158 protein-coding genes, 5 tRNA genes and 1 pseudogene (1 of these 164 running past the window's edge) are annotated in these 102596 nt (G+C 65.2%); 35 read left to right on the top strand and 129 right to left on the bottom strand.

What is annotated here, in order from left to right; translation table 11 throughout:
• The 15 genes from ACFO5K_RS04630 to ACFO5K_RS04560 form a co-directional block, all read right to left on the bottom strand.
• Positions 1–198 carry the 5' portion of a hypothetical protein gene (locus ACFO5K_RS04630; protein ID WP_378556129.1) on the bottom strand. 111 nt of this gene lie to the left of the window's left edge, so 198 of the gene's 309 nt are visible here — the first part of the coding sequence; its start codon is at positions 196–198; the stop codon falls past the left edge of the window.
• Positions 199–326: 128 nt separating this feature from the next.
• Entirely contained in the window at positions 327–716 is a 390-nt protein-coding gene (locus tag ACFO5K_RS04625; protein WP_378556126.1) for a hypothetical protein, read from the bottom strand.
• 313 nt (positions 717–1029) lie between these two features.
• Positions 1030–1944, bottom strand: a complete 915-nt coding sequence (locus ACFO5K_RS04620) for an IPT/TIG domain-containing protein (protein WP_378556123.1) — start codon at positions 1942–1944, stop codon at positions 1030–1032.
• Between the two features lie 82 nt (positions 1945–2026).
• A complete protein-coding gene (locus ACFO5K_RS04615; protein WP_449289679.1) occupies positions 2027–2368 on the bottom strand; it encodes a phage tail termination protein in 342 nt (113 codons plus the stop codon).
• A gap of 30 nt (positions 2369–2398) precedes the next feature.
• Positions 2399–2695 carry a hypothetical protein gene (locus ACFO5K_RS04610; protein ID WP_378556117.1) on the bottom strand — a complete coding sequence of 99 codons (297 nt, stop codon included), beginning with the start codon at positions 2693–2695 and terminating at the stop codon, positions 2399–2401.
• Positions 2676–3041 (bottom strand): hypothetical protein, encoded by a 366-nt coding sequence (locus tag ACFO5K_RS04605; RefSeq protein ID WP_378556114.1) that lies wholly within the window; start codon positions 3039–3041, stop codon positions 2676–2678. The genes ACFO5K_RS04610 and ACFO5K_RS04605 overlap by 20 nt, the downstream gene beginning before the upstream one ends.
• Entirely contained in the window at positions 3035–3454 is a 420-nt protein-coding gene (locus tag ACFO5K_RS04600; protein ID WP_378556111.1) for a hypothetical protein, read from the bottom strand. The genes ACFO5K_RS04605 and ACFO5K_RS04600 overlap by 7 nt, the downstream gene beginning before the upstream one ends.
• A complete protein-coding gene (locus tag ACFO5K_RS04595; RefSeq protein ID WP_378556108.1) occupies positions 3454–3654 on the bottom strand; it encodes a hypothetical protein in 201 nt (66 codons plus the stop codon). The genes ACFO5K_RS04600 and ACFO5K_RS04595 overlap by 1 nt, the downstream gene beginning before the upstream one ends.
• A 79-nt stretch (positions 3655–3733) precedes the next feature.
• The gene (locus ACFO5K_RS04590) at positions 3734–4657 is read right to left on the bottom strand and encodes a P22 phage major capsid protein family protein (protein ID WP_378556105.1); all 924 of its coding nucleotides are present in this window, start codon (positions 4655–4657) and stop codon (positions 3734–3736) included.
• Between the two features lie 22 nt (positions 4658–4679).
• Positions 4680–5438 carry a hypothetical protein gene (locus ACFO5K_RS04585; protein WP_378556102.1) on the bottom strand — a complete coding sequence of 253 codons (759 nt, stop codon included), beginning with the start codon at positions 5436–5438 and terminating at the stop codon, positions 4680–4682.
• A gap of 234 nt (positions 5439–5672) precedes the next feature.
• Positions 5673–5746: transfer RNA gene (locus ACFO5K_RS04580), tRNA-Gln, on the bottom strand.
• A 5-nt stretch (positions 5747–5751) separates the two neighbouring features.
• Complete coding sequence (locus tag ACFO5K_RS04575) at positions 5752–6033, bottom strand: hypothetical protein (RefSeq protein WP_378556099.1); 282 nt, start codon at positions 6031–6033, stop codon at positions 5752–5754.
• Positions 6030–7775: a phage minor capsid protein gene (locus ACFO5K_RS04570; RefSeq protein WP_378556096.1), complete on the bottom strand. Its 1746-nt coding sequence runs from the start codon at positions 7773–7775 to the stop codon at positions 6030–6032. The genes ACFO5K_RS04575 and ACFO5K_RS04570 overlap by 4 nt, the downstream gene beginning before the upstream one ends.
• Positions 7775–9412, bottom strand: coding sequence for a phage portal protein (locus ACFO5K_RS04565; protein WP_378556093.1), 1638 nt, complete (start codon positions 9410–9412; stop codon positions 7775–7777). Before ACFO5K_RS04565 ends, ACFO5K_RS04570 begins: the two co-directional genes overlap by 1 nt.
• Before the next feature lie 80 nt (positions 9413–9492).
• Positions 9493–10698 carry a hypothetical protein gene (locus ACFO5K_RS04560; protein WP_378556091.1) on the bottom strand — a complete coding sequence of 402 codons (1206 nt, stop codon included), beginning with the start codon at positions 10696–10698 and terminating at the stop codon, positions 9493–9495.
• Positions 10699–10802: 104 nt separating this feature from the next.
• On the opposite strand from ACFO5K_RS04560, the gene ACFO5K_RS04555 reads away from it, so the two are divergent.
• Positions 10803–10946 (top strand): hypothetical protein, encoded by a 144-nt coding sequence (locus tag ACFO5K_RS04555; protein ID WP_378556088.1) that lies wholly within the window; start codon positions 10803–10805, stop codon positions 10944–10946.
• A gap of 59 nt (positions 10947–11005) precedes the next feature.
• Here ACFO5K_RS04555 and ACFO5K_RS04550 read toward each other — a convergent pair whose 3' ends face one another.
• The 55 genes from ACFO5K_RS04550 to ACFO5K_RS04280 form a co-directional block, all read right to left on the bottom strand.
• Positions 11006–12340 (bottom strand): PBSX family phage terminase large subunit, encoded by a 1335-nt coding sequence (locus ACFO5K_RS04550; protein ID WP_378556085.1) that lies wholly within the window; start codon positions 12338–12340, stop codon positions 11006–11008.
• Positions 12341–12363: 23 nt separating this feature from the next.
• Positions 12364–12852, bottom strand: coding sequence for a sigma factor-like helix-turn-helix DNA-binding protein (locus tag ACFO5K_RS04545; protein WP_378556082.1), 489 nt, complete (start codon positions 12850–12852; stop codon positions 12364–12366).
• A 47-nt stretch (positions 12853–12899) separates the two neighbouring features.
• On the bottom strand, positions 12900–13067 hold the full coding sequence (locus ACFO5K_RS04540; RefSeq protein ID WP_378556079.1) for a hypothetical protein: 168 nt from the start codon (positions 13065–13067) through the stop codon (positions 12900–12902).
• Positions 13064–13297: a DUF7427 family protein gene (locus ACFO5K_RS04535; RefSeq protein ID WP_378556076.1), complete on the bottom strand. Its 234-nt coding sequence runs from the start codon at positions 13295–13297 to the stop codon at positions 13064–13066. Before ACFO5K_RS04535 ends, ACFO5K_RS04540 begins: the two co-directional genes overlap by 4 nt.
• Positions 13298–13300: 3 nt before the next feature.
• On the bottom strand, positions 13301–13582 hold the full coding sequence (locus ACFO5K_RS04530; RefSeq protein ID WP_378556073.1) for a hypothetical protein: 282 nt from the start codon (positions 13580–13582) through the stop codon (positions 13301–13303).
• A complete protein-coding gene (locus ACFO5K_RS04525) occupies positions 13566–13790 on the bottom strand; it encodes a glutaredoxin domain-containing protein (RefSeq protein WP_378556070.1) in 225 nt (74 codons plus the stop codon). The genes ACFO5K_RS04530 and ACFO5K_RS04525 overlap by 17 nt, the downstream gene beginning before the upstream one ends.
• Positions 13791–13807: 17 nt before the next feature.
• The gene (locus tag ACFO5K_RS04520) at positions 13808–13975 is read right to left on the bottom strand and encodes a hypothetical protein (RefSeq protein ID WP_378556067.1); all 168 of its coding nucleotides are present in this window, start codon (positions 13973–13975) and stop codon (positions 13808–13810) included.
• Between the two features lie 10 nt (positions 13976–13985).
• Positions 13986–14636 (bottom strand): cutinase family protein, encoded by a 651-nt coding sequence (locus tag ACFO5K_RS04515; RefSeq protein ID WP_378556065.1) that lies wholly within the window; start codon positions 14634–14636, stop codon positions 13986–13988.
• Between the two features lie 284 nt (positions 14637–14920).
• Complete coding sequence (locus ACFO5K_RS04510) at positions 14921–15223, bottom strand: hypothetical protein (RefSeq protein ID WP_378556062.1); 303 nt, start codon at positions 15221–15223, stop codon at positions 14921–14923.
• Positions 15224–15436, bottom strand: coding sequence for a hypothetical protein (locus ACFO5K_RS04505; RefSeq protein ID WP_378556059.1), 213 nt, complete (start codon positions 15434–15436; stop codon positions 15224–15226).
• 20 nt (positions 15437–15456) lie between these two features.
• On the bottom strand, positions 15457–15624 hold the full coding sequence (locus ACFO5K_RS04500; RefSeq protein ID WP_378556056.1) for a hypothetical protein: 168 nt from the start codon (positions 15622–15624) through the stop codon (positions 15457–15459).
• A gap of 689 nt (positions 15625–16313) precedes the next feature.
• Positions 16314–16386: transfer RNA gene (locus ACFO5K_RS04495), tRNA-Pro, on the bottom strand.
• Between the two features lie 53 nt (positions 16387–16439).
• Positions 16440–16515 (bottom strand) — tRNA-Met (locus ACFO5K_RS04490).
• A gap of 117 nt (positions 16516–16632) precedes the next feature.
• A tRNA-Trp gene (locus ACFO5K_RS04485) sits at positions 16633–16704 on the bottom strand.
• 374 nt (positions 16705–17078) lie between these two features.
• Positions 17079–17152 (bottom strand) — tRNA-Ile (locus tag ACFO5K_RS04480).
• 809 nt (positions 17153–17961) lie between these two features.
• The gene (locus ACFO5K_RS04475) at positions 17962–18123 is read right to left on the bottom strand and encodes a hypothetical protein (RefSeq protein ID WP_378556054.1); all 162 of its coding nucleotides are present in this window, start codon (positions 18121–18123) and stop codon (positions 17962–17964) included.
• On the bottom strand, positions 18120–18782 hold the full coding sequence (locus ACFO5K_RS04470) for a hypothetical protein (protein ID WP_378556051.1): 663 nt from the start codon (positions 18780–18782) through the stop codon (positions 18120–18122). Before ACFO5K_RS04470 ends, ACFO5K_RS04475 begins: the two co-directional genes overlap by 4 nt.
• Positions 18775–19125, bottom strand: a complete 351-nt coding sequence (locus ACFO5K_RS04465) for a hypothetical protein (RefSeq protein ID WP_378556048.1) — start codon at positions 19123–19125, stop codon at positions 18775–18777. The genes ACFO5K_RS04470 and ACFO5K_RS04465 overlap by 8 nt, the downstream gene beginning before the upstream one ends.
• On the bottom strand, positions 19122–19328 hold the full coding sequence (locus tag ACFO5K_RS04460; protein ID WP_378556045.1) for a hypothetical protein: 207 nt from the start codon (positions 19326–19328) through the stop codon (positions 19122–19124). The genes ACFO5K_RS04465 and ACFO5K_RS04460 overlap by 4 nt, the downstream gene beginning before the upstream one ends.
• Positions 19325–20215, bottom strand: a complete 891-nt coding sequence (locus ACFO5K_RS04455) for a DUF5131 family protein (RefSeq protein ID WP_378556038.1) — start codon at positions 20213–20215, stop codon at positions 19325–19327. Before ACFO5K_RS04455 ends, ACFO5K_RS04460 begins: the two co-directional genes overlap by 4 nt.
• Positions 20208–21020, bottom strand: coding sequence for a DNA methyltransferase (locus ACFO5K_RS04450; RefSeq protein ID WP_378556032.1), 813 nt, complete (start codon positions 21018–21020; stop codon positions 20208–20210). The genes ACFO5K_RS04455 and ACFO5K_RS04450 overlap by 8 nt, the downstream gene beginning before the upstream one ends.
• Positions 21013–21486, bottom strand: coding sequence for a hypothetical protein (locus ACFO5K_RS04445; protein ID WP_378556029.1), 474 nt, complete (start codon positions 21484–21486; stop codon positions 21013–21015). The genes ACFO5K_RS04450 and ACFO5K_RS04445 overlap by 8 nt, the downstream gene beginning before the upstream one ends.
• Positions 21479–21949 carry a hypothetical protein gene (locus ACFO5K_RS04440; RefSeq protein ID WP_378556026.1) on the bottom strand — a complete coding sequence of 157 codons (471 nt, stop codon included), beginning with the start codon at positions 21947–21949 and terminating at the stop codon, positions 21479–21481. Before ACFO5K_RS04440 ends, ACFO5K_RS04445 begins: the two co-directional genes overlap by 8 nt.
• Positions 21942–22181: a hypothetical protein gene (locus tag ACFO5K_RS04435; RefSeq protein ID WP_378556023.1), complete on the bottom strand. Its 240-nt coding sequence runs from the start codon at positions 22179–22181 to the stop codon at positions 21942–21944. Before ACFO5K_RS04435 ends, ACFO5K_RS04440 begins: the two co-directional genes overlap by 8 nt.
• A 137-nt stretch (positions 22182–22318) precedes the next feature.
• Complete coding sequence (locus tag ACFO5K_RS04430; RefSeq protein ID WP_378556020.1) at positions 22319–22519, bottom strand: hypothetical protein; 201 nt, start codon at positions 22517–22519, stop codon at positions 22319–22321.
• 153 nt (positions 22520–22672) lie between these two features.
• The gene (locus tag ACFO5K_RS04425; RefSeq protein WP_378556017.1) at positions 22673–22981 is read right to left on the bottom strand and encodes a hypothetical protein; all 309 of its coding nucleotides are present in this window, start codon (positions 22979–22981) and stop codon (positions 22673–22675) included.
• Positions 22978–24258 (bottom strand): RNA ligase family protein, encoded by a 1281-nt coding sequence (locus tag ACFO5K_RS04420; RefSeq protein ID WP_378556014.1) that lies wholly within the window; start codon positions 24256–24258, stop codon positions 22978–22980. Before ACFO5K_RS04420 ends, ACFO5K_RS04425 begins: the two co-directional genes overlap by 4 nt.
• A 50-nt stretch (positions 24259–24308) precedes the next feature.
• Entirely contained in the window at positions 24309–25061 is a 753-nt protein-coding gene (locus ACFO5K_RS04415; RefSeq protein WP_378556011.1) for a metallophosphoesterase family protein, read from the bottom strand.
• Positions 25058–25399 (bottom strand): cyclic-phosphate processing receiver domain-containing protein, encoded by a 342-nt coding sequence (locus tag ACFO5K_RS04410; RefSeq protein ID WP_378556008.1) that lies wholly within the window; start codon positions 25397–25399, stop codon positions 25058–25060. Before ACFO5K_RS04410 ends, ACFO5K_RS04415 begins: the two co-directional genes overlap by 4 nt.
• A gap of 26 nt (positions 25400–25425) precedes the next feature.
• A complete protein-coding gene (locus tag ACFO5K_RS04405; RefSeq protein WP_378556005.1) occupies positions 25426–26067 on the bottom strand; it encodes a DUF7341 domain-containing protein in 642 nt (213 codons plus the stop codon).
• Positions 26060–26221: a hypothetical protein gene (locus ACFO5K_RS04400; protein ID WP_378556003.1), complete on the bottom strand. Its 162-nt coding sequence runs from the start codon at positions 26219–26221 to the stop codon at positions 26060–26062. Before ACFO5K_RS04400 ends, ACFO5K_RS04405 begins: the two co-directional genes overlap by 8 nt.
• Before the next feature lie 142 nt (positions 26222–26363).
• Complete coding sequence (locus ACFO5K_RS04395; protein ID WP_378556001.1) at positions 26364–26714, bottom strand: hypothetical protein; 351 nt, start codon at positions 26712–26714, stop codon at positions 26364–26366.
• 168 nt (positions 26715–26882) lie between these two features.
• Positions 26883–27005: a hypothetical protein gene (locus tag ACFO5K_RS04390; RefSeq protein ID WP_378555999.1), complete on the bottom strand. Its 123-nt coding sequence runs from the start codon at positions 27003–27005 to the stop codon at positions 26883–26885.
• Positions 27006–27196: 191 nt separating this feature from the next.
• The gene (locus ACFO5K_RS04385; protein WP_378555997.1) at positions 27197–27544 is read right to left on the bottom strand and encodes a hypothetical protein; all 348 of its coding nucleotides are present in this window, start codon (positions 27542–27544) and stop codon (positions 27197–27199) included.
• Positions 27537–28235 (bottom strand): nucleotidyltransferase domain-containing protein, encoded by a 699-nt coding sequence (locus tag ACFO5K_RS04380; protein ID WP_378555996.1) that lies wholly within the window; start codon positions 28233–28235, stop codon positions 27537–27539. Before ACFO5K_RS04380 ends, ACFO5K_RS04385 begins: the two co-directional genes overlap by 8 nt.
• 67 nt (positions 28236–28302) lie before the next feature.
• On the bottom strand, positions 28303–28536 hold the full coding sequence (locus ACFO5K_RS04375; protein ID WP_378555994.1) for a hypothetical protein: 234 nt from the start codon (positions 28534–28536) through the stop codon (positions 28303–28305).
• Entirely contained in the window at positions 28529–29080 is a 552-nt protein-coding gene (locus ACFO5K_RS04370; protein WP_378555992.1) for a hypothetical protein, read from the bottom strand. The genes ACFO5K_RS04375 and ACFO5K_RS04370 overlap by 8 nt, the downstream gene beginning before the upstream one ends.
• Positions 29077–29325, bottom strand: coding sequence for a hypothetical protein (locus tag ACFO5K_RS04365; RefSeq protein ID WP_378555990.1), 249 nt, complete (start codon positions 29323–29325; stop codon positions 29077–29079). The genes ACFO5K_RS04370 and ACFO5K_RS04365 overlap by 4 nt, the downstream gene beginning before the upstream one ends.
• Entirely contained in the window at positions 29322–29579 is a 258-nt protein-coding gene (locus ACFO5K_RS04360; protein ID WP_378555988.1) for a hypothetical protein, read from the bottom strand. Before ACFO5K_RS04360 ends, ACFO5K_RS04365 begins: the two co-directional genes overlap by 4 nt.
• Before the next feature lie 315 nt (positions 29580–29894).
• Positions 29895–30107: a hypothetical protein gene (locus tag ACFO5K_RS04355; RefSeq protein ID WP_378555986.1), complete on the bottom strand. Its 213-nt coding sequence runs from the start codon at positions 30105–30107 to the stop codon at positions 29895–29897.
• A 5-nt stretch (positions 30108–30112) separates the two neighbouring features.
• Positions 30113–30379 (bottom strand): hypothetical protein, encoded by a 267-nt coding sequence (locus ACFO5K_RS04350; protein ID WP_378555984.1) that lies wholly within the window; start codon positions 30377–30379, stop codon positions 30113–30115.
• 318 nt (positions 30380–30697) lie between these two features.
• Positions 30698–30883: a hypothetical protein gene (locus tag ACFO5K_RS04345; RefSeq protein WP_378555982.1), complete on the bottom strand. Its 186-nt coding sequence runs from the start codon at positions 30881–30883 to the stop codon at positions 30698–30700.
• On the bottom strand, positions 30880–31122 hold the full coding sequence (locus ACFO5K_RS04340) for a hypothetical protein (protein WP_378555980.1): 243 nt from the start codon (positions 31120–31122) through the stop codon (positions 30880–30882). Before ACFO5K_RS04340 ends, ACFO5K_RS04345 begins: the two co-directional genes overlap by 4 nt.
• Positions 31119–31529: a hypothetical protein gene (locus tag ACFO5K_RS04335; RefSeq protein ID WP_378555978.1), complete on the bottom strand. Its 411-nt coding sequence runs from the start codon at positions 31527–31529 to the stop codon at positions 31119–31121. The genes ACFO5K_RS04340 and ACFO5K_RS04335 overlap by 4 nt, the downstream gene beginning before the upstream one ends.
• Positions 31530–31556: 27 nt before the next feature.
• Entirely contained in the window at positions 31557–31727 is a 171-nt protein-coding gene (locus tag ACFO5K_RS04330) for a hypothetical protein (RefSeq protein WP_378555976.1), read from the bottom strand.
• On the bottom strand, positions 31727–32689 hold the full coding sequence (locus tag ACFO5K_RS04325) for a hypothetical protein (RefSeq protein WP_378555974.1): 963 nt from the start codon (positions 32687–32689) through the stop codon (positions 31727–31729). The genes ACFO5K_RS04330 and ACFO5K_RS04325 overlap by 1 nt, the downstream gene beginning before the upstream one ends.
• A gap of 159 nt (positions 32690–32848) precedes the next feature.
• Positions 32849–33061 (bottom strand): hypothetical protein, encoded by a 213-nt coding sequence (locus ACFO5K_RS04320; RefSeq protein ID WP_378555972.1) that lies wholly within the window; start codon positions 33059–33061, stop codon positions 32849–32851.
• Positions 33062–33224: 163 nt separating this feature from the next.
• Positions 33225–33392, bottom strand: coding sequence for a hypothetical protein (locus ACFO5K_RS04315; protein WP_378555970.1), 168 nt, complete (start codon positions 33390–33392; stop codon positions 33225–33227).
• Positions 33389–33691 (bottom strand): hypothetical protein, encoded by a 303-nt coding sequence (locus ACFO5K_RS04310; RefSeq protein WP_378555968.1) that lies wholly within the window; start codon positions 33689–33691, stop codon positions 33389–33391. Before ACFO5K_RS04310 ends, ACFO5K_RS04315 begins: the two co-directional genes overlap by 4 nt.
• The gene (locus tag ACFO5K_RS04305; RefSeq protein WP_378555966.1) at positions 33688–34005 is read right to left on the bottom strand and encodes a hypothetical protein; all 318 of its coding nucleotides are present in this window, start codon (positions 34003–34005) and stop codon (positions 33688–33690) included. Before ACFO5K_RS04305 ends, ACFO5K_RS04310 begins: the two co-directional genes overlap by 4 nt.
• Positions 33993–34340, bottom strand: a complete 348-nt coding sequence (locus ACFO5K_RS04300; protein WP_378555964.1) for a hypothetical protein — start codon at positions 34338–34340, stop codon at positions 33993–33995. The genes ACFO5K_RS04305 and ACFO5K_RS04300 overlap by 13 nt, the downstream gene beginning before the upstream one ends.
• On the bottom strand, positions 34340–34576 hold the full coding sequence (locus ACFO5K_RS04295) for a hypothetical protein (protein ID WP_378555962.1): 237 nt from the start codon (positions 34574–34576) through the stop codon (positions 34340–34342). The genes ACFO5K_RS04300 and ACFO5K_RS04295 overlap by 1 nt, the downstream gene beginning before the upstream one ends.
• Positions 34573–34944, bottom strand: coding sequence for a hypothetical protein (locus tag ACFO5K_RS04290; RefSeq protein WP_378555960.1), 372 nt, complete (start codon positions 34942–34944; stop codon positions 34573–34575). Before ACFO5K_RS04290 ends, ACFO5K_RS04295 begins: the two co-directional genes overlap by 4 nt.
• Before the next feature lie 17 nt (positions 34945–34961).
• Positions 34962–35255: a hypothetical protein gene (locus tag ACFO5K_RS04285; RefSeq protein ID WP_378555959.1), complete on the bottom strand. Its 294-nt coding sequence runs from the start codon at positions 35253–35255 to the stop codon at positions 34962–34964.
• Positions 35252–35374, bottom strand: coding sequence for a hypothetical protein (locus tag ACFO5K_RS04280; RefSeq protein WP_378555957.1), 123 nt, complete (start codon positions 35372–35374; stop codon positions 35252–35254). Before ACFO5K_RS04280 ends, ACFO5K_RS04285 begins: the two co-directional genes overlap by 4 nt.
• Before the next feature lie 281 nt (positions 35375–35655).
• Here ACFO5K_RS04280 and ACFO5K_RS04275 point away from each other — a divergent pair, with 281 nt between their 5' ends.
• The 14 genes from ACFO5K_RS04275 to ACFO5K_RS04210 all read left to right on the top strand — a co-directional run bounded on the left by ACFO5K_RS04275 (position 35656) and on the right by ACFO5K_RS04210 (position 41769).
• Positions 35656–36045, top strand: coding sequence for a hypothetical protein (locus ACFO5K_RS04275; protein WP_378555955.1), 390 nt, complete (start codon positions 35656–35658; stop codon positions 36043–36045).
• Between the two features lie 193 nt (positions 36046–36238).
• Positions 36239–36496 carry a hypothetical protein gene (locus ACFO5K_RS04270; RefSeq protein WP_378555953.1) on the top strand — a complete coding sequence of 86 codons (258 nt, stop codon included), beginning with the start codon at positions 36239–36241 and terminating at the stop codon, positions 36494–36496.
• A gap of 178 nt (positions 36497–36674) precedes the next feature.
• Entirely contained in the window at positions 36675–36917 is a 243-nt protein-coding gene (locus tag ACFO5K_RS04265; RefSeq protein ID WP_378555951.1) for a hypothetical protein, read from the top strand.
• Between the two features lie 137 nt (positions 36918–37054).
• Positions 37055–37447: a hypothetical protein gene (locus ACFO5K_RS04260; protein WP_378555949.1), complete on the top strand. Its 393-nt coding sequence runs from the start codon at positions 37055–37057 to the stop codon at positions 37445–37447.
• A 153-nt stretch (positions 37448–37600) separates the two neighbouring features.
• Positions 37601–37906 (top strand): hypothetical protein, encoded by a 306-nt coding sequence (locus tag ACFO5K_RS04255; RefSeq protein ID WP_378555947.1) that lies wholly within the window; start codon positions 37601–37603, stop codon positions 37904–37906.
• Positions 37899–38234, top strand: coding sequence for a hypothetical protein (locus ACFO5K_RS04250; RefSeq protein ID WP_378555945.1), 336 nt, complete (start codon positions 37899–37901; stop codon positions 38232–38234). Before ACFO5K_RS04255 ends, ACFO5K_RS04250 begins: the two co-directional genes overlap by 8 nt.
• 24 nt (positions 38235–38258) lie before the next feature.
• On the top strand, positions 38259–38945 hold the full coding sequence (locus tag ACFO5K_RS04245; RefSeq protein ID WP_378555943.1) for an HAD domain-containing protein: 687 nt from the start codon (positions 38259–38261) through the stop codon (positions 38943–38945).
• On the top strand, positions 38942–39121 hold the full coding sequence (locus ACFO5K_RS04240; RefSeq protein WP_378555941.1) for a hypothetical protein: 180 nt from the start codon (positions 38942–38944) through the stop codon (positions 39119–39121). Before ACFO5K_RS04245 ends, ACFO5K_RS04240 begins: the two co-directional genes overlap by 4 nt.
• A 418-nt stretch (positions 39122–39539) precedes the next feature.
• Entirely contained in the window at positions 39540–39677 is a 138-nt protein-coding gene (locus ACFO5K_RS04235) for a hypothetical protein (RefSeq protein ID WP_378555939.1), read from the top strand.
• Between the two features lie 84 nt (positions 39678–39761).
• Entirely contained in the window at positions 39762–40037 is a 276-nt protein-coding gene (locus tag ACFO5K_RS04230; RefSeq protein WP_378555937.1) for a hypothetical protein, read from the top strand.
• 149 nt (positions 40038–40186) lie between these two features.
• Entirely contained in the window at positions 40187–40519 is a 333-nt protein-coding gene (locus ACFO5K_RS04225; RefSeq protein WP_378555935.1) for a hypothetical protein, read from the top strand.
• Positions 40520–40596: 77 nt separating this feature from the next.
• Positions 40597–40833, top strand: coding sequence for a hypothetical protein (locus tag ACFO5K_RS04220; RefSeq protein ID WP_378555933.1), 237 nt, complete (start codon positions 40597–40599; stop codon positions 40831–40833).
• 72 nt (positions 40834–40905) lie between these two features.
• Complete coding sequence (locus ACFO5K_RS04215) at positions 40906–41181, top strand: hypothetical protein (RefSeq protein WP_378555931.1); 276 nt, start codon at positions 40906–40908, stop codon at positions 41179–41181.
• 54 nt (positions 41182–41235) lie between these two features.
• A complete protein-coding gene (locus ACFO5K_RS04210) occupies positions 41236–41769 on the top strand; it encodes an NUDIX hydrolase (RefSeq protein WP_378555929.1) in 534 nt (177 codons plus the stop codon).
• Here ACFO5K_RS04210 and ACFO5K_RS04205 read toward each other — a convergent pair.
• Positions 41766–42617 carry a hypothetical protein gene (locus ACFO5K_RS04205; RefSeq protein ID WP_378555927.1) on the bottom strand — a complete coding sequence of 284 codons (852 nt, stop codon included), beginning with the start codon at positions 42615–42617 and terminating at the stop codon, positions 41766–41768. The two genes, ACFO5K_RS04210 and ACFO5K_RS04205, sit on opposite strands and share 4 nt — an antisense overlap.
• A gap of 363 nt (positions 42618–42980) precedes the next feature.
• On the opposite strand from ACFO5K_RS04205, the gene ACFO5K_RS04200 reads away from it, so the two are divergent.
• From ACFO5K_RS04200 to ACFO5K_RS04180, 5 genes are all read left to right on the top strand, one after another.
• Complete coding sequence (locus ACFO5K_RS04200) at positions 42981–43496, top strand: hypothetical protein (RefSeq protein WP_378555925.1); 516 nt, start codon at positions 42981–42983, stop codon at positions 43494–43496.
• Positions 43493–43723: a helix-turn-helix domain-containing protein gene (locus ACFO5K_RS04195; protein ID WP_378555923.1), complete on the top strand. Its 231-nt coding sequence runs from the start codon at positions 43493–43495 to the stop codon at positions 43721–43723. The genes ACFO5K_RS04200 and ACFO5K_RS04195 overlap by 4 nt, the downstream gene beginning before the upstream one ends.
• A gap of 178 nt (positions 43724–43901) precedes the next feature.
• On the top strand, positions 43902–44141 hold the full coding sequence (locus tag ACFO5K_RS04190; RefSeq protein WP_378555921.1) for a hypothetical protein: 240 nt from the start codon (positions 43902–43904) through the stop codon (positions 44139–44141).
• A gap of 410 nt (positions 44142–44551) precedes the next feature.
• The gene (locus ACFO5K_RS04185) at positions 44552–45037 is read left to right on the top strand and encodes a hypothetical protein (RefSeq protein ID WP_378555919.1); all 486 of its coding nucleotides are present in this window, start codon (positions 44552–44554) and stop codon (positions 45035–45037) included.
• Between the two features lie 120 nt (positions 45038–45157).
• Entirely contained in the window at positions 45158–46942 is a 1785-nt protein-coding gene (locus ACFO5K_RS04180) for a hypothetical protein (RefSeq protein WP_378555918.1), read from the top strand.
• Between the two features lie 69 nt (positions 46943–47011).
• Here the strand turns inward: ACFO5K_RS04180 and ACFO5K_RS04175 are convergent, their stop codons facing one another.
• The 36 genes from ACFO5K_RS04175 to ACFO5K_RS04000 all read right to left on the bottom strand — a co-directional run bounded on the left by ACFO5K_RS04175 (position 47012) and on the right by ACFO5K_RS04000 (position 65945).
• Positions 47012–47728, bottom strand: a complete 717-nt coding sequence (locus ACFO5K_RS04175) for a TIGR02391 family protein (protein WP_378555916.1) — start codon at positions 47726–47728, stop codon at positions 47012–47014.
• 33 nt (positions 47729–47761) lie between these two features.
• Entirely contained in the window at positions 47762–48181 is a 420-nt protein-coding gene (locus tag ACFO5K_RS04170; RefSeq protein ID WP_378555914.1) for a DUF2493 domain-containing protein, read from the bottom strand.
• On the bottom strand, positions 48178–48405 hold the full coding sequence (locus tag ACFO5K_RS04165) for a hypothetical protein (protein ID WP_378555912.1): 228 nt from the start codon (positions 48403–48405) through the stop codon (positions 48178–48180). Before ACFO5K_RS04165 ends, ACFO5K_RS04170 begins: the two co-directional genes overlap by 4 nt.
• Before the next feature lie 4 nt (positions 48406–48409).
• A complete protein-coding gene (locus tag ACFO5K_RS04160) occupies positions 48410–48604 on the bottom strand; it encodes a hypothetical protein (protein WP_378555910.1) in 195 nt (64 codons plus the stop codon).
• Positions 48601–48774 (bottom strand): hypothetical protein, encoded by a 174-nt coding sequence (locus ACFO5K_RS04155; RefSeq protein ID WP_378555908.1) that lies wholly within the window; start codon positions 48772–48774, stop codon positions 48601–48603. The genes ACFO5K_RS04160 and ACFO5K_RS04155 overlap by 4 nt, the downstream gene beginning before the upstream one ends.
• On the bottom strand, positions 48771–49370 hold the full coding sequence (locus ACFO5K_RS04150; protein ID WP_378555906.1) for a DUF3310 domain-containing protein: 600 nt from the start codon (positions 49368–49370) through the stop codon (positions 48771–48773). The genes ACFO5K_RS04155 and ACFO5K_RS04150 overlap by 4 nt, the downstream gene beginning before the upstream one ends.
• Positions 49367–49558, bottom strand: a complete 192-nt coding sequence (locus ACFO5K_RS04145; protein ID WP_378555904.1) for a hypothetical protein — start codon at positions 49556–49558, stop codon at positions 49367–49369. Before ACFO5K_RS04145 ends, ACFO5K_RS04150 begins: the two co-directional genes overlap by 4 nt.
• The gene (locus ACFO5K_RS04140) at positions 49558–49818 is read right to left on the bottom strand and encodes a hypothetical protein (protein WP_378555902.1); all 261 of its coding nucleotides are present in this window, start codon (positions 49816–49818) and stop codon (positions 49558–49560) included. The genes ACFO5K_RS04145 and ACFO5K_RS04140 overlap by 1 nt, the downstream gene beginning before the upstream one ends.
• Positions 49815–50069 (bottom strand): hypothetical protein, encoded by a 255-nt coding sequence (locus tag ACFO5K_RS04135; RefSeq protein ID WP_378555900.1) that lies wholly within the window; start codon positions 50067–50069, stop codon positions 49815–49817. The genes ACFO5K_RS04140 and ACFO5K_RS04135 overlap by 4 nt, the downstream gene beginning before the upstream one ends.
• On the bottom strand, positions 50066–51244 hold the full coding sequence (locus tag ACFO5K_RS04130; protein ID WP_378555898.1) for a hypothetical protein: 1179 nt from the start codon (positions 51242–51244) through the stop codon (positions 50066–50068). The genes ACFO5K_RS04135 and ACFO5K_RS04130 overlap by 4 nt, the downstream gene beginning before the upstream one ends.
• Before the next feature lie 84 nt (positions 51245–51328).
• Complete coding sequence (locus tag ACFO5K_RS04125) at positions 51329–51562, bottom strand: hypothetical protein (protein ID WP_378555896.1); 234 nt, start codon at positions 51560–51562, stop codon at positions 51329–51331.
• A 673-nt stretch (positions 51563–52235) separates the two neighbouring features.
• A complete protein-coding gene (locus ACFO5K_RS04120; RefSeq protein ID WP_378555894.1) occupies positions 52236–52652 on the bottom strand; it encodes a DUF6221 family protein in 417 nt (138 codons plus the stop codon).
• Positions 52642–53010 carry a hypothetical protein gene (locus tag ACFO5K_RS04115; RefSeq protein ID WP_378555892.1) on the bottom strand — a complete coding sequence of 123 codons (369 nt, stop codon included), beginning with the start codon at positions 53008–53010 and terminating at the stop codon, positions 52642–52644. Before ACFO5K_RS04115 ends, ACFO5K_RS04120 begins: the two co-directional genes overlap by 11 nt.
• Positions 53007–53222 carry a hypothetical protein gene (locus ACFO5K_RS04110; protein WP_378555890.1) on the bottom strand — a complete coding sequence of 72 codons (216 nt, stop codon included), beginning with the start codon at positions 53220–53222 and terminating at the stop codon, positions 53007–53009. Before ACFO5K_RS04110 ends, ACFO5K_RS04115 begins: the two co-directional genes overlap by 4 nt.
• Positions 53219–53392, bottom strand: a complete 174-nt coding sequence (locus ACFO5K_RS04105; RefSeq protein ID WP_378555887.1) for a hypothetical protein — start codon at positions 53390–53392, stop codon at positions 53219–53221. The genes ACFO5K_RS04110 and ACFO5K_RS04105 overlap by 4 nt, the downstream gene beginning before the upstream one ends.
• A 244-nt stretch (positions 53393–53636) precedes the next feature.
• Entirely contained in the window at positions 53637–53984 is a 348-nt protein-coding gene (locus ACFO5K_RS04100) for an HIT family protein (protein ID WP_378555884.1), read from the bottom strand.
• Positions 53977–54279 carry a hypothetical protein gene (locus tag ACFO5K_RS04095; protein WP_378555881.1) on the bottom strand — a complete coding sequence of 101 codons (303 nt, stop codon included), beginning with the start codon at positions 54277–54279 and terminating at the stop codon, positions 53977–53979. The genes ACFO5K_RS04100 and ACFO5K_RS04095 overlap by 8 nt, the downstream gene beginning before the upstream one ends.
• On the bottom strand, positions 54272–54610 hold the full coding sequence (locus ACFO5K_RS04090) for a hypothetical protein (RefSeq protein WP_378555880.1): 339 nt from the start codon (positions 54608–54610) through the stop codon (positions 54272–54274). Before ACFO5K_RS04090 ends, ACFO5K_RS04095 begins: the two co-directional genes overlap by 8 nt.
• Positions 54603–55088 (bottom strand): hypothetical protein, encoded by a 486-nt coding sequence (locus ACFO5K_RS04085; protein WP_378555878.1) that lies wholly within the window; start codon positions 55086–55088, stop codon positions 54603–54605. Before ACFO5K_RS04085 ends, ACFO5K_RS04090 begins: the two co-directional genes overlap by 8 nt.
• The gene (locus ACFO5K_RS04080; RefSeq protein ID WP_378555876.1) at positions 55085–55420 is read right to left on the bottom strand and encodes a hypothetical protein; all 336 of its coding nucleotides are present in this window, start codon (positions 55418–55420) and stop codon (positions 55085–55087) included. The genes ACFO5K_RS04085 and ACFO5K_RS04080 overlap by 4 nt, the downstream gene beginning before the upstream one ends.
• An 83-nt stretch (positions 55421–55503) precedes the next feature.
• On the bottom strand, positions 55504–55875 hold the full coding sequence (locus tag ACFO5K_RS04075; RefSeq protein ID WP_378555874.1) for a hypothetical protein: 372 nt from the start codon (positions 55873–55875) through the stop codon (positions 55504–55506).
• Positions 55872–56240, bottom strand: a complete 369-nt coding sequence (locus ACFO5K_RS04070) for a hypothetical protein (protein ID WP_378555872.1) — start codon at positions 56238–56240, stop codon at positions 55872–55874. Before ACFO5K_RS04070 ends, ACFO5K_RS04075 begins: the two co-directional genes overlap by 4 nt.
• 322 nt (positions 56241–56562) lie before the next feature.
• Positions 56563–58227 (bottom strand): DNA cytosine methyltransferase, encoded by a 1665-nt coding sequence (locus ACFO5K_RS04065; protein WP_378555870.1) that lies wholly within the window; start codon positions 58225–58227, stop codon positions 56563–56565.
• A gap of 193 nt (positions 58228–58420) precedes the next feature.
• Positions 58421–58816 carry a hypothetical protein gene (locus ACFO5K_RS04060; RefSeq protein ID WP_378555868.1) on the bottom strand — a complete coding sequence of 132 codons (396 nt, stop codon included), beginning with the start codon at positions 58814–58816 and terminating at the stop codon, positions 58421–58423.
• On the bottom strand, positions 58813–59322 hold the full coding sequence (locus ACFO5K_RS04055) for a hypothetical protein (protein WP_378555866.1): 510 nt from the start codon (positions 59320–59322) through the stop codon (positions 58813–58815). The genes ACFO5K_RS04060 and ACFO5K_RS04055 overlap by 4 nt, the downstream gene beginning before the upstream one ends.
• Positions 59319–60359, bottom strand: a complete 1041-nt coding sequence (locus ACFO5K_RS04050) for a hypothetical protein (protein WP_378555864.1) — start codon at positions 60357–60359, stop codon at positions 59319–59321. Before ACFO5K_RS04050 ends, ACFO5K_RS04055 begins: the two co-directional genes overlap by 4 nt.
• The gene (locus ACFO5K_RS04045; protein ID WP_378555862.1) at positions 60359–60799 is read right to left on the bottom strand and encodes an HNH endonuclease; all 441 of its coding nucleotides are present in this window, start codon (positions 60797–60799) and stop codon (positions 60359–60361) included. Before ACFO5K_RS04045 ends, ACFO5K_RS04050 begins: the two co-directional genes overlap by 1 nt.
• A 34-nt stretch (positions 60800–60833) precedes the next feature.
• Complete coding sequence (locus tag ACFO5K_RS04040; RefSeq protein ID WP_378555860.1) at positions 60834–61541, bottom strand: hypothetical protein; 708 nt, start codon at positions 61539–61541, stop codon at positions 60834–60836.
• Positions 61538–62401 carry a hypothetical protein gene (locus tag ACFO5K_RS04035; protein WP_378555858.1) on the bottom strand — a complete coding sequence of 288 codons (864 nt, stop codon included), beginning with the start codon at positions 62399–62401 and terminating at the stop codon, positions 61538–61540. Before ACFO5K_RS04035 ends, ACFO5K_RS04040 begins: the two co-directional genes overlap by 4 nt.
• A complete protein-coding gene (locus ACFO5K_RS04030) occupies positions 62398–62847 on the bottom strand; it encodes a hypothetical protein (protein WP_378555856.1) in 450 nt (149 codons plus the stop codon). The genes ACFO5K_RS04035 and ACFO5K_RS04030 overlap by 4 nt, the downstream gene beginning before the upstream one ends.
• Positions 62844–63536 (bottom strand): exonuclease domain-containing protein, encoded by a 693-nt coding sequence (locus ACFO5K_RS04025; RefSeq protein WP_378555854.1) that lies wholly within the window; start codon positions 63534–63536, stop codon positions 62844–62846. Before ACFO5K_RS04025 ends, ACFO5K_RS04030 begins: the two co-directional genes overlap by 4 nt.
• On the bottom strand, positions 63533–64264 hold the full coding sequence (locus tag ACFO5K_RS04020; RefSeq protein WP_378555852.1) for an NUMOD4 motif-containing HNH endonuclease: 732 nt from the start codon (positions 64262–64264) through the stop codon (positions 63533–63535). The genes ACFO5K_RS04025 and ACFO5K_RS04020 overlap by 4 nt, the downstream gene beginning before the upstream one ends.
• Positions 64261–64458 (bottom strand): hypothetical protein, encoded by a 198-nt coding sequence (locus ACFO5K_RS04015; protein WP_378555850.1) that lies wholly within the window; start codon positions 64456–64458, stop codon positions 64261–64263. Before ACFO5K_RS04015 ends, ACFO5K_RS04020 begins: the two co-directional genes overlap by 4 nt.
• A 5-nt stretch (positions 64459–64463) precedes the next feature.
• Positions 64464–65102, bottom strand: a complete 639-nt coding sequence (locus tag ACFO5K_RS04010; RefSeq protein ID WP_378555848.1) for a hypothetical protein — start codon at positions 65100–65102, stop codon at positions 64464–64466.
• A 1-nt stretch (position 65103) separates the two neighbouring features.
• Entirely contained in the window at positions 65104–65799 is a 696-nt protein-coding gene (locus ACFO5K_RS04005) for a lambda exonuclease family protein (protein WP_378555846.1), read from the bottom strand.
• Positions 65796–65945, bottom strand: coding sequence for a hypothetical protein (locus tag ACFO5K_RS04000; protein ID WP_378555844.1), 150 nt, complete (start codon positions 65943–65945; stop codon positions 65796–65798). The genes ACFO5K_RS04005 and ACFO5K_RS04000 overlap by 4 nt, the downstream gene beginning before the upstream one ends.
• Before the next feature lie 329 nt (positions 65946–66274).
• Here ACFO5K_RS04000 and ACFO5K_RS03995 point away from each other — a divergent pair, with 329 nt between their 5' ends.
• Complete coding sequence (locus ACFO5K_RS03995; RefSeq protein WP_378555842.1) at positions 66275–66784, top strand: hypothetical protein; 510 nt, start codon at positions 66275–66277, stop codon at positions 66782–66784.
• A gap of 67 nt (positions 66785–66851) precedes the next feature.
• On the opposite strand, the gene ACFO5K_RS03990 is transcribed toward ACFO5K_RS03995, so the two are convergent.
• Positions 66852–67289 (bottom strand): hypothetical protein, encoded by a 438-nt coding sequence (locus tag ACFO5K_RS03990; protein WP_378555840.1) that lies wholly within the window; start codon positions 67287–67289, stop codon positions 66852–66854.
• Positions 67290–67648: 359 nt separating this feature from the next.
• On the opposite strand from ACFO5K_RS03990, the gene ACFO5K_RS03985 reads away from it, so the two are divergent.
• The gene (locus tag ACFO5K_RS03985; protein WP_378555838.1) at positions 67649–67960 is read left to right on the top strand and encodes a helix-turn-helix domain-containing protein; all 312 of its coding nucleotides are present in this window, start codon (positions 67649–67651) and stop codon (positions 67958–67960) included.
• 165 nt (positions 67961–68125) lie between these two features.
• Positions 68126–68713, top strand: coding sequence for a hypothetical protein (locus tag ACFO5K_RS03980; protein WP_378555836.1), 588 nt, complete (start codon positions 68126–68128; stop codon positions 68711–68713).
• A 240-nt stretch (positions 68714–68953) separates the two neighbouring features.
• On the opposite strand, the pseudogene ACFO5K_RS03975 reads toward ACFO5K_RS03980, so the two are convergent.
• The 4 genes and pseudogenes from ACFO5K_RS03975 to ACFO5K_RS03960 form a co-directional block, all read right to left on the bottom strand.
• Positions 68954–69274, bottom strand: a pseudogene (locus ACFO5K_RS03975) (diiron oxygenase); the annotation flags it as partial.
• 130 nt (positions 69275–69404) lie between these two features.
• Complete coding sequence (locus ACFO5K_RS03970; protein WP_378555834.1) at positions 69405–69995, bottom strand: hypothetical protein; 591 nt, start codon at positions 69993–69995, stop codon at positions 69405–69407.
• A gap of 132 nt (positions 69996–70127) precedes the next feature.
• The gene (locus ACFO5K_RS03965; RefSeq protein ID WP_378555832.1) at positions 70128–70841 is read right to left on the bottom strand and encodes a TetR/AcrR family transcriptional regulator; all 714 of its coding nucleotides are present in this window, start codon (positions 70839–70841) and stop codon (positions 70128–70130) included.
• 10 nt (positions 70842–70851) lie between these two features.
• Complete coding sequence (locus ACFO5K_RS03960) at positions 70852–71562, bottom strand: MerR family transcriptional regulator (RefSeq protein WP_378555831.1); 711 nt, start codon at positions 71560–71562, stop codon at positions 70852–70854.
• Positions 71563–71661: 99 nt separating this feature from the next.
• Between ACFO5K_RS03960 and ACFO5K_RS03955 the strand changes: the two genes are divergently transcribed.
• Positions 71662–73386: a GMC oxidoreductase gene (locus ACFO5K_RS03955; protein WP_378555829.1), complete on the top strand. Its 1725-nt coding sequence runs from the start codon at positions 71662–71664 to the stop codon at positions 73384–73386.
• Between the two features lie 63 nt (positions 73387–73449).
• Here ACFO5K_RS03955 and ACFO5K_RS03950 read toward each other — a convergent pair whose 3' ends face one another.
• Both ACFO5K_RS03950 and ACFO5K_RS03945 read right to left on the bottom strand, forming a co-directional pair.
• Entirely contained in the window at positions 73450–74343 is an 894-nt protein-coding gene (locus ACFO5K_RS03950) for a DUF5995 family protein (protein ID WP_378555827.1), read from the bottom strand.
• Between the two features lie 80 nt (positions 74344–74423).
• Positions 74424–75347, bottom strand: a complete 924-nt coding sequence (locus tag ACFO5K_RS03945) for an IclR family transcriptional regulator (protein ID WP_378555825.1) — start codon at positions 75345–75347, stop codon at positions 74424–74426.
• A gap of 82 nt (positions 75348–75429) precedes the next feature.
• On the opposite strand from ACFO5K_RS03945, the gene cysD reads away from it, so the two are divergent.
• The 6 genes from cysD to ACFO5K_RS03915 all read left to right on the top strand — a co-directional run bounded on the left by cysD (position 75430) and on the right by ACFO5K_RS03915 (position 82239).
• Positions 75430–76335 (top strand): sulfate adenylyltransferase subunit CysD, encoded by a 906-nt coding sequence (cysD, locus tag ACFO5K_RS03940; RefSeq protein ID WP_378555823.1) that lies wholly within the window; start codon positions 75430–75432, stop codon positions 76333–76335.
• Positions 76335–78230, top strand: a complete 1896-nt coding sequence (cysC, locus tag ACFO5K_RS03935; protein WP_378555821.1) for an adenylyl-sulfate kinase — start codon at positions 76335–76337, stop codon at positions 78228–78230. The genes cysD and cysC overlap by 1 nt, the downstream gene beginning before the upstream one ends.
• Positions 78231–78280: 50 nt before the next feature.
• Complete coding sequence (locus tag ACFO5K_RS03930; RefSeq protein ID WP_378556674.1) at positions 78281–79444, top strand: hypothetical protein; 1164 nt, start codon at positions 78281–78283, stop codon at positions 79442–79444.
• A complete protein-coding gene (locus ACFO5K_RS03925) occupies positions 79441–80226 on the top strand; it encodes an SDR family oxidoreductase (RefSeq protein ID WP_378555819.1) in 786 nt (261 codons plus the stop codon). Before ACFO5K_RS03930 ends, ACFO5K_RS03925 begins: the two co-directional genes overlap by 4 nt.
• 16 nt (positions 80227–80242) lie before the next feature.
• Complete coding sequence (locus ACFO5K_RS03920; protein WP_378555817.1) at positions 80243–81373, top strand: sulfotransferase family protein; 1131 nt, start codon at positions 80243–80245, stop codon at positions 81371–81373.
• 287 nt (positions 81374–81660) lie between these two features.
• Positions 81661–82239: a Uma2 family endonuclease gene (locus tag ACFO5K_RS03915; protein WP_378555815.1), complete on the top strand. Its 579-nt coding sequence runs from the start codon at positions 81661–81663 to the stop codon at positions 82237–82239.
• 33 nt (positions 82240–82272) lie between these two features.
• Here ACFO5K_RS03915 and ACFO5K_RS03910 read toward each other — a convergent pair whose 3' ends face one another.
• The 6 genes from ACFO5K_RS03910 to ACFO5K_RS03885 form a co-directional block, all read right to left on the bottom strand.
• The gene (locus ACFO5K_RS03910) at positions 82273–84054 is read right to left on the bottom strand and encodes an exonuclease domain-containing protein (RefSeq protein WP_378555813.1); all 1782 of its coding nucleotides are present in this window, start codon (positions 84052–84054) and stop codon (positions 82273–82275) included.
• A 176-nt stretch (positions 84055–84230) separates the two neighbouring features.
• On the bottom strand, positions 84231–85448 hold the full coding sequence (locus tag ACFO5K_RS03905) for a serine hydrolase domain-containing protein (protein WP_378555811.1): 1218 nt from the start codon (positions 85446–85448) through the stop codon (positions 84231–84233).
• Positions 85449–85553: 105 nt separating this feature from the next.
• Positions 85554–86780 (bottom strand): MFS transporter, encoded by a 1227-nt coding sequence (locus ACFO5K_RS03900; protein ID WP_378555809.1) that lies wholly within the window; start codon positions 86778–86780, stop codon positions 85554–85556.
• Positions 86781–86869: 89 nt separating this feature from the next.
• Positions 86870–87490 (bottom strand): DUF4203 domain-containing protein, encoded by a 621-nt coding sequence (locus tag ACFO5K_RS03895; protein WP_378555807.1) that lies wholly within the window; start codon positions 87488–87490, stop codon positions 86870–86872.
• Positions 87491–87519: 29 nt separating this feature from the next.
• Complete coding sequence (locus ACFO5K_RS03890) at positions 87520–89211, bottom strand: SulP family inorganic anion transporter (RefSeq protein ID WP_378555805.1); 1692 nt, start codon at positions 89209–89211, stop codon at positions 87520–87522.
• Positions 89212–89223: 12 nt separating this feature from the next.
• Positions 89224–89883 carry a GAP family protein gene (locus ACFO5K_RS03885; RefSeq protein WP_378555803.1) on the bottom strand — a complete coding sequence of 220 codons (660 nt, stop codon included), beginning with the start codon at positions 89881–89883 and terminating at the stop codon, positions 89224–89226.
• A gap of 127 nt (positions 89884–90010) precedes the next feature.
• Between ACFO5K_RS03885 and ACFO5K_RS03880 the strand changes: the two genes are divergently transcribed.
• Complete coding sequence (locus tag ACFO5K_RS03880; RefSeq protein WP_378555801.1) at positions 90011–90442, top strand: DUF6325 family protein; 432 nt, start codon at positions 90011–90013, stop codon at positions 90440–90442.
• A 12-nt stretch (positions 90443–90454) separates the two neighbouring features.
• A complete protein-coding gene (locus tag ACFO5K_RS03875) occupies positions 90455–90760 on the top strand; it encodes an SHOCT domain-containing protein (protein WP_378555799.1) in 306 nt (101 codons plus the stop codon).
• Between the two features lie 54 nt (positions 90761–90814).
• Here the strand turns inward: ACFO5K_RS03875 and ACFO5K_RS03870 are convergent, their stop codons facing one another.
• The 3 genes from ACFO5K_RS03870 to ACFO5K_RS03860 form a co-directional block, all read right to left on the bottom strand.
• Positions 90815–91189 (bottom strand): SHOCT domain-containing protein, encoded by a 375-nt coding sequence (locus tag ACFO5K_RS03870; protein WP_378555797.1) that lies wholly within the window; start codon positions 91187–91189, stop codon positions 90815–90817.
• A 63-nt stretch (positions 91190–91252) separates the two neighbouring features.
• Positions 91253–92227 (bottom strand): DUF389 domain-containing protein, encoded by a 975-nt coding sequence (locus tag ACFO5K_RS03865; RefSeq protein WP_378555795.1) that lies wholly within the window; start codon positions 92225–92227, stop codon positions 91253–91255.
• A gap of 27 nt (positions 92228–92254) precedes the next feature.
• A complete protein-coding gene (locus ACFO5K_RS03860) occupies positions 92255–94078 on the bottom strand; it encodes an alkyl/aryl-sulfatase (RefSeq protein WP_378555793.1) in 1824 nt (607 codons plus the stop codon).
• 204 nt (positions 94079–94282) lie between these two features.
• Here ACFO5K_RS03860 and ACFO5K_RS03855 point away from each other — a divergent pair, with 204 nt between their 5' ends.
• The gene (locus ACFO5K_RS03855; RefSeq protein ID WP_378555791.1) at positions 94283–95386 is read left to right on the top strand and encodes an AI-2E family transporter; all 1104 of its coding nucleotides are present in this window, start codon (positions 94283–94285) and stop codon (positions 95384–95386) included.
• Between the two features lie 662 nt (positions 95387–96048).
• On the opposite strand, the gene ACFO5K_RS03850 is transcribed toward ACFO5K_RS03855, so the two are convergent.
• Together ACFO5K_RS03850 and ACFO5K_RS03845 are read right to left on the bottom strand one after the other, a co-directional pair.
• Entirely contained in the window at positions 96049–96594 is a 546-nt protein-coding gene (locus ACFO5K_RS03850; RefSeq protein WP_378555789.1) for a carboxymuconolactone decarboxylase family protein, read from the bottom strand.
• 125 nt (positions 96595–96719) lie between these two features.
• Positions 96720–97946, bottom strand: coding sequence for an MFS transporter (locus ACFO5K_RS03845; RefSeq protein ID WP_378555787.1), 1227 nt, complete (start codon positions 97944–97946; stop codon positions 96720–96722).
• Between the two features lie 93 nt (positions 97947–98039).
• Here ACFO5K_RS03845 and ACFO5K_RS03840 point away from each other — a divergent pair, with 93 nt between their 5' ends.
• Positions 98040–98750, top strand: a complete 711-nt coding sequence (locus tag ACFO5K_RS03840) for a TetR family transcriptional regulator (protein WP_378555785.1) — start codon at positions 98040–98042, stop codon at positions 98748–98750.
• A 26-nt stretch (positions 98751–98776) separates the two neighbouring features.
• On the opposite strand, the gene ACFO5K_RS03835 is transcribed toward ACFO5K_RS03840, so the two are convergent.
• The gene (locus ACFO5K_RS03835) at positions 98777–100132 is read right to left on the bottom strand and encodes an MFS transporter (RefSeq protein WP_378555783.1); all 1356 of its coding nucleotides are present in this window, start codon (positions 100130–100132) and stop codon (positions 98777–98779) included.
• Positions 100133–100256: 124 nt separating this feature from the next.
• Here ACFO5K_RS03835 and ACFO5K_RS03830 point away from each other — a divergent pair, with 124 nt between their 5' ends.
• Complete coding sequence (locus ACFO5K_RS03830; protein ID WP_378555781.1) at positions 100257–100877, top strand: TetR/AcrR family transcriptional regulator; 621 nt, start codon at positions 100257–100259, stop codon at positions 100875–100877.
• Between the two features lie 137 nt (positions 100878–101014).
• Here the strand turns inward: ACFO5K_RS03830 and ACFO5K_RS03825 are convergent, their stop codons facing one another.
• The 3 genes from ACFO5K_RS03825 to ACFO5K_RS03815 all read right to left on the bottom strand — a co-directional run.
• Entirely contained in the window at positions 101015–101422 is a 408-nt protein-coding gene (locus ACFO5K_RS03825) for a MerR family transcriptional regulator (protein ID WP_378555779.1), read from the bottom strand.
• Positions 101423–101581: 159 nt separating this feature from the next.
• Positions 101582–101992: a MerR family transcriptional regulator gene (locus ACFO5K_RS03820; protein WP_378556671.1), complete on the bottom strand. Its 411-nt coding sequence runs from the start codon at positions 101990–101992 to the stop codon at positions 101582–101584.
• Position 101993: 1 nt separating this feature from the next.
• On the bottom strand, positions 101994–102596 hold a 603-nt coding region (locus ACFO5K_RS03815; RefSeq protein WP_378555777.1), incomplete at its 5' end, for an STAS domain-containing protein.

Here is a 102596-nt window from a genome sequence, read left to right as displayed (position 1 = left end):
CGGCATTTTGCCGGAGAACACTGCGGGCAACACCCGCAGCACTTCTTTGGTGAGGTCGAGTTGGCGGAGCTGCAGCAGAACGGGCAGTGAATACCCGACCGGTGACAGCGGTCGCCGCTCATCCGATTCGGGGTGCTGCGCGCGTTCCCACCCGATGCGCTCGTCCATGGCGACCGCGGCCTGATACCAGCTGTCCATCGGTAGTCGACGGAGCAGCCGGAACAGTTGCGCCCATGGGCGCACGCCGCGGAAGTAGTCGAGCAGGTCCCATCCGAACCGGTCGGCCAGGTCGTATTCGATTTCTTCCCCGAAATCCTCGATGAGGATTACGAGGCCGAGGCGCCCCCCGGCAGATCACCGGCTTCGGTCGGCAGGCTGTGGAAGTGCGAGTTGATGTCTTCCAGCAGGGGGAGGATGACGTTGGCGTCGGCGCGGCCGACGACAGCCCAGATCGCGTCGAATGCGTCGCCCAGTACCGCCCTGATCAGGCGGGGAAGGTTGGCGGGGTCGACGCTGCCGCGTTTGTCGATCAGTTCCGCGAACGCCAACACCTGTTCGGAGGTCACCGGTTCGTACACGGGGGTGTGCGGGGTGGTGCCGTCGAACATGTACGGTTCGGTCTTCTCGCGGGCGTTCTCGGCGTCGGCGAGCATCTTCGCCCACCGCGACACGGGTGCGGGCTCGATCACGGCGGGGGTCTTCTTGGGTGCAGCCATCTTTGGTTCTCCTGGCGGGAGTAGAGGGGTTACTTCTTGAGTGAGGGGCGCGGGACCGGCTTGGGGTCAGCAGGCCGCACGGGAGGTGCAGGTGCGGGGGCCGGTGCGGGGGCCACGCGGTAGCCCTGCGCGTGCAGGTTTTCGCGTTCGGTGGGTGAGCCGGCCAAGCATTCGCGGCCGTCCGGGGACACCATGCGAATCGGGGTGAAAGCCATAGGGTTCTCCTGGCTGAAGTCCTGGCGAAGTATGGGAAGGGGGTCGCCCCGCGCACGGCCAGGAATCACGCGCGGGGCGACAGCTCAATGACGCCGAATCAGGCGTAGGTGACGACGTAAGCCGTCGACGGGCCGGTCGCGTTGGTGACGACGACGTCGTGGGCACCCGCGGTCTTGGCCGGGGTCGTGATCGCCAGCACGTTGTCGTTGACCAGCGTGTAATCGGTGGCAGCGGTCCCACCGACAGTGACCGCGGTGACGCCGGTGAAGTGGGCGCCTTCCAGCACGACCGACTCCCCACCGGCCTCGGCGAGAGTGCCCGCCGGCAAGTGCGAAGTGATCGTCGGGACAGTGGCGGTCGCGGAGAAGCCCATCGATTCGACGAGGCCGGCGACGCCGGGGCCGCAGATGACGTTCTTCAGCGAGTAGCCCAGAGCGCTATCGATCTTGCCTGCCCAGGTCACGTTGTAGTTGAGTGCGCCGTCCTGGGACCAGGACTGCTCACCGACCTCGGTGACGATCGCGCGGGGCAGGATCCGCAGGATGTAGATGGCGTCGGCGCCGTCGCCGTCGACCATGCCGAAGATCAGCCGGTGGTAGCGGGTGGACGGGCTGGTGGGGTCGTTGTACTGGATTTCCTTGGTGGTCGCGTCAGCGGTGATCGCGGACAGGTCCATGCCGGAGTACAGCTCGAGCGAACGACGCTGGGTCTGCAGCAGTGTGGTGCTGACGGTGACCTTGCGGGAGATGATGTCGGTGCGTGGCGGTTCCAGAGCACCCCAGGCTTCGATGTCGTTGGATTCGACCTCGGGGCGGAAGGTCGGTGGTGCGTCCTTGGCGGTGAAGCCGAGGGATTCGAAGTCGGTCAAGCCCTGGAATTCGGCGGACACGCCGGAGGTGAATGCGGCGGGGATGGTTGCATCCGGGTCGCCGATCAGTACGAAGCCCTTGTTGGGGCGGCGAATCAGCTCCGGCTTCCAAGCCGCGAGCTGATCGAAAGTGACAGCAGGCATGAAGGTTTCCTTGATGTGGGCACACCAAAAACACCCGCGGCATCAAGCACGGCACGGGGTGGTGTGGGAAAGAGTGGGAAGGCTAGGCGCGGGGCCTGCGGTAAGAGAGGCGGACCGTTGCGGACACACCGCGGGCATCGCGACGCTGCGGTGGGATGTACTGGCCGCCGGTGGCTTCCTCGGCGACATCAATCAAGAACCCGCCTGGTGCGGTGTTCCCGGCCGCGAGGATGCGTTCCTGGCCTGCCGTTTTCAGCGTCTTGGATTCGGCGCGGGTGGAAGCCACGTATTCGACGTCGATCACCGGGTTGTCGGCGACACCGTCTTCACGGCCTCCGACACGGGTCACGTAGATGTAGGGCGGGTCGATCTCGTCGGACTCGAAGGTGACTACGGGTGCGATGTCGTCGAGGAGGGCTTTCATCACGTCGTCGAAATCGGGGTAGGGAATCACTTAGCCCTCCACGTCTCGGATGAAGTCACGCATCACGTGCTCGGGGCGGTTCCAACGAGTTCCGTGTTCACGGAACCGCGCGTAGTAGCCGGAGGCGTAGACGATGCCTTCTTGTTTGCCGGTTTCGTCGAGCCCGACGGCGGCTTCGACGCTGGTGGCGTTGAAACCGGTTCTCCACCTGCTGCGCAACGCCCACCGGTCGGCGCCCTGCTCCCCCACCTCTTGCAGGAATGCCCGAAGGGTCGGGTCTTCGCGGAAGTAGGCGTCGAGGTCGAGGTCAGACCCGTCGTATTCCACTGTTGCCGTCCTTCGCGATCTTGAACCGCACACCGGTGGTCCACCCGCTGAACGGGTTCGGAGTCTCCCGAACCTGGCCGTCGATGACGAATTCTCTTGCACCCAACCGGATCCGGTCCGTTTCGAGCACATCCGAACCGTGTGGGGCGGTGACCTGGGCGACCAGCATGCGTTGCTCACCTTGGGTGGAGTCCTCGGTGTCGGTCGCCCACTTCAGGTCACACGGCCCGATCGGGTGCTCGGCGGTGGCCGAGCTGGCGGGGTCACCTTCCCAGTTGCGGGCGGCGCCGCGGATCACGGTGAGCATGGTCCCGCCGGGGTAGGTGGGGTGCGCGTAATTCACCATGTGAGCGGCCTCGTGGATGCGAGCCCGGCGTTGCGGAGGATCCGCATCGCCGCTGGAGACAGGGCGGTCAGGGATCGTTCGATCTCACCAACAGTGATGCTGTCGGCGTAGGTGACCGATCCGCCGTCAGCGGTCTGGGACGCGATCGACAGTTCCCTGCCGACCGCCCCTGCGACGGGGTCGATTCCAGCGAGGTGCCACATTGCGGCGTGCGCGCAGGTCGCGTCCCGCATGGCCTCGGCAACGTCGAGGTCGACCGGCAGACCGGATGGGTACACCTCGTACAAATCCAGGCGTGTTGCAGCACGGACGAGTTGGGAGGCGTACCGGATGAGCCGGACCGCGACCGGTCCGTCGGGGAGTTCGGTCAGCCAGCCGTCGGCGAGGTCGTCAGGGTCGGCGTAGGTCAGCATCAGCTGGCGGCCTTCTTCGGGACGGTCTTCGCGGGCGCCTTGCGGGGTGCGGGTTTGGACGGCACGGGAGCAGGTTCGGGTTCCACGTCGACGGAGACCGGCGCAGGAATCTCGGACCAGTAAGCCCACCCCAGCAAGTCCGGGCGCGGGACCTCCGACTCGACGATCCGGCCGCCGTGCAAATACTGGTAGAAGTGCACTACCGTTCCTCCAAAAGCTTTTTGAGGGTGCAATCAATCACCCGCGTCGCCCACCAAATGCAGGCGACGCGGGAATCGATCAGGCCAGGTCGCCGCGCAGCAGAACGCCGCGGTTCGGATCGAGGGTCTTGGTGCCGAACAGGATGTCGACCGAGATCACGTCGGACTTCAGGTCCAGGTCGTAGTCCTGCACGATGCGCAACGACAGACCCTTGTACGACTCCATCGCGCCCCAGGTGTTCGAGCGAGGCAAGGCCAGAGGCGCGGTCGCCAACGCAAGAGCGGTCTTGTGGAACGCCAGACCGACCTCGGTGGTGGGCTGACCGACGGCCGGGCTGCCCGCAGGCTGCACGATGTTCTGGGTCATGTAGGCCGAGAACCCGAAGATGCCGTTGCCGATCGAGCCCTGACGCAGTGCGGCGTTGTCGCCGGACTTGTCAGCGTGCTTGATGATGTCGGAGTTCAGCCAGCCCGCGCGGGTCGTCGGGCCGACAACGGCGGCGCGCTCCGACGGCGGCACATTCTGGATGTTGAGCTGCCGGTCAGCCTCGATGAGGCTTTCGGGCTTGTTCCATTCGAAACCGGCCGGAGTCGACTCGCCGGCGACCTGAGTGAAGTCGGCCAGGGCCTGGGCGATGATCGCCCGGTCGACGGACTGGGCGAGTGCCTCGCAGGCGGGGTTCAGGAACTGTGCGTCGAAGTCCTCCAGACGCAGGGTGAGGTCCTGCGTGGTGATCGCGAACGACACGTCCTTGTGCTGATCCAGGGTCACCGCGACGCCGGTCTCAGTCGCGTTCTGCACGGTGATCGACGGTGCGGCAGGGTTGAAGGTCTGCGCGGTGAAGGTGGCGGGCTTGCGGATGGTGACCGTCGAGCCGATCTTCTGGCTGCCCCACTCCGACGACACGTCGGTGTAGACGAGCGGCACCATGCACAGCTGTTCGTAAAGATTGGCAAGCGCCTTCTTGGCGATTACGGACGGGGTGAGAAGGGTGTTAGCCATTTAGGCTCTCCTTGAATGCAGGTCAGTCGGCGAATCCGCGTGTGGTGCGGTATTCACGCCGGTAGAAGTCGATGTCCTTGTCCCCGCTGGAATTGGGGGTGGCGTTTCCGCCGGACATGTCTCCGCCGCTTCGGGGAGCCGCCGCCTGGGCGGGCGCCTTTTTCAGCTTCGGATTGTTTTCGACTGCCGCAGAAACGACTTCGGCCACCTGGGCTGCGAAGTCGTCGGCATTTGTGTCGAGTTTCGCGATCTCTTCGTTCACCTTGCGGGAATCGAGGATCGCTTCGAGGTCGGCTTCGGCGGTGTTCGCGGCGCGGGTGACTGCGTCGCGGCGCTCGAAGGTGCGCAGCTTTTCGGCGACAGAATCGCGGTCGGCTGCGAGTTGGGTTTCCCGTTCCTGCGCGGCTTTCAGAAGCTCAGCAGGGTCGGGTGGGGTGTCGTCGGAGATGAGTCCGAGTGCGCGACCGAGTTTTTCGGTCAGTTCGTCCTGTGCTGCTTTGGCGGCCTCCTGGGCAGCCTGAACAGCAGCTTCCTTGCCTTTGATGCGGGCGTCAGCGGCTTCGTCGCGGAGCTTCTTGACGTACGCGGCGTCGAAGGACTTCGGTTCCTTGCCAGCCTCGTCGGCGGGTTCGGTGACCGGGTCGGTCTTGCCGGTTTCGGTGCCCTGTACATCGGCACCGGAATCCGGGGTGTCGACCGGTTCAGCAGCGAGCGCTGGGGTGTCGACCGTGGTGGTGTTTTCAGTTGTGGGTTCTGCGGGGGTGGTGGCTTCGTCGGCCATGAATTGTGCCTCCTGGACACGCGAAAACACCCGTGCGGCACCAGGCCGAACAGGTGTTGAAATGACGAAACCCCCAGGGCCAGACGACCAGAACTGGGGGTTATTACACCCGCGCAAAATGGGCGGGAAGTCTGTTCTTTTAGAAGCGGAAGCTAGAAGTCTCGAACTCCGTGGTTTTCACGCCACCCCAGGTTTTCAAGACCTGTTTATCCCCTGCGGAGGTAGCTTCCATTTTGGCAGGCTCGCCAGGATTCGAACCTGAACTAACTGAACCAAAGTCAGTTGTGCTGCCGTTACACTACGAGCCTACGAATCAGGCTGATCGGCGCGACTGCTTCAACAACGCCAGCAGTTCGTCCTGCCGTGACGGCCCGACCGCGCCGGCGAGCTGGTCAGCGAACACTGACCGCGCCTTGTCGATCAACTCGGGCGGCACGGAAGGTGTGGCGTCCATGATCTCCAGCAGGGCTTCCTGCACCTGATCATCCAGCGAAAGGTCGGTTCGGCCGCGGCCCTGTTGTGCCTCCGCGAGCGCCCACTCGAACTGGCGGCGCAGCTCAGCGTCAGTCAGTGAGATGGTGCTGTGCGGGATCATGGCTTCTTCCGTGACATTTCGATGAGGAGGGCGTGTAGTACCTTAGCGGGTTCGCTGGCTTTGTCACCATTGATTTCGACGTCTTCGAACGCTTCAGCGAGGGCTTCGTCGAGCTTGAATCTGGTCTTCGCCTTGTCCTTGAACGAGTACGTCGAAAGCTGGCTCTCCCACCGTGTGATGCGCTGGAGCCCAACATGGGGCGGCTCGCTCGGGTCTTCGTACCGCGGCTGCCAGTACTTCCACAGGGCGTCACCGACCCGTTTACGGGCTTCGGCGTCTCCGTGGAAGTCGAGGGAGTGCCCGAACTCGTGCACGACGGTCGCGTATGCCGGGCGTAGGTCGGTGTTCGGTGCGTGGAAACCGATCTCTACATCCCTGCGGGCGTGAGCTGCGAGTCTCTTCGGGTTGGTGGCGAAGTCGATGTTGAAGTGGATTTCGCTGTACCAGGAGTCGATCGCTTGGTCCTTGATCGGGATGGTCCAGGCGTAGGCGTTGCCATCGGCGGTGTCCTGGGAGATGTGAACCCCACGCAGGTCGACATACTCGTACTTCCGGAGCATGTCCGTGACCGCACGGGCGATTTCACGCGCCGTTTCAAGGTCAACGCCCGGAGCGTCGAAACCGGTCACATCAAACCCGAACCGCCTTGCGAGAAGGTCACCGACCTCGGCGGCAGTGCGGGCCTGGTCGTATGGAGACCGCGGCACCTTGACCTTGCCGACCTTGACGGTGTTGGGCTTCTTCTTACCTGGCCAGCCCAGTGCGTTCGCGGGAGCGGGCATCGACGCCGCACGCATGCGGCTCCTGGTGCGGGCTTTCCGGTTCGCTACCGCGGTAGTGCGGCGGGCAATGCGTTGAGTTTCGGGGGTGCGGACCGCCGGCGGCGGTGTCGGATCGTCCGGCGTCCACACTTTGATGGTGTGGCGGCATCCGTAATGGAACAGGCCCCTCTCGCGGGCCTCGGCGAGTGAGCACATGACGTTGACCGGGACCGTCCGGCCGGTGCGGGTGTCGCGGGTGATCGCACCGATCGTGGCGCCGCTAATCGAGATGATGCGGCCTTCAAACGGTGTGCACAGGCGGCAGGCGCCGGGGACGTCGGAGACGATGAACAGGTCGTGGCCGTCAGTGCGGGCTTGTGCACAGAATCCGTCGACTTCGGCGGTGGTGACCCCGGTACGTATTTGCTGCTCGGTGTAGGCGACCAGCTCGCGTCGGCGACCACGCTGGTCGGTGGTGGCGACGATCCCGAACCGGGCGTTCCGTTGCAACGCATCCCGCAGCAGGGTGGTGAGGTCGTTGTCGCTGGTGATGTTCGGGTTGCGTGAAACCTCTTGGACGACACGGCGGTAGATGTTCTCGGTGTCGGCCAGGATGCCGCGGTGTGCGGTGTCGAGGCCGTCGAGGACGTGGTCGATGATGTCCTGTACCGCGTTGTCGTCGAAGTGCTCGGTGTGGGAACCGGTGTCGTCGCGGGCTGCTCGGGTGCCGTCCTCCCACGCCCGGTTGATTGCCGTAGCGACCATGCTGGGTGTTTGGTTCGCGACGTCGTCGACGGTGCGGTGGATGGTGCGCCGGAAGGTTGGCAATCGCATCAGCATGCGGGTCAGCCACCGTCTCCCCCACCCGCGTTCGAGACCTAGGAGGTGAGCGAGGATCCGCCACAGCAGCAGCTCGAGGGCTCGGTACAGGTGGACTAGTGGGGCGGCGTGTTTGTCACCGTTGGAGGGGGTGAGAGGCATCAGGCCGCCTCCTCCAAGGTGTCACCACCCTGCGGACGTGGCTGGGGGTTGGTTTGCTGCAGGTCGTTGTGTGGTTCCGCTGGTCCGTCGAAGTCGCTGTCACCGAACGAATCAGCGGCGGGCGCGAGCTCGGCCAGTTCGGCTTTGATCGCGTCGACTTCTTCATCGACCTCGTCGGAGGACAGGTTCGGGTTGATCTTGCGGACGGACGCGGCGATCGAAATGGCTTGTGCTGTCCGGAGGTTCGCGATCTCGATCGACCGTTGAACTGGGTCTTGGTCCACACGGACCGGGAATTGCATCTCCGGGTCGGCTTGGAGGCCGTAGTTGCCGCCGTAGACGAGTTCGTCGAGGTCCATCATGGTGCGGGCCAATGGGGCGGTAGCGCTGCCCCAGTACAGAGCCTTTTTTGATCGGGTGCGGTTGGACAAGTCCTTGCGGGCAGTGACCTCGGTTGCGGTCATCGCACCCGATAGTTGGTCGTCGCCGAAGTCGCCTGTGCTGTACCCGGCGGAGACCAGGATTCGGTTCATCAGAGCGGTGCAGGTGGCTTGATGCTCAAGGTGCCTGATTTTGAACTGTTGAGCTTGGACCAGAGTGTTTGGTCCGCCCTCGATCAAGTCCTCCGAGGGTGCGGGGGTGTAGATCGCCTGTTCGGGATCCCATGACGCGCCTTGTCCGGGTCCGTCCTGTTCCAGCAGGGAGGCGGCGACGAACAGGCGTGCTTTCGCCAAATCCAGGTCGCGCATCCACGACGACCACGCTTCGTCCAAGGCATCGAACAGGTGCTCAATGCCTTCGAAGTCGGAGCGCCCCAACGGGGACAGGCCAGGAAGGTTGCGCCACCGGCGGGCGGGTCGCACGTTCGGAATGTATGCGGCGGTCAAACCCTTCACGCCGGTCTTGATCGACGAGTTCTCGTCAACCAGGTCGGCAGCCCAGGCGGTGGCTTCTTGTTCTTCGAGGGGCATGCGGCGGCCGATGTGGTCGCCGTCCCCGCAATACAGGGCGTGTTCGATCGCGCCGGGTTCGTGACGTTCCAAATGCCGCCAGGTACCACGCTTGTCCGTGGCAACGACCGACCAAAAGGTGACAGCCGATAGTTTGCCGTACCGCCATTCCGGGATCGCAGCATCGGGGCCGACAGCGGACAGCATCACCTTGTCGGTGACTTCCTGGTCCCAGAACAGGCGCAAGAACACGCCACCGAGAGCTGCCTGGATCTCTGCCGCTTCGAGGAACGTGGCTGTCGCGTCGTCGCATTCAAGCAACTGGTTCAACCGGTCTTGTGCCGCTTCGAGATTCGTGGCGTCGCCCTCGTTCAACACCCACTGTGGCGGTTGCCCGAACAGCAGGTCCGCCGAGGTGCGTGCAACGTCGGCTGCGGCGGGGATATGCAACCGTTTGGTGGCTTGCTGTGGGGGGCGCCCCCAGAACCAACGGGCGACTTTGCCGATGACGCCGGTGGAGTATTGGGCGGACCGGGTTTTGGCGGGTTTGCCGTCAGGGTTTTGGGTGTAGAACGCGGACAGCAAATCCGTGTCGCCGGCAACCCACGCTGAGTGGAGGTCGTAGGCAGATTGGGCGACATCCCATGGCTCAGGTGGCCAAGCACCACTGAATTCGGGCATCGGCATGCGCCACCTCCAGAAGGGTGCGATGTGAGCGCACGCTCAACGGCGGTCGCTATGAAGTTGGGAGACGGCGGCGGGGCCCGTCAGAACACGTTGACGTTCGACCAGCCGCGCTGGTTGTGTGCGCCGACCATCAGGCCGAGCATTCCGGCGGGTGACCACACGCCGTACTGGTTGAGCATGTACTCCGAGGAACGTTCCGCTTCCAAGGCGGGGCAGCCGAAGAGGGTTCGGCCTTCGAACTCCTGAGAGTAAAAGTGGTGGAAGTGGGCGGTGAAGAACAGTGATGTCGTGCCGAGTTCTTCGGTGCGGCCCAGGATTTGGCGTTCGATCGCGTTGCGGGTGCGGGTCTCCGACGAGGAGCCGCGCCCCTTCTCGATGTAACCGTGGGAGAAATAGCAGTCCACACCGGACAGTCGGAGGGTGACGGCTGGGTCGCCGGCACCGATGTGCCAGTTGATGGTCGGGACAGCACCGTGGTCGGCGAGTTCGTCGAACAGTTTCCGGACTTGGCGGGCGATGTGAGTGGAAGCGTTGTCGCCCTGGGTGGTGACGGGATCCTTCGAGCCGTTGCGGGTCCATTCGCCGTGGTTGGAGATCACCGACGACACCGACACCGGAACACCGATGCGGAGTGCTTCTTTGATCGTCCACACCCGCATGTCGAAGTCGAGCTCCAACTGTCGGGACTTGTTCAGCTCCACCACATGTGACTGGTTGCCGTAGTTGTTACACACGCCTTCGACCTCGTCGCCCATGAATGCGACGTGGATTCCTGACAAGGGGCGTGAGGCGTGCATGCCGGCGGCTGTCACCAAATGGGTGGTGACGCCGCGGCGCCAGTTCTCTATCGCCTGTTCGGTGCCCGGTTTCCCCAGTTGAGGGTCGGCGACGAGGATCACGTACGTGTTCGTCGCGGCAGTCTGGGTCGCCACAGGGAACGCCGCCGTGAGAAGCGTTGTGCGCCAACGGTCCACCGTTTCCGGGCAGATGTCTGTGGCACGGCGGCGTCGGAACCGTGCGCTGTAGCTGTAGAGCTGCACAACGTCTCGGGTGCCGTCGTCCTGGGCCTTGGATTGTTGCCACGTGCTCATGCGGACGGTGTCGTCGACGACGTGGAACTCGGTGGCGTTCAGGTTGAACAGGGCGAAGACATGGGTCCAGTCGTCGTTGATCGGTGCGTCGACGACCACGTTGTTCACTGTGGCGCCGTCACCGGTGACGTCGATCGAGCCCTTGTTCACAGGGTCACGGCCGGCGAGGTTCGCGGCGTCGTCGGCCAGTGTCACGCAGCAGCCTCCACGTTGACCGAGCATCCGCAGTCGCCGCGCACGTGCACCCGGAACCTGGTTTCTGCGGCGTCGAGACCGTATTTCACGGCGAGCCTCCACACATGAGCGATGGGCTGACCATCTGCGAGCAGAACGTCGAGAGCTTGCCGGTCCCGTTCATCGAGCGAAGCCAGCCACGCGCCCGTGGAACAGGGTCGTGGTTTGCGGGTTCGCTGCCGCAATTCGAAAGCGTCATCAGCGAATGACATTCCAACCTCCAAGATCGGTTACACCAATCCTATGAGTGTTGGCAAACCGCCAGTTTCTATGCGGCGAACCGGACTTCGACTGGTTTGTTTTCGGGTTCCGGTTCCGTTTTGACCGGGAGTTCGTTCAGTTTGATCTGCCGCCGCCATTTACGTTCGGTAGTGACGATCACGTAGCGTAAACTGTCACATCCATGGTCATTTACCTTGACCGGAGCATCTTTACCTTGGTCAGTCGCCTTGGTGTCCCACACATATCCGGGGATCTCTTTCAACAGCTCAGGGCACCGGTCAGTGAATTTCAACCGACCTGCAGCGACCAACGCAGTCAATGTTCGAATCCCGTACAGGACGTCCTTTTGCGCGATGACCGTCGACAGCCCGTCTTGTTTCAACTGGACCCGGTAGTCGGCGGCGGCGCCGTCGACGACCACGTATCCGCGCCACGGTTGACCTTCAGCGGGGTCAGAGGGGTGGTGCGGTTGGGCGAGCCAGTCCCGCAACCCTTTGGACAACTGCACGTTGGTCCAGCGGGCTTCGTTCGAGGTGGACTTGTGGCGCCACTCATCCATCACATACAAGACGTCGTCGACACCGTGGCCGACGATTACCGCGTGCGTGGGATTCGTGGTGCCGTGGTCGACACCGACGCCGATGATCCACCGCATCTCTGGCAGCAGATCCCACGGGACCACGTGCTGGTCGGGGTCGTACATGTCGAAGATCGCGCCGTCTGCAGCGACCCAGCGCCCCAAGATGTTCCGCAAATAAAACAAGCCCGTGAACTCGGCTTTGATCGCGGCGACGTATTCCGGCGGCAGGCTCGGGTTGTCGTCGAGGGTGAAGTGAAACGACTTCACGTCCATCTCCGGGTCGTCTTCCCGGTCGATGTACCCGACCTTCAGAAAGTGGTTCGGGTTATCGGGGTTGGTCGTGGCGAGGCATCGGGCACCCGGCACAGACAGACGCGCCAGCAACTGTGTCCAAAATGACTCCGGCAGTAGTGTGGCCTCATCAACGAGCGCCAAACAGGCTGTCAGGCCGCGCAATTTTCCCTCGGCACGAACATCGGATGCACCGATCAAGTGCACCGTGCGACCGAAAATCACCGCGATATTGGAGCCGCGGGTGTGATGGGTTTCGCGCGCCCACGGGCCGAATACGTTCTCATCCTGCATCGGTTCGAGGATGTTGCGCTCGATGGTTTGCAGCGTCCGTCCGCAGATGAGGATCAACCCGCTAGCCGGTGCGCGCGTGATCGCGTCGAAGAACGCGAGAATGCTCGCTATGGTCTTGCCTGAACGAACCGCGCCAGACCAGATGGACGTACGATATTCACGGGATTGGACGATGGAGGTGATCTGCTTGCGTGAGAGTGGGAGGTTGTCGAGCAAGCTTGCTAGCTCATCTTGGCGGCTCATTCGGAACCGCCGTCGTCGTCAGATTGTTGGGCGAGCTCGTCAGCGGCAACTAGTTCAGCCATACGGCCGAAGAAGTCGCTAATCATCGACGTCGCTTCGGCGGACATTCCGCCCTTAGCCTCGGCGATCGCCTTCAGCTCGGCAGCCTTATAGCTGCCGGTGAGCTTGGCGCGTTGATCCATGATCGACAGGGCGCGGTCGATCTTCCATTCGTAGCCTTTGTCTTTGGCCTTGAGGTCGGGGTGGATCAGGTCCCAGAGGAAGTCGAGGCGACCGAGTTCGATGGTCAAGTATTCTTCGGCGTTTTCGCGGGTGATTTCTTTGACCGCTTGGGTGATGTAGCGGGAGACGCTGGAGCTGGAAACATCCAGTTCCTCGGCGATCTCGGCGTGGGATTTGCCCGCCATACGAAGTTCGAGCGCACGATTGCGTTTCTGCTGTGTCTCGACCAGGGTTTCGACGGGGGTGGTTTTCTTGCGTGCCATATTGGCGGACCTCCAGGGCGCGGCGGGCTCCTGGCCGGACTCGCGTACTAGGTGGTGGGGACGGTCGCCGCCTGGGCGATCCGTGCGAGGCGCACGACGTGTGCGGTGCCTCTGGTGAGCGGCCAGATCAGGGCTTGGCCGTGGGTGATTCGGGTGACGCGGTATCGGCCGGGGAGGTCGGTCGCGGTCACGATGGTGCCGGGGGTGATGGTCATTTCCACACTCTCGGGAGTCGGGCAAACGGGTCGAGCTGTTGAGGCAACCCGTTGATCAGATGCAGGGCGGTGATGATGATCGCCGCACGCACAAGCAGCGGATGTTCCTCAAGACCGCGGTCGACACCCTCCGAAAGTAGTTCGCCTTCCGGGGCGATCACTTCGAGCACGGTCACAACACCGACCAACACCAGCCACAGATGGCCGGCACGAATCCGTGAACGCCACACCGGTTACTCCTCGTCGTCGACGACCACGATGTCGGGGCGTGTCATAGCGCTGCGGGTTTGTTCGAGCAGGCCGAGCAGCACATATTCTGGTACCGAGTCGTCGCGGGAGAAGCGACACACCTGGGACCAGGAGTCGCCCTCGTCGTCGTAGCCGCGTCGGACACCGATCACCATGTAGTCGGTGAGGAGGCCGGGGTCGTCGTCCTCGACGTATGCGGTCCAGACGGTGTCGATTGCGGCGGTGAGTGCGTCGTCAGCTTCGCGTTGTTCAGGTGTTCGTGGCATTCGCGGCCCGCCTCAAATGGTCTGGGCGGTGACCGGACCAGTGCAGGTCGTTGGTCACGACCACCGGGGTTTGTTGGTAGCCGAGTTCCCGGATCGTGTCGTATGCGTCCGGGTTGTCGGTGATGTCGATCAGCGTGTATTCGGCCCCGAGTTTGTCCAGCGTTCGTTTTGTTGCGTTGCAGGGCTGGCAGTCGGGTTGGGTGTACACAGTGATCAACGAAAGCTCTATTCGGTTGTGTTGAGTGCGGTGGTGATGTCGTCGAGCGCACTGTTCAACTGGTGTTGGGCGGTGATCACATCAGCGGTGGCGCGGGCGCAGGCGGTTTGGGCGTCGGCGAGTTGGCGGGCAGCGTCGGCGGCGCGTCGTTCGGCGGCTTCGACTCGTTCGGTCATGGTGGTCCTGTCAGTAGACCGGCGGGAACCAGTTGCCGCGAACGAAGTTCGGGTAGTTCCGGGGGTTGAGGTCGTACTTGCCGTGCACACCGGTGGTCAAATATCCCCACATGCCTGCGGATTCGTTGCACACCCAGTCGCCCGCGTTGCACACCGTCAGGACGGGGAACGCCCCGAAGTTTGCATCCACACCTGCAGCGCCGCGGAACAGTCCGAGCAGGTCGGCGGGGACGGCCAACGGGTTCGCGGCGATGCCAGGGCCTCCCGGACCTGCTGTTCGTTTAGGGTCGGAAAGGAGGATGGCGGTGGCGTTCGGTTCGGTTTGGTGTTGCGAAACCCAAACGTGAACAACGGCTGCACCTCCCGAGTGGCCCAACATTTTGAGGTGTGTTCCGGGGCACCGGTTGCGGTAAGCGTGGAACAGGCGGTCGAGTTCGTTGACGCCAGCGGTGATGTCGACGGAGTTGTATCCGACGGGTTGGTCGGCCGGAATGTAGGTCGAGGTTTGTCCGGTGCCGCCACCGTTGATTTCGAATCCGCCGACCCCGAACGTGTACGTGTCGGGGCAGCCGGGTCCGCCTGCGTTTGCTGTGGCGGGTGCGACGATCAGGGTGGCGGCGATGAGTGTGGCCGCTGCGATGAGTCGGGTGCCGATGTTCATGGGGCCTCCCGGCCGCTCGAAACAATGAAGCTGGGCCCGCCGGACTCCCAGGTAGCGAAAACTGGTCCGGCGGGCGGGCCGCGGCGCGGTGACGCTGCCGGCGGCCCCGCCACCTGAGAAGCCCTACAGCCAGGCGCCCGAAAGGCGGGGCGGCCCCGGATGCGGAATGGGGCACGAGGGTGGTGGCGAAAACGAGCGGTGGGAGTTCTCCTGGCAGACACCGACTACCGATTTGCGTTACCCCACATAGGAGGTCGCACTACGCCAATGGGCGCAGTTAAGTTCTAGGAGTGGCCGCCGAGACGCAAAGCATCAGCAGAGGGTTCCAGGCTGACAGTCTCATCCGTCTTGGTTTCGAGGCCGATCTTCACGAGACGCGCGAACACCGTCAGCGTCACCTTCACCACATCGTCACCGCCGATGGCCAACTCGTGGATGACCACGGGGTTGTCCTTCGGGGAGAGGACCGGCTTGCCGTTGATGCGGATCTCTTGCGGACGCACAACACCTGCAGCACCGGATCGGTCGTCAGTGTCGGCGTATTCGATGATCTCGATGTCGCAGCAGTCGGGAATGGGACGTGACATTCAGTTCTCCTGGTCGAGTTCGCCGGGCAGGTAGTGGTGGCAGCCGCAGTCCGGGCCGCCTTTCGGGCATGCCCGGTCGATCACGTCGGCGGGGTCTTCGTACTCGTCAACCCAGCGGGCGAGTGCTTGACGTTCGCGGGAGCGTTGCCCGCGTTTGTCGATGAAGTCGCCGGAGCTGGGCCCGCAGAACACGCACACGGGGCGCCTGGCCATGGCGCCGAGCATGCGCACGGTCAGGGGATCTCGGCGGTGAAGTGTGCGTAGGCGTGCGCAACCTCGGGGTACAGAGGCGCGAGTTCAGCGTCCACCTCGTCGGCAAACGAATCGATGTTCAGCACATCAGCGATCACATCGGCAGCTGCGCGCACGGTGGCGCTCACAGTCTCAGAGGTGTTCTCCACCAGGGCCCCTCGGGGTAGTAGCAGTCGAAGTTGTTGCAGATGCAGCGCAGCGGTGCCACGGCGGGGCAGCAATCAGCAGTCCAGTCGCCTGGGTTCTCGTATTCGTCGGCCCAGGCCGCGGTCTCACGCTTCTCGCGCTGGCGGACCGTGGCGTGTGTCGGCGGGTGGCAGCAGCCGAGCCAACAGTTCGGGTGAACCATCATCGCCACTACGCGGCGGCCAAAGCTGATCGAGTTCGAGCCCGATAGTCACGCTTGTAAGCGGCGCAGGCATCCTTGCAAGGGCGACAACGGCATCCGCGGTAGTACATTGCGATTCCGCCATGCTCAGCAAGTTTCACGCCGAAAACCTCGACAAGATCGACCACAGATTTCGACTCATGGCACGGCCTACAAAGCACCTGACACTTCGCGAGTTCGGCGTTTCGTCGTTCCTCTGCCCACGACCACACCAGATGGGTAACCTTGGACAGTGGGTCGACATGGTCAATTTCTAGCCGGTCCCGTCGAACCACATCTAACGCAGGACTTGCCACGGAACCAGTTCGCGCGACGATCGGCCATCCACTTCCGTTGATACTCGCGCTGCGCTTCTTTGGTCGCCATAGGCACGGCTGCACCCCCCGTTGGCTCGATCTTTATAATGCGGAGATAGCCCAGCTGCCCAGTTGGGAAGGTAGGGCTATTGCGTCGGGATGGCGCGACTCGAACACGCAACAGCCCGCTCCCAAAGCGGGTGCTCTACCACTTGAACTACATCCCGAAAGCCCCGTCGAAGTAAGGAAGCCGTAGCTCTAGCCTTGGCGGGCATCATTGATGCGGCGGTCGGATTCGAACCGACGACTTTCAGATTATGAGTCTGACGGGGTAGCCGGACTCCCCCTACGTCGCAATGGGGCTTTGATATCGGAGGTATCCAACTCCGTAGGGCGCTACCTAGACGCAGGCTTTTCGGCCGGGCCGCTCTATCCAGCCGCGCAAGGATTGGTTACCTCCGCCTCGCCGGTCGCACGGGCGGGAAGGGTCGAACTTCCGACACACGGTTTTGGAGACCGCTGCTCTGCCACTGAGCTACGCCCATAGGAGCAGGCGCCCTTGCGGGCGGTCTGCTATGTAGTCGCCCACCGTGGTGGACTGGCGGGATCAATGTCCCGCTGCTCCGCACCTGTAGTTCCGTGCGGCAATTCTGTTGTCCTCGGGAGGAGGCCGAAGCCCGCGAGGCCCGAGGCGAAGTTAGTGGGTGGGGAGTTGCCTAGACTCCGACCGGGGCACGGATCGTAAGGATTAGGTACCCGGTGCTGCGACTGTCCAGCTACGGACCGGTTTCCGCCTGCGAAGGTTTCCCCTCAGCCACTTGGCCGTTAGGTTCCCGGCAGTCGCACACATTCGCGGCCCGATCACGCGGTAGCCGCTCTCTCTGTCACCACCAGCACCGGCCGCTAAACCGATGCTTTGGGTCCTCCGCTGGATTCGAACCAGCATCAACCGCAATATTGTTGCGGTGCCTCAACCAATTGGGCTAGGAGGACTGTATGAAGTTGTTAGCACCGAGCTGGTACGTCAGCAGCTTGGGCGGGTTGTGTGCTACGTAATCGGGTTGCCGATCCGGTTTTGGGCACACGTAATGCACGAGACTGACAATAGCATCCGGCGGACACAGTTTCTCTGGTTGTATATCACAATTCGGTAACGATAAAGTTGGCTGGGTTGAACCGCCCATTTATGCAAATCACGCCGCATACCCCCTGTACTTCTTCACGACCGGTTTCCGAGTGCCCTGCATCTGCCGCACCACACCCACACCCCGAGGCCCATAAAAGGCTCCCCGAGGAACCTCACCAGACCGCACCTCCGGCGCCAAATGACCAAAATGCCAATACCCGTCGACCACCGGACACGAATAAGCACTGAACCGCTCACCAGGAAACGCGGCCCTCGCCGCGGTTTTTGCGTCACGGCGGGACCGGTACAACCGTTTCCCGCAATACTCGCAGGTGGCGGTGTGCTGCCCCTGCCTCGACTGCCCGGTCATGCCGCCTCGTTCCATAGAACGTTCACAGTGTGACCTCCTGGGTTCATGCTGTTCTCCCATGCGTTCGGGCGAGGTAATCACGGGCAGCCCTGCCCACGAAGTCAGTTCGGCTCTGATCGCGTTCGGCGGACTCGTAGTCGGTCGGCGGAATGGGTTCGTCGTCCCAAATCGCCCGCCCACACAAGCAGTACGTGCCGTGCCACGGGTTGTAGGTGCGGGGCTCGTGGCGGGCGTCGATGCACCGGTACCGGTTCTCGATCTCGCGGGCAGTGTTCTTCGCGGCGGTCGTCAGCGGTTGGTTCGTTCTCATTTGGTGCCCTCCGCCCGCCCCGCGCAGGGCCCGCGTTTTTCGACATCGACGGCGCGCTGGAGGTGTACGAGCGCAAGGACGAGGACGGTGCCAACAGCCAGGAGCGCCAGCACCACGACCGCGACGAGCAGCCACAACACGAGCAGCACCGCGGTCACGCGGCGGTCTCCAGGGCGTGCTGCACGCTCGCGACGGCCCGTTTCCACCCGCACGTGATCACGTCGTCGTCGGGGTGGGCATCGCAGCGGGGATGCTCGGCGAGGGCTGCTTGCACATGGTCGACCAGTGCGCGGGCGGTGTCGCGTTGGTCGAGGATGGCGTCGATCATGTCCGCCAAGTCTGTGGATTTGCCGTCGCCGGCGTCCCACATGGCGTTCCACCTGTTGGTGTCATCGGCCGCACGGCGAGCCTGCTGCAAAGCGTGGGCCTGCCACCCCTCCAGCTCGGTGATGCGTTTGTCGCGGGCGGTCACCTGCGACCGCAGTTCCATCGCGCGAGCGTGGCATGCCCCCGCCTGACCATGGGCACGGCCAGCATCGGCGCGAGACGCGTCCAACTCGGCCTCCAGCGCGGTGACGCGGTTGATCAAACCCTCTCGATCGGCGGTGTTGGCGTCGAGAGCGGCCTGCATGGACACGGCACGGGCACGAGCGGCCAGCAGCTCGGCGGCCATCGCGGCAGTCTCGTCCGCGTTGGCGGTCCGGTTGTCGCGTATGGCGCGCAATCGATCCTCGGGGACGCGCACCCAGGACGGGCCGACGTCGATGGTGTGCCCGCCGTGGCAGGCACCGGGAGAGCAAGAGCAGGGGTCAGGCATCGGTCTTCGCCTCCTCGATGAATTCCCATGCCACGTAGTCGTCCTCCTCGAACCGCGCCTTGATCGGCCCGGACATGCCGACCGTGTAATCGCATTCGATCAGCGTCTCGGAGTAGGGGTCGGTGCAGTCGTTGTCGAACCAGTTCTTCATCCAGCACTGGTCATGCGGCACGAGCGGGTGCCCTTGCTCCTCCTCGTGGTCGCTGTCCCAGCGCTCGCAATCGCAATCCGGGTACTGGTGACACTCGGCATCACGGTCGCCGTGGCAGGTGAACTTGATCTGCCAGGTCGCCGCGTCGTCCGGGTTGCCGGTGATCTCGACGGTGTGCAGGGTGTCGGTCATCGGGCCGCCTCCTCGGGCAGGTATTCGAGTTCCCATGTCGGGTGGAAGATTCGGGGGCGCTTCTCGCCGTCGAGGCGGACCCGGATGCGATGGTCTGCGCTCGTGATGGTGCCGAGCCGCGGTGCTCCATCGCCCGTGTACCGGACCCGACCACCGCGCTTCGCTGGTACGGCGTAGTAGTCGCGGACGTACTTCATGCTCACGGGGTGGCCTTCGGGTACTCGTCCCAGGTGCGTTCGTCCAGCTCACGGCCAGCGGCCTTCTTGCCGACACGCCAGTACGCGTCCCGGGTTTCGCCGGAACCGTGTTCGATGTCCCAACCTCTGAAGGCGTCTTCGGTCATCTGGTTGGGCGTCACGTACTCGCCCCACTGCTTGAACAGGAACGGGATGGCCGCTCCTACGCACTGATCGCGCAGGCCTCGCGCCCAATCCGGGTGCATCGGCCGGGCGCCGTGCCCGGATTCGCCGCCGACGATCACCCAGTCAAGCGGTGGCACGACAAACTTCCCGGGGTCGTTCTCCAGCCACATACTCAGGTCGATGGGCCCGAGTAGCGGTTCCGCACTGACGAACCGGACAGCAGCCGGGGTATCGAGGAGAACCGGGATCCGCACGCGGGCCCACTTCTGATCCTCGGCCGAGACACCCAGCCACACGTTCGGCAGCGGCCATGGCGCGTCATAGATCGCGGCGGCCGTCTCCTCGTCGGTCGTGGCCTCCAACAGCTTCTGTGTATCGGCGAGCAGCGCCCGCATCCGGCCGGGTCGTTTCGTCAGGATCTGGAAGGTGTGCTGGGGTGCGCGGGCCATGGTGGCGAACACCTTCGCGATGAACTCGTCTGGAATGTCGGCGTGGAACAGATCGCTCATCGAGTTGACGAAGACGCGTCGTGGCTTCCGCCAATGCAACGGCTCCTCCAGGCGCTCCGGACGCAACGTCACACCGAATCCGTTCGGGAACTGCGGGGTGCCGGCGAACCGATGCGCGATCCCCTCGGCGTAGCAGTGGTCGCAACCCGGAGACACCTTTTCGCAGCCCGTAACTGGGTTCCAGGTTTGGTCGGTCCACTCGATCGATGTCTTACCCACGGCTGGTCTCCTCGGTGGTGGTGAGGTAGGTGTTCGGTCCGCAGTCGGTACCGCACTGGTCGCACCGCCACCGCCCGCCGGCACCGCTACGGCTGTCGTGCGGGCAGGCGTCCTCGGCGGGGACCCCCAGGTCTAGGACGGATTGCGCGAGTCGTTTGGCGGCGGCCTCGCAGTAGCGCTCGTCGATCTCGATGCCGATTGCGCGTCGGCCCGCGTTGCGCGCGGCGATCAGAGTCGAACCCGATCCGGCGAAAGGGTCGGCGATCATGCCCCGTGGGCACCGCTGGATTAGCACCTCAAGCACCGCCGTGGATTTCGCGTGAGGGTGACCTGATCGTGCGGCGAGACCGTGTTCGCCCGCCATCAACCCTGTCGCACGCAGGATTGATGATTCGCCGCCGATTCCTGCGCCCCATTTCCCGATGAGGTAGATCATTTCCACGTCGCGCCGGAATCCGGCGAGCGCTCCTCGCACGCCCGCGTCGGCTTGCTTGGCGTACACGAGCGCCTGTCGTGTGGCGGCTGGCGCCGGGATCAGCGGGTCGCCGAATACGATGGCGGGCCGGTCTCCCCACGCGGCAAGCACCGCGTCCCGGGCGGTGGTGTCTCGGTCATTCGCGATCCCCCGGTGCCCGGCGGGGACATGGCTGCCCCCGTGCCCGCTGAGCAGCCCGGCACCTTGCTTCCAATCGCGGCCGTACGGCGGGTCGGTCACCAGGACATCGGCGGCGAGCCACGCGTCGATCGCGCGGCAGTCACCGTGGTAGAGCGTGACGTGCTCGTCGGCGTAGTACGGGTCAGCCACGGCCGGCCTCCTCGGTGGGGACGTACGCGACCAGCAGCGGGCCGCCGCAATCGGCGTGGCCCTCCAGGTCTTCGCCGTCGTAGCGCTCGTCCTCGTCGCCCCACGCCGCCCAATGGATGTGGTCGAATGTGCCGCCGTCGATCTCGTCCTCGACTTCCGACGGGCTGCACGCACGCCGCCAGATGCAGGGATCAGGGTTCGGGCAGTCGACGTGGAACAGGATGGTGCCGACGGGGAGCGCGTCGGCCTGGGCGGCCGTGGTGATCTCGCGGGCGGCGGGACGCCAGCCCTTGACCTCGTCGTGCAGGTAGACCACGCCAACCGCCTCGTTGGCCCACCCTGCCGCGATCAACGAGGCGTCGGGGGCCATGCCCTCGTCCTCGACCAAGCGCCACCCCGGCCCGGTGCGCTCCACATGCACGTAGCCGACCGGGGTGGGCTCGGTCAGGGTGTCGCGGTCACTCACCATCGGACACCTCGGCAGGGACGTCCACGACGGTGATGTCACACAGCCCCTTGGCCGCCAGGATCACCGCGCTGCTCGACTGCAAACGGTGATGCCCGAATCCTGCCCATGCCCGCTTGCTGAGGTCGATGTCAGACCAGCCCGCTTGCAGAAGGAGCGAGCGGAGTCGGATCACCGTGCCCTCAGGCAACGCGTCCAGTTCCTCGACCGTGCTGACGGTGCGGGGTTCGGTGATGGCGCGGGTGCCGGTGTCCCCGTCCGGGCCGATCGGGATCAGGGCGTACTTGTCGTGGTAGTCGCGCCAGTGGGCCAGCTCGTCGTGGTCCCACTCGGGGATCACGATCGCGCCCCGATCCCACTCGGGCCGGTCGGCGTGGGGGCTGTGCGTGCGCTCCACAAGGACGTAGGCGTGGGGCTGGTCGTCGGCGGGGATCGGGTCAGTAGGAGTCTCGGCGTCACTCATCACTGGCACCCGCACCGAAGTACGTGGACCACTCACCGAACGTGCGGAATCCGCCCTGCCGCATACGCAAAGCAATCCCGGTCCAGATCTCGATACCCTCATCGGCCTTCCCATCGGGCGCACCATGAGAAGCCAGAACCTCCCGCATCTGAATCGCCTTGCGCTCCAGGTCCTCGGCGGTATCGGTCGCCACGGCCATGACCGCCGTGTCCCTGATCGACATTTCATCCATGGTCAGCACTCCTTCGAACAGAATCAGTTATGGCCGTGGAGGTTTCACCACAGCCCGGAAAACATGGCGACGACGTCGCGAACTTGGCGTGCCCAGGACACCGATAACCCGGCGGGGACTCCTTAATCGGGCGACCCTCAACCACCGGTTGCCTCGATCCGTCGGTATTTGCTGAGCAACCCGCGGTAACTGATCAGCCGCTGCCGGTTCGAACCGCGAGTGCCCTTCACCAAGAACTGCCGATCACCACGCCACGACGCCGCCTCCCGCAACACCACGAGCGCCCGCGTACCGTCCTTCGACTCCCACTCGGAACCGACCAGATCAGAAATCGTCATGATCGGGTGCTCCAACCGCAGCAACGGGACACCGAGACGGGTCCTCGTGCATGCGCGTGTACAGCGTGCTTTTGCCGGACCCAGGCAGCCCGCGAGGAATAATCACCCGCTGGCGCGCAGGCGGCGGAATCACGTCAACCAGCTCGGTGGCGGTCATCGCACAATCACCTCATCGCGAACAACCTGCATGGCGGCACGGTCGACAACAACCTCACGATGCTCAGCAACAGAGCCCTTACCAGCAACCAAGCGGAACCGCAGCCGCGGCGCGCCACCAGACGAGGTGATCACGCCCCGCCAGCTTCGGTCGATCGGAAGGAGCCGCAACCTGACAACTTCAGCAGCGGACACGAGGTCGCTACCAGGGACGGTGTTGCCGCGGGAAGCTTTCACCGCCGTGCGTGTCTGAGTGAAGGTCGCACGGGTGTGGCAGCCTCCCAGTGACGAAAATTCCACGCTCATGCCGCTACACCGCCTTCCGCTTCGAGATCGACCGACATCTCGTCGTCGAGGGCCTTCGTCTCGTGCTGCAGAAAGATCGGCGACTTCGCCTTCAACGTGGTCGGGTGCAGGCTGTCGACGGTGCGGATGCACACGCCCTCATCGACGAGCTTCTTCGACCCGGACAGCGGGACAGCCTGCCCGTACCCCTCGTCGTAGTAGCGGCGGTCCAACCAGTCGGCGGGGTCAAACGCCTTGTGCGCCAACTCCGCCAACACCGGAACCGTGTTCAACCCGAGCTGCGCGCACCACTCAACGAGCTGACCCCACGCGAGGTCGGTGACAATGCCCTGAGGGTTCACGTAGGCGACCCGGTACACGTACAGGCCAGCATCACCATGCGGGACGTTGTAGGTGTACCCGCCTTGAATTGGCGCACCATCGGAAGTCCACCCGATCAACTCGGCATAGACAACGAAGCCCTGCGGAATCAGCCCGTTGAGCCGCTGACCGTAGTGAGTCCACACGTCGGTCCCGTAGTAGTGGTTCTGCTCCGCTTTCGGATCCTTGATTACCTTGCGGCTGCCGTACACGGTGTCGTAGGTGTACTGGACGACAGGCACTTTCATGAACCGGGTGGCGAGCTTGTCACGCCAGGTCGGCTGCCGCTTCGCGATCGTGTTCCCGATCCGGATGCTCGTCCCATGCAGCTTTTGTGTGATCACCACCCGTGCTTCGGGGCCGATGAGGTGCTCGTTGCCGAAGTAGCGGGCGGTGTCGTAGTGCTCCGGCAGGTACTTCGCGTCGACCCGAACGAACTTCTTCGTCGCTTTCTGCTGCGGGGTGCGCGCGTTGCTGCCCTTCACCGGTCGCTTGAATTTGCGGCAGATTTCGTGCCCGTTCAGCTCGTCAAACACGTCACCGGGCGCGAGCTTGGCGACGTCGAAACCGGTGTAGGCCAGTGCCTCAAGCGGCAGGAACAGCGCGTCGGACCGGTGGCCGCGGAGCTTGATCGCTCGAACGCGGCGGTTCTTCGCCAGGTATCCCTTCTCCGCGGTGTCGGCGTTCAGCTCGGTGTCGGAGTGCAGGTTGTTGGCCCGCGCGAATCCCTCCGACAGCTGAGTCTCGGCGGTGAACACCACACCGAGGTCGCCTGGCTGGCGGGTCTTGTCGACGATCGCCTGGTAGCCAAGGATCGGGGCGCCGGCGATGTTGTCGCAACCGGCCAGGTCGTTGACTGCGGCCAACTGAACTACGACTGCAGCGTAGTTGGGGTTCTTCGGGGTGGTGAGGGCCATACGAGCAGCATAATCGCCTTACAATGCACTTGTCTACATTGCATTGCGCTTTACCCCAGGTTGGTCAGGTCCATCACTGTCATGTTTGCTGACATGGGTGTTCCGTCCATGTCGAGGATGTGCACCTCGGTGTGGTAGTCGTGGCCGACCAGGGTGGTGTCGAGGCGGCAGTGGTAGTGGCCGGCGAACAGGTGTTTCGGTTGGACGTGGTCGACGACGTTGCGCAGGAGTTCCCGATGTCGTTGCGCGGCTTCGATCTCCGCTTCAGGGAAGCCGATGGGGTTACCTTCGATGCACGGGATGTGGACGCCATCGGGGACGTCGTGGGTGATCATCACGTCGGCGGGGCCACTGTTCGCCGCGGTGACGGCTTCTTCGATGGTGATGGTTTCGCGTGGCCACCATTCGCCGCGGGCCCGCCACGGCCGGTCCACGCTGTGCGCGCCACCGAGCGCCAGGAACGACACACCGGACCAGGCCCACCGGTAGCCGCGTGGCAGGTAGAACGTGAACGGTGCCAACGGGATCGCAGCACAACCGTGGGCATGTTCCAGCATGTCGAGGCGACCATAGTCATCGTGATTCCCGGCGACGAATCCCAGGCACATGTCGTTGTCGGCGAGAGCGTCAGCCACCCGGCGCCGGAAGCGCGCTTCGAATTTGTACCCGAAGTCACCAACGTGCAGGATCGCCTGCGCGCCTTGCTCAGCGGCATATCGGATCGCTCGAACCGCATGAAAGCTGTTGCCGTGCCAGTCGCCGGCGACCGCTATGCGCGTGGGGTTGCGTGTTTCCCAGATCATGCTGGGTGCCTCTCGGTGTCGTCGATAGAGCAGGTGCCCCAGTAGTTTTGGCCGTAGCCGCGGAGTGTGCCGGGTGGGGCGTAGCGACGGGCCATCCCGATCAACCACTCCTGACCGCAGGGGTTCGCGGTGTGAACGTACAGCGCTTCCGGCCACCAGTCGTTCTCACACATCCACAGCATGATCGGCCGTGTGGTTTCGTCCTCGTAGGTTGCGATCGACGTACCGAGGTCGTGGTCGAGGGACAGCGCCTCGAGCGGGATGCCGGCCAGGCGGTGCCCGTGCAGGAATACCATTGCTGCGGGCGCGGTCTTGGCGAGCGCCCATCCGGCGGGCACCGGTCGCTCATCGTCTACGAACAGCCTCATTCGAGGACCCCGTCTGGTAGTGGTGCGCCGATGAGGGCGCCGAGGGTTCGGTAGTACTCGGGCGCCCATTGCATCCCGCATGCGAGACATTCCGCGCTGGACAGGTTGGCGCGGAGGGCGTACTGGGTCACGGTTTCTCCGGCACTGTCCTGGCCTGTGACCATGGTTTCCCCGCACGATGGGCAGGGTGCGCGGAGTTCCCACACGTGTTCGTCATCGAGGAGTCGGCGGGCTCGTACCGCCCAGGTGTCGATGTCGCGCGCGAGCCTGCGCACGTACCCGGTTTCTTCTGGCGCCCAGGTGGCGTCTGCGAGGGCGTACAGGCGGCGCACCGTGAGTTCTCGACCGGGAACGGTGGCGCCACCGATCGACGACTCCCCTACCCGGCGGTCGATCAGCTCGAGCAGCGACAACGCATCGGACCAACCGGGTGCGCGGGAGCCTGGTTCGGGGCGGCGTGCACCTCCACCGTCGGCGCGTTCCCCGTAGCTGGCTTCCCGGAGCTGGTCGTAGAGCGAGTCGACGGGGATCGGTACTTGTTGGCCGTCGCGCTCGACGTGCTCGACTTGCATGCCGACGAGGTTGTGGACGGCGTCGGCGAGGGCGGTTCGGGCGCCGGCGACTAGCTCATCACTCACGCTGTTCGTCGTCTCCTTCGATGTACGGCAGGATGCGGATCACCCCGTCGGCAGATGGGACGAGCGGGTGGAATCCGGGCGTGGAGTAGTCACCCGGTTTGACGTCCTCGGTGAGCGTTTCGGTCGGTTCGTCAGGGCCGGTTGGGTCGGTCATTTCACGCTCCGTGGGTTTGGTTCGGTGTTCGCGGGGTCGGCGCCGCGGGTTCAGCATTCGCAGTCGGCCCAGTGCATTCCGCAGCGCACGCAGGTTTCGTCGCCGTCGAGCCAGTCGAAATCGTCACCCACCTCATCACCGGTCACTTCAGCTCCGGCAGGGGTACGTACTGACGGTCGATGAGGCGCTGGGCCGCTTGCACTGCTTCACTGGGCGCGGATACAGCGAAGGATGGTTCGAATTCCGCCTGACGTTGGGTGTTTGCGATGTGGGCGCGCGCCGAAGGCGACAATGCGACCGTGTAGTCGTTGTTCTGCTTCTCTGCGCGCTCGGCCTTACGGAGCGACTTAGCGCTGTCGGCGGCCTGATTCTCTGCTGCTATTCGGCGACCTTCGGCAAGGGCTCGACCCAATCGGAGCACCCAGTACAGGTGCCACGTGCTGGCGCAGATGCTGGCGATGGCTACGACGAGTGCCAGTAGTGCGAGGGTCATTTGTTATCTCCGTTGTTGTCGCCGAACAATATGGCGGGTGCGATGGCCCGGTTGTCGTGTTGGAGGGTGTGCGCTTTTTGGATGGCCCGAATGTCGTCGTCGACCAGATGGTGACCCAACCAGAGTTCGCAGCCGTGCGACACGCACGTAATTTTTTGCACGCCCTTGTCAATCGGTGTCACTGATACCCGCCGATGCTGCGATGAACACACCAAGAAAACGGGGCACCACGAACCACCAGGTCAACACCGCTACCACACCGGCAGCGACACTAATTGCAGTCTTGCCCATAGTCGTAGTCATCTTCCTCGTATCCGAGCCACGGAAATTCGGGGTCGGTACCCAAAGTTTCGGTTTCAACGTATTCCGGGTCCATCTTCAGCCTCCTTGTTCGGCTATTCACAGAATAAGGTTCGAGTCAAACCCGGTTTACGCACGAAAATGCCCGCCACAATGAATGTGGCGGGCACCATGTTTTCGGGTTAGGCGGCGTCGGCGTGCAGGATTTGTTCCGCCGCGAACCGCACCTGATCCCAACCCTGCGGCGGTTCACCATCGCGGTACAGGGCGTAGAGGACATGGTCCGTGCGGACGAACGCGTTCACGATCCCCGCACGCCGCTGTTCCGCTTCACACAGGGCACCTATCAGGTTGATTGTTTCGTCGTCGGCCAGTGCCCTCGCCTGCCAGAACCGGCGCGAGGTCCACAGCCGGCGCAGCAACGGCATCATCCCGGCCTTCACATGCCGTTGCCCGTGCCGCTCCCCGTAGATGACCGCGTTGTACAGGCGCGCCTGATACGGGGTGATCACTTCGTCGATGTCAGACATGACGGTCTCCATCCAGGTTTGCGCGACGGATTCGCTGCAGCAGGTCCTCGATCGGCGCCTCGTTCGGCTCGTCGGGCAGAACGGTTGTCGCTGCGTCGAACAGCACCTCATACTCGGCGATCAACTCTCGTGCGCACTGCGCGGCCGGATTGGCGATGACCTGGCGGCCGAAGTCGAAGTACGCCTGCGGATTCGGGACCCGGATCGGCAGGACACCAGTGGTGTACAGCTCGTACCCTTGCCACAGCACACGCATGGTGTGCCGAGCGTGCTTCTCGCGACGGGTTTCCAGCGATCCCTGAAAGCGACCCTTCTCCAGCAGCCGATGGAACTGCTGCGTCGCATACCCGAAGAAGCTGTTCCGCACGCGGCGCGCGGCCAGGAACTCGGTGCGGAGGCCGATCAGCTCGTCGCCGAACTCGGTTGTGTGCGTGTAGTGGTCGAGCCACAGGGTTTCCATCGCGGTCGGGTTGCATGACAGCGCGAGCGACATGGCTTTGCCGAGCTCGTGGTAGGTGGCGTCGGCGCCGTCGCGTCCCTTCTTCGTCGCCCGTTCCCGTGACGGTGGGTGGAGGCCGAGGAGGTTCGAGGTCGGCTCGACGTAGATGCCGGCGTAGTCGATGTCGGAGGTTGGGGTGTTGAGGCCGTAGGCCGTGGAGCCGACGATTCCTTCGAGGAGTAGGTTCATCATCGGTCCAGCCACGCGAGCCAGCCGACGAAGGTGAACAGGGCGACGAGGGCGAGCAGGTGGATCCAGGTCATGCCGCACGCTCCACGATTTCCCAGGCGCTGATGGTGACCTGGCGGCGTGCGACAGCAACCTGGTATCCGGCGTCGGTGAGCTGTTTGCGCTCGTTCCACACTGAGACGGAGTCGGTGCCGACGGTGTGTTCCTCACCGGTCTGCGGGTCGCGGTAGTGGAGCTGGTATTCCGGGCGCGACGTGGCGGACTCCCGCACCGTCGGCACGTACGGTTCGTGGCCGTCATCCATGAGGGATCTCCAGAGTTGCCAGGGCTTCGAGATGTTTTGCAGGAAGGTCGTCAATGGGGTCTCCGATCAGTCGGCGTCCGATCGCCATCAAAATGACGGCGTCGGCGGTGTCGTTACTGTTGATGTCGAGCAGCGGGTAACGGCGCACCGCGGCGGCGAGGACTTCGTCTTTGCTCGCGTTGCCTTTGCCGGTGGCGTATTTGGCGCGAATGTTGGGTGCGACAGGGAGGATTGGGACACCTTCGTCGGCGAGCATCGAGTAGGTGAGCCACCATGCCCCGGACCGGTCGTGCATGGCGCCAGTGTTGGAGGCGTATGCAGGGGCTTCGATGACGGCGAGGGTGGGTGCGTTGACGATGACGTGGTGGGAGATGGTGTGGGTGATGTAGCCCAGTCGGTGCCAGCGATCGATCCACCGGTCGTTCTTGCGGCCTGTAGTTTCGATCACCCGAAGGTCGGCTGTCTGCTCACCGACGCGTGACTGCGCGATCCCGGTGGCGGTGAGGGATAGGTCGATGCCGATGACGCGCTCGAAGGTGGTCACAGTTCCCTCCAGGTGAGGTAGTCGGCGGCACAGGTGAACAATTCGCCGCACTGCGCGCATTTGATCGGGGCGTGTTTGGCGAATCCCTCGCCGATAAGGCCAAGGCAGCCCTGGCACATGAACACGCCGTCACAGCCGTGCATGCCCGCCCACAATGTGGCAGCCGGGGCTGGACCGAACGGCCCGTAGACGTGGATGTTCCCTTCGCACAACGGTTCCTGCAGGACTGGCAGCGGCGCGGTCACAGCGGGCTCACGGTGGCGAGTTCTTGGAATGATTCGGCTTCGCGTCCGCAGTGGTAGCACTCGATCGTGGGCATCCCGTCAGCCCATTCCAGGTCATCTGCGAGGCAGGTTTCACACAGCAGCGAGTTTTCGCAACCGTGCAGGTGCACAACGTATTTCGCGACCCGATCACAGGTTCCGTTGTGGGCGTCGCAGGTGGGGTGGAAGTCGAGGTGGGCAATGGGGTCGCGGTGCTTGCGGCGAAGAATTCTCATGCAGCTACTCCGGGTACGGGTGCGGGTCGTTTGGTGGTGTGCCACTTCCCGCACCTGCACAGGTAGGTGCGGGTGGGGCGGGCGCCAGGTTGTTGACGGCGGAGGAACCGGGCGATCGCTGTCTCTGCCTCCGTGACGGTGCCGTGACCCTTCTTGTATGGGGTGGGGCATGTTTTGTCGCGGCCGGCGTCGATGGTGTGCCGGTAGAGCGTGGCTACTGCGGTTGCCCGGTCGGGGTGGGTTTCTTTGTGTCCGCAGCGGCAGCGGGCGACCCATGTTTTTCGTCCGCGCTGGGTGGTGTCGCGCAGGATGTGGTCAGGGGTGCTCATTGTCGGCCCCTGCACGCATGGTGGTGATGAGGGTGTCGATGGGGAGTTTCGCGCGGGCGGCGAGGATGATGACCAGGTCGGCGAGGGACACCACGATGCCGAGGGGGTCACCGAATTCGAGGAGCGACTGAATACCGGTGTCGTCGGAGTGGTGGCGTGCGGCGACGACAGCAGCGGAGTTGTGCATTGCTTCGACCATGTCCGTCACGCTGCGTCCAACCCGAACAGCATCTGAACGATGTCGGTCGTGGCGGGCTGCTTGTCGCGGTAGATGGTGCCGCCCCACACGCCGGGGACGGTGTAGGGGGCCGCTTCGGCGGCGAGCCCGGCGTGACGCGTTTTGCAGGCGGTGCGTGCCGTGAGGGGGCAGGTTTTGCACAGTGCTGCGGAGGTAGCTCGGCGGCGTCGTGCGGTTTGGTCGTCTTCGCCGGGTACGAGCCAGTCCCATCGGGAGCCACGGTTTTTCCGCATCCATGTCAGGTGTTCTTCGGTTGCGCAGGGGGCTTCAGCGAACAGGTTGGGGCGTCGTGTTTCGCTCATTGCCGCACCACCGCGATGATCGGTGCGAGGACGCACGCGATGAGTACGAGGATGATGGATGCGGCGGCCCCCACCAGCCGGAGAACAAGGTCTTTCATGGTGAACCTCCTGGTAGGGGCCGCTGGCCCGATCAAGAATGTGTTACAACGTAGATCATAATCTGCATTGTACTTCACTTTCAATAGACACAGTACGAAGATCGAAGTGTTCGGATCGGGGCTGGCACGGGGTGTTTCGGCCAGGGGCTAGTTACTGGCCAGTCAACATGGTTTGTGCGGTGATGAGCCTGGCGATGATTTGGTCGAGTTCGGTGGCGTCGACGGCGACTGTGGTGGCCCCGAACCGGTTTGCTGCTTCGATCACAACCAACGGTTGGGTCTGGTCGTCGGTCAGGACGGTGACGTCGACGTGGGATTCGGTGGCGGTGAGGATCACGCCGCAGCCTTCTTCGGGTAGTTGTCGGCCCGGTCGCTGGCAACGATTTCCCGAATCCGTGCGCCCATCTTCTTCTCCGCCTCGATGTTCGATCGGTGTGCGCAGATGGCGTGGAGCGCTTCGAGGTACCGGTCAACCGCGGCGTCCTGTTTGGGGCCGCGGGTGGTGTAGTCGGCGATCTCGGCGAGGTCTTCGACCCGGTAGTAGAGCTTGTGGTTGTAGCCGCCGAAGGTGCTCATCGGAGGTGTCCTTTCTGGTCGAGCGTGAGGGGGTGGGTGAGTTGGTCGAACACCCGGCGTTCGTGGGTGGCGACGGTGTCTTCGAGCCAGGTGCGTGCGGCCCGGTCGTCGGCACCCCACATCAGGAAGGTGGCTTCGTCGGGGTCGACGCCGAGGACTTCTTCAGCGACCTGGTCGGCGTATCGGATGCGACCGCTGGTGTGGTGTTGCACTTGGATTTGCCCGTACGCACTGTCTGGTGCACCGATCCACCGCCATCCGCCGGCGAGGGTGATGGCCCATCCGCCGACGCCGAGTTCGATGTGTCCGCGGTCGGTGAGGTGCCGGAAGAAGGATTGGTTGTAGCTGGTGCGGTCGCGGGTGATGCGGGTGAGGATGCGGCGCATGAGCGGGATGTTGTGGACCATGTGGGGCACCAGGTTTCGTGAGAGCGGTTAGGGGAGGTGGGTGTAGAGCTGGGCGCATCCGCCGTCGCGGGTGGCGCGGATGAGGGTGCCGTCGTGGCGGGCGCCTTCGCTGGCGACCGCGAGCGCTTCGGCGAACAGGGCGCGGGCGTCGTCAGCGTTCTGGGCGGAGATGTACACGCTGATTCCGGTGTCGGTCATCAGATGTGGCAATCGACATTGACGAGCCAGTCGCAGCGGTCGAGGCTGTCGATGTAGTCGTTGGCGGCGCGCAGGTAGCGGTCTGTCGTCTGGTCGGTGGCGTCATCCGTGCCGAACCAGCCCATTTCGCCGCGCGCCATCCACAACCCTTCCTTCGTGAGGAAGGCGTAGCCGGGGATCGCCATGTCGCGGCGAAGCTGCTCAAACTCGTCTCGGGTGAGGTGATCGAAGGTGCCCTCAGGGCCGTCGAACCAGTTCTTGTACGGTTCTGCGGCACGCAGCGCGGCAATGCGCGGCTGTTCGCGGTAGTCCTTGCGCGCCTGGTCCATGCTGTATTCGAGGCTCGTATGGTAAGCGGTGCGTGCCTCTTTGGTGGCCTGCTCGATCGCCGCGAGAGCAGTCTTGTATTGAGGGCCGTCGTACGGCAGGACGTCAAGGTCCTCGGCGGTCACGCCCACCTGTGCCATGGCGCCATCGCGAGCTTCGTCGTAGATATCGCCCCATGGCTTCGGCGCAGCAGCTTGAGCGGCTTCGACGCGGCCGTAGAACTCTTTCCAGGGCTTGTGCTGCGGGGTGCCGTCGATGACCATCGCGTATTCGTTCCAGTCGAGGACGGCTTGGTTGCCCGCAACGTTGCGGGTTCGCTCGATGTCGATTGCGTGGATTCGTCCGCCGTCGCAGCCGCCGAGGGGAACTGGCTTGTCCTTGTTCGTCCAGCTGGGTTCGCCGTGCACCAGGTCTTCGCGCAGTGCGCCGGAGGTCGCCTTCCAGCGACCGGTCCAGCGCCCGCCGATGGTCCACCAGTCCCACTTGGCGTTCGGGTTGCGCCAGTAGGTTTCGCCGTCTTCGGTGTGTTCCTCGACTTCGAGGTTCTCGTCGAACGGGCGGAGCATGTTGGTCAGGTAGGACTGGATGTTGGCGGCGTTGTCGGGCAGGGCGACTGTGACGGTGAAGTGGCTCATCAGGTTTCGCTTTCGGTAGAAGGTTGGTAGGGGCGGCGCCCGAGAGATGTGGGGGTCGATCTCGGGCGCCGCGTCCTCGCTCCCCTATGCGCGGCCGTCACGCGCTGGCAGCTCGGTGGAGCGCCGCGGTCGCGGAGGGAAGGTTCATGGGGTGGTGGGTCAGCTGGTGGTGTCGAGGGCGGGTCGGCGGTGGTCTCGTCGCGGCGGCCACCACGGTCGGTGCCGGCGGCGGTCGTGGGAGGCGGCCTGGTAGGCGTGGTCGAATGCTTGACGCCAGGTCGGGTATGCGGCCAACGCCAACCACTCGTCACCCTGTACGTGCCGCGATACAGCCCATTGGCCGTCGGGGAGGCGGTACACGAAGGTGTTCACGGCGTTGTGTCTTCGGTTTCTGCGTGCGGGCGCGCCCGGAGTTCGTCGACGGTGATCTGTTTGGGCTTCCACCACACGCGCTCGTGTTTGGAGACCTGGGTGAAGGGGGCTGTGGCGTGGGCTCGTATGTCGGCCCACCTGTTCGGGGTGTCAGCATTCAAGATCATCGGGTTGCTCCGTATTTGATGGCGATGGCTTGGGCGCGGGCGGCAGCGGTGGTGTTGCCGTCCCAGCGGAGGTCGTGGGCGAGGGATTCGACTTCGCCGATCAGTTCCGTCATCCGATTGCGGCGGGCCGCGAGAGACAACAGCAGCAGAGCGAGCACGGTCACCACTGCCTGCCTTCGGGGAAGCACGAGCAGCCTGGGCAGTGGTGCTGGAACATGCCGGGCCGCCACGTAGCACCACGGTCGAGCCGGAACCCGTTCGGGAGGATCACCTCTTGACCGCTGTGGTTGAACAGGGGGCGGCCCTGGTCGATCGCCGCTTTGATCCGATAGGCGTCGGAGGGGTGGAACGCTTCACCGGTCAGACAGTCGGTGCACCCACAGCCCTCGGGGTCGATCCCGAACCCGTTCCCTTTGAACCCGGTTTCGATGCGGATGCCGTCGCGGTAGCCGTCGTCGCTCATGACTGGCCGTCTTCGGATGCCATGCGCTGGGCAAGGGTTGCGATCTCGTCGGACAGCTCGAACAGCGCCCAGCTGGCCTTCTCTCGCGAACCGGTGGAGGCTAGTAGGGCGTTGGCCATGGCGCGAGCTTCGGCAACCGGCTCGCGGTCGGCGGTCTCCTGCGAGGACGGCGATATCGGGCGGACGTGGTACTCGGCGAGAATGTCGTCCGCGACCGGCCCCCAGTAGCGGAGGTTGTAGCCCAGGGCGCCGTGCCGGTCCCCCGCGCGTTTGAGGGCGGCGGCAAACTGATCGCGGTGGCTCATGCCTTGCATGCGTTCACCTCGACCGGTGCCGCAACGATCGTGTACCCGGCGGCGGCGAGAGCCTGCGCGTGGTCCCGGTCGCGGCCGGAGCCGGGGAGCGTGTTCCAGTTGACGACCATGCCTTCCTCGTCGGACACGTACAGGTGCGTTTCCTCGCTGCGACGGAAACCCGTTGGGGTGAGGATGGTGTCGTCGAGGGTCGACGCGACCACATAGTCAGCGATCCCGTTCGGGAACAACAGCGGCGGGCTGAGCCGGTAAACGTTGGCGTCGGTGCAGAACGTTTCACCGGTCACGGTGTGGGCGACTTCATCGGTAAGCAGGGTCGCGGTCTTGGTGTTCATCAGTTCTCCTGGTGGTCGTTGAGGTAGGCGTCGCACCGGTCGCGGAGTTCGCGGACTTGGGTGCGGGTGAGTTCGGCGCGGATTTTGGGGCAGGGGCCGGCGGGGTTGGTGGCGACGCAGATGCCCATGAATGCGTCGTCGGGGGCGTCGATGACTTCGACCGCGTATCCGTCGTGGTCGACGAGCGGGGCGGCACCGTAGAGGGTTTCGCCCCGGTCGTCGTGGCGGGTGATCACGCCGCGACCTGTGCGGGCTGCGCGTACCGCAGGTACCAGCCGTTGACCACGACCTTGATGTAGATCTCGTCGTCGTGCGCGAACGGCGCGGTCTGGTCGAGAGCTTCGGCGATCTCGGCGCGGGCGTGGTCGATGCAGAACGCCAGCTCCTGCACGCTCAGCTCGTTCGGGGCGTCGGTGTCCTCGTCGTAACCGGGCTTCGTCCAGTCGATGTGGACCGAGGCGGTGGTGCCGTCACCGTAGCGGCAGGCACCCTCGTGGCATTCGCTGCCCTGGAAGTCGCTGCCGTCCCAGTCGATCTCGAAGTCGATGCGGGGGTCCTTGTCGGGGAGGCCGAGGAGTTCGCGGGCCTGGGTTTCGGTGAGCATCGGCGTGTTCCTTCCGGTCAGGCCGCGAGGGCGGTGGGCTGGAGCATGGTGGTGGGGATGATCGCGGTGATCGAGGCGGCGTCGGCCATGTCGAGCGCCCAGATCGCTTCGGCCGCGTGCGGGATGCAGTGGGTGGTGGTTTCGGTCCAGTTCCCTGCCCGGTGCGTGTACTCGGCTTCGAGGCGGACCAGCCCGGTGGCGGTGCAGTCGTCGCACTCGGTGGTGAATGTTGTGGAGTCGGCGGTGGTGCCGTGGATGTCGAGCGGGCTGACACCGAGGACGCCGGCGACCGCGGTGGTGTCGGGGTTCATGCGGCTACCTCCAGCGGGCCCGCGGTGAACAGGCAGTAGGTGACGTAGCTGCCGTCGGTGGCGCGCCAGGTGTCGCAGTCTTCGTGTCCGCAGGTGGGGTGGGGGTCGGTGGTGGTCATGGTGGGGTCCTTTCGCTGTGTCCGGGTGCCAGCCGGTGTGGTGAGGTGCTTCACAATTAGTACATTGCAATGCACTTCACTTTCAAGCGGTTCGCAGCAGTCGTTACCTTAGCGTGACCTAAAGCGCTCGACCGCCCAGCCGCACACACTCGCCCACTACGCTGCATGTTTGGCGGCATCCCAGCCAGACAGGCCGGTAAATCAGTACATTGCATTGCACTTTCTGCAAGCCACAGCTAATGTGGTGACACAAGCCACACCAGCCCGCCGAAGGAGCCGCCGTGAACACACTGACCGCCCTCACCAACACCGTGATCCGCGGTCTCAAAGCCGCCCGCAAAACCATCACCCGCCGACTCGCACCGCAGATCGTCGCCCACCGCAACGGCCCCGGAATCACCAACGCCATCACCGCCGGCGACCTCGTCACCATCACCACCCACCTCGAAAACCTGGGCGTCGACACCGAATTCGCCGCGAAGTACGCCAGCGCGCTCGGCCGGAAAGTTGCCCCCGCCTACCGGGCCCGCACCGGTCGCGAACCCCTCCTGATCTGGAAGGTCAACACCTCCGGTTACCCGATCCAGGTCCGCGCCTACTCCCCCACCTGCCCCGCCCTGACCGAAGGTGTCGCCACCTACAAGCGCACCACGCACCTCGTCGCGGCCTAGACCACCCGAACTTGTTGGCGGGGTCACCGCACAGCGTTGTGCGGCAAGGGATCAACGCCGCTCCCCCACCGACCCCGCCAACACCCCCGCACACTCATCAGCACCGACCGAGGAGAAAGCAATGCCCCGCACCGTTGACCACATCGTGGCCACACACCAACTCGCGCAAGAACGGAAACGAACCGGGCGCCCCGTGTGGGACGAGAAGGTCGATCTCAGCGCAACCTTCCACAACCCAGATATGACGTTCATTGAGCGCCGCGACGCGATAGTGGCCCGGCTGAAGAGGACTCGTTGGTTCAAGACTGCCGACCAGCACGAGTTCGATGGTGTGCACGACATCATCGCCGAACACCTCGCTCACGCCGAGGACACCGAAGAGTGGGACGGCTGGTGGGACGAGCTGTACGACCTGGCCGATTACGCGCGCGTCTGGATCGGCACCCGATGATCGAGTCGACGTGCCGCACCTGCAACGGCGCCATCCTGTGGCAGGACTGCCCCACTGGCGGATGGTGGTTCCACGAGGCACACCCTGCCGACGACCATGACGCGACCAGCTCGTTCGACCCCGTGGAAGACATGGATGCCCACGGTGTTTGGCACACCGTCCACCCGAAAGCGCAGCCATGAAGCACATTTGGCTCGTCTCGAAGGCCGCTACCCGCGATGGCGACTCCGACCTGCCCGTCCTGGCCATTTCGACGAAGAAGGCTGCCCAGGAGTGGGTGAAGTTCGTTGCCCCACAAGCGGTGTTCCACCGTGACCCTGGTGACGGCGGCTTCATAGCCTGCATCACCCGCGGATCGGATCCCGTCTGCCTGTACACGATCGCGAAGATCCCGTTCGGGACCACGGCCGCCGATGACTGAACAGCCCGCTGAGCGCCCCGACCTCGCGGCGTGGCGGCGCCGGCACGAGCTCCGGCAGTCGTCGGCCGCGCAACCGATCCCGTCGGGCACCGAGTACAAGCGCAAACCGAAACATGAGCAGGAACAGGACAAACGAGATGGATAGCAACCAGGCCACGATCGCGGCGGCATTGGCAGCACTCAACCCGGAGATGCCCGCCGCGCAGACTGAGCACGCTGCACGCCTCACGGCAGCCTCACTCGACCACGCCGAGTACACCGTCGTGAAGCTGCCCAGCGCGCAGGCGAACGCAGACGACGTCCGCCGAGCGGGCTGGCGTCCACCCGCCCGTGGGATCACCACGGCCGCCGAGCTGGACGCACTGCCGAACGGCGCAATCGTCGTCGCCGCCGCGACCGGCAAACCATGGCAACGCGATCGGATGAGCTGGGTTGCACATCGTGGGCACCTGTACTCGCACGAGCTGTTCGGACGATACGGCGCGCTAACACTGGTCTCCGTCCCCACAGAGAAGGCCAGTCGTGGCTGAGCAGCGTTGCGTGGCGTGCGGGAAGCCGATCCACCTCATCAACTGGGACAAGGCGCGCGGCGTCATCGGGATGACGCACGCGTGGGTCCACACATCCAGGTGGGTTCGCCACAAGCCCATCCCACCCGAATACCTCAAGAAGGAGGCCACCCGATGACCGCACAGCCCTGGAACTCCCCTGAACCCGGTTCCATCTGGGAGATCACCGGCACCTACACCGATGGCGGCACGTTCACTGACTGTTTGGCGATGGTGTGGCCGTACGACATCACCGAGGGGCACGTCCTTTTCAGTCACATCGCGCCCGCACTGGCCAGCGTGACGAAGGACATCATCAGCCCCGACATGATCACCCGTGCTCGCCGCCTGGTCCTCGTCCACGCCGACAACCCGCGCACCGCCTACTACCTCGATGACCAAGACCTGTTCGTCCCCACCGAGGAGGCCACCGATGAGTGACCGCGACACCCTGGCCGTGCTGATCGCCGAGAACCGCACGGAGTCCAGCGACGACCTCGCCCGCTGGCTGCTGGCTCACGGTGTGCGTCCACCCGCCCGCGAGATCACCGACCCGGCCGAGCTGGACGCCCTGCCGTATGGCTCTGTGGTGTTGCCGAAGCGCTGCGACCCGTTCAAACGTAAGACGCTGCCTGAGGGGCTGCGATGGACCGGCGAAAGCTTCCCGGACGGCTTGACCTCCGAACAGTTGCTCCGCCACTACAACGCCCTCGGCTGCACGATCACCATCCTGTACGTCCCCACCGAGGAGGTCGGCCATGGAGCGTGAAGAGTACTTCGAGAACCCCAATTCGTGCCGTTGGTGCGGAATCGATCAGCAGGGGCATTGCCAGCGATGGACAGAAGAGCAGGGTTGGCATCGCTGGGCAGTCCCGACGGATGCACAGCGGAAAGCCCGCATGTTGGCGAGGTCGAGCGCGTGATGTCGAAACCGTTGCTGTATTTGGATGTTGATGGGGTACTCAACCCGTGGCGTGCGAAGCCGGAGAAGCGGCCCGCCGGGTACGAAACCCACCGGTTGACGCCCGCGGCATGGCTGGCCGAGTACCCGAGTCCGCCGAGGCGGGTGAAGCCGTTGCGGGTGTGGTTGAACCCGGAGCATGGGCCGAAGCTGCTCGCCCTGGGTGAGGTGTTCGACCTGTGGTGGGCGACGACGTGGGAGCACGACGCGAACACCCAGATCGGGCCGCTGATCGGGTTGCCGGAGCTGCCGGTTGTCGAGTGGCGGTCCACGAAGCGGTTCGGGCCGGATGGGGTGTTCTGGAAGACAGCCGAGCTGGTCGAGCACGCCGCGGGGCGCCCGTTCGTGTGGGTCGATGACGACATCACTGTGCGTGACCGCCGGTACGTCGAGCAGCATCACCCCGCGCTCGCACTGTTGCATTACGTGGACCCGGCGAAGGGTTTGCTCGATGATGACTTCGACACGCTCCAGGCTTGGGGGGCCTGTCAGTTCGGGGTGGCAGGATCGGCGGCATGAGGTTCGAGGTTGGTGCGCGTGTGCGGTTGCATGCGGGTGGTGCGTCGGTGTTCGAGGTGTTGGAGGTTGATTATGAGGGTGATCCGGAGCGGGTGTTGATTCAGTCGGTGGAGGACACGCCGGGTACGTATCCGTGGTCGGCGAAGACGACGTTGATGGTTGCTGCCGACGAGTGAGGTGTTGGAACGCCGAACGCCCCGAACACATTGTGTTCGGGGCGTTCGTGATTGGGTAATCGGCCGCACGGCAGGCTTGACACATGCTTGTGTGTTGGCGTTTTGAGTGTAGCGGGTGGGGTCACGGTAGGGGTCCTGGGTAGCGGGGTGGGATGCCGATTTGTTGGGCGTGTTCACGGAGGATGAGGGCTACCCATTTTTGGGCGAGTTGTGTTCGCCAGTCGTCGGGGTCGTGGCCGGCTTCGATGAGGGCTGCGCGGTCTTCGGGTGTCATGCCTGGTTGGACGCGGTGGGATGGCTTGGGGTTCCGGGCATTTGGGACTGATTTCAGGTTTGTTGGGTGAACCTCTTGACGAATTTAAACCCTAGGGTTTACAGTTGTGTCATCACCAAGAACCACCAACCGAAAGGCAAAACAATGAACCTCAGCACCGCAGACGCCATCTGGTTCCTCACCGGCCACGGCAAGACCCGCCAGGAAGCCCACGAGATCCTCGACATGATGACCGCCCACGCCATCACCCCCACCAGCAGCTACCTCCGCAAGTACTGCTAGACACCACCGAGGGCCGGGGTAGCGCCTAACTACCCCGGCCCGCCGGTCACCCTACCTACACGCACCCACCTGAGGAGACACACCATGAGCACCTACAACACTGACCAGCTGCAGCAGACCATCACCGACGCTCGCATCCGTGCCAGCCAAATGAGCGACTACCGGGACCGCGCGCAGGCCGAGTACGACCAGGCATCGGCACGCTACGACAATGCCGAGGAAGGCGACTCCGACTACGCCGACGTCGTCTATGACGTACTGAAGGCTGAGGTGGTCCTGAAGCATTTCACCCAGCAGTCGCACGAGGCATGGAAGCTGCACGGCCAGGCCGAAGATGAACTCGCCTGCCGCCTCGGCTGACACACACGAAAGGCCCCACGCTTCGGCGTGGGGCCTTCGATCCCCGCCAGCACGGGGAGCGTCATCTGGTCGACTCTCGGGCTCATCCCCGCTCGCGCGGGGAGTGCCGCCGACGCTACCCACCTCAACCGCTATCCGCAGGAGATTCGATGCACGACCCCATGTCCGCATTCCCGCCCGAGCGGCCTGAGCCAGCGGACCCGTGGGAGTCCCTCGCCGCACAGGCCCGCGCCCTGGCCGACCTAGCCGACCAGCTCGCCGCCCGCGACCCTGCCGATCTCGCTCCGACTGATGGTCACGACCCGTTGGCCGAGCTCGACGAGCGGGCACTTGCAGTGCGTGGCGTCGTTGCTGCGTGCCGGCGTGCTACGTGGCAGAGCCTTGTCGACGGCGGGCTGACCGGCAGTGAGATTGGTCGGCGTTGGGATACGACGCCGCAGAATGTCAGTCAGGTTCTGCGGGGCGGGAAGCGGGCGCGCTGACGCGGGTGGGTGCAACCATTGACGCCTTAAACCCTAGGGTTTAAGGTAAGTTAACAGCCGCCGCGAAGGAGCCCCCGATGACCACCACCGCCACCCGCACCACCCGCCCCGCCCACATCGCCTGCACCAACTGCACCGACATGCTCCGCCCCGCCGGCAGCGACCTCTTCGCCAACACCCCAGTCCACGTCACCACCGGCAACACCGCCTGCAGCAACGGGCGCACCGCCACCCCCAACATGTGGGGCATCAAGACCACCGCCGGCACCGCATGGGCACTCGACACCACCCCCACCGGATACGGCTGCTCCTGAACCGCCAACCAAGAAGGCCCCCGCTGCGGCGGGGGCCTTTTCCATGCATAGCCCTGGAAGTACGATTCGCACATGCGTTCGATCACCTGGCACCTCGGCGACGGCACCCCCGTCACACCCGGCCGCCTCTACAAAACCCGCAACGGGATGTGGGCTGAGCCGTCCCCCATGCACTGCCCCGAAGGCCACCGCCTAGGCCCCAACCGGGTCATCGTCGGCACCACAGCCTGCCAGACTGTGGGTGGTCACCACCGCACCCACACCTGCAGGCGGTGCGACACCATCATCTACTGGCCACCCGTAGTCGACGGCTGCGACCACCGCGCATTCGACGGACGCGCACGGTAGGCCGCGTGCGCACTATCTGTGCGCACAGACAGACAGACCACTACCGTCGAGGAGGTGAGCGATACACAGTGGAAGATCCTCGGCGAGCACACGGTGGACGAGAACCGCCACATCCAGCTCAAGACAGTGGATATCGAGCTGCCCGACGGCGTCCGCTTCACCCAGTACGTGGCGCGTATGCCGCGGTGCGCGATGACGCTGGTACTCAACGACTCCCGTGAGGTGCTGCTCATGCGACGGCACCGGTTCATCATCGACAAGTGGGTGTGGGAAGTGCCCGGCGGGTACGTCGACGGGGCGGAGGACATCGCGCTGGCCGCGGCCCGTGAAGTCGAGGAGGAGACCGGCTGGCGCCCGTGCTCGATGGAGCACCTCGTCACCTACCAGCCCGCGATCGGATCACTCGACCAGCCGCAGGAGATCTACCTCGCCCGCGGCGCCGAACTCACCAGCACAGCCCCCGACATCAACGAGGCCGAAGAGGTTCGATGGTTCACACTCCAGGAGGCGATGCGGATGATCGACCAAGGTGAGATCATCGGTGCCGCAACAGTCGTCGGCGTGTACCGGGCGCTGTCGCTGACCTAAACGCTGGCCATCACTCGCTTCCGGAACTCGGCAACATCGGGCAGCGTGTCATGCTGGGACAGTCGGGCACGAACGTCACGCAGGTAAGCGCCGGTGCGTTTGGACTCCACCCCGCCGGCCAACTCCAGCGCCTGCTCCCCCACACGCACAGCCTCGTGCGGGTCGTCACCGGCCATGCTTGAGGCGAGCAGGCACAGGTTGAACGTCTTGCCCCGCTGGTACCCGTCGGACATGTTGAGTGACTGCAACGCCAGCTCCGCGGCACGCTTGTGGTCGCCGAGGTCCCGGAAGCATTGGGCGGACTTGGCTGACATGTAGGCGGAGTCGAGGTAGGTCAACCAGCCAGGCAGGTTCGAATCTTCGCGGTCGAAGGCGCGTTCTGCGGCGGCCAGCGTTGAACCGAACAATCTGCGGTCCGTGCGGGCAGCGTGGCCGTGAGCTTCAACGAGTAGGCACCCTGCCTCGAGTGTCGCTGAACCTGTTGAGCGTGCTGCGATCTGGGCGGCGCGGGCGAGGTCGACGGCATCACCGGGTCGGCCCACGTAGGTCGCTTGGTGTGACATCGCACCGAGTATTTCTGCGCCGAGCGCTGCATCACCGGCAGCGCGGGCCATACGCAGCGACTGGATCAGGTACCGCTGCGCCAGGCCGTGTTCCTCGAGGTCGTAGGCCGCCCACCCCGCGAGTTTCATCATCTCCGCTGTCGCACCGAACAGTCTGCGCCCCACATCCTCCCCGTACGTGCCGTGCAGCAGGGGCGCGACCGATGTGTGCAGGTAGTGGACGACGGTGCTGCGGATGCGGCCACCACCGACACTGTTGTCGAGGTCGGCGAACACACGTGTCATGGTGCGCACCCCATCGACGTCGCCTTGCCCGATCCGGCGCATGCCGGACGAGGACGCCGGGTGTTCAGGTCCGGGCAATGTCAGCCACCTCATACTCGCTGCCGGGTACACCGCTACGGCGTAGGCAGAATCTTGCAGATACCGGCGCCGTTCAACATCACCACGCCACAGTGCGGTCGCCGCGGCCGTCGCCTCTGTGAGGGACAACGAGAACTCCAGTCCGAGGTCTGCGGCGTCGCAGGGTGTCATGCCGCAGTCAGCCGGCAGGATACGGCGCCCGGCTAGTTCGGTCATCACTTCGGCGATCAGTGACGGTGCGGGCGGCATCGGTTGTTCGCCGGCGAGCCACCGGCCGACGGATGTGTGGTCGTAGGCGAGGTCTACACCTACTGCTCGCCCGCGCTCTACGACGCGGCGGGCGAGGCTTTTCCGGAGCACACCGGTTTCGTCGAGGAGTTCGGCGAGTTGCCGGTTGGGTTGCTTTGGTTTGCGTCCCATGTACGGAGTGTGGCACGGCGTGAACGTGGTGGCTACGAAACGGGTTTGGTGCACACCCCCTGTGCACACATGCGCCCGGTGCACACGCCTACCGCGGGACTGGTGGTGCGGGGTGTGCTTGGTGCGACCTCGAAATTTGAGGGTTGCCCGACCTACAGGCTGTCGGCCGAATGGGGAATAGATATGACCACATTGGAATCCCGGGTGATGGAGGCGCTCAGCCAGCGCGGGCGTCTTCTGTATCCCGGCACGCTCGCCGCGATTTTGCATCGCCCCCGGCATGAGATTGAGGAGGCTGTGGAGTCGTTGCGTGCGAAGCGGCTCGTGATGCGTAATGCGTGTGGGCAGTGGAGTGCGTACCGGGTTAGGCGGGTCTCGTGATCGACGCGGAAACCCGGTCGTTGACCGCGCTCACGGTTGAGGTGCTCGATTTCCTCAAACCTGCTGGGTCACACACTCCGGCTGAGCTGGCAACCAAGTTGGGTGCCCCGGTGGCGCAGGTGCGTGAGGCGTTGGCGACGTTGGCGCGCAGTGGGTGCGTGTCCCAGCATTTGGATGGTGGGTGGGATGTCGTTCCGGTGTTGCGACGGAATAGGGCAGAGCAGTGACCGTTCTGTTGTTCTGCAACCGCGACCCCGGCCCGCTGACCGCCGCTCAAGCGCACCGGGCGATGCAGGTCCATCTGGAGTGTGATGTCGCCACGTGCCGGTGCCGTCGTCGTGCCCGCGCCGTGTTGGTGGAGTCGAAACGGATGGTCCTCGACGAACGCGCACAACAGGTGGGCCGATGAGCGAGGAGCATTTGACTCGCTGTCAGGACTGGGTTTTGACCAGCCTGTGCACGCTGTCCCCGGTCGCGCCGATCACCACCACCGATTTGGCTACACAACTGCACCATTCCGTGCACCAGACCGAGGTTTATCTGCAGCAGTTGGTGGAGATGGGTTTGGTTCGTGTGCACGAGGTGTCGGGTGCGCCCGCATGGCGGCCGTCGAGTGATGGTCGTGCGATCGGCACCGTCCTGTGAACACCCCCGAGTTCACCATTCGTGGTCGGTCACCGACCCCCTAAACCGAGCGTCACCCCAACAAATGAAGGAGACGAACACATAATGCGGCACCTCCCGGCCCCAGGCCCTGACGGACACTCTGGCGGCAACAGCAACCCGGCGGAACCGACCAGGGACCCGCTCGGACTGTACGGCACGTCATCTCAGGGCGAAGGCGTGATCAGGGTGTTTCTGAAGGTCGACTACCAGTGACCTGACCCCACACTCCCCCGGTGCTTCCGTCACAAGTTGGCCGGGGTGATGGTGACCCCCGGAACCTCGCCATCAGCGGGTTTCGGGGGTTGCCTGTTCTATCCCAACGAATTCTCGGCGGATACGATGACCGAAGCACGAACCACGCTCGCCACCACTCGCGAAAGGTTCACCCCGTGGGCGAAGACCGACCGTACAGCGAGATCGAACGCAAACGCCACGACCGACAGCAGCGATCGCCCGAGTTCCGGGCGTGGCTTGCTGCCGAGGCCGACGACCTCGCCCAGTTCGTCACCTTGGTGCCCGGCCTCGCCGACTTGGACGACCCTTGGACACCGGCAGGATTGGCAGCGATCGAGGACGCAGCGCTGGCACGGTTCCCGGACCCCGGCGAGACGGTCACCGACGAGGAAATGGTGTATCTCGACCTCGCTGCCCGCGCCATCGGCCACACCTATCTGCGCGCCGTCGGCGCCGGGAAATGGGTATGGCTGCGGATTCTCACTGGCAACCCGATCGGCGCAGCCCTCGAATTCCCCGGTATCGGTGTGTACATTGACCCAGCCGAGTCGATTCGTCGCGTTATCTTCGGCAGGGAACCGGACACCCTCGTGCGGCAACTGGACGCCCTCGTCAACTGGGATACACCCGTCTACCAGTAGTCCCGCCTGGGCTGGTCAGTGACCGGCCCCGAGGCACCTGAGCCGCCCCGCGGCGACATCGTTCCCCGCACCGACCGGGGCCTCACCGAAGCCGGTGACCGCGGGCACCAGGCGTACGTCATGGCCAAGATCGCCGAAGCGGCCACACGGGTCTCGATTACCGCCAAGCAGCTCGAACACATCCGCAACCCGGCGTCCTGGGAACGGGCAGTCGAGTTGTGGGGCGACGCGAAAACACTGCACGACATGCTGGCCTACGGCCACCAGCACCTCCACGACCGCACCCCGGAAAAGGGGTGGCTGCAAGAGTATCGCCAGCCGGTTCCCGGCCACGGTGTCCGACAGCACGATAGCGCGCAGGTCCTGAAGCAGGCCGGTCGTGAAGTCGTCACCAACACCACCGAGTACAAGGCCGGTGGCGTCACCATCGCCAAGGGGCAGGAACAGCTGGCGAAGGAACGCGCACTACTCAGTAGCGGTACGACCCGCGATGTTTCCGAGTACATCGTTCGTGCCGCGCGCCCTCCGGCCGTGGAGGTGATGCGTGAAGCCCGCAAACTGGAGAAGGAGTTTCCGGGCCGGTTCAAGGTGATCGAGCTGTCGGAGTCAGAGTTCCGGCGGTACCTCGATGCGGGCCGCCCTATCGCGCACGCGAAAGCTGTAGAACGGCTCGGGCACCTGATCGAGAAGGTGCGAAGCGCACCGGAGTTGCAGGTGGCACCGCGCGCTCTGGAACGCTTTGCTGAGGAGATCGAGAAGGCGAAAGAGCGTGGTGCCCCGATCGGTTTGGAGGTGCTTGTCGGGTCGCGGCTCGAGCTCGCGAACCTGGTGGAGGTCGATAAGCAGATCACCAGGGAGCGCGACAAGATTGCCCGCGAAGGCGCCCAGCTCCGACTGAAAGAGTCGCAGATCGTTGAGCGGGTCCAAGCCCAGCAGCGTGAGGACCGGCAGCGTGCACTGCTGGACAGGCTGGCGACGGTGGACCGCGAGATCGTGGTATCGGCGGTGTCGACAGCGCGTGACATGGTGCCCGTGAAAATGTTGGGGCGCCAACCTGATCCCCCCGGCCTCGATCCGACGGCGGCAGCGATCCACCGGTCTATGACCGAGTCGGCGCGGGTGATAGTTCGGAAGGAGGTCGAGGCCCGGCAGCGGGACGCGTTGGCCAGGTTGGAGTTGCCGTCTGAGGTGCATCGGGCTGTGGCTGAGGTGGTGTTGGCGCGACAGCTCGATCACCCGGACAAGGTGGTGACGGTTGATCGTGTGGTCGAGGCTGAGGGTGTGGTGCGGGCGCGGGAGGAACGCGAGCAACGGCAGGCGCGTGAGGTGGAAGCGCGGGAGGCTCGGGAGCGGGAGAACCGGGAGCGGATGGCTCGGTTGGTCGCCGACCACAACCGGCAGTTGGAGCGGGTCGCGTTGGAGCAGGGTAAAGCCCGTGGTGTCGACCGCATGGAGGACCTCCACCGGGAACGGTCGTCGCAGGAGTTGGCGCAGGCGTTGCAGTTGGACCCGGATCGTCTCGTTGAGAGGGGTATCGACGCCCAGGTGGTGGATGCGCTCGCCCATACTCCTGTTCGCACCGACGAGTCGGGGCGGGCGTTTGTTGTCGAGCTCGGAGACCGCACCTGCTACGTGGATCGAGAAAGTCGGGAAGTAGCCCTCGCCAAACAGATCCGGTCAGTCGAGAGCGGCAGGGATCTGGGTCAGACGCACTCGGAGCAGATGATCGCGCGAGGCAAGGTTGCACCTGGTGTGGCGTTGTCGCGGGAGGAGCGCGAACGCAAGCAGGAAGCATTGGAACGGCAGCGCGAATTGGTGCGGGAGCGTACCCCTGAGCAGGGGAAGTCCAGGTCCCGGGAGAACCCTGGGCGTGATATCGGGCGCGGCATCGACCGCGGCCGGTGACCCCACAGGCTGGGAATCGTTCGTCGGCCGCGGTACCCCGGAGCCCGAGAGGTGGCTCCGGGGGTCGCCTTACTGCTGGGTGTGCAGCCTTTGGTCCGCCCGATCGAGGCCACGCATCAAGAGGCTTGCAAGCCCCAGCATTTCTCGGGCTTCGTCCTCGGACGTATGGAGGGGGCCTCCGTGCCCTCGCGGATTCCTCAACCCTTGAGCTGCACCCAGGAACAGGAATTTGAACCCCTCTAGTTCGTCGTTGCGCTGGCGGGCCCCTGCCTTTGCCGATGAGGTATCAAGCTTGGGCTGCTGCTCGTTGAACACCGAAGTCATCAACGGTTTCCCACTCTGATTACTACCGGTCAGTGTCTGCACGCGGTCTTCCACTACTTTGAAAGCATCGAACACTGCGCTGTCGTAGTTGCCTTGCGCGAATGGGCGACCAGCCACCGCCGAGATATCGGGATGTAGGCCGGGGATGTCGATACGCTGTGGTGGCCTGATCGCGTTGACAGCGTCGACCACACGGTATTTTGCCCCTGTGTGGTCGAGATTGCTGCCGCCTCGGAATGGGCTCCGCATGACGTCAACCGAGATCAGTTCGAGGGTTTTGGTTTTGCCGTTGGGTAGGTCGTAGCTGACCTGGTCGCCAGCTTCGATGTCGGCGTCGACTGCGAAGGTCACATCACCGTTGGTGAGGTCGACTCCCTCGATGTCGAATTCGCGAACTTCGCCGTTGGGCTCCACGCGCTTCACCTTCATCGGGGTGGCGCGGATGTTCATTCCACGGATCATCTGCCGAACCGTACACCCGGGGTACGACATCAATTAGAGGATCCGCGCTGACCGCTCCCAGACGGGGATTCCGGCGGCGCGGGCGTGCCTGATGCAGTGTTGGGTGCCGATCGCCTTGCCGAGCGGGAACGCCAAGCACAGGTCGGCGCCGGCACGGATCATCTCCAGGTTGCGGCGTGGTCCGGCGGCCGGGCAGTACGGGGTGCCGTCACGACGGGCCCGCGGTACGTGCTTGCACGTGGTGTCGCAGTGGCCCCAGTCGGCGGGGTGAGATTCTACGGGAAGTCCTGCGCTGCCCCAGATGTCGGCGGCAATGCTGTCTGCGCCGTCGGCCGCCCCGTGCACAAGGACGATCGGGCCGGGCTGCAGGTGCCGCCATGCCGCGGCGACCGCATCCCGGATCGCCTGACGATCCGACCAGTTCCGCGATCCGGTGACGAGCAGCCGCTTCATGCGCTGTCGATTGCGCGCAGTACGGCGTCGGCGAGCTGGTAGCAGTCGATGGTGGCGTCACCGTCGTAACCGGTGTTGGAGTCGACGCCGACGGATCCGCCGCCGTCCATGCCACACCGGCCGAGTTGGTGGAGCATGTTGATGCGCAACGTGTTCGCGATGTACTCGCGCCGGAATTCCGGGTCCTTCATGTCCTCGGCAAGGTCATCATCGAACAGGCTCACGGGACTACCTGCCGCTGTTCGCTGCAGCCCAGTGGGTGAGGCAGTCGAGGGTGCAGAAGTGGCGTTCGCGCTGGTCGGCCGCGTGGACGACAATCCAGGCGTCGGTGTGCGAGTTGATTTGGCCGAGGTAGAGGTTTGCGGGTTGAGTGCGTTCCCAGGTGTCGCAACCGTCACGGTCGCAGTGAATCGCCTTGCTCATTCGGGCCGCCATTCGCTGTCGGTGCGTTGCCAGAACCGCAGCAACGGCCACCCGGTGCGTTCGGCTTCGCGGCGCGCTTCCTGTTCGTTACTGGTTTCCATCCACAGCAACCCGTTCGGCTGGTTGATCCGGTACCAACGGCCGGGCTGCCAATCAGTCATCACGGTCACGCCGGCTCCCCTACGTTCGGGATACTGCCGTGTTCCGTGTGACACGGGACATCGCCGTTGATCAGGAACGTGTCGGGGCCGTTGTACTTGGCGGTCACCCCGCCCATCTCGAACGCGCGCCGTTTCGCTGCGGCCACTGCCAGTTTGTGCTCGAGATCGACTTGTTCGGCTTCGGTCATCAGCTTGTCGAACTGTTCGGCAGGCAACAGGACCGGCTCCGTCTCGTACTCGGCAATGGCCTGTTCCACGAGCAGCAGCGCACCCACGTAATCGTCGTCCACCGCGATCAGCTTCAACGCCTGATAGACCTCGGGCGCGTTGGAAAGTTCACGCAGCGGGCTGGTGACGTGGTACTCGATGAGCTGGTTGACCATCCGCTCATCTCCAGCGTGCACTGACACCCGCTGGTCCTCGTCAGCCCAGCGCAGGTAGACGGCGGCCTTGCGGAGGTCTTCGACACCGTTCTTCTCCTGGTGCCGCCACACGTACTTGAAGGCGTTGCCCGCGCAGAACGTGAGATGCCGTGTGATAGCGATGCACTCACACGAAAACCGCGACTGCGTGTAATGCGACGGGTGATTCACAACGTCAGTCATGCGAGTAGCTCCGTGATGTCGATGTCGGTGATGCGGGTACCGCTGTGTGGGCCGTCATTGACGCGGGTGACGCGGTGGGACGGTGCGGGGTTGCGTCGCAGCCAGGACACAAGTTCGTGTTTGACTGTGAACGCGGAGATCACGCCGAGCCCGTCGGTGACGACGTAAATGTAGGTGGAGCGGGCCATCAGCGCCGCTGAGCTTTGCGTGCTTTGCGTGCGGCACGGTTACGCACTCGCCGGCGCTGCACCTCGTTCTCGGGGACGGTGCCCTGGTACACGTGTTTACGCTGCAGGCCGAACAGGATGGCGCGCGCGTACGGGGTATCGAACAGGGTGGTGCTGATGGTGGTGCTCCTGGGCGAGAAGGGATCGGGGGTTCTCATGAGCGCCACCGACTCGTGGCCGCCGGTCGCTTCGAGCTCGGCGCGAGTGAGGATCGTGCTCACGCGGCGGCCTGCTCGGGCGTGTAGTGGACGTGGTTGGTGTGCGGGTTGTCGACCTCGATGACGTCGACCTCGAGGGCTTCGATGATGTTGTCGACGGGTTCCTGGCAGGGGAATTGTTCGAGGCCGACGAGGATCGTGGTCGGCACGTCGAAGCAGGGGGAATCGTTGACGCCGACAGCGTCGATGCGGGCGGCGCGTACGTAGAACGGTTGCCCGTTGTCGTCGGTGAGGCGAACGAACTGGGTAGTCATGCTGCTTGGTCTCCTGGGGTGTGGATGAGGGATTCGAGGGTCACGCCCGCGATGCCCGCCCTGTGGCGGAGTTCTGCGCGCAGTCTTGGGTCGCAACCGAGGTCGTGAATGACGAACCGGGTGGGGTCCAGGCCACGGCAATCGGCAGTATGGGTGACGATCACAGGGTTGAGCCCGTGAGTGGCTGCGTACCGCCACGCTTCGGCGCGGTTCGGTGCCGCGACCAGGTGCCGATTTGCAGGCTGGGTACGTACCGCAGGCGCTGGGCGTGCGGGCGGACGCGGCTTGTACACCCAGCGGCGCGCGACCGTGTCGTACCCGGCACGCTCGTAGTCGATCGTGTCGATAACGGGATACATCGGCGCGGTCTCGCCGGTCGGTCGGTGGATACGAAACGGTGCCACGGTCCTGTACGCGCTGCCATAAGTCGGTTCGTCGATCAGCCGACCGTGTGCGTGCCCGCCGTCGAGGATTCCGCCTGCGGGGATCGGTTCCCACCAAGCGACCAGCAGATTGCCGTGCGGTTCTTGGCGGTACTCGGTGCGGATCTCCGCGAGGTCTAGCTGGACGCCGGGGTATCGACTCGCCACCTCTTCGACGAAGCTGTACACCACGTGTTCGCGCAGGTACTCCGCATGCGCTGCGTTCGGGGCACCTACTTGGCACCGGAGCCCACGCAGGCTGTCGACAGCGGTCATGTCGATGACCCCGCGCCGTGCCCTCTCCTCGGTGGCGCGCGACGGAGGGGCTGCGAGCGAGGGTGCCAACATGGCGTCGATCTGTTCGTCGATGTTGGGGATACCGAGCAGAGCAGCATTCACGTCGCGGCGAGCAGCACGGTACGCGGCGAAAACATCCCCGGTGAGCCGGTCACCATTGTCGTAGCCGGTGTTCGGGCTAGCGGGTGGTGTGAACTCGCCCACGAATTCGGAGCCGGGGCAAAGGACGTCGGTGGTGTCGTCGGCGTACCGGTAGTCGGGGTCCATGTGACCCCAGCCCCGCATCTCGCGCATACGGGAGGTGATGGGAAGCCCGTGGAAGTCGTCCGAGCACCACGAGTGTGGGCATTTGTCCTGGCCGACGTTGTAATCGTAGCCAGAGCGATTCGCGTGGTTGGACATTTGCCAGTCGACGAGTTCGTCGATGGCATCCACAATGTCGCGGTTAGGGGTCACACACTAATTGTCGAGCCCGAGTCAAACCCGGTTTTGGTACGCACGTGTAGGGCCGTGCGGGTTCCCGCCGCACGGCCAACAGGGTTACTTCCGGCGTTTCAAACCAGGCCGGGCGGGTTCGATTCCGTTGTCGCGGGCGATCTTGCGAACATGGCTCGGTTTGTATGGGGACGCTTCAGCGACTTCCGTTGGTAATTCGCCTTCACGTAATGCCGTTACCACAGCCTCAATTACCTCTTGTCGCGCCTTTTCGACGCGTTCGTTTAAGCTCTCGAACCGCTTGGTAGCGGCACGTAGCCTGTCCAATGCTTCCGTCACGCGGCGATCGTATCGCCCGAAACAATTAGAAGGTTGCAGGAAGAATGGTTAAAACGATGGTCTAAAGCGCTTTTCTAAATCGCTTTACTATGGCGGTTTATGACGCACCTGGAAGCACAGTGACCAGCATGGATGGGAACCGAAGTGTTGCGGGTCTGTCGACAACCCGCCGCGGAATGTGCCCAAACATGTGCGAGTGCCACCCGCGCGGTGTGTCGGTGATCGCTACCACATGCGGCGACGCCTCGAGCAGGTCGAAGCACCATCGCAGCATCGAACCGCCACCCACCGAGGCACTACAGCCACCGAGCGCACGAGACCCCGTCAACGGCCAGCCAGCACGGTTCCTCAACAAGCACGGCCACACGATCGCAGCCGCAACGAACCGCCAGCACGGACACTCACGGGTGACGTCATTCCCGAATTGCGCCTAATTAGTTCGCGCCAGGTCCAGATCCAACCAATTATGACTTCGGCAACCGATTCGGCTGATATTCGACGCATTCCGGGTTCCCGCAAAACGGAGAACGGAAATCAGCCCACTTCGACCGCTGACCGATACGCACCAATTTCTGCTCCCGCAACTTCGCCACCCCACATTCGGGGCACGACGAGTGTTCATACCGGACGAATCTGCTTGTCATTCATTGAGGCTACTGCCGCAGTACCGCGATCAAGCCCAACCAGGCTGAAAGTCGGGGTGGGTTTTCCACCGCTCAGCGAGCGCGTAGATGATCTCGACGCCCTGGCCGCTGATGTGCCAACCGCCGTTCTCTTCGACACGTTCGGCCGCAGTGAGGATCTTCCGTTTCCCTGCGATGTCGCTCAGCACGGTGTCGGGATCGTTTTGCGCGATGTGGTCGGCCACGTGACGACTTCGCACACCGCCGCTAGACGGGTCGATGAGAATCGGGTCGGTTGCACCGTTCACGGTTCGCACGTCATCGAACATGTCGACCTCCCACCGCTCGGGCTCCCACGCTGGTCGCTTCGCCGGGTACTTCGGGGTGACGCGCGGCAACTCGGTCGCTGCGCGAGCGGTCGCCTCATCTTCGTCGAGCCTTGCCCGGATGAACTCCTCAATCGTCATGTGACACCTCATCGTCTTTCTGGTCGTCGCCGCCCTGTAACAGGTGGATGATCCGGGCAACATCGTCGGGCTCCCACACCACATACCGTGTGTCCGGGTCGTAGTACGCCTCACGGTCGACCGCAGTGTCGACGGGATATGTAGCGCCGGTGGCCGCCATGTCGCGACGCCGCTCGATCAGCTCGTGAGTGCCGCCGTGTTCGGGGCTGTTGATGGACCGGTAGTAGAAGTCGTCGATGTAGCCGCAGTCGCCCACGAAGATGTCGAACCCGTCGGGCCATGCGCCATCGGGCTGGTATTCAGCGAACGGGGTGCCCTTCGGCATGGTCTGGAGTTCGGCCTTGCTGACGATCCTCATGCGCGTTCCTCGGTAGTGAATCCGATGATCAGGTTGTCGTCCTCGTGGGTGATGTGCGCCCAGTCGTCGAACGCGGAGGGCTGACCGTGGATCTCGATGTACCGGTTGCGGGCGAACGCAACGGCTTCGAGGAAGTCACCGATCGCGGCAGGATTGGGCACCAACCATTCGTGGTGGGTGACAGTGCGGGTGCGGGACGTGACGACGCTCATTCGGGGTCCTCGGTATCGACGGGGCCGTCGGCGAGGAGTTCGGCGCTGTCGACCCAGATTTCGCGAACCCATGCACCATTGCGGCGGGTGAGTTGGTGTCCCCAGCCGTCACCGACGGTGGTGCCGTCGGGTTGGGCGTCGGCTTGGGCGACAGTGCGGATGGTGGTCATGCAGCCTCCTGGTGTTCGGCGGGTTGGTGTTGGGTTGCGCAGATGTGGGCGAGCAGCTGTTGTTGGTTGAAGGCGAGGTCGGCACGCTGCTGTTTGATCGCACGCAACGCCTCCAACGACCGCACCCAATGCGTTTCGACGTGCTCGGGCCCAGGTGGGTCTGTGCGCCAACGTTCGGTCGGTGGGGCCAACCGGTAGTCGGTCCACTTCTCGTGGCGCACAACGCATTCAGGGCAAAGGCGGGTCATGTGGCGCGCTGTCCGGTCCATGGCAGGTGCAGGCCGTCACCAGCGCGGCGCGGCACCACATGCACGTGGAGGTGAAACACGGTTTGTGTGGCCGCTTCGCCGATGCTGGTGATGATGTTCGCCGAGGCAGTGTCTGCTGCGATCTCCGCGGCGTACTGCATCACGATGCCGGTGAGGATCGGGTCGACGGTGGCGTTGTCGACGTGCTTGCGTGGGATGACGAGCAGGTGCCCAGGTGTGACCGGGTTGAGTGGGATGATCGCGATGGCTTCGCGCCATTCGTCCACGATGGTGGCCGGCGCACCGTCGTCCAGGATCGCGCAGAACGGGCAACGGTCAGCCATGGCTGGCCTCGACGGGTTCGTAAAGTCGGTTGAAGTGGTCATCGCGCAGGACGGTGTAGGTTCCGTTCGGTGCGCGGACGATCCAGTCGTTGGGTCGGACCTCGCCGGAGTCACGGCACGGGACGATGAACCATCGGATGTCGGTGGTGTCATTGTTGGTGTCGTCGAGCCAGGGGACGCCGATGTTCGCTTCGGGGCAGAAGGCGAGCATCTCAGCCTTCGTCGAGGTACCCAATCGGAACTGGATGGCCTCGACGGTGGCCGGACGAATCCGATACTTCGGGTAGTCAGGCATGGTTCTCCTCGGCCACCCAGCGAGTGACGGTGATCGTCTTGGTTTCTACGACGGCTCGGACCGGGGTGACGAGTGGGCGGCTCGCGGTCGTCGGCGGCACGGGCTCCTGAATCTCGGTCAGCGGGTTCCACCAGATGAATGCGTAGTGCCGCCCGGAAGGCCCCCGCACGATGACGCGTTCGACGGTGTGCCAGCTCTTCTTCTCCAGCACCTCGTCGGTGACGAACGTGAAGCCGTCGACGTCCTCGTCAGTGCCAGCGCAGTCGAGAAGGTCGCCCCAGTCCTCTTGGAGGAGTTCGGCGAGCTGGTCGATTTCGGTCTTCTCACCCATCGGGGTTCTCCCTGCGTTGTCGGGCGCGCGCGATGGCTTCCCGGAATCGTGGCGACATGGTGGATTCGCCGTCGGCGAGCATCTTGGCGAGCGCACCCGGCGCGACGATCGTGTAGTCGACGCCGCCTTTGGTTGCAGTGGCCTCTTGGTCGCCACCCGTCACGTCCATCAGGGCTTTGTGGTACTCGTGGACCAGGTCCTCCAGATCACGGATCTGGGCTGCGTCGCGTTGCTGTTTGGTGTGGATGGCCGCGTAGTCCTGCTGCACCTGCGCGCGCAACGCCTCGAGCTGGCGGGTGCGCAGGATGGCGAGGTCGATCATGTTGATCAGCCCACCGTCGCCGGCCGCGATTGCCTGGAGGTGTGCAGAGAGCGTGTGGTACGCGGATTCGTCGGCACCTAGGTAGGTGTCGAGGGTGACTTTGCGGAGCTGCTCGAGGTCGGTGATGGTCAGGTCGGTCGCCTCGTGGCCGGTCATTCGGTTGCTGCTTTCCAGTCGGTTTGGTAGCGGCGTTCTACTCGAACATCGGTGAGTTCGGGATAGTCGTTGTTGTCGCTGTACTGGCGACGGAATCGTTCGGCGTCGTCGCGGCATTCGATGCTGTTGTCCTGTAGTTCGCGTACGTGGTATCGGGTGTCTGTCCACGAGACTGCCCACTCGGTTCGGGTGGGCAGCAGGTCACCGAGAGCGTCGATCATGGCCTCAGCCGTGGCGTAGTGCCGATGATCTGGGGGCCCTGGGCATTCGAGCGCCGACATGGCCTTCGCGGCGCGCTCGATCGCCTCGGCGCGGATCTCTTCGGCGGTCATGCTGCCTCGGTTCGGATGATGCGCCCGTCGGCAACGATGTCGACCCGGTCGATGGCGGTCACGATCAAGGAAGCAAATCGGGGTCATGCGGTGTGATCTCCTTCGAGCGTGTGCGTGGTCGGGACGGTCAGGCGCAGGTCGCACCGCCACACACCGTCGGTGTCGATATCGGGGCGGTGCCCGTACGGTCGGCGCCCATCGGAAGTGACGCGAACCCACGCGCGAGTCGCGTCGAACCGCACCCCCTCGTCGCCCGGCCGGTACTGCGGTCGCCCGCTGAATACCGTTGAAACCAGGCCGATGTAGGTCTTCCGGGTCTTGTAGTCGGGTGTGTCGATCCACACCCGTTTGCCCTGATAGATATGCTCGAACAGGCGGGTGAACTGGTCGAACCCGAGCAGATCGAGCAGTCGCGTGAATGCTGACTGAAGCGGGTGCTGGTCGGAGGGCGTCATTTTGTTGGCTCTCCTTCGAGGGCTTTACGGACTTCGGCAGCACATGAGGCATGGACCAGGCCGAGCAGGTCGTCATACGTGTGCTCAGGGTCGTCCCACCGACGTAGCAGTGCGTTGACACGGTCGAGGGCGTCGAGCAGGTGGGGCAGGTTCGTCATCGCCCACGCGATCACCGCGGCATCAGCACCCGAATCCGGGACATCGCTGGTGAACCGTTCCAGCAACCCGTCCGCCGACGTACCGACAGCCCAGTAGTCGGCGGGCCAACGACCAGTGGGCGGTGACGCGACCCATTCGCCGAGGGTCGCTTCGGCGAGAAGCGAACGGCCCTCGGCGACAAGGTGGCTGAGCGGGCGGGCGGTCACGACTGGTCTCCTTCATGCGAGTGGTTCGCCAACCATGCGGCGAGGTCCAGCCGGAACGGTGCACTGCACCAACAGGTTTGGTGGTTCAACACCTGGCAGTCGAAACACCGCACCCCCTGGTCGAACTCGAAGTCGGCGAGCACCCCGCAATGGCACCGAGCCCACGGCCTCGGCAACCCGTCGACCCTGCCCCGGCTCCAAAGCCAGGGAAGGCGACGGGCGATGACCCACCAGTCCCTCACCGGGCGAGAACATTCATTAATGCGCACATCCTGATTCCACTACGTGTGTCAAACCGCCCACAGCAAGACGGAACCAGGATTCACGCCGCCACCTGCTCCTGGTGGAAGCTGACACGCATCCGACGACCAAGCCACTCCCCCACCGCCGGCGACACCGCGTTCCCATACCCATCCACCTGATTCCGGGCCGAACCCCACACCTTGAACGTGCCAGGGCGACCGGCGAAATCGGGATTGAACCCGCACCCGACACCGACCTCAGCGGCACGCAGCATCCGGAAGTAGCACTCCTCCAAAGTGAGGTTGGCGAGCAGCGCAGCCCATTCGGCGGTCAGCAGGCCGGGGATCTGTTCGCTGGTGATCGTCGGCATCGCTTCCGACCCGAGCGCCGGCCGCGTGTTCTTCCGGAACGGGATGATCCCGGCCATCAAGCCGAGCGTTTCCGATGCGGCCTGCGTCGGCAACGGCACATTGAGGCCGCGGGTCGCGCCCTGATAGTTGGCGACTGTAGCGAACAGTAACGCCCGATCCTCAGTTGCCGTGACAGTGTCCATCGGGCGGGTCAAATGCTGCCCGTCGCCGTTGTGCCGGTGCGCGAACATCGCCATCCCCGTCGACAGAATCCCGGTCTCCTGCTGGCTGGTCTGCGTCGCCAAAGGTTGACCGAGCAGCCGCTCAACACCATGAACCGCCTTCGCCGGCATCAGGATCGCCGGGTACTCAGCGAACCGTTTGCGGCAGCGTTCCGCACGGGCCATCGTCGCCGGAGCGAGCGGACTCAACACCTCCTGGTCGCCGACCGTGAACTTCTTCAACGGCCGATCACCGATCTTCGAACCCAAGTCAGTGAGGTCGATCGCTTCGACGGACGGGGTCATCGGCGGGACGACTTCACGACGGCACCGCGGGCACCGGTAGTTGTACTGGATGCCGTATCGGACGGCACCGGTCGGCGGCACACCCGTCTTCCACGACCACACCGCCTCGACCGCGTCATCGCACGATGCGCACCACGACAGCGGGCAGTGATCCAAATCCGGTGCGGGCATGTGCTTCAGCCAGAACACGATGTACAACCGGTCCCGGGACTGCGGGACACCGAAGAACATCGAGTTCAGCCGGAGTTCGCGGTACTCGTAGTCGATGTTGCCGAACTGCTTCAACCACCACCGGTACGTCGACCCGTCACCAACCTTCTGACGGCCCGGAATCGCCGGACCCCACGACACCAACTCAGTCGTGCACTCCACCAAGATCATCCGCGGCCTATGCCGGTCCGCGTAGTGCAGCACACAATTCGCGGTCGCCCGGTCACGCTCCGACCGAGTCACCCGCTCATCGAAATCCGGGTCATCCAGGTCGAACAGGCTCGCACCCTGCTCGTAAGCCTTCTTCGTGTTCGCCTGCGAGTGGTTCACGCAGCTCACGCCGGCGACGAGGAGATCACCCGCGGGCAGGTCACGCGCCGAGTGATAGTCCGCCGATTCCGGATCGACCAGGTTCGCGATCCAATGCTCAGCATCGGGGTGGTTCGCTTCGTGGACCTCGACCTTGTACGTGTTGTGATTCGCGGCCATGATCGTCGTGAACCCTGCGGCTTCGATGCCTTGGGTGATCCCACCGAACCCGGAGAACAGGTCGACGGCGATCAGTTCGTCGTGCCGGAACCGGCGCTGACGGGCAGCGGGCCGATGCGTGGCTGTGCGGGGTTTGGTCGCGGTCTTCTGCTTCGTAGGTGCACTCATCGGACGGCCCCCAGAATGGTCGTAGCCGTCCCCGGGTAACCAATCCCCCATCGAACGTTTGTTCGAGCTGCAGCGTCGACGCCAGGTGGGCGTACGGCCGACCGCGGTACCGGCAACGGCCCGCAACAGAACAACGTGATGACTGCACACAACTGCGTCCCATGTACGCAGTTACTTTTGCTAACGGTTGTGTTCATGCGGCGGTGGTCTTTCCTACGAGGCGGGCGAGGCATGGCGAGTGGGCTTCTTCTCCGGTGGCTGCGGTGCAGGTGTGGCCGGGTTGGGCGTCACAGTTGGGGCAGTGGTCGTTGATGGCTCCGTTGACCTGGTAAGCGGCGAGGACGGCGCGCTGTTTGGGCCGTGGCGCGCTGGTTTGCCGGGTGGTGATGTGGTTGGTGATGTCGAGGAGTTGTTCGGGGGTGATGCGGAAGCTGCTGGTTTTGTGGTGGATGGAGACAGCTTCGGACGCAACGTCTTTAGTGAGGTGGCCGATGGTGGTGTGCCAGTGGGTGATGGTGTCGGCGGTGATATCGCGCTGGTCGTAGGCGGCGATTTCTTCCAGGATCGCCGCGGTGTCAACCCGGTTCATGACGCGGCCTCGATCGCTTTCTGGTTGGCGAGTTTGGCGACCAAGTTCCCGATGCCGACGGCGAATGTGGCGGGGCGTGCGTCGAGTTCGGCTCGGATGGCGAGGTGCTGCCGGAGTTCGGTTTCCTCTTTGGTGGTGAGTGGCGGTTGTGGCTGGCGTCGGAGTGCGATGGCGCGGCTGGTGTCGCGGGCTCGCCGTGTCGGAAACCCCATGCCCTGGAGGGCGTGGTGGATGTTGTTCATGAGCTGTCGGCGGTCTTCGGGGAGTTCGCTGAGCGCTTTCACGTAGCTGGCTTTGATGTGTTGGGTGATGTGGCCGGGCATCAACCATTCGCCGACGGTGGTGGTGAAGTGGTCGAGGACGGCTTCTCGGGCGGCTTCGTGGGTCCAGTGCGCACGGATGGCTGCGTGGGTGAAGACCTGGATGGCGATTTCGTCGACGGTGCGGTTGTCGTGGGCGCGGATGAGCTGGAGGAGCTCGACGACCTGGTCGCGGGTCATGGTCATGATGCGGTTCCGATCGCTTTGATTTTGGCGGCGGAGATGGCGGTGGTGGGGTCGATTCCGAACTGGCGCAGGACGTCCGGGTTGGGGTTGTCCTTCATGAGTTCGAGGTCGATGTGGGCCTGTTCGCGGGCGGTGAGTTTGCGGGGGCCGGTTGTGCGCGTGGTGGGTGCGGTGCGGGTGCGGATGACGTCGGAGACGAGGTTGGGTAGCACTCGGGGACCGCGGCCGGGTTTCGTGAGCCACAGGTCGAGGGCGGCTTCGATGTCGAGGGCGGGGGTGCCGGCGCGAAGCAGGGTCGCGGCTTCGATCGCGAGGGCGGTCCGGACGGGCTGGGTATGGATTTCGGGGATGCGATCGCGGACGAGTTTCCAACCGTCGATCGGTGCGGGCGGGCCAGGCTGATCGAGATCAGGTTCAGGGGTGGCCTCGCGCGGGGGCGCGCTCGCACGCACGTGTGTGCGTGCGCGCGTAGCTGCCTTCAAAGGTGAGTTCTCGTAAACAGTAGTTTTACTACTACCTTCCCCCTCCCCCTGGGCGTTCGAACGTCGTTCACGGTCGTCGGAACGACGTTCGAACGGCGTTACAGTTCGTTCAGACGGCGTCTCGTCGGGGTCGATTCGATCGGCAGTTTTGTCGGCTTCCGGATGGCCGAGGCGGCGCAATTCGATAGCCAACACGGCCCGAAGCTGGGTGCTCTCTACGGCTTCCGCGCACCGCAAAGCGTTCTTGAACACGTTGCCGTTGTTGACGATGCCGTCGTTGCGCACAAAACTGCGGACGAGCGTCTCTTCGGTGTACTCGTCGCATGCCACGAACCGCGATTGTGCGAGTTCGGTGAGCGCAGTTTCGATGTCTGCGAGGGTGGTGTCTGCGCCGCGCTTCGCCCATTTGCTTATTTGGGTTGGCAGGATGCCGGCGTTGTTGATGGTGCGCTGAGTGAGCAGCAGCATGTACAGTCGCTGCGCGTGGCTGCTGAGTGCAATGAAGTCCTGGTCGTCCCAGATCGAGACTAGGATTCGCGCGTGTTCACGAGGCATTAGTTCGTCTCCAGGTCGCCGCGATTGTCGAGCCGCAGGGGGCTACCGGTGAGGGCGCGCGCCGCGGCCTGTGCGGTGGCGCGACTCGGTGGGTTGTCGTTGAGGAGTTGGAGGGCCAGCCGGGTGCGGTTGGCCCAGTCCGCCTCGGTGGTTGAATCCGATTTGCTGCGATTGCAGGGCGAGCACGCTGCGCGGAGGTTGTCGACGGTGTGTTCGCCACCGCCCGAGTACGGTCCGATGTGGTCAAGCTCCAGCCACATGAGGCCGTAGCCCTTCACATGCACGGCAGGCGCATGAGCTCCGCGTTCCTGCTTCGGAGTTGTGGGGTCGATGCGACGGTGGCAGTACTGGCATGTCCAGTCGTCTCGGACGTACACAGCCAGGCGGACAGCGGTCGGAACCTTCTTGCGGTGCTGTCGGACTGGGCGGGAGACAGCCATTCGGGTCTGTCCTCTCGGATTGTCGGCGGGATGGTCAGGCGGTGGTGTGGGCGCGTTTGTTGGCTCTGGCGCGGGTGTTGCCCTCGCGTTGGCAGGTTCGGCAGGCGCGGGATCCGTCGGCTCTGGTCGCGGTGTTCTCGGGGCTGTAGAGGTGCCCGTGTTTGCATTGGCCCCAGACCGCAACCCAGTCGGGTTCGGTGAGGGGGTGGTCGATGTCGATGCCCTCCCATGCCAGCGGCGGCGGATGCCCAGCTGCTTTGGCGCGCTTGGCGCTATCCGGCGATGGCCCTGGGGTGCCGGACAGTTCGTCGTAGAGGTCGCGGACGCGGGACCACATCGCGTAGGTGGTGTACGTGCTGGCGAGGGTCTTGTTCAGGGTGGAGCGACTGCTCTGTCCGAGGCGGTGACCGAGTTCGTTGGTGGGCCAACCGAGTGCGTTCAATGCGCGGGTGCGGCGGCGGGCGCCGACCGTGAGGACCGTGGGTTGGCTAGGCACGGGCAGGTGGGTGACTTGCAGGATCTTGGCTGCAGGGTCGATACAAACGAAGTGGTTGTTGCGGTACAGGATCCAGCCGACGGTGCTTCGACCGACTTCGGCGCCCTGGCTGATCATGGTGTGGGTGAGGCCGAGGTCGACGAGGTACTGGATGTGGTCACGAACCCGTTCGATCGGGACGGTGTTCGGCAGGCCGCGGGCGCGGCGCAGTTCCGCGCGTTTGCGGGCTTTCGCGGTCGCGGTCACGCTGCTGCCTCTTTCTTGCGCAGGTTGTTGCGGTGCCGGTGAAGGGCTTGGTCTGCGGCGGCCATTTTCAGGTTGAGTGCGGTCGCGACCTGTGTTTTCGTCCAGTGGTGGGCGACGGCGTGGTCCAACAGCGCTTTACGTTCGGGGGCGGGGACAGCGCCGGCGTGGTTGCCGCGGATGATGCGTTGCAGCAGCACTTCGTCGACTGCGTTGCCGTCGGGGTCGGCGTCGAAGATGGGTTCGCTGTCGGGGTGGTCGATGTCGACGCCTTCCCAGGCCATCGCAGACGGGTACTTGAGGGTTGCGGCGCGGCGCCGGGCGAGCTCGGAAGGTCCTGGGGTGGCGCTGATTGTGTCGTAGAGGGCGGTGACCGCGGCCCAGGTTGCGTAGGACACCTGGTTGCGGCGGCACATCCAGTCGCTGATTTGTGTCGGCTGCGCGTCGAGTTGGTCAGCGAGCGCTCGCAGGCTCCACCCGGTTGCTGCGAGGGCCCGGAGGCGGCGTTTGGTGCCTGTGCTCGGGACGCGGCAACCGGCTTGTGCGGGTACTGGGATGTGTCCGACTGACAGGATGCGTTGCCCAACGGCGATTTGTGAGAACTGTGCTTCGCGTGTGCGGATGCAGTGGACTGTTACGTGGGAGATTCCGGCGGCTGCGGCGACGGCAGGGTCGCCGAGCCCTACTGTGTCGTGGAGCCAGAGTGCGTGTGCGCGAACGTGCTGGCCGGGGATGGATGTCGGTTGCCCTTTCGCGACACGGCAGTCGCGGAGTTTCATGGTCTTGTAGGAGCCGAGGATCGGCCGGTTTGACCGAACATTGTGGGGTTTGCTGCGGCTGCTGTCGGTGTTGGGTCTGGTCATGCCGTTGCCTCAGCTTCGATCGCTTGCCGGGCTTTGGCTCCGGACATGGTGAGAGCGCGGGCGATGCGGGATTGGGTCCAGCCGAGCTTGTAGAGGGCGCGGGCGTAGAGGGGTTTGTCGTAGGAAGCGACAGCTACCTGGTGTCCGAGGGCGATCCGGTCGAGGGTGACGTTGTCCAGGTAGGGTTCCGGTTTCGGGTACCGGTCTGCCGCGATGTCGATGTCGATGTCGGCGACGGTGTCGGCGAGGTGTTTCGGGACGAAGCGGCGTCGTCCGTTGATGATGCGGTTCAGTGCTTCTCGGCCCAGGCCGTGGGCTTCGGCGAGGTCGCGGAGGTTGACGTTCGCGTTGATCAGGTCGTGGAGTCGGTCACGGGTTTCGTCGACACGTAGGTATCCGCGGGCGAAGTACGCCCGCTCCCCCGCGGTGAGTTCGGTGGTGGTCATGCTGCTTCGCTTTCGGGCGCGTCCTGGATGGGCCAGGCGGTGGGAATGTGGATGGCGGGTTCACCCTTTTTGGTGCGCCAGTCGCGGTAGGACTCGGCTTGTTCGCGGTACCAAACGGTTTGGTGTTCCATGAGCTCGCTGGCGGTGAACTGTGCGAGGTGCGGGTAGACGCGGGGCAGTTTCCAGGCGAGGCGTGCCGCGGCGAGCGCATCGGCTTCAGCGTCGTGGGCTTGGTCGAGGCTGATGCCGTAGTGGATGGCGACGGCGGACAGTTTTCGGGATCCGCGCCGGAACTTGTCGTAGTGCTTGTCCAATATCAGCGCGTCGACCACGAGCCCGCGGACTTCGAAGTCGGGGCGGTAGGTGTGGAGCATCGTCAGGTCGAAGCTGCCGTTCATGACCGCTACGTAGCGGCCTTCGGCCCAGCACGCGTAGAGGTCGGCCACGATCTCGTCTACGACTTCCTGGTGCGGGCGCCCGTACTTTTGGGCGTACTCCGTTGTGATGCCGTGCACCTCGGTCGCGCCGGCAGGGATTTCGACGCCGGGGTCGGCCAACCATCTGTTGCATCGGACATTCGCTCCGTCGATGCGGGCGACGCAGCCGGTAACTACACGGTCGGTGAAGACGTCGACACCCGAGGTCTCGAGGTCGGCGGCGGCTGCCGTCATTTCGGTCCAGCTAGTCATGCTGCGATCCCCTGCTTCTGCTGGTTGCGCCGACGGTTGTACGCCCGGTCGCACTCCCGGCACCGACGAGACCCATTACTGCTGCGAGCGGTGTTTGCAAGGTCAAACAGGTGACCTTGAGGGCAGTGCGTCTCCGGCGTGCTGGCATGGCGTGAGAGCCGACTCTTCCCGGCCGCGATGTCGGCGAACTTCTGGTCGGCAAGTTCACGAAAGCCGGGCTCGTGCTGGCCAATTCGCGCGGACGCGCGATGGCAAGCCAGACACATTCGAAACCCTTGGTTGGCAGCCGCACGTCGCAGGTTCATCGGGATCAGCGGGTGATTGTGGTTGCAGTGAGTCTTGTTGGCTTGGTAGTGATTGCCATGCTTGGCGACGTCGTACATGTTCGACGAATGCGTGTCCCATCGAAGGTTTTCCACGCGGTTGTTGGTGGGGTCGCCGTCGTTGTGGCATCCGTCCACACCAGGGAAGGGCGGCTCACCGCGGAATGCTTCCAAGACGAGGCGATGCACGTAGCGGCTATGACCGTGACCACCGCTATGCAGCCTGACTCGTGGGTAGCCGTTCTTGTCCAGGACCCCCTTGCGAAGGCGTCCTTTGCGATGCTGGATATCGCCGTTCCTGCACGTTACTTCGCGATCCACGCTGCGCACTTGCCCGGTGTTCGAAACTTCGTACGTCTCTTCGAAGCCCGGAACTGGGCGCCACTCTTCATCTGCGTTGTTCATTGCTTCTTCTTCTCCGCGTCGAGGATCGACTGACCTGGCTTGATGAACACGGCGCGGTACCCGCGGTGTTCGTTCACGTAATGGAGGGCTTTGAGCTCCTCATCCCCGAAGAAGAGGACTGAGTAGCAGTCGCCGCCCTCGCCTGGCTGATCTCCTGCTTCGAGGTAGACCAGCCAGGCTCCGTCGTCGTACATCTGTGTCACTGCTCCGGCGGAGCGTCGTAGTAGTCGGCGGGCGCGTCCTGGACGTCGCTATCTGGCGGCGTCTTCTCCTCGTCGCTGAGGGTGTTGGCCCGGTCCTTCCAGAGCTGCACCAATCGGCCCCGGTGCTGCGCAAGGTCGAATGTCTTCAACTGGGTGCCGATTTCGTCGAGCGCGACGCGGTCGGCGGCCTTCTCGATCTCCCCCGCGATCTCGTCCGCCTGTGCGTCGGTGATCAGGGGCGGTCCATCGGGGAGCGGTTCGACGACGAACGGTTTCCTCTGTCCGCGCGTGATGGTCAGGGCGAGGGTCAACCGTTTGCCGATGTGTGACATGTGGGAGATGCGGATGCCGCCGACTTTTTCGGGGCCGAACCGGATTTCGGGGTCGCGGTAGATCTTGAGGCGGCGACCGGCGTAGACCGTCGAATCGGCGCCCCACGCGTTGATCAGTACACGGATCATCGACTTACCCGGTCGGTATGGGCGCTTTGATCCGAACTCGGCCGTGACGATTTCGACGGGCTGCTCGGCGTTCCCTCGGCGGGTCTCGATGATGGTGACGACACGGGGCCCGGACATCAGGTCATCCGCGTTGATCTGGTCGGATTTCGGTGCGGCGGCTGCGGAAATGTCCATGTCAGAAGCTCATCTCGGTGAGTTCGCGTTCGGTGGTCGGCAGGCCCTCGGTGGCCTCGTGGTAGCGGCGGATCATCTCGGCGGCGTTGGTCTCGAATGCCTGGACGGCGGCGATGATGGCGTCGAACCATCGCTGGTCCGGGTGGACGCGCTTCACCCACATGGGCATGCCGCCGGCGTAGCTGATGTAGTCGAGCCAGGCGCGGCCGGAGACGAGCAGCCCGGCCTGGCACTGCGCCATGTTCTCGGCGGGTACCTCACCGGCGAGAATGTGTGCGAGGTGGATCTTCGGGCGCCGTGACTTGATTTCGATGAGTCCGTCGGCGCCGACGAGTCCGTCCGGGGAGTAGCCGAGCCGGATTCCGTCGAATTCGCGGACCATGAACCCGGCCTCAGCGACCGGGGCGTAGTGCTCGCTGTACTTGTCGCGGGCACGGGGTTCGTCTTCGATGCCGCGGTACATGTCGTCGCTCATGAATGTCGGGTCGGTCCAGCCTGTGATGCGTTCGGCGACGAGCAGGGCGGTCAGCCCTCGGCTCGTGTCGTTGCTGGCAGGTTTCATCGTTTTGGTGGTGATGAGGTCGCCGACGATGGAGGCGGTGACGATCCCGCGTCGCTGGTCGAGCCATTCGTCCGAGCCCTGGAGTAGGTCCGAGTAGACGGTAAGGCGCGCGTTGAGCAGGATTGGGTTCGTCACTGTGCGCTCCATTCGGCGAGCCAGAGCACGGTGCCGAAGAATGCGCCCATGCTGGTCACACAGGCGGTGACGGTGATTCGGTCGCCGAGTGTGGGAGGTGCGGCCGTGTCGTGTCGGGGTGGCCGGGTAGGTTCGGTGATGGTCATGCTGCGGTCTTCCTTTTGCTGTCGCGGTGTGGCCCCGCCCGTCTCCCCGTGCCAGGGGGAGGCGGGCACCTTCAGGCCCAGAATCAAACTGCAATGCAGTTCATTACAGTACGTCGCATTGCGGTTTGAGGCAAGGCTGTGGGCGGGGCTGCCGAGCGGGGGTGGCGAACGTGGCAATCGGGGCCGTCATTCGAAAGTATGTTCGACCAGCGGCGATGCAGTGAGGTCGTCAGGTGTGACACTCGCCGTCGTCACACTGCAATACCTTTTACTGCACCAAATTGCGTTGTAACATCCAATCGACAGCGTCCACCCTCCGAGAGGCCACCATGACCGACACCACGGAGATCCCCACGCCCGAAAGCAGGTGGTGGGACTACGTCGAAAGCCTCGGGGCCAGAGTGGGTGCAAGCACGCCCGCCGTAATCGCCAGATACATCGACATCGCACCGACGACCGTTTACGCATGGAAGAAGGGTGTGGGCACCGATACCGGCAGAGTGGACCCACAAACCGCGAGAGCGGTGGCGTACGCCTTCGGGCGTCCCGTCATCGAAGCGTTCCTCAGTGCCGGGCTCATCGCGCGCGAGGATCTCAACGTCGCTGACGAGCCACCACTGACGCCGGCCGAACTGCCCGACGAATCGCTCCTCCACGAAATACAGGACCGGTTCAAACGGCTCAAGTCCGAGAACGAGCTACTGCGGGCGGAGCGCCCCTCCCCCGAACCGGAGCAGGCACCGGCACCGGCACCGGCACCGGCGAAACAGCGTCGCGGACGAAAGCCCAATGCCACCAGTACCAGGCGGGTTGCGCGGCTACCTGAGTCGCGAGCATAGAACGCAAAAGAAGGCCCCTCACCTAACCTTGGTGAGGGGCCTTCTCATTCTCTGTACTCAATCGGGGTTACGCTGCGGACACCCTGCGCTTGTGCGCTGTGCGCATGATCTTCGCGTGCGCCGCGGCGATTCGCGCTGCGGCCCGGTCGTCTTCGGCGACGGGGACTGAGACTGCGCAGTGCCACGCACCGTCGGTTCCGTGGGCCCATCCGGACGCTGTCGAGGGTTTGTGGATGATGGCGTCGAGTGCGTACTCGCGGAGGGTGTCGGCTTCGTCGTCGATGAGGTCGATGTGTGGCCAGACTCCGATCGTGCCGTCGAGTTCCACGCTGTGGAATCCGAGTTCCTTCCACATTTGGTCGTCTCGGTCAATCCAGTATTTTGCGGGGCCTTCGCCGCCGCGGATCTGGATGCCGAGGCCGTCGAGTTCCGGTGAGGATAGGTCGACGGGGAGGGGGATGGGGTCGTAGTCCTGGATGTAGGGGTCGTCGGGGCTGAGCGTCATTGATCATCCTTGCTAGTGATGCCCCGGACCGCTGCTTGCCGGGGTGTTGCCGTGTCCGCGTGCACCCACAGAGGTGCATGATGCGCGTGTGTTGCGCTATTTCGTCTGTGCGTTCACCAGGTGTCACCGTCTCGCGTGTTGCCGGGCCCCTGAGCTGGGCCTTCCCCGACGAAGGCCCTACTTCCCCTGCGGGCGAATTTACCGAAACTTTGTGCTGTAAATCTGTGATGTGACACTACAACTAAGAATCTTAGTTCCGCAAGCGGTGTTCCCGGTTGGTTTGCTCGTGTCGTGTTTGGGACGTGACAGCTTGGGTACAACCCCACCGTTCCGGTCCCGTTTGGGGCTACTGTGTCCAGGTGACGGAAGGCCCGCGGACGCTCGACCAAGCGCTGGGGCGTGTGATCGCTCGGCGCCGATCAGAAGGCCCTTGGAGCCAGAAGGAGATGGCGGATCTTCTGGGTACCAGTCGGGCGCGTTTGGCGAACTTCGAGCAGGGGCGACAGCCGATTCCTCAAACGTTTTTGTGGGAGTGCGCGGCTCTATTCAGTTGTCAGCCAAGCGATTTCATGATCGAAGCGGAAGAGTTGCTGCGCGCCCAGGGTATTGTCCCGACTGCGTCGAGTGTTAACCCCACCGTCCGCAACATCGGTCGGTCGCTGGGGTTCTGACAATAGTCTCAAATACGCTTCCGTGTGGCGATTTCGAACCCCTTCCACGTGCACGTATCTAGGATGCGGCATGTGTGGGTAGTTGGGTGTTTTGCGATAGCTGTCGCGATTGCGCGACTGAGCATTTGGCGGTCCAGGGCGGGGACGCGCCGGTTCACGGCGGCGTTGCTGCTGACCGGTGTGGGGTTTTTGATCCCGCCCACGGCCTTGGGTGAGGACACCCCGGTACTTGGGTGGCGGCTGCTTTCCACTGTGGTGGCGGCGTTGGCCTGCGAGCTCTATGGGTGGATTCTGATCCACGGGATCGCCGGCACTGACACTGATGATGACGTGGCGTCCTGGTTTGGGCCTGCGGTGTGGTCGTGGCGGGTGCTGGCCGCCGCGATGGCGGTGGGCATGTTGTTCCCGAGCCTGGCGCGTTTCGGCGCGGTCGTTGTGACGTTGGTGGCGGTCGTACTCGGGGGGCTCGGTGTGGCCACGTTGGTGAAGGTGTTCCGGGGCTCGCGAAGGTCTATCCAGGTTGCCGCCGCGGTCCTGGTTGGAGGGTGCGGTTTGGCGGAGCTGGGGTTTGTGGGGTTCGCGGTCTGGGGTATTCACAACGACCCGGATTGGCTTGCCGTGAACAGCGAGCTGGTGACCCAGTTCGTCACGGTTCCGGTGGCGGTGACCATCGCGATCGCGGGCATTCTGGGGTTGTGGTTAGCTTGGAGGGATAAGCTCGCGGGGCGGGAACCTGAGTATGGCTACCGGTGAGCAATCGGAGGCGTGGCGGCGGGATCGGAGCGAAGTGCCATCCGTTGCCGACTTGCCGCAGGGGTGAATTCGCGACGGTCGTATGACCCCAGCCCCTGTTGCAGGGAAGCGATCCCAGGCCGTCTACGGGCCGTCCGAGGACAACCGACAACACCGATCAACACCCACTGGACACCAAAAAGCCCAGGTAGTCACCAATTTCGAGGCAAACGGCGCGACCTGGGCCTTTAGTTAATTACTGATGTATTGCATCATCCCGCGGATGAGCACGCTCTCGAAGGCGGCGCCGACCTTGATCACATTGGCGGTACGCCACTTGCCGATCTCGATCTGCTTGTCGAGTGGCTGGTCCTGGTACCACTGTGTGGCGCCCAGCGGGTCGACGTCCGGGGAAAGGACCCAGCGCGGGTCGTTCGGGTCCAGAGCGAGCTCGGGGGCATCCCAATCGATGTCGAGGTAGGGATCGAAATTCCGGTCGACAGATCCCTGGGACAGGGTTGCCAACGCCTCTCGATACTCCTCGGTGATGAGTGCGCCACGGCTCGATTCGGTCAGCGTCATCGGTGCCTCCTCGTTGCACATCCGGTGCCCACAGCTGTTATCGCTGTCACACTGGTTGACCCGAGAATAACTGAGACTTACAGTCCCAGACAACCCCTGCGGCCCGGCGTGTACGAATCGAGACCTACCGCTACTGCACGAGCAGAACGACCAGCCTGCGCGACAGCTCACCGTCGCCCGGACCGCCCAACCAGACCAGCGGCCGGCGTGGGTCGAGCCGATCGAGAGCGTCCGGCAGCGAGCCGAACACCCGGTCGGCGCGGACCACACACACCTGCGGCACCACCTCCGATACCGCGGGCCCACCCTCGACATCGAGCGCCAGCGAACCGGTCGACGCGTCACCGGCGACGGCATCGCGGACCACGGCGTCACCGCTCTCCGTCGAGCCCGACCCGCCGTGCACCACCTGGTGTCCGGGTGCGGCCGCCCAGTGATCCAGCCAGGCCGGGCCGGGTTCGACGGCGGCGAGCACCGACTGCACGCTCAGGCCGTAGAGCACATCGGCCACGGCGGCGGGCAGGCCGGCCAGGTCGACGGTGCGCACCAGCGAACCCTGCTCACGCAATCGCTCGGCGAAGCGGGCGAGCACCGCGGCGTGTTCGGCCGGATCGGCGGTCTCGCGGCTCGAGGAGCGCCGCATGGGTACCCGGCGCTCGTCGTCGGGCAGGTCCAGCAGTCCGTCCCGGACCCGGCGCAAGATCTCCTCACGAGAATTCATCGGGCACTCCCGTTCGTTGGCCACACCCCGCGGCGTTCACATATTTCTCACCCGACATACCGCCGGAATCACCTCGATCGCTACCGTACCGACCGGTCCACTGTAAATGGGCACAGCACCACACCGCGTCGGCTAGTCGCCGGGGACGAATCCGAGCATCCGGAGCAGGCCCTCGACCTGCAGCTCGAAGACTTCGGCGCGGTCGGTGAAGGTGTCGCGGCCGTACATGTCGAACGCGTCGAAGGTCACTGCGCCGAACAGTCCCGTCCAGGCGGCGAGGGCGGCGGCGATCAGCCAGTCCGGTGCCGTGAGCCCGAACTCCGCTCGGATCGCCGCGAAATCGGCAGATGTGCGCGCCGAGACCGCCGACCGGTTCGCCGGTGGCGCGAGCCGGTCGCCGCGGTAGGCGTCGTCGATGATGGCGAGCAGAGCCGCCACGACCCGAACACCGGGAGCCACGGTATCCGCGGCCGGGGCGCGGTAGCCGGGGACCGGAGTGCCGAAGAGCAAGCCGTACCAGGCGGGTTCGGCCAGCGCCCAGGCGCGCACGGCGCGGGCGGCCACCCGGAAGCGAGTCGCCGGGTCGGCGGGAGCGTCGACCAGGGCCGCGTCGACCGCGTCACCGAGCGCGTTGTATCCGTCGACAACCAGCATCGTCAGCAGTTCGTCGCGGCTGCGCACGTACCGGTAGACCGCCGAGGACACCACGCCCAGCTCCCGCGCGACGGCGCGCAGCGACAGCGCGGCCGCCCCCTGCGACGCCAGATGCTCACGGCCGATGCGTTTGATGTCGGCGATGGTCTGCGCGCGGGCTCTGGCGCGCGGACCGGGCTGGTCGGTACTCATCGGTCGATCATCACCCACCCACCGCATCGGGCAGTGGGCGGCGCTGGGCCGTGTCGTCGGCGTCGGCCGCACGCTCGACCTCGGCGGCGAAGGTGGCGCCACCGACCTCCCAGGCCATGGCGAGCAACCGGTCACGGAACCGGCTGGTGTCGATGCCAACGCCTTCGCCGCCGTAGCCGGTGCCCGCGGCCTCGCGGACGGTCCGCACCACCTCTTCGGCGAGTTCGGTGATGCGGGCACGTACCAGCGTGCGCAGCACCGCACTCAGTGCGACGTCGACGCCCACGTCGTAGAGCAGCAGGGCGGCTTTGAGCATCGGCCGATCGGGCACATACCAGTTTTCGCCGCGACGCTCGAGATAGCCGGCCGCGGTCAATTCGGCCAGCACGTCGGCGCCGCGGTCGCCGAACAAGGCGCTGAGCTCCGCGTCGTCGATGCAGGTGGAGCGCTCGGCGAGCTGGCTCGCGCGCGGATCGAACAGGGTGCGCCAGTCACCGGCCTGGGGTTCGGTGTCGAACACCTCGCGGATCGCGTCCAACCGCAATCCCCGCGCCTGCATGGCAACGATGTCGCGTAACCGGTCCAGGTGCTCGGCGGCGTAGACCACTTCCTTGCCGGCCCGGCCGGGTTTGGGCAGCAGACCGAGCGAGTGGTAGTAGCGGATGGTGCGCGCCGCGACGCCACTGACGTCGGCGAGTTCCGCTCGGGTGTATCGGGGCACTCGACCAGCATAGGGGCGGTCGCGATGGACTTTGACAGCCCTGGCTGTCGGCGTTAGCGTTACCGGCGTCACTGTTGACACCGACCGAGGAGCTCCTCTATGTCCGAGCGAACCACCGACTTCGACGTCTTGATCGTCGGTTCCGGCTTCGGTGGCAGTGTCACCGCACTGCGGCTGGTCGAGAAGGGCTACAAGGTCGGCATCATCGAGGCGGGCCGCCGATTCGCCGACGACGAACTGCCCAAGACCAGCTGGGACCTGCGCAAATTCGTCTGGGCACCCAAGCTCGGCTGCTACGGCATCCAGCGCATCCACCCGCTGCGCGACGTCCTGATCCTGGGCGGCGCCGGTGTCGGTGGCGGCTCACTGAACTACGCCAACACCCTCTACGTGCCGCCGGAGCCGTTCTTCCAGGACGCGCAGTGGCGCGACATCACCGACTGGCGGGCCGAACTGACCCCGTACTACGAGCGGGCCAAGAAAATGCTCGGCGTGGTGCAGAACCCGCACATGACCCCCGCCGACGAGATCTTCAAGTCCGTCGCCGAGGACATGGGCGTGGGCGACACCTTCGTGCAGACGCCCGTCGGCGTGTTCTTCGGCGAGCCCGGCAAGACCGTCGCCGACCCCTACTTCGGCGGGGCGGGCCCGGAGCGCACCGGGTGCGTGGAATGTGGCGACTGCATGGTCGGCTGCAAGTTCGGCGCGAAGAACACCCTCGTCAAGAACTACCTCTACCTCGCCGAACAGGCCGGGGCGCAGGTCATTCCGATGACCACGGTGTCGGCACTGCGGCCGCTGCCCGACGGCAGCTGGGACGTGTCGACCGAACGCACCGGCGCCTGGGTGCGCAAGGCACCCAAGACGTTCACCGCCGGGCACGTGGTGCTCGCCGCCGGCACCCTCGGCACCCAGAAGCTGTTGCACGCGATGCGCGACGAAGGTGCGCTGCCGAAGATCTCCGACCAGCTCGGCCTGCTCACCCGCACCAATTCCGAGTCCATCGTCGGCGCTGCGACCAAGACCCTCGCCCCCGGCCAGGACTTCACCAAGGGCGTGGCGATCACCTCCTCGATCCACCCCACCCCCGACACCCATGTGGAGCCGGTCCGCTACGGCAAGGGTTCCAACTCGATGGGCATGCTGCAGACCCTCATGGTCGACGGCGGTGGCCGGATCCCGCGCTGGCTGCGGTTCCTCGGGCTGGTACTGGCCAACCCACTGACGTTCTTCCGCTTCATGAGCGTGAAGAACTGGAGTGAGCGCACCATCATCTCACTGGTCATGCAGCACCTGGACAACTCGATCACCACCTACACCAAACGCGGGCTGTTCGGCCGCAAACTCACCTCCAAGCAGGGCCACGGCCAGCCCAACCCCACCTGGATCCCGGCGGGCAACGATGTCACCCGGCGGGTGGCCGAGCAGATCGGCGGAGTCGCGGGCGGCACCTGGGGTGATGTTTTCAATGTGCCGATGACAGCGCACTTCCTCGGTGGTGCGGCGATCGGCGCCGACCGCGAGCATGGCGTGATCGACGCCTACCACCGCGTTTTCGGCTACCCGACGCTCAGCGTCGTCGACGGCGCCGCGGTGTCGGCGAACCTCGGGGTGAACCCGTCGCTCACCATCACCGCCCAGGCCGAGCGGGCCGCGGCCTACTGGCCCAACAAGGGCGGGGTCGACACCCGGCCCGAGCAGAGCGCCGGGTACGCCCGCATCCAGCCGGTCGCCCCGAAGCAGCCGGTCGTGCCCGAGGGCGCACCGGCCGCGCTGATCCTGCCGATCGTGGAGATCCGTGGCGCGGAGAAGACCGCGGGCTGATCAACCCACTGACAACTCGGCCCCGGTCCCGCGGAATCACACCGCGAGGCCGGGGCCGAGTTGTCAGAGTGCGTTGATCTGCGCCAACGCCTCGAAGGCCAGGTCGGCGGCTTGCCACAGCGCCGCGATCTCGGCGCGCACCGCCGGCGCCAGCGCGGGGTCCTGTAGGGCCAGGCCGTTGCTGAAGATGACGATGTTGGCGGCGAGATCGGCGGCGATGAGCATCTGCTCGGTCGCCACACCCGCGCCGAACAGTTGATCCAGTCCCTCGCCGACGAAGTAGAAACGCCACAGCGGTCCGAGATCGGCACCGTAGACGGCCTTGGTCCGGTCGATGATCACGTCACCGACCGAGGCGATCGCGGCGACGATCCGGAAATAGTCCGGGGCGTCCTCGGGCCGGCTGCCCACGGCGGCGACCGAATACGACAGGTCGACGGTCAGATGCGCGTTGTAGCCCGCCATCGCGGTGCGCGCCCGAGACGCACCGCAATCCTGCGCCAGCGCGAAATAGTGCTCCCACTGCGGTTCGGCCACCCCACCGGTGAACTCGGCGTGCAGGTTGTCGAGGAATCTGCGCAGCAGCTCCAGGCTGATCGCGTGCGCGTATTCCCGGTCGGCGAACGCCGTGGGGTCGCGCTGCAACGGCATCACCGCGGTCTGCTCGACGGCGTCGAGTCCGATCGCGAACAACCCACGCAGGTCCCGGTGCTCGACCAGGATGCCGGTGATCCGGCGGTGCCGGTCCACCGCATTCTCGAGCCGAGCCAGGCCGTCGTCCCCGCTGATCGCCGAAGTGTCCGACAACTCCACGATCTCGGCGATGTCGGTAGCCGACAGCGTCGACCCGCAGGCAGTGTCGACCACCGCCGTACCCGCCGCCGGACCCGCGACGAACGCGGGCAGTGCCATGACCATCGCCGCGATACACGCGACCGTCCCGTTCGAAAGGCGCATCCGGAAATTCCACCATCCGCGCGGCCGGGTGCCCGTCAGGCACGCCAGGCCAGACACTTTCGTGTCTTCAGGCCGCCAGATCAGTCGCCGGGATCGCCCTCGGTGATCCGTTGCGCGGCAGCGACCGTCGCGGTGCCGAGGTTGCTGAGTTCGGTGGTCGACAGGCGGGTGTCGGGGCAGGTGACGACCGAGGCGATCACGGCGCCGTCGGTGTCGCGGATGGGTGCGGCGACGGTGACGACGGCGTTCTCGGGGCCCAGTTCGTCGGGGAGGTAGTCGATGGTGATGAGTTCGGTGATGGCCGAGCTCAGTTGGGTGCGCAAGGCGGAGGTGACCGGCGAATCGCGGAGGGCGGCCAGGGCTTCGAGTACGGGGGTGGAGTCGTCGGCCAGGCGTTCCACCGAGTAGCCGCGGGCGCGGATTTCGGCCAGGACGTGGGTGAGGCGGTCCCGGTGGGCCGGGTCGGCGGTCGAAAGCCATTCCTGGCGTTCGGGTTCCGAAGTCCAGGCGATGAATTCGCGGCAGACGGGTGGCGCGAGCGGGAGGCGACGGCCGGGGCGGATCCAGCCGGCGGACGGGTCGCCGACGACTTCGGTGACCACGATGCTGTCGCCGTCGCGTTCGGCGAGGAACACGGGGGTGCCGGTGTGTTCCGACAAGGCGCGCAGATGCGTGATCGCGGTGCGGCGCAGGGGGAACGCGGCTTCGGCGCGGCGCGCGACGGTGAGCAGGCGCAACCCGATGCCGTAGCAGCCTTCCGCGTCGCGCGCGGTCCAGCCGTCGGCGGTGAGCTGGGTGAGTACCGCATGGGCGGTGGCTCGGGAAAGCCCGGCTTCGCGCACGATGCGGGCCAACGAGAGTCGCTCGGTGGCGTGCCGAGACAGCAGTTCGAGCACCTGCACCACCCGCTGCGTCGGTGGTGACGCGGTGCCGGCGTCCTCGCGCGCCGGATTCGGCATCGCCTCTTGACCGGTGCGCGCGGCCCGGCCTATCGTCGGTGTCACAATACCGAACAATAGCGTCGAATATTCGACAACGCAACCCGGGCGGGATGTCCGAGGGAGCCCGGGAACGAAGTGAGTGACTATGCACACGGGATACGAGCTGTCGCACCTGGCCGCGCTGGAGGCCGAGTCGGTGCACATCTTCCGAGAGGTGGCCGCCACCTTCGAACGACCGGTACTGCTGTTCTCCGGTGGGAAGGACTCGGCGGTGCTGCTACATCTGGCGCGACAGGCGTTCTGGCCCGCGCCCCTGCCGTTTCCGCTGCTGCACGTGGACACCGGCCACAATTTCGACGAAGTGATCGCCTTCCGCGACCACACCGCCGACCGCACCGGCGCTCGCCTGCTGATCGCGCACGTGCAGGACGACATCGACGCGGGCCGGGCCGTGGAACGCCCCGGCGGGACGCGCAACCCGTTGCAGACCACCACATTGCTGCGCGCCATCGGCGAGCACCGATTCGACGCCGTCTTCGGTGGTGCCCGGCGGGACGAGGAGAAAGCGCGCGCCAAGGAGCGGGTGTTCAGTTTCCGCAACCGTTTCGGCGAATGGGACCCGCGCGCGCAGCGCCCCGAGGTGTGGAACCTCTACAACGGGCGGCATCGAGCCGGTGAACACATCCGGGTGTTCCCGCTGTCGAACTGGACCGAACTCGACATCTGGGAGTACATCGACCGCGAGGCCGTCGAACTGCCGAGCCTGTACTACGCGCATCGGCGCCGAGTCGTCGAGCGTGACGCGATGCTGCTCTCGGCCACGCGCTTCGTCTCCCCCGCGCCCGGTGAGCGGGTCTTCGAGACGACCGTGCGCTTCCGCACCGTCGGCGACGCGACCTGCACCGGCTGCGTGGAGAGCACCGCTGACACCCCGGCGAAGGTGATCGTCGAGGTCGCGGCCACCCGGCTCACCGAGCGCGGCGCCACCCGCGCCGACGACCGGATCTCGGAAACCGGCATGGAAGATCGCAAGCGAGAGGGCTACTTCTGATGCGCCGCAACCTGTTACGCCTGGCCACCGCGGGCAGTGTGGACGACGGTAAATCCACGCTGATCGGCCGGCTGCTCTACGACTCGAAGTCCCTGTTCGACGACCAGCTCGCCGCCGTCGAGCGCCTCAGCACCGCACGGGGCGCCACAGCCACCGATCTGGCGCTGGTCACCGACGGTCTGCGCGCCGAACGCGAGCAGGGCATCACCATCGACGTCGCCTACCGCTACGTGACCACTCCCCGCCGCAAGTTCATCATCGCCGACACACCGGGGCATGTGCAGTACACCCGCAACATGGTGACCGGCGCGTCCACGGCCGATCTCGCGATGATCCTGGTCGACGCCCGCACCGGGGTGTGCGAGCAGACCCGCAGGCATGCCTTCCTCGCGACACTGCTGGGCGTGCCGCATCTGGTGGTGTGTGTGAACAAGATGGACCTGGTCGGCTGGTCGCAGGACCGCTTCGAGGAGATCCGCGCCGACTTCGGGGCCTTCGCCGCCAAACTGACCGTCGGCGATCTCAGCTTCGTCCCGGTCTCGGCGCTGCACGGTGACAATGTGGTCGACGGGTCGACCCAGATGGACTGGTACCCGGGCCCGCCGCTGCTGCGTCATCTCGAGGATGTGCACATCGCCTCGGACCGTAATCTGATCGACGCCCGGCTACCGATCCAGTACGTGATCCGCGCCCAGCAGGATGCCCCCGCGCACCGCAGCTACGCCGGCACCGTGGCCGGGGGCATTTTCAAACCCGGTGACGAGGTGGTGGTGCTGCCGGCCGGGCGCACCACCAGGGTCAGCCAGATCTGGGGTCCGGGCGGCGGCAAGGTCGACGAGGCGTTCACCGGCATGGCGATCTCGCTGACCCTCGACGACGACCTCGATGTGGGTCGCGGCGACCTCCTGGCCCGCCCCGGCAATCGCCCCCATCAGGACACCGACCTCGACGCGATGGTGTGCTGGTTCTCCGAGACCACCCCGCTGCGGGTCGGCGCGCGACTGCTGGTGCGTACCGCCGCGCAGACCGCGTCGGTGGATGTCACGGCGATCGACTACCGCCTCGACATCAACTCACTGCACCGGGTCGAGGGAGTGCGATCACTGTCGCTCAACGACATCGCGCGGGTGCGGCTGCGCAGCCGTCACCCGTTGATGTCGGACACCTATCGGGACAACCGCCGCACGGGCAGCTTCATCCTGATCGACCCGGCCACCGACGAGACGGTCGCGGCGGGCATGGTGACCGGTCGCGAATCCACGACGGCGGACGACGACGGCCGGCACCCACCGGGCACAGCGCACCTCGCTCAGCCGGGCACGGTGGCCTGGCATCGCTCGGCGGTGGGACGCGCCGAACGCACCCACCTCGGCGCCACGATCTGGCTCACCGGTCTGTCCGGCTCCGGGAAGTCGAGCATCGCGGTCGAACTCGAACGCCTGCTCGTCGAGGCCGGGCGACCCGCCTACCTGCTCGACGGCGACAACCTGCGCCACGGGCTCAACGCCGGCCTCGGCTTCTCCCCCGCCGACCGGGACGAGAACGTGCGCCGCGTCGCCGAGGTCGCCGCGCTGTTCGCCGATTCCGGGTCGGTGGCGGTGGTGTCGGTGATCAGCCCGTTCGCCGACCAACGCGGCGCTGCCCGCGACACCCACGCCGCGCGGGAGCTGCCCTTCCACGAGGTCTTCGTCGACACCCCGCTGCCCGAATGCGAACGGCGCGACCCGAAAGGCCTCTACGCCAAGGCCCGGGCCGGTGAGCTCCCCGGATTCACCGGCATCGGCTCACCCTACGAGCGACCCGAACGACCCGACCTCGTCATCACTCCTGATCTCGGCTCTCCCACCGAGATCGCCGCCCATATCCTTCGAGCGCTAGGAATCACAGACCGTTGACCCACTCCAGCACCGCCGCCGAAACCGGTAGCAGTTCCCCACCGGAAGCCATGACCGCACCGTTCCTCGCCGCGGTGGCCCAGGCCGAAACCCTCATCGCCGGGGCGGAATTCGTCCGCAGCGACCTCGACCTGGCCGAGGGCTACGACTATCTGGCCGCCAGTACCGCGGCGTGCCTGCGTCTTTCCGGCGTCCACGGCACCTCGCATCCCTGTTTCGTCTCCTCCACCGGGCCTTACGCCAAGATGGGCCTGGACAACCCCGACACCCTCTACTACCACGCCAACATCGAGCCCACGGCCGAGTACGTCGTGCGTGGCGTACGTGGCAGTACCGTCGACCTCAGTTTCCAGGTACTCAAAGGCGACTACACCGCCACCGACGTGCCGGGTGGCGCCGACGCGTTCGACGACCGGCGGATTCCGATCGCCCCGGACGGCAGCTTCTCGATCCGGTTCGGTCCGCCGAAACCGGATGCCCCCGAGGACTATTTCCCGCTGGGCGCTGGTGCGTCCATGCTGGCGGTGCGCGAGGTCTACAGCGACTGGACCGAGCGTAAGGGCTCGATCCGGATCGAGCGGGTCGACACCATCGGGACCGCCCCGGCGGAACCGGACCTCGCGCGCCTGCGCAAACGGTACCGGGCGGCCGGGAACATGCTGCTGACCAGGGTGCACACCTGGTTCAACTTCCCGAAGTGGTTCTATCTGGACCTGCCGGTGAACACCCTCACCGCGCCCCGCCTGACTCCGGGCGGGCTCAGCACCCAGTACTCCTCGGTCGGGCATTTCGATCTCGCCGACGATCAGGCGCTGGTGATCACCGTCCCGAAATCCGATGCGCCGTATCAGGGTTTCCAGCTGGGCAGCCTCTGGTACATCTCGCTGGACTACGTCAACCACCAGACGAGCCTCAACCACACACAGGCACAGGTGGACCCGGACGGGATGATCCGCATGGTGGTCAGCAGACGCGATCCCGGCATCACGAACTGGATCGAGACGACCGGGCGCACCCGCGGGATCCTGCAGTTCCGGTGGCAGCGCACCGACCGGCCGATGACCGCGGCCGACGGGCCCACCGCGGAACTGGTGGCCTTCGACGAGGTGGGCGAGCACCTTCGCCACTACGAACACAACCGGATCGACGCCGCCGGATGGCGTGACCGGATCGCCGCCCGGCAGCGGGCATTCGCAGAGAGGATGCTCGGATGAGCGGGGCACTGCTGGACGGAAAAGTTGTCGTGGTCTCCGGAGTCGGCCCCGGCTTGGGTCGATCGATCTGCCTGGCGGCAGCGGCCGCGGGCGCGACGGTGGTACTGGCCGCGCGCACCGAATCACGGTTGCACGAAGTCGCGGCCGAGATCGAGGCGGTGGGTGGTGTCACGCTGAGCGTGCCCACCGATATCACCGACGACGCAGCGGTCGGCAATCTCGTGACGCGGACCGTCGAAACCTTCGGCCGGGTCGACGCCCTGGTGAACAACGCCTTCTCCGTGCCGTCGATGAAGCCGCTGGAACGCACCGATTTCGACCACATCCGGGCCGGTGTCGACCTCACCGTGCTGGGCGGTTTGCGGGTGACCCAGGCCTTCACCCCCGCCCTCACCGATTCCGCGGGTGCTGTGGTGATGATCAATTCGGCGGTCGTGCGCCACAGCGAACCCCGGTACGGCAGTTACAAACTCACCAAGGCGGCACTGCTGGCCATGTCACAGACGCTGGCCACCGAGCTCGGCGGCAAGGGGGTCCGGGTGAACAGTGTGCTGCCCGGATACATCTGGAGCGATCAGCTGAAGTGGTACTTCGGGGAGATCGCGAAGAAATACGGCATCACCGCCGACCAGGTGTACGAGCAGACCGCCGCCAGGTCCGACCTGAAGCGCCTGCCCGAACCCGACGAGATCGCCCGTGCCGTGGTGTTTCTCGCTTCCCCGTGGTCGAGCGCGATCACCGGCCAGACCCTCGACGTCAACTGCGGCGAATACCACAACTGAGCAGGAGCTTTCCCCGATGATCCGCACCGATGTCGGCACCGTCGCCGACCTGCACGCCTCGGCCACCAAACTCACCGGCCTCACCGATTTCGGGCCCGACGACTACACCGAAGCCCTCCAGGTGTTGCTCGACTCCTATCGCGAAGAAGCCGGGCTCACCGAGCTCGGCTCCAAGATGTCGCGATTCTTCCTGCGCGGCGCGCTGATCGCTCGGGCCCTCAGCGAAGCGGCGTGGGCGGCCAACCCGGAGTACAGCGAAACTCCCGTCACCCGACCGATTTTCGTGACCGGACTGCCCCGCACCGGCACCACCGCCCTGCACCGTCTGCTGGCGGCCGACCCCGCCAACCAGGGCCTCGAGATGTGGCTCACCGACTTCCCGCAACCCCGCCCGCCACAGGAGAGTTGGCCGGACAACCCCGCCTACCAGCAGATCGACGCGGGCCTGCGCCAACACCAGGTGCGCAACCCCGAATTCATGGGCCTGCACTACATGAGCGCCGCCGACGTGGAGGAATGCTGGCAGTTGCTCCGGCAGTCGCTCGTCTCGCGCTCCTACGAATGTTTGGCCTACCTGCCCACCTATTCGCGGTGGCTCGCCGACCAGGACTGGACCCCGGCCTACGCCCGTCACCGCCGCAACCTGCAGCTGATCGGCATGAACGACGCGCGCCGCTGGGTCCTCAAGAACCCCAGCCACCTCTTCTGCCTCGATGCCCTGCTCGCCGTCTACCCCGATGCGGTGGTCATCCAGACCCACCGCGACCCGGCCACGGTGATCCCCTCGGTCTGCAGCCTCAACGAGCACGCCACCCGCGGCTGGTCCACTGTCTTCACCGGCGAAACCATCGGCCGCACCCAACTCGACCTGTGGTCGCGTGGTCTCACCGAGTTCGCCGCATCCCGAGCCCGCCATCCCGAAGCCACCTTCCTCGACGTCGACTTCGACGACCTGCGTACCGATCCCCTGCGTGTAGTCGAACGCATCTACTCCCACATCGGCACCGACCTGACCCCCGAAGCCCGCACCGCCATCACCGCCCTCGACACCGAAAGCCGCACCGGCGCGCGCAAACCCACCCACCAGTACGCCCTCGCCGACTACGGCCTGACCGAGGAGATGGTTGCCGACCGCTTCCGAGCCTGACACCCGGAGTCGATCCCGGCCGTTTCGACAACGGCCCGATCCATCCCGCTGCCGACGACGAATGAGGTGCAGGCGGGTCGGCACGGTGCAACCAACACCCATTCACTCCCCATGAAGCCGACCCGCCTGCTCTGCCCCGACCCGAGTGCGGGGGCGGTCATGCCACCGAAGATCAGCGCGCGAACCCGGGCGGCCACCTCGTGCACTCCTCGAGGGCAGGCGACCCCACCGGCTCGACGTGCGATAATGACACCAGGACGCAGTGGACGAGCATGCGGAGGCTGAGGATGACGGTGGAGATGGCGCCGAGCCCGCGCGGGCGACCGATCACCGTCGCCGAGTTCGATGCTCTGCCGACCGACACCAGCCAACGCTACGAGATCGAGAACGGACTCTTGCTCGTGAACGCTCGCCCGGCGCCACCGCACAGTCGCGCGATCAAGCGATTGCTCATGCAGTTGGACAGCCAACTTCCGGAACAGTGGGAGGCGTTCGCGGAAATCGAGGCCGAGCTCAACGGCCGATCCCCCCGTCGTGTGCCGGACGTGGTGGTCGGACCCGCCGACATCGACGACCAACTTCGAATTCGCAGCGATCAGATCGCGCTCGCCGTCGAGGTCGCGTCCTCCGGCGAGTCCGCGGTCCGTGACTACTCCATCAAGGCAGGCGAGTACGCCGCAAATCGCATCGCCCACTACTGGGTGATCGACCTCATCGACATCGAATCGGTCGGCCTCACGATCTACACCCTCGACGACACCGGCGGCTACCGAATCACGCCGCGCGCCACCGGCACGGTGCACATGAGCGAACCATTCCCACTCACCATAGACCTGAGCGCCCTCACCGGCCGGCGCACCACCTGATCACACCGACCAACCCGGCCGCCGACAGTCGAGTCACTGGCCGACCCCGACCCCGTACCCGCTGGCCAGCGCACCGAGATCGGTCTCGTAACCCTGGCCTACCACGCGCAAGCGCCAGTCTTCGCCACGCAAATACAGTTCCGCCAGCAGCAGCGTACGTTCCACGGTTGCGGCATCGAGCGTGGAACGCACCGCGGCACTGGATTCTGTGCCGGAGGCGAAGTCCAGTTCGATCGCGCCGACGGCGCCAAAGGTGAGACCGGCGCCGTCGACAGCGGCGGCGAAGACGATGCGGGTGCAATGCTCGGGCAGGTCATCGAGGACCACTGTGATCGACTGCTCGTTCGGGCCGTCCTCGGAAAGCGCGGCGCCCTGCGCTGTTGGCTGGTTGTAGAACACGAAGTCGCCGGAGTCATCGACTTGCTCGTCGCCGTCCAGCAGGAACGCGACGAGATCAACGGTCGGTGCGCTGTGTTGGCTCCAGGTTGCCCGCAGGGTCCACGTGGTGCCGCCATCGGCAATCGGTAGGTCGATCACCTGCCCCCGCGACAACACCGTCGGCTCCGCAGGGCTCCCAACTCGGCCTCGTTCCGCTTTCGCTGCGGGCGTGCTCGCGCCCTGATCCAGCAGCTCTGGTCCGTGCACCGCCCGTGCCAGTTCGCGAGCCTTCTTCGCGCGGCGGTCGGATTCGCCACCTGTCAGCACGAGCACATCAGTCACCGACGCCGAGAGGTTGACCGCCGCCGAACCGCCGAGTTCGACGACCCGCGAGCGCGCCGCCGAAGCTTGGCCGTGGACTCCGCCCAGCACCAGAACTCGCCGCCCGGCCAGCGGCCCCGACACCGCCGCGGTGGGTGGCACAGCTCGCCGTGGCGCCGGGCCCTTGGACACCGCAGACTCTTTCGGATTTCCGGGTTCGACGGCCTCGAGCAGCGCAACGAACCGCGCCTCGTCGATCACGGGTGTACCCAACTCGAAGGCCTTGCGTGCCTTGCTCGTACCCGCCACCACGCTATTGGTGACCAGCACACTGGTCCGATTGCTGACCATGCTGGTGATTTCCAGTCCCGCAGCCTCGGCACGCGCGACCAGTACGTCCCGTTCGAGACGAGTTTCGCCGGTCAGCGCCACCTTCATCCCCTGCCGAAGGGAGCCCGCCGCCGAGAGCTTCCCCGGGTAGGCGAAGCGGCACGGCTGCTTCGGGACACGTCGTTCGACAGGCCATTTGGATTGTGTCGGCCTGGCCGACTCGGGTGAGCAGTCGAGCAGGGGTGGTGTGATGCCGAGATGGGCCGCATCGGCGACCAACGCCCGAAGAACATTCGCGAGTACACGGGTGTCGTCGAGAGCATCGTGCGCTTTCTGTTGCGGTACCCCGTAATACGTCGCAAGGGTGCTCAGCTTGTAGTCCGGGGTCGGCAGGGCGATGCGGCGGGCCAGTGCCAACGTGCACAGCCTGGATCCCCCAGCTCGGGTGAACTCCTGGAGCAAGAACCCGTAGTCGAACAACGCATTGTGCGCCACCATCACCCGGCCGTCCAGCATCGTCGTGAGTTGGTCGCGTACCTGGCCGAACTGGGGCGAACCTCGCAGCACCTCCGCGGTGAGCCCGTGGATGTGCACTGGGCCCGGATCACACCCCGGGTCGACCAGGGTGTGGAACTCCCGCGTCACCCGACCGATGCCGTCCAGTGTCACCGCAGCGACGGACAGCACTCGATGTTGGTGCGGCCGTAGCCCGGAAGTCTCGACATCCACCACGGTGAACGCACCGAACCCGGCTGTTTGCTGCTGCTCATCGACCTGTGTTGTCATCGCCTGCATGAGCATCGCATCGCTCGCCGGGCCCGAAACGTTGCACTCCAATGCTCAGTGACGCGCGAATTGCGTTACGCGACTTCGGCGACCGAGTCCGGGCACGCCATCTCCGTGTCGTCGGCACCAACGCTCGGGTGACAAGCCGGGCGCCTCCATAGCTTCGCTGAAGGGGATCACTTCTCGCCCATCGCGACCTGGTACAGGTCCGTGAGGGCGTCGTCGATGGGGTGTGGCTTCGGCTTGCCATCGGCGCCCATCTCGTTCCAGCGCACGAGGTTCAGCGCGACCGACAGCTGACGTGTGCCGTCGGCGCTGGTCAGCGACAGCGCTTGGGCACCGAAGACGCTTCCGTCGTGGCCCCAGAAGACTTCGCCGCCCGGCGACCGCACCTTGTGCAGGCCGAGGCCGTACTCGATCTGTGTGCCGTCCAGGGCGATCACCGGCACGGTGCGCTGCATCTGCGCCAACGACTCGGGGCTCACGATCTGCCCGTCGAGCAGCATGCGGTAGAAGCGGTTCAGGTCGGACATGGTCGAGACGAGGCCGGCGCCGGCCATTGCCCAGGACATGTTGTAGACGCTGTAGTCGCGCGGCGGATCGAGTACTCCGAACAGCGCCTCGTACATGCGCGGGTGCGGAGCTGACAGGGTCGGCTCGGTCGGGAACGCGGTGTGCTCGAGTCCGGCGCGCTCGATCACGTTCTCGGTGACATAGGTTTCGAACGCTGTTCCGGTCACCTGCTCGAGCAGTTGGGCCAGCAGCAGATAGTTGGTGTTGGAGTACACGCCGGGAGTCGATCCGGGCTCCCCGGTGGCGGGTGCGCTGACGCCCATTTCGATCAACTCGATCGGGTCGAACTGGGTGAACCGGTGCTCGTCCAAGCTCTGCGACGACAAGTGCGCGCCGCCGAAAAAGGCGGCGAGGGAAGGGAACGAGTACGGCAGGTGCTCGGCCAGCCCGCTGGTGTTGTTGAGCAGCATCCGAACCGTGATCTCGGTGCCACGCGCGCCAGGGACCAGGTGCGGCAGGTACGTACCGATCGACGTGTCGAGCCCGATCCGTCCCTGCTCGACCTGCTGCATGATCGCGGCCGCGACGAATGTCTTGGTGATGCTGCCGATTCGGTGCACCATGTCGGGCCCGATGGGCTCGCCGGAGTCGACGTCGGCAACCCCGGCCGCGCCGTTCCACACCCGGTCGTCCTGACGTACCTCGAGGTACGCACCGATCATCCCCGCGTCGTGGACGGCGTCGAGCGCGGATCGCAGGGCAACCGGGTCCAGTTCCGAACCTGTTCGCGCAGCCTCGGTTTCGCTGGACGCCGGTTGCACCGTGCACGCGCCCAAGGTCAGCGTGGCCACGCCGATCAGTATTGCCAGTGGAATCTTCACGATCTCTGTCCTCCCGTGGCCGGCCGCGGTAGTTCCGGGCGGCGCACCGCTACCGTGACAGGCGCGGCCCACCGGGCGCTTTCGGAATCGTGTGGTGCCCAGGTCTCACTGCGGGACGCGGGCAGCAACAGTTCCGGCGCTGACATCCCGTGCGCCGACGGCCAGGGTGAGCACACCTGCCGCGCCCAGGGCCACCGCGGTGGCGGCGACCAGACCGGACCAACCGAACCAGCCGATCGCCGCAGCCCCGAACGCGGTACCCAGACTGCCTCCGACGAAGTAGACAGACATGTAGGCCCCGTTGAAGCGGGCCGGTGCGGACGGGTCGATCGCCAGAATCGTGCTCTGGTTGGCGACTTGCGCCGCGAACAGTCCGGCGTCGAAGAGACCGAGACAGATCAGTGTCACCGCGAGGTTCGACAGAGCGTGCGCCGAGACCGCCACCGAAACCAGGGCGAGGGCGAGCCCGACCAGGATCACCTTCTTCGGTCCGACCCGATCGGTCCAGCTGCCGGCGATCCGCGTCGCGACGACACCGGCCAACCCGGCGCAGGCGTACAGACCGATCCGGTCGGGGGAATACGAGTACGGGGGCTGCGACAGCGCCACCGCGAGACCCGCCCAGAGCGCGCAGAACGCGAAGAACCACAGCGCTCCACGCGCCGACGCCCAGCGCAGCACCGCGAACCGGGTGAAGAGCCCGGGAATCCCACGCACCGTATCCAGATACCCGGCATCGGTTCGTCCGCGGATCGCCGGTAGCACGGACAACGACATCACCGCCGCCGCGATACAGGGCACCACGAAGACCACGAGCGTCGCACGCCAACCGATCATCTCGGTGAGCCAGCCACCGACGATGCGGCCCCCGAGGATTCCAGCCGATATCCCCGCGGTCACGATCCCCAGGACGGTGGCCTGCCGGCGCGGTCCGGCGAACCGCCCTGCCACCGAGCTCAATTGGGCACCGACGGCCGATCCGGCCCCTACGACCGCGATCACCAGTGCCAGTACCCACGGCGAATTCGCGACCGCCCCGGCAGCCGAGGCCAGTGCCAGTACCAGAAATTGCGCCGCCACCACGGTCCGTGGCGCGAACAGGTCCACCAGGGGTACCAGCAACACCAGCCCCGCCAGGTAGCCGATGGGCCCGCAGGCCAGCGCGGTGCCGATCACCGCCGCCGAGGTGTCCAGCGAAGCGGCGACCTCGGCGACAGCCGGGTGCAGCAGATAGACACTCGCGGTGGCGAATGCGGCCGCCACCGCCATGAACCACACGACCGACACCGGCAGTACCGCGCTCGGAACCTCCGGGATGCGCTCAGTTTCCATTGCACTGACGTTAGAAATTCCGGGGTGGCGCGTCCGGCGGGAAACGGACAACACCGTCCGCTCGGCCGGCGAGGTGCCGCGGCACGGTTTCAGCCCGCGGGCCAACCACCGTTGCGTTTGCTCTGGTCTATCTTGTCGTCACCGGCGAGGTGTTCGATGCCGAGTTTCTCGGCGAACAGATGACGTTGGGTGATCCAGCCGAGTACCGAGAGCCCGATCCAGGCCAGGGTCGCGGTGACTTGTTGCCAGCCGGGTTCGGGGTCGCGCAGAAAGCTCAGCGAATCGCTCATGCGGCCGAGGCCGCTGAGGACCATGCTCGCGCCGCCGATCGAGGTCAACCACAGCAGGGCGCGGGCGCGGAACTTCTGGGCGAGAAAGGCGCCTGCCACGCAGACCGCCAGCGCCACGATCATGCTCAGTGCCCAGTTCTTGTCGCCGGGCTGCAGGACCATCGCCAGTTTGGTGCCGATCATCGCGCCGGTGAGACCACCGATGAAATAGGACGCGAAGCGAAAGATCAGTGAGGTCACCACCCAGGCCGAGACGGCGCCGATCAGGGCGATCAGCAGCAGCCACCAGAACGAGGCGTTGAACAGGTCGGCGATCAGCCAGCCCAGGCCGAAGCCGATCGCCATGATGCCCAGGTGCACCGAACGGATTCCGTAGAAGCACAACAGCGCGCCGACCACCGCGACGATGATGCCGTTCATCAGTACTCCTTATTCTCGGTCGAACATGATCACGAAGGGGTGGGCGGGTATTCGGGCAGGTCGGCGGCGGCCGCGGCCACCGTGGGATATATGCCGATCCGGGCGTCACCGGTCTGGGCCGAGCCGAGTTCGTCGCCGAACTGGGCGACCGAGCGCGCGATCCGGAAGTCGATCCGTTCGCGCGCGAGCGCGGTGCGCAGATCGAGGAGCATGGCGGCGGCGGTGACATCGAGCGAGGGGGAGGTTTCCGCGTCGAGCACGACCAGCCGGGTCGCGTCCGTGCACAGGCTCTTGATGTGTTGCTCGACGTAGTCGGCGTTGGCGAAGAACAGTCCGGCCTCGACGCGCACCACGAGCAGGTCGGGGCGGGCCCGCGCCGCCGGGTGGCGAACCCGGTCGACCCAGACGGGACCTTGTTCGCCGAGCGCGGCGATGTGCGGCTGGGAAGTGCGGTAGACCAGCAGCAGCATGGCGACACCGATGCCGATGAGCAGGCCGGGCAGGGTGTCGAACAACAGCACACCGAGCAGTGCGGCGAGGGCGCCGAGGAAGTCGGCGCGCGCCGCACGACCGTAGATACTGCCCAGCAACTGGGTCCACACCCCGTACAACCGGCGCAGCGCGGTGAAGTCGACGAGTTCGATCACGGCGGCGATCACCACTGCGGCCAGCGTCGCCTCGGGCAGCTGCTCGAACAGGCCGGTGAGAAACAGCAGGGTGAGCACGGTGAGCGCGGCCACGACCAGGCCGCTGAGCTGGGTTCTGGCGCCCGCCCCACCGTTGACGGCGGTTTTGGACAGGCTGCCGTTGACCACCATGCCCGAGCTGAGCCCGGAACCGAGGTTCGCCGCCCCCAATCCGATCAGTTCCCGGTTGGGGTCGATCGAATAGTTCGCTTTGGCCGCATAGGTCTTCGCCGCGCCCAAGCCTTCGGCGAAACCGATCAGCACCACGGCGACGGCGGGTCCGAGCAGGTCGAGGTAATCGTGCGGGTCGAGCCCGGACGGCAGGCCGAGTGCGGGCAGTCCCGCATCGATGTGGCCGACGATGGCCACCCCTTCATCGTCGAGACCGAACAGCTGCACCGCGGCGATACCGAAGAACACTGCCAGCAGCGCGCCGGGAACGAACGGCAACCAGCGCCGCATCGCCAGCACCAAGGCCAGGCTGAGCAGACCGACAGTGGTTGTGCGCCAATTCATTTCACCGAGGTTCGCGAGCACGCCCCACGCCTGTCCGAAGAAATTGCCCTCGTGCCCGTCCACGCCGAGCAGTTCGGGTACCTGGCCGATGATGATGACGAGCGCGAGCCCGACGATGAACCCCTTGAGCACGGGCTCGGAGATGAAAGCGGCGATGAACCCGAGCCGGATCAGGCCGGCGAGCAGTCCCACGAGGCCGGTGGCGATGGCCAGTGCCGCGGTCAACGCGATGTAGCGGCCGCTGTCACCGCCGGCCAGTGGTGCGATGATCGCCGCGGACAAGGCCGCGGTGGCCGACATCGGGCCGACCACCAGGTGGCGGGAACTCCCGGCGAGGGCATAGAGCACAAGTGCGGGTACCGCGGCGTACAGGCCGACGACGGGCGGTACGCCGGCGATCGAGGCATAGGCCAGCGCTTCGGGCACCAGCACCGCCCACACGGTGAGTCCGGCGATCACATCGGGCCGCACCCAGCCACGCTGGTAGCCGCGCAGTGATTCGAAGACCGGCACCGCCATCGCCATTCCTTCCTACAGCCCGCCGATCCCCTTGCCGACGACCACGGCCCCCATCACCGCGAGCACGATCGCCATCACCGCGTGGTTGTTGGCATGCAACCATTCCCGCAGACTGTTCAGGCTCGGGCGCAGCCGGTCGGCGGCGACGCGGTAGCCGATCACCACCGCGAGCACCGGTATCGACGCGAGCAGGGTGAACACCACGATCGCGGCGGCCGCCTCGCCCGCTCCCAGTCCGGCCGAACCGATCGCCAGACCGGCCGAGATGCCCAGCAGCAGGTTCTTCGGATTCACCACCGACAGCAGTGCACCGAGCCCGGTCGCCTTGCCCGGGGTGAGGGTGTCGATGGCCTCCATCCAGCCGGGCACCGCGGTATCCGAGCGTGCCCGCCACTGCCGCACCGCCAGCACCACCAGGGCCACGCCGAGCGCGATCTTGATCCACGACGACGCCGCCGAGGGTTCGCTGTCGCCGGGGTCGTCCAGCGAACCGGCGATCAACGTGATCGCCGTGGCGACGAGCACGATGCCCGCGACCCAGCCCACCGCGAAGCCCGTCGCGGCGCCACCGGCGTTCTTGGACAGAATCATCAGAATCGCTGCCATGATCGGAATCGGCGAGATCGCCACACCGACAGCCAGCGGAAGCAGATCACCGATTACCGAGCCCATGCCATGAAGTCAAACGCTCGCCGGCGCCGGGCGCCTCACACTTTCCGGATGAGATCGTCGGATGCGGGCCCGCGATTCACCCGGTTCGGGTGAGGCGCACCCGTCCGGTTCGGCGCATCATTCGGCCATGGGCTCAACACCAGATCTGGGACCGGTCGATTTCCTCGTGCTCACCTTTCCCGGCACCGCGGTCGACGCGACGATCACCGAAGCGCTGGCCGAAGTCGTCGGCAAAGGTTTGGTGACGTTGCTCGACCTGGTAGTGCTGTCGAAGGACACCGACGGGGCGGTGACCGCACGCGAAATCGACGACGATCTCGAGCAGATCGGTCTGACGGGCCTCACGGCCGCCGATATCGACCTGGTCAGCGACGCCGACCTCGACGTGGTGCGGGCGTCGATGGAACCGGGGACGCTGGCGGTGGTGCTGGTCTTCGAGCAGACCTGGGCCACCGAGCTGGCTGCGGCCGTGCGCGTTGCAGACGGCGAACTGGCCCTGCATGTTCAGGTGCCACGCGAGGCTGTCGACGCCGCGGTGGCCGCGGCGTCCACGTCGTAGGAGAGGATCCACATGCCACTTCGGAGAGGTCGCATCGGGCGGCCGGGACTGCTCGGCACGGTGGCGCGCACCGCGGTCATCTCGGGTACAGCGACAGCCACGTCCAATGCCGTCAACAACCGAGGCCGCAGGCGCGCGGCCGAGCAGCAGGCCTACGCCGAACAACAGGCACCCGTGTACGCTCCACCACCGCCACCGCCCGCCCCCTCGGGTGGGGTCGATGTGGTGGCCGAGTTGACGAAGCTGAGCGAACTGCATCAGGCCGGTGCGCTCTCGGACGCGGAATTCGCCGCCGCGAAAACGAAACTGCTCAGCTGACTTCGGCAAACACCTCGCCCCCGGCATCGTGTCGGGGGCGAGGTGTTGTGGCTGTCAGGCGAGGGCTTTGGCCTTCAGTTGCTGGAATTCCGTGTCGGTGATGGTCCCGGCGTCGAGCAGTTTCTTCGCCTCGGCGATCTGGGCGGCGGAGTTGGTGCCGGCGGTCTGCTTGATGTAGTCGTCGGCCTGGGTACGGGCCTGCTGTTCGGCCTCCGCGGTCCGGTGCGCCATCCCGCTACCACGGAATATCAGATACAGCAGGCCGGTGATCAGCGGGAACAGGATCAGGCACAGCACCCACACCGCCTTGATCCAGCCCGAGGTCTGCCGGTCGCGGAACAGATCGGTGATGATCATGAACATCAGCATCAGGTAAGCGATGAAGGCGAAACTGACAATGATGAGCCAGATGATGTCCCAGAACTCCATGATTGGTTCCTCGCTTCCGTGATGTGTGCGCACCGGTCGGCGCGCACGGTGGTGCGTGTGTGGTCAGGGACGTGGTTGCAGCCGGGCCCCGACGTTGTGGACGATGACGACGCTCGGATTCCACGGCACCAGTTCGTCGACCCGGCGCTGCAACTGCTCCACCGGTGGTAGTTCCTGCGGGCCGAGCACCGAGACCGTCGCGGTGTTGCCCTGCAGGGTGACATCGGTGACCTGGGCGCCCGGCTCCTCGCGCAGCCAGTCGCGGGCAGCGTCGGAGATCTGGCCGGCCCACAGGGTCGACAGCGAATTGACCACCATGGGCACGGCCACCAGCACCAGAGCCGCGCCGAGCACGAGGTAGGCGCGACCACGGCGGGCAGTGGCGGCATCGGCGTCGGTGGCATAGCCGGCGATCAGCAGCACCGCCGTCACCATGATGATCATGGCCAGCACGTTCGAGGCGAACAGCACGAACGCCCCCAGCGCCAGCGCGGGTGCCTGCGAGCCGAGGCAGACTCCCACCACACCCAGCGGGGGTACCAAGGAGATCGCGATCGCAACGCCCGGCAGCACGTCACCGACATCGCGCCGGGTGATCGCTACCGCCGCGACCAGCCCGGTGGCCAACGCGGCGGTCAGGTCCATCAGCTTCGGCGAGGTGCGGCCGACAACTTGTGCGTTCGACAACACGTGGACCGGATTCGGCAGCAACTGAGCGAACAGAAACCCCAGCGCGACGACCACCACGACGCCCGCCCCCACCAGCAGCAGGCTGCGGCCGACCAGTGCGCCGCGCCCGGTCGCCACGCCCAACGCGATGCCGAGAATCGGGATCGACAACGGCGCCACGATCATCGCGCCGATCACCGTGGCGGTGGAATCACCGATGACACCGGAGATCGCGATGACCGCCGACATCACGAGCATGACCCAGAACGCCGACCGCTTCGCCGTGACCTGGCCGACCGACAGATCCAGCTTGTCGGTCAGTTCGTCCAGTGTTCGGCGCTGCTCGGTCGGCACCAGAAATCCCAGCATCGCGGTCCTTTCGCTGAACCCGGCCGATCAGGGGGTGACGACCGGGAACCGCGGATCCGGTGTTTCGATCAGTCCGAGCAGCGTTTTGAGCACCTCCGGATCGCCTTCCATGGCGACGCCGTCGAATCCCTGCCCGCCCAACCCGCCGAGCAACTGTGCTTTGGTGAGCGTCATGGCGAGGTCGGCGTCGCCGAACAGCGGCGCGGTGTCGGTGCGGGTGCGGTGCGTGAGCGCCCCGTTGGACATGGTCAGCCGCACCACCGCAGCGGTGTCGGTCATGTTCAGGTCGATGGCGAAATCCTGCTCGGCGGCCCGCATTCCGTCGATCCTGATCGCGATCGAGTCGATGATCATGTCGATCGTCAGGGCCGCCATCATCTCCGGGTCGGTGGTGTCGAGACTCACCTGGGTCGGCCCGTTGCGCAATTCGCTCGCACCGACGAGGAAGAAGTTGCGCCAGGTGCCGTTCTCGCTGCCGTAGCCGAGCTCGTCATAGACCTGCGCCAACGCTTCACGAGCTGCGGCGTTGCCGGGTTCGGCGAAGACCGCGTGATTGAGCAGGGTCGCGGCGAAGCGCCAATCCCCTTGTGCAGCATATTCACTGCCCTTGGCGATCAGTGCCTCGACACCGCCGTAGTCGGCCGCGTAACGCTTGGCCTGCTCCACCTCGGTGTGCTCCCACAGGTGTGCCGGATTGCCGTCGAACCACCCGAGATAGCGCTGGTAGATGGCCTTGACGTTGTGGCTCAACGATCCGTAATAGCCACGGTTGGCCCACAGACCGTCCAGCACCGGCGGGAAGGTGATCGTCTCGGCGATCTCGGGACCGTTGAGTCCCTCGTTGACCATGCGCAGCGTCTGGTCGTGCATGTAGGCGTACATATCGCGTTGACCGGCCAGCCAGGAGGTCCAGTTGCCGGTGCCCCAGGTGGGCCAATGATGTGATGCGAAGGCGACGTCGGCCTGGTCGGCGAACATCCCGATCGCCTCGTCGAGGTAGCTCGCCCAGACGCGCGAATCACGGACGACAGCTCCGCGCAAGGTGAGCACATTGTGCATGTTGTGGGTGGCGTTCTCGGCCATGCACAGTGCTCGCCGGTCGGGGAACAGGAAGTTCATCTCCGCCGGGGCCTCGGTGCCCGGGGTGAGCTGGAAGACGATGCGCACACCGTCGACCACTTCCTCCTGACCCGTGCTGATGATGTCGACCGTCGGCGGGATCAGGGTGATCTTGCCGGTGGAAGTGGTCATGCCCAGACCACAACCGATCTGGCCGTCGGGCGCCTTGTCCAGGCCGGTGCCGTACATGAAGATCGCACGCCGGGTCATCGCGTTGCCCGCGTAGACGTTCTCGCTCACCGCGTGCTCGAGGAAACCTTCGGGAGCGATGATCGGCACCTCGGGGTGGCCCTCGGGCACGACCCCGCGCGCCCCACCGAAATGATCGGCGTGCGAGTGGGTGTAGATCATCCCGGTCACCGGCCGGTCACCGCGATGCTCGCGATACAACGCCAGTGCCGCCGCGGCGGTCTCGGCCGAGATCAGCGGGTCGATGACGATCACACCCGTGTCGCCCTCGATGATCGTCATGTTCGACAGGTCGAAGTTGCGGACCTGGTAGATGCCCTCGGTGACCTCGAAAAGGCCCTGGATGTCGCAGAGCCGGCTCTGCCGCCACAGACTCGGGTTCGCCGTGGGCGGGCATTCGCCGTCGAGGAAGTCGTAGGCGCCGATGTCCCACACCACACGTCCGTCCGCCGCCTTGATCACCGGCGGATCGAGCTTGGCCACCAACCCCCGAGTCGCGTTGTCGAAGTCGGTCGTGTCGCCGAAATCCAGATGCGTGCTCATGGTCCACCTTGTCGTCTCGAGAGATCGTCGTCCGGTGCTGCCGCCGCGTACGGAAGGGGGCGCTACCGGTGATGCTAGGAAGCTGTTGGCCCGTGGGAATCACCCGTTGCGGGTGAACTTCACCCAGAACGGGCGATCCGCGCCGTCCCCGGCCGTCCCTATCGTCGACTGGCAGGTCTCGGTCCTTCGGTACAAGGAGCTGTTATGCGGGCATCGACCTCAGCGACCACGGCTCCGGCCGGCGGCTGGTCGATTCCCCGCGGCCTGGTCGTGCTGCTGTCGCTGGCCGCCGTGATCGTCACCGTGGCCGGGATGGCAGCGTTCTCCGGGGTCATCGGCCCGACGTTCCTGGCCCTGATCCTGACCGTGGCGGTACAGCCGGTCCAGGATTGGGCGCGCCGGCGCGGGTGGCCCGCGTGGTCGGGCATGCTGATCGCGTTCGGTGCGGTACTGCTGATCCTGGTCGCGCTCGTCGGCGCGCTGACACTGTCGGTGGCGCAATTGGCTTCGCAACTGCCCCAGTACACCGACCGGCTCGACAATCTGCTCGATCATGCGCGCGGCTGGCTCGACGCCGCCGGGATCAGCAGTGAGCAGATCCAGAAACTGTTGCACAGCATCGACGTCGGCAAGGTGGTCGAACTGCTCAACGACCTGCTCGGCGGGGTGGTCGGGGTGTTCTCGAACCTGTTCTTCCTCGTCGCGCTGCTGCTGTTCATGGCCGTGGACGGCATGAGCATCCGCGAGCGGATGGCTGTGGTCGCGGCCGAGCGTCCCGCCATCGCGCGGGCGCTGACCGATTTCACCTACGGCACCCGCAAATATCTGGTTGTCTCCACAGTGTTCGGCGCGATCGTCGCGGTGATCGACGGCGGCGCGCTGTGGCTGCTAGGGGTTCCGCTGCCGCTGCTGTGGGCGTTGCTGTCGTTCATCACCAACTACATCCCCAACATCGGGTTCATCATCGGCGTGATCCCGCCCGCGCTGCTGGCGCTGCTCGACAGCGGTCCGGTGCTGATGGTGTGGGTGATCGTCATCTACAGCGTGATCAATTTCGTGATCCAGTCGATCATCCAACCGAAATTCGTCGGCGACGCCGTCGGATTGAGCGTCACGATCACTTTCCTGTCGCTGGTCTTCTGGTCCTGGGTCCTCGGCGGGCTCGGTGCCGTGCTGGCGGTACCGCTCACTCTGCTCGTGAAGGCACTGCTGCTCGACATCGACCCCTCGACGCGGTGGGCCGATGTGCTGATCGGCGCCCCGCTGCCAGCGAAACGCAGTGTCCCAGAAGACGAGGACACCTCATGAACGGAGTACGCGAGCTCGCCGGTCCGCAATCCGGGTGGTCAGTGCGGCATTCGGGTGCCGGGCGACCCGGATGTGCCACGCGGAGTCAGTTCGATGATCGGGATGGTTCGGCCCGCTTCGCTCGCCTCGCGGCGGTAAGGGACATAGGCCGGGAAGACCCTGTCGGCGATGGTCCAGAGCCGTCGGCAGTCATGGCGTTACGTCGCCGCGTTCCCGTCCTGGCTCCCTCGGTTTCCAGCACCGCGGTCGGGATGATCAACGTTGTCGCCAGGCGCCGCGCGTGAGCCGCAGGAGCAACGGATCAAGCTTCCATGCGATGTGCCGAGAACGAATCTCGGCCAGCGGCCGGCTGCCAACGCCGAGTAGGCCCGTACGAACCAATTGGGCTTGCTGGTCACATCGACCGGCGTCGAGCGCAAAGTGCGCGCTCCGGTCGTTCTCGTGACGAAGAGCTTCATGGTGTCCCCCGCTCCGGATTTATCTACTACAGCACATAGTAGTCAAATTCGGTCTGCACGTACATATCCTGTGCCGCAACGATTCCGCCCCCGGGTGATCAATGCAGAACGGGTCGGCACAGGCGATGCCCGGTACGTGCGCGCGGTGAGCCGACGAGCGTGCCGGGCCACATCGTTGCAGTGTGGCCCGGCACGCAGCGGGGATCAGTGCTGGTGGTGACGCACGACCGGCCAGTCGATATCAGTGTCGACAGCCTTGTTCAGGTAGTTGGTGAACACATTGAGGGCGACACCGGCGATCACCTCGGTGATCTCACCATCGGTCAAACCAGCGGCCGTGGCAGCCTTCACGTCGGCCTCGTCGACGCCCCCGCGAGTGCGCACCACCGCCGTCGCGAAAGTGAGCACCGCCTCGGCCTTCGGATCGGCCGACCGACCGTGGCGAGCACCCTCGATCTCCTCGGTGTCGAGCTTGGCGATGTTGGCGCCGATGTAGCTGTGTGCCGACAGGCAGTAGTCGCAACCGTTCTCCTCGGCCACGAGCAACGCGATCCGCTCCCTGGTGGCGGCGGTCAACGCGCCACCCGCCAGCGCACCGGAGAAGGCGAGGTACGCCTCGAGAACGGCGGGGCTGTTGACCATCGCCCTGGTCATGTTCGGGGTGACGCCGAGGGCCTGCTGCACACCTGCGAGCAGGTCGGCGGTCTTGCCGGTGGCAGTGTCGGACTGGATGAGCGGCAAACGGGACATGGGGAAACCTGTTCTGTGAGAGAGATCTTCGGGTGATGAGCGGCCACAGATTTTCTAACCGGTCATACACATATGAACAGTTACAGGCGAATGGTTGATTCCCGCTTGACGAACTTTTTTCGAACTCAACTCCCCCGCGTGGATTCCACCGCACCCGCGGCGGTGTCGTCGGCTCGATCATCGGCCCGCGACCCGCCGGATCGGGTCGGGTCGTCGACCCGGATGACGAGCAGGCCCGCCAGGACGACGGCCGCGATCACCGCGGCGAGCAGATATCCCCCAGTGATCGACGTGGCAGCCATGAGCGGTCCGAACACCAGCGGCGACCCGAACTGACCGGTGAACATCGCGGTGCCCGACAGGGCGGTCGCCTGGCCGCGCCGCTGCGGGGGTGGCGTTTCCCCGATGAGCACGGTGATCACGGGCAACAACAGCCCGTTACCGACTCCGAACAGCGCGGAAGCGATGAAGACCGGCACCGGGTGGGCGACCGATCCCAGGATCGCGAAGGCGGCGACCCAGCAGCACGCGGTACATCGAAGCAGTGCTGAGAATCCGAAATATGTTCGGATGCGGGCATATCCGAGCCCGACCCCGATCGAGGCGATGGCCTGCACCACCATGAACATCGACACGAAGATCGGCGCCGCGATCCCCAACTGCGCCAGCCGTTGCGGCAGGAACACGGCCAGGCTGTACATCATCAGCCCGGTGGTGACCATCAACCCGTACCACACCAGCAACCGCGGGTACCGGCGCAACAGCTCCGGCACCGAACCCTGAGGGCCCGAACTACTCTGGGCGACATCGGTTCTGGGCATGAGGACCAACGTGGCGACCCCGAGCGGGATACCGACGAGATAGATGGCGAAGGTCGCGTGCCAACTGATCCCGCCCAGTACACCGGCCAGCAGCGGCCAGATCAGCCCGCCGGCAGTGGTGGCGGTGGTGCGCCAGCCCATCAGCTGGTCGCGCCTGCTCCCGGTTGCCATGGTGAGCATCGCGACGGTCGTTGCGCTGAACACCGTGGCCGCACCGACACCGAGGAGCAGTCGGCTCGCGATCAACATCGGATACGAGGCGATCAGCAGGCCGGCGCCACCGGCCGTCCCGTACAGCAGCAGCCCTGCCGCCAAGGGTGCCCGCACACCCCACCGGTCGATCGCCCGCCCGATCAACGGGCTGACCACCGCGATCGCGAAGCCGTGCGCGGTGATGATGAATCCCGCTGCCGTGCCGCTGATTCCGAGATCGCCACGGATCACCTCGAGCACCGGCATCACGATCGCGCCCGCCATCACCCCCAACGTGGAAGCCGACAGCATGATCACCAGCTCCGCGCGCTCCCGCATCGCCACTCCCCTCCGAAACTGCCACTGAGTGCCAAATTACAACAAGGGGCACAATTGAGGGAAGGGGTGTCATCGACTGGTTAAGGTGAAACCGTGAGCGAACAAGCGCGCGAGGGTGCTGTGCAGGTGGTGTCACTGCGCGAACGCAAGAAGCAGCGGACCCGGCAGCAACTGGGCGAGATCGCGCTGCGGTTGTTCACCGAGCACGGTTTCGACGCGGTCACTCTCGACCGGATCGTGGCCGAGGCCGAGGTATCCAAACGCACCTTCTTCCGCTACTACACCGCCAAAGAAGATGTGGCGCTGGCCGCCGAAGCCGAACTCTGGGACGCCTACGTCGACACGTTCACCAGCCACCACAGTCCATCGGAGGTCACGGTCCTGCAGACGCTGCAGGCGACCATGACCGCCACGATCACCGGCCGCAATGCCGATTGGGAACGCCGTTTCCTCGCCACCCGCCGCCTGATCGCCCACCACACCGCACTGCGCCACCACAGCAACGCCCTGTCCTTGGCCGCCCACGAACGCCTGGTGGGCGCACTCGAAGAGCGCACCGGCGCCGACGGCCGCGCCGATGTGCGGATCCGGCTGCTGCCGGAGCTGGCGATGGCCGCCTGGCGATGCGGTGCCAAGAACTGGGTGCGCGCCGAACGCCATTCGGCCCGGCGCGGCGCCGGCGCACGCGACTCCCTCATCGGCCACGTGGCCGAAGCCTTCAGCGCCTTGCCCGGCACGTTGACATTGACAACCGGGCAGATCACCGACGTCACCGCCGGTCGCCCGATCGAATCGCGGTCGTGATCACGGCCGAGCTGTGTGGACGCCGATCATGCACTGTCACGGTGCGCGGGCAGCGCCGGGGCGATCGCCGCTACCCCGACCATAGCCGCCGCGATCAGCCAGAAGGCCCGGCCGTAGCCTTCAGCCGCGCCCACCGTTGCCGTCGCCGTGATCAGTGCCGCCAAGCCGAGGGCCGCGCCGACCTGTTTGGTGGAATTCATCAGTCCCGAAGCGGCACCCGCGTCGCCGGTGGGCACCCCGGCGGTGACAGCGGCGGTGATCGGAGTGTTCAGCAGGCCCGCTCCCACACTGAAGATGACGGCGGGGCCCAAGATCCCGGTGAGGTAGTCGCTGTCCGTGCCGAGCTGAGCCTGCCATCCGAAACCCGCCGCGGCCAGCAGGGCACCGGTCGAGATGAGGACTCGTCCGTCGACCAGCCGCATCAGCCGTGGCGTGACCCGGGTGCCGACGGCGATGGTGATCAGCGTGTGCGGCAGGAACGCCAACCCGGTCTGTAGCGGGGTGTAGCCGAGCACGTGTTGCATCGACAGTGTCAGGAAGAACCACATCGGATTCAGGCAGGCACCGGCGAGCAACATCGCCACGTTGCCGACCGCTACCGACCTGATGCGCAACAGCGACAGCGGAATCAGCGGCATTCGCGCGTATCGCGCCTCCACCGCGACGAACGTCATCAGCAATCCGGTCCCGGTCGTGATCGCCGCCAGGGTCACGAGCGCCGACCAGCCACGAGTAGCGGCTTCGCCGACGCCGTAGGCGAGCGCGGCCAGCCCGGACGTCGCCAGCAACGCCCCGGGAACATCGAGTCGCGCGGGCGGGCCCTTCGTCGCATCGGGAGCCAGGATCCACACGGCCAGGATCAGCCCCAGGACGCCGACCGGGACATTGATCAGCAAGGTGGCACGCCATGTCAGGAACTCGGTGAGCACTCCCCCGAGCAGGTTGCCCGCGGTGCCGCCCGCGAGGCCGATCGCGGTCCACAGCGCCAGGGCCTTCGTCCGCCGCGGGCCCACGCTGAAACTGGTGGTCAGGATCGTCAGCGTGGCCGGAGCCAACACTGCCGCGCCGACGCCCTGGCCGGCACGGGCAGCGATGAGCCAGCCCGGGGCGGTCGCGAGCCCGCCTACCAGGCTGGCGACGGTGAACAGCGCCAGCCCGATGAGGAAGACACGTTTGTGACCGTAGAGATCGGCCAGGCGACCACCGACCAGCAGCAGACCCGCGAACACGAGGGCATAGGCGTTGACGACCCAGCCCAGGCCCGTGCCGGTGAAGCCAAGGGCTGCCCCCATGGACGGCAACGCCACGTTCACCACCGAGACGTCGAGCACCACCATGAATTGCGCCGCACAGACCACCGCGAGCAGTGCAGTCGCGCGCACGGGCGCTGCCACCGCGGTCTCTCCGGTCTCGGGCCGCCGCACAGCTCACCTCCGAATCCGGATACGTTCGTATCCGATACATGTGTATCATCACTGAGGTATTGACGTCGAGAGAGGAACGAACGTGCCCAGAACGGTCGACCACGTCCAGCGACGCACGGATATCGCCGAGGCGGTCGTTCAGGTCGCAATCCGCGACGGCCTCCACGGGGTCACGATTCGCGCGGTCGCCGCCGAGGTCGGCTCATCGCTGCGATTCGTGCAGTACTACTTCCCCACCAAAGCCGATCTGCTGATCGGCACCTTGCATCATCTGGAGCGACTCAGCCACCACCGCTGGGAGCAACGCCTCAGCGCGCTGCCCGACCCGCCGCCTGCCCGCGCGTTCATCGAGGCGTTCTGCGCCGAGGCCCTGCCCACCGACGAGGCCAGCCGCGCCTTCCAGCTGATCGGCACGTCGTACGCGGTGCTGGCCATGACCGATCCCGGCATCGCGCACCATCCGTTCATCGCAGGTATAGATCGGCTGGAACAGCAGCTCGCACAGGCACTCTCGCACGCGCGCGCCAACGGCGAACTCGCGGACGACGTCGACATCGCCACCGAAGCGACGCGGGTCGTCATGCTCACCCACGGCCTCGGCACGAGCTTGCTCATCGGTCAGCACTCCACCGCTACCGCCCATGCGGTTCTCGAGTACCACCTGACCCAGCTCTTCGGCCCCGCGGCGAGCCGAGAGCAATAGCAGGTCGTCGTCGCGACATTGCCCGCCGGTGGCGCTGTCCACGTGCCGGCGAAGGATGTCGCGCTGCGGGCCGCCACATTGGCGGAAGTCTCCTGCGCGCGGCGGCCGACGCACGCTGGTACAGCGGGCATCGGTGATCAGGGGGCGGTCGAGGATGCTTCGGCGTCGAGACGGGTGGTCAGCAGTTCGGTGAGTTCTTCGGCGTAGCCGAGCTGGCGTCGCAGGTTCTCGCAGCTGGCTTCGGCCTTGCCGCGCAGCACATCCAGGGCCGCACCGGCTTGCCGGCGGGCATCCGGGTTCGTCGAGCCGGCCAGCACATCGAGCGCGTCGAGGAGTTCCTTCATCTCGGCGAGGGTGAAGCCCAGCGGCTTCATCCGGCGGATCACCAGCAGCCGTTGCACGTCGGCCTCGGTGTAGAGCCGGAAGCCGCCCGCCGACCGTGCAGAAGGGGCGACCAGGCCGACGTCGTGGTAGTGGCGAACGGTCCGGATCGACAGATCGGTTCGCGCGGCGACCTCACCGATCTGCAGGTGCTGATCATCCATGTTCGACCTCCATAGCTCGGGCCGTTCACCCGCTGCGGCTCCCGGTGGTCCCGCCTGCAGTCTTCGCTGTCAACAAGGAATTCACTCTAACCTCCGCACCGGATTCCACGAGCTGAACCCGCCTCTGGGATGCTCCGTAGACGAGGGCCGGGAAGGCGATCAGCCCTGAGTCGCCGCCGGGCTCCGCGCATGGAGAAACGCGGTGAATTCTTCGGCGTAGTCGAGTTGACGGCGCAGCTTTTCGCAGCTGGCCGTCGCGGTCGTATGACATTCGCGCACGACCGCAGCCGCTTGCGCGCGAACCTCGGGCGCACCGGCCGGATCGTCGAGGACGTCGAGCGCTTCGAGCAGTTCGCGCATCTGCTCCAAGGTGAATCCCAGCGGCTTCATACGGCGGATCACCAGCAGGCGTTCGACGTCGGCCTCGGTGTAGAGGCGGAAACCGCCCGCGCTGCGTGCCGACGGAGTCACCAAACCGACCTCGTCGTAGTGCCGGATCGTCTTGATCGACAGTTCGGTTCGTTCGGCCACCTGACCGATCTGCAGGTGCGCGCGGGCGTCGTCGACCATGTCAGTGCCCACCCGCCAAGTACCCACTGAGCCGCACGTGGCGCTGCTCGGAAGCTTCGTTGAGTCCGACGATCTCCACGTTCTTGCCCTTGGACTCGTACTTGGTGGTGATCGCGTCCAGCGTCGCCACGGTCGAGGCGTCCCAGATCTGGGCACCGGACATGTCGATCACGACATTGCGCGGGTCGTCCACATAGTCGAACTGGTAGATCAGGTCGTTGCTCGAGGCGAAGAACAGCTCACCGCGCACCTTGTAGACCCTGGTGTCGACGTCACCGTCGTGATCGATATCAGCGTCACCGATCTTCTCGACCTCGGTGAAGTGCGCGACACGATGCGCGAAGGCGACCATCGCCGTCAGCACACCCGCGATCACACCATAGGCGAGGTTGTGACTGGCCACGGTGACTACCACAGTGACGAGCATGACGAGGGTCTCGGCGATCGGCATGCGCCGCAAAGTCTTCGGCGCGATCGAGTGCCAGTCCATGGTCCCTACCGAGACCATGATCATCACCGCGACCAGCGCAGCCATCGGGATCAACGCGACCACGTCACCGAGCCCGACGACGAGGATGAGCAGGAACACACCGGCCAGGAACGT

This window comes from Nocardia halotolerans, from assembly GCF_042650145.1.
Taxonomy (GTDB): Bacteria; Actinomycetota; Actinomycetes; order Mycobacteriales; family Mycobacteriaceae; genus Nocardia; species Nocardia halotolerans.
This window is presented reverse-complemented; position numbering and strand designations above follow the sequence as displayed.

Excerpts from the sequence above, each read along its gene's own strand:
- ACFO5K_RS03925 (WP_378555819.1), top strand. The coding sequence starts at position 79,441 with ATGAGCGGGGCACTGCTGGACGGAAAAGTTGTCGTGGTCTCCGGAGTC.
- ACFO5K_RS04400 (WP_378556003.1), bottom strand. The coding sequence starts at position 26,221 with ATGACCGACCCAACCGGCCCTGACGAACCGACCGAAACGCTCACCGAG.
- ACFO5K_RS04035 (WP_378555858.1), bottom strand. The coding sequence starts at position 62,401 with ATGACCAGACCCAACACCGACAGCAGCCGCAGCAAACCCCACAATGTT.
- ACFO5K_RS04150 (WP_378555906.1), bottom strand. The coding sequence starts at position 49,370 with ATGACTGACGTTGTGAATCACCCGTCGCATTACACGCAGTCGCGGTTT.
- ACFO5K_RS03915 (WP_378555815.1), top strand. The coding sequence starts at position 81,661 with ATGACGGTGGAGATGGCGCCGAGCCCGCGCGGGCGACCGATCACCGTC.
- ACFO5K_RS04420 (WP_378556014.1), bottom strand. The coding sequence starts at position 24,258 with ATGGCCCTCACCACCCCGAAGAACCCCAACTACGCTGCAGTCGTAGTT.
- ACFO5K_RS04175 (WP_378555916.1), bottom strand. The coding sequence starts at position 47,728 with ATGATCCGTGGAATGAACATCCGCGCCACCCCGATGAAGGTGAAGCGC.
- ACFO5K_RS04615 (WP_449289679.1), bottom strand. The coding sequence starts at position 2,368 with ATGAAAGCCCTCCTCGACGACATCGCACCCGTAGTCACCTTCGAGTCC.
- ACFO5K_RS04160 (WP_378555910.1), bottom strand. The coding sequence starts at position 48,604 with ATGAGCAAGGCGATTCACTGCGACCGTGACGGTTGCGACACCTGGGAA.
- ACFO5K_RS04095 (WP_378555881.1), bottom strand. The coding sequence starts at position 54,279 with ATGCCTGACTACCCGAAGTATCGGATTCGTCCGGCCACCGTCGAGGCC.
- ACFO5K_RS04545 (WP_378556082.1), bottom strand. The coding sequence starts at position 12,852 with ATGGCACGCAAGAAAACCACCCCCGTCGAAACCCTGGTCGAGACACAG.
- ACFO5K_RS03995 (WP_378555842.1), top strand. The coding sequence starts at position 66,275 with ATGACCGACACCACGGAGATCCCCACGCCCGAAAGCAGGTGGTGGGAC.
- ACFO5K_RS04280 (WP_378555957.1), bottom strand. The coding sequence starts at position 35,374 with ATGACCACCACCGACCCCCACCCCACCTGCGGACACGAAGACTGCGAC.
- ACFO5K_RS04025 (WP_378555854.1), bottom strand. The coding sequence starts at position 63,536 with ATGACTAGCTGGACCGAAATGACGGCAGCCGCCGCCGACCTCGAGACC.
- ACFO5K_RS04380 (WP_378555996.1), bottom strand. The coding sequence starts at position 28,235 with ATGATGAACCTACTCCTCGAAGGAATCGTCGGCTCCACGGCCTACGGC.
- ACFO5K_RS04085 (WP_378555878.1), bottom strand. The coding sequence starts at position 55,088 with ATGACCGGCCACGAGGCGACCGACCTGACCATCACCGACCTCGAGCAG.
- ACFO5K_RS04235 (WP_378555939.1), top strand. The coding sequence starts at position 39,540 with ATGAACCTCAGCACCGCAGACGCCATCTGGTTCCTCACCGGCCACGGC.
- ACFO5K_RS04605 (WP_378556114.1), bottom strand. The coding sequence starts at position 3,041 with ATGGTGAATTACGCGCACCCCACCTACCCCGGCGGGACCATGCTCACC.
- ACFO5K_RS04515 (WP_378556065.1), bottom strand. The coding sequence starts at position 14,636 with ATGAACATCGGCACCCGACTCATCGCAGCGGCCACACTCATCGCCGCC.
- ACFO5K_RS04120 (WP_378555894.1), bottom strand. The coding sequence starts at position 52,652 with ATGACGATTGAGGAGTTCATCCGGGCAAGGCTCGACGAAGATGAGGCG.
- ACFO5K_RS04340 (WP_378555980.1), bottom strand. The coding sequence starts at position 31,122 with ATGAGCACCTTCGGCGGCTACAACCACAAGCTCTACTACCGGGTCGAA.
- ACFO5K_RS03920 (WP_378555817.1), top strand. The coding sequence starts at position 80,243 with ATGATCCGCACCGATGTCGGCACCGTCGCCGACCTGCACGCCTCGGCC.
- ACFO5K_RS04135 (WP_378555900.1), bottom strand. The coding sequence starts at position 50,069 with ATGACTACCCAGTTCGTTCGCCTCACCGACGACAACGGGCAACCGTTC.
- ACFO5K_RS04190 (WP_378555921.1), top strand. The coding sequence starts at position 43,902 with ATGAGCGAGGAGCATTTGACTCGCTGTCAGGACTGGGTTTTGACCAGC.
- ACFO5K_RS04310 (WP_378555968.1), bottom strand. The coding sequence starts at position 33,691 with ATGAGCGACGACGGCTACCGCGACGGCATCCGCATCGAAACCGGGTTC.
- ACFO5K_RS04590 (WP_378556105.1), bottom strand. The coding sequence starts at position 4,657 with ATGGCTAACACCCTTCTCACCCCGTCCGTAATCGCCAAGAAGGCGCTT.
- ACFO5K_RS04250 (WP_378555945.1), top strand. The coding sequence starts at position 37,899 with ATGAGTGACCGCGACACCCTGGCCGTGCTGATCGCCGAGAACCGCACG.
- ACFO5K_RS04055 (WP_378555866.1), bottom strand. The coding sequence starts at position 59,322 with ATGACCATGACCCGCGACCAGGTCGTCGAGCTCCTCCAGCTCATCCGC.
- ACFO5K_RS04425 (WP_378556017.1), bottom strand. The coding sequence starts at position 22,981 with ATGAGCGTGGAATTTTCGTCACTGGGAGGCTGCCACACCCGTGCGACC.
- ACFO5K_RS03855 (WP_378555791.1), top strand. The coding sequence starts at position 94,283 with ATGCGGGCATCGACCTCAGCGACCACGGCTCCGGCCGGCGGCTGGTCG.
- ACFO5K_RS04010 (WP_378555848.1), bottom strand. The coding sequence starts at position 65,102 with ATGGACATTTCCGCAGCCGCCGCACCGAAATCCGACCAGATCAACGCG.
- ACFO5K_RS04505 (WP_378556059.1), bottom strand. The coding sequence starts at position 15,436 with ATGGCCAGGCGCCCCGTGTGCGTGTTCTGCGGGCCCAGCTCCGGCGAC.
- ACFO5K_RS04015 (WP_378555850.1), bottom strand. The coding sequence starts at position 64,458 with ATGTACGACGACGGAGCCTGGCTGGTCTACCTCGAAGCAGGAGATCAG.
- ACFO5K_RS04355 (WP_378555986.1), bottom strand. The coding sequence starts at position 30,107 with ATGGTCGAAGCAATGCACAACTCCGCTGCTGTCGTCGCCGCACGCCAC.
- ACFO5K_RS04415 (WP_378556011.1), bottom strand. The coding sequence starts at position 25,061 with ATGATCTGGGAAACACGCAACCCCACGCGCATAGCGGTCGCCGGCGAC.
- ACFO5K_RS04570 (WP_378556096.1), bottom strand. The coding sequence starts at position 7,775 with ATGCCTCTCACCCCCTCCAACGGTGACAAACACGCCGCCCCACTAGTC.
- ACFO5K_RS04285 (WP_378555959.1), bottom strand. The coding sequence starts at position 35,255 with ATGAACCCCGACACCACCGCGGTCGCCGGCGTCCTCGGTGTCAGCCCG.
- ACFO5K_RS04555 (WP_378556088.1), top strand. The coding sequence starts at position 10,803 with ATGAGCGATGGGCTGACCATCTGCGAGCAGAACGTCGAGAGCTTGCCG.
- ACFO5K_RS03825 (WP_378555779.1), bottom strand. The coding sequence starts at position 101,422 with ATGGATGATCAGCACCTGCAGATCGGTGAGGTCGCCGCGCGAACCGAT.
- ACFO5K_RS03845 (WP_378555787.1), bottom strand. The coding sequence starts at position 97,946 with ATGCGGGAGCGCGCGGAGCTGGTGATCATGCTGTCGGCTTCCACGTTG.
- ACFO5K_RS04180 (WP_378555918.1), top strand. The coding sequence starts at position 45,158 with ATGGCCAAGATCGCCGAAGCGGCCACACGGGTCTCGATTACCGCCAAG.
- ACFO5K_RS03955 (WP_378555829.1), top strand. The coding sequence starts at position 71,662 with ATGTCCGAGCGAACCACCGACTTCGACGTCTTGATCGTCGGTTCCGGC.
- ACFO5K_RS04230 (WP_378555937.1), top strand. The coding sequence starts at position 39,762 with ATGAGCACCTACAACACTGACCAGCTGCAGCAGACCATCACCGACGCT.
- ACFO5K_RS04620 (WP_378556123.1), bottom strand. The coding sequence starts at position 1,944 with ATGCCTGCTGTCACTTTCGATCAGCTCGCGGCTTGGAAGCCGGAGCTG.
- ACFO5K_RS04305 (WP_378555966.1), bottom strand. The coding sequence starts at position 34,005 with ATGCAAGGCATGAGCCACCGCGATCAGTTTGCCGCCGCCCTCAAACGC.
- ACFO5K_RS04215 (WP_378555931.1), top strand. The coding sequence starts at position 40,906 with ATGCGTTCGATCACCTGGCACCTCGGCGACGGCACCCCCGTCACACCC.
- ACFO5K_RS04510 (WP_378556062.1), bottom strand. The coding sequence starts at position 15,223 with ATGTCACGTCCCATTCCCGACTGCTGCGACATCGAGATCATCGAATAC.
- ACFO5K_RS03880 (WP_378555801.1), top strand. The coding sequence starts at position 90,011 with ATGGGCTCAACACCAGATCTGGGACCGGTCGATTTCCTCGTGCTCACC.
- ACFO5K_RS04520 (WP_378556067.1), bottom strand. The coding sequence starts at position 13,975 with ATGACCGAACGAGTCGAAGCCGCCGAACGACGCGCCGCCGACGCTGCC.
- ACFO5K_RS03865 (WP_378555795.1), bottom strand. The coding sequence starts at position 92,227 with ATGCTGGGATTTCTGGTGCCGACCGAGCAGCGCCGAACACTGGACGAA.
- ACFO5K_RS03970 (WP_378555834.1), bottom strand. The coding sequence starts at position 69,995 with ATGAATTCTCGTGAGGAGATCTTGCGCCGGGTCCGGGACGGACTGCTG.
- ACFO5K_RS04000 (WP_378555844.1), bottom strand. The coding sequence starts at position 65,945 with ATGACCATCACCGAACCTACCCGGCCACCCCGACACGACACGGCCGCA.
- ACFO5K_RS04385 (WP_378555997.1), bottom strand. The coding sequence starts at position 27,544 with ATGTCTGACATCGACGAAGTGATCACCCCGTATCAGGCGCGCCTGTAC.
- ACFO5K_RS04050 (WP_378555864.1), bottom strand. The coding sequence starts at position 60,359 with ATGCCTCGTGAACACGCGCGAATCCTAGTCTCGATCTGGGACGACCAG.
- ACFO5K_RS04435 (WP_378556023.1), bottom strand. The coding sequence starts at position 22,181 with ATGGATGAAATGTCGATCAGGGACACGGCGGTCATGGCCGTGGCGACC.
- ACFO5K_RS04290 (WP_378555960.1), bottom strand. The coding sequence starts at position 34,944 with ATGCTCACCGAAACCCAGGCCCGCGAACTCCTCGGCCTCCCCGACAAG.
- ACFO5K_RS04075 (WP_378555874.1), bottom strand. The coding sequence starts at position 55,875 with ATGACGCCCTCCGACCAGCACCCGCTTCAGTCAGCATTCACGCGACTG.
- ACFO5K_RS04335 (WP_378555978.1), bottom strand. The coding sequence starts at position 31,529 with ATGGTCCACAACATCCCGCTCATGCGCCGCATCCTCACCCGCATCACC.
- ACFO5K_RS03870 (WP_378555797.1), bottom strand. The coding sequence starts at position 91,189 with ATGGAGTTCTGGGACATCATCTGGCTCATCATTGTCAGTTTCGCCTTC.
- ACFO5K_RS03895 (WP_378555807.1), bottom strand. The coding sequence starts at position 87,490 with ATGAACGGCATCATCGTCGCGGTGGTCGGCGCGCTGTTGTGCTTCTAC.
- ACFO5K_RS03930 (WP_378556674.1), top strand. The coding sequence starts at position 78,281 with ATGACCGCACCGTTCCTCGCCGCGGTGGCCCAGGCCGAAACCCTCATC.
- ACFO5K_RS04065 (WP_378555870.1), bottom strand. The coding sequence starts at position 58,227 with ATGAGTGCACCTACGAAGCAGAAGACCGCGACCAAACCCCGCACAGCC.
- ACFO5K_RS04030 (WP_378555856.1), bottom strand. The coding sequence starts at position 62,847 with ATGACCACCACCGAACTCACCGCGGGGGAGCGGGCGTACTTCGCCCGC.
- ACFO5K_RS03965 (WP_378555832.1), bottom strand. The coding sequence starts at position 70,841 with ATGAGTACCGACCAGCCCGGTCCGCGCGCCAGAGCCCGCGCGCAGACC.
- cysD (WP_378555823.1), top strand. The coding sequence starts at position 75,430 with ATGCACACGGGATACGAGCTGTCGCACCTGGCCGCGCTGGAGGCCGAG.
- ACFO5K_RS03860 (WP_378555793.1), bottom strand. The coding sequence starts at position 94,078 with ATGAGCACGCATCTGGATTTCGGCGACACGACCGACTTCGACAACGCG.
- ACFO5K_RS04225 (WP_378555935.1), top strand. The coding sequence starts at position 40,187 with ATGCACGACCCCATGTCCGCATTCCCGCCCGAGCGGCCTGAGCCAGCG.
- ACFO5K_RS04100 (WP_378555884.1), bottom strand. The coding sequence starts at position 53,984 with ATGGCTGACCGTTGCCCGTTCTGCGCGATCCTGGACGACGGTGCGCCG.
- ACFO5K_RS03885 (WP_378555803.1), bottom strand. The coding sequence starts at position 89,883 with ATGGGCTCGGTAATCGGTGATCTGCTTCCGCTGGCTGTCGGTGTGGCG.
- ACFO5K_RS04170 (WP_378555914.1), bottom strand. The coding sequence starts at position 48,181 with ATGAAGCGGCTGCTCGTCACCGGATCGCGGAACTGGTCGGATCGTCAG.
- ACFO5K_RS04325 (WP_378555974.1), bottom strand. The coding sequence starts at position 32,689 with ATGAGCCACTTCACCGTCACAGTCGCCCTGCCCGACAACGCCGCCAAC.
- ACFO5K_RS03990 (WP_378555840.1), bottom strand. The coding sequence starts at position 67,289 with ATGACGCTCAGCCCCGACGACCCCTACATCCAGGACTACGACCCCATC.
- ACFO5K_RS04470 (WP_378556051.1), bottom strand. The coding sequence starts at position 18,782 with ATGCCTGACCCCTGCTCTTGCTCTCCCGGTGCCTGCCACGGCGGGCAC.
- ACFO5K_RS04530 (WP_378556073.1), bottom strand. The coding sequence starts at position 13,582 with ATGCCACGAACACCTGAACAACGCGAAGCTGACGACGCACTCACCGCC.
- ACFO5K_RS03910 (WP_378555813.1), bottom strand. The coding sequence starts at position 84,054 with ATGACAACACAGGTCGATGAGCAGCAGCAAACAGCCGGGTTCGGTGCG.
- ACFO5K_RS04585 (WP_378556102.1), bottom strand. The coding sequence starts at position 5,438 with ATGGCCGACGAAGCCACCACCCCCGCAGAACCCACAACTGAAAACACC.
- ACFO5K_RS04395 (WP_378556001.1), bottom strand. The coding sequence starts at position 26,714 with ATGACCCTCGCACTACTGGCACTCGTCGTAGCCATCGCCAGCATCTGC.
- ACFO5K_RS04600 (WP_378556111.1), bottom strand. The coding sequence starts at position 3,454 with ATGCTGACCTACGCCGACCCTGACGACCTCGCCGACGGCTGGCTGACC.
- ACFO5K_RS04220 (WP_378555933.1), top strand. The coding sequence starts at position 40,597 with ATGACCACCACCGCCACCCGCACCACCCGCCCCGCCCACATCGCCTGC.
- ACFO5K_RS03820 (WP_378556671.1), bottom strand. The coding sequence starts at position 101,992 with ATGGTCGACGACGCCCGCGCGCACCTGCAGATCGGTCAGGTGGCCGAA.
- ACFO5K_RS04350 (WP_378555984.1), bottom strand. The coding sequence starts at position 30,379 with ATGCGGAAAAACCGTGGCTCCCGATGGGACTGGCTCGTACCCGGCGAA.
- ACFO5K_RS04465 (WP_378556048.1), bottom strand. The coding sequence starts at position 19,125 with ATGACCGACACCCTGCACACCGTCGAGATCACCGGCAACCCGGACGAC.
- ACFO5K_RS04145 (WP_378555904.1), bottom strand. The coding sequence starts at position 49,558 with ATGGCCCGCTCCACCTACATTTACGTCGTCACCGACGGGCTCGGCGTG.
- ACFO5K_RS04330 (WP_378555976.1), bottom strand. The coding sequence starts at position 31,727 with ATGACCGACACCGGAATCAGCGTGTACATCTCCGCCCAGAACGCTGAC.
- ACFO5K_RS03950 (WP_378555827.1), bottom strand. The coding sequence starts at position 74,343 with ATGCGCCTTTCGAACGGGACGGTCGCGTGTATCGCGGCGATGGTCATG.
- ACFO5K_RS04115 (WP_378555892.1), bottom strand. The coding sequence starts at position 53,010 with ATGAGGATCGTCAGCAAGGCCGAACTCCAGACCATGCCGAAGGGCACC.
- ACFO5K_RS04020 (WP_378555852.1), bottom strand. The coding sequence starts at position 64,264 with ATGAACAACGCAGATGAAGAGTGGCGCCCAGTTCCGGGCTTCGAAGAG.
- ACFO5K_RS04625 (WP_378556126.1), bottom strand. The coding sequence starts at position 716 with ATGGCTGCACCCAAGAAGACCCCCGCCGTGATCGAGCCCGCACCCGTG.
- ACFO5K_RS04110 (WP_378555890.1), bottom strand. The coding sequence starts at position 53,222 with ATGAGCGTCGTCACGTCCCGCACCCGCACTGTCACCCACCACGAATGG.
- ACFO5K_RS04265 (WP_378555951.1), top strand. The coding sequence starts at position 36,675 with ATGAAGCACATTTGGCTCGTCTCGAAGGCCGCTACCCGCGATGGCGAC.
- ACFO5K_RS04300 (WP_378555964.1), bottom strand. The coding sequence starts at position 34,340 with ATGAACACCAAGACCGCGACCCTGCTTACCGATGAAGTCGCCCACACC.
- ACFO5K_RS03890 (WP_378555805.1), bottom strand. The coding sequence starts at position 89,211 with ATGGCGGTGCCGGTCTTCGAATCACTGCGCGGCTACCAGCGTGGCTGG.
- ACFO5K_RS04205 (WP_378555927.1), bottom strand. The coding sequence starts at position 42,617 with ATGACACGTGTGTTCGCCGACCTCGACAACAGTGTCGGTGGTGGCCGC.
- ACFO5K_RS04575 (WP_378556099.1), bottom strand. The coding sequence starts at position 6,033 with ATGATCCCGCACAGCACCATCTCACTGACTGACGCTGAGCTGCGCCGC.
- ACFO5K_RS04260 (WP_378555949.1), top strand. The coding sequence starts at position 37,055 with ATGGATAGCAACCAGGCCACGATCGCGGCGGCATTGGCAGCACTCAAC.
- cysC (WP_378555821.1), top strand. The coding sequence starts at position 76,335 with ATGCGCCGCAACCTGTTACGCCTGGCCACCGCGGGCAGTGTGGACGAC.
- ACFO5K_RS04540 (WP_378556079.1), bottom strand. The coding sequence starts at position 13,067 with ATGACCATCACCCCCGGCACCATCGTGACCGCGACCGACCTCCCCGGC.
- ACFO5K_RS04565 (WP_378556093.1), bottom strand. The coding sequence starts at position 9,412 with ATGCCGATGCCCGAATTCAGTGGTGCTTGGCCACCTGAGCCATGGGAT.
- ACFO5K_RS04430 (WP_378556020.1), bottom strand. The coding sequence starts at position 22,519 with ATGACGATTTCTGATCTGGTCGGTTCCGAGTGGGAGTCGAAGGACGGT.
- ACFO5K_RS04360 (WP_378555988.1), bottom strand. The coding sequence starts at position 29,579 with ATGAGAATTCTTCGCCGCAAGCACCGCGACCCCATTGCCCACCTCGAC.
- ACFO5K_RS04105 (WP_378555887.1), bottom strand. The coding sequence starts at position 53,392 with ATGACCACCATCCGCACTGTCGCCCAAGCCGACGCCCAACCCGACGGC.
- ACFO5K_RS04255 (WP_378555947.1), top strand. The coding sequence starts at position 37,601 with ATGACCGCACAGCCCTGGAACTCCCCTGAACCCGGTTCCATCTGGGAG.
- ACFO5K_RS04440 (WP_378556026.1), bottom strand. The coding sequence starts at position 21,949 with ATGAGTGACGCCGAGACTCCTACTGACCCGATCCCCGCCGACGACCAG.
- ACFO5K_RS04045 (WP_378555862.1), bottom strand. The coding sequence starts at position 60,799 with ATGGCTGTCTCCCGCCCAGTCCGACAGCACCGCAAGAAGGTTCCGACC.
- ACFO5K_RS04060 (WP_378555868.1), bottom strand. The coding sequence starts at position 58,816 with ATGAACCGGGTTGACACCGCGGCGATCCTGGAAGAAATCGCCGCCTAC.
- ACFO5K_RS04240 (WP_378555941.1), top strand. The coding sequence starts at position 38,942 with ATGAGGTTCGAGGTTGGTGCGCGTGTGCGGTTGCATGCGGGTGGTGCG.
- ACFO5K_RS03900 (WP_378555809.1), bottom strand. The coding sequence starts at position 86,780 with ATGGAAACTGAGCGCATCCCGGAGGTTCCGAGCGCGGTACTGCCGGTG.
- ACFO5K_RS04375 (WP_378555994.1), bottom strand. The coding sequence starts at position 28,536 with ATGGATGACGGCCACGAACCGTACGTGCCGACGGTGCGGGAGTCCGCC.
- ACFO5K_RS04080 (WP_378555876.1), bottom strand. The coding sequence starts at position 55,420 with ATGACCGCCGAAGAGATCCGCGCCGAGGCGATCGAGCGCGCCGCGAAG.
- ACFO5K_RS04390 (WP_378555999.1), bottom strand. The coding sequence starts at position 27,005 with ATGGGCAAGACTGCAATTAGTGTCGCTGCCGGTGTGGTAGCGGTGTTG.
- ACFO5K_RS03875 (WP_378555799.1), top strand. The coding sequence starts at position 90,455 with ATGCCACTTCGGAGAGGTCGCATCGGGCGGCCGGGACTGCTCGGCACG.
- ACFO5K_RS03850 (WP_378555789.1), bottom strand. The coding sequence starts at position 96,594 with ATGTCCCGTTTGCCGCTCATCCAGTCCGACACTGCCACCGGCAAGACC.
- ACFO5K_RS04090 (WP_378555880.1), bottom strand. The coding sequence starts at position 54,610 with ATGGGTGAGAAGACCGAAATCGACCAGCTCGCCGAACTCCTCCAAGAG.